Below are 115,343 nucleotides of genomic sequence, written 5' to 3'. Positions count from 1 at the left end.
ATGTTGGGCGTCCGGGTCATTACTGCACTGACCGGCGTATTTTCTGTATCATTGAAACTCATCGTTCCTTTTAACAGGTCTTTTCTTGAGACAACACCGGCCAGAGACTGCTCGTTATCAATAACGTACAGCGTGCCTACATCTTCCAGGAACATCTTGACGATTGCATCGTAAATACTTGTTTCAACAGTAATTAAAATAGGTAAACTTTGTACATCCCGCACTAATATATTATTTACTTTAAGTGCGATGACGTCGTTTGTTTCTTTGCCGGTATAAAAATAACCGACACGAGGTCTTGCATCCAAAAAGCCGGACATCGTCAATATAGCCAAATCCGGTCGTAATGTCGCACGGGTCAATGACAGCTGTGCGGCAATTTTACTGCCCGTAATCGGCCCGTGCTGCTTAACTATGCTTAGAATTTTTTCTTGGCGTTCGTTCAGTTCCACGTTCTCACTCCCAACATTAATATTATATAATATTTACAGAGATAAAGAAATATGATCGTACTTGCATTCATTCTGCTCTAATTATATAATAGCCTTAAGCGAGTCAGGAATGGTGTGAGCCTGGCAGCAAATATGGCATAATAATTTACAAATACAATTAATTTTATATATAAAAGCGAGTTTTCTTACTAAATTGGGTGGAACCGCGGGCTACGCTCGTCCCTGGATAGCATTTTTTATGCTGTCCAGGGACTTTTTTATATAAAATTAATAATAAAAAGGAGCTGCATTAACTATGAACATGGACACAATTGTAAACCTGGCAAAAACAAGAGGCTTTGTTTTCCCCGGCAGTGACATATACGGCGGTCTTGCAAACACTTGGGATTACGGTCCGTTAGGTATCGAACTGAAAAACAACGTTAAAGCTGCATGGTGGAAAAAATTCATTCAGGAATCTCCGTATAATGTCGGACTGGATGCTGCAATTTTAATGAATCCGAAAACTTGGGAAGCTTCAGGTCACTTAAATAACTTTAACGACCCAATGATCGACTGTAAACAATGTAAATCACGTCACCGTGCTGACAAATTAATTGAAGATGTTATGCAAAAAGAAGATGACACTTTCGTTGCAGATGGTTTATCATTCGAAGCAATGAAAGATATTATCGACGACAAAAATATTGACTGCCCGACTTGCGGTGCTCACGAGTACACTGACATTCGCCAGTTCAACTTAATGTTTAAAACATTCCAGGGGTGTAACAGAAGGCTCAACTAACGAATTATTCCTCCGTCCTGAAACTGCACAAGGTATCTTTGTTAACTATAAAAACGTTCAGCGAGCTATGCGTAAAAAACTTCCATTCGGTATCGGACAGGTTGGTAAATCATTCCGTAACGAAATTACACGGGTAACTTCACATTCAGAACACGTGAATTCGACCAGATGGAGCTAGAATTCTTCTGTAAGCCCGGTACTGAAATGGAATGGCAAACTTACTGGAAAGAATTCGCTGTTAAATGGCTGAAAGATTTAAACTTAAGCGAAGAAAACACGCGTCTAAGAGAACATGATGAAGATGAACTTTCACACTACTCTAACGCGACAACTGATATTGAATACAAATTCCCGTTTGGCTGGGGAGAGCTGTGGGGCGTTGCCAGCCGTACAGATTTTGACCTTCGACAGCACATGGAACATTCAAACGAAGATTTCAGATATCACGACCCTGAAACTAACGAAAAATATATTCCATACTGCATCGAGCCGTCACTCGGTCTTGACCGTATGACTTTAGCATTCCTTACAGATGCTTATGATGAAGAAGAACTTGAGTCAGGGGACTCACGCACAGTGCTGCGTCTGCACCCTGCTCTTGCACCATATAAAGCGGCAGTACTGCCTTTATCGAAAAAATTAAGCGGAGATGCTATGGAAGTATACAGCATGCTCGCCGCTGACTTTAACATCGAATTCGATGAGTCACAATCAATCGGTAAACGTTACCGCCGTCAGGATGAAATCGGTACACCGTACTGTATTACATTTGACTTCGATTCAGCTGAAGATAAAAAAGTAACAGTAAGAGACCGCGATACGATGGAACAGACACGTATTGCAATTGACGAACTGCATAATTTCCTATCATCAAGAATTAAGTTTTAACATCATGGGTGCCTCAAACTATTGGGGCACCTTTATACATATAATTATTATTTTAATGGAGGATGCTTATGTTTAGAAGCACTCTGCTTATAGTCCTCGTTATGCTGCTTGCCGCATGAGGCAGCGAGGAAGTTGAGCCGATGTCTTATTACGGCAATGCGCTGAATGATTTTGAAGCTGTAAATCAGCATAATGAAACATTTACATCAGATGATATGGACGGGAAAGTATGGCTTGCCAATCTTATATTTACCGAGTGCGTTACGGTATGCCCTCCGATGACACAGAATATGACCGAGCTGACTCAGGAACTTGCAGAAGAACACCTTGAGGATGTTGGTATTATCAGTTTTTCTGTAGATCCTGATACAGATACACCGGAAGTGCTCAGCGAATATATGAGCTGGTATAATCCGGCAGATAATATTGAATGGCAGCTTGTTACGGGATACGAATTTGAATATCTGCGCGATTATGCACTGAACAACTTCAAATCGATAGTGAAACTGCCGCAGGACGGCTCAAATCAAGTACTGCACGGGACTGCGATTTATTTAATCGATGAAACCGGCACGCTGATCAAAGACTATATCGGCGTTGATGCAGGAGATAATACGTTTGAGACAGAAGAGATTGTAAAAGATGTTAAGACGATGACGAGTAATTTAGATTAATAATTTATAAAAAACGCACTTGATTTCCTGGGTTCAGGAGTCAGGTGCGTTTTTTGTTTTGTGTATACATGAAGCGTTGTCATGACTGCGTAAATGATTATTCATATACATGAGTCTCAATCATAACTACTGAAAAAGAAATACGTATACATGAGGTAACCTAATGTATACGTATTTGTCTTCACTGCGGATCTATTAATTTCTTACTTCTGAAATATACACCGCTGTATTCATCGTACAGCACTTCAATAAATTTAAGCAGCTGTCTGCCGATGTCTGCCGATATTTTTATGCTGTTCACATCTTCGAGTTTTACCGATTTTAAATACAGTGCAAAATACAATACTCTGTTGCTGACAGGTATTGCCCGTTCGAGCGTTTCTTCTGTCAGACAGTCGTGGCAGATGACGTTATGGTATTTAAATGAATAATGGCTGTACTTTTTATAGTCACTTCTGCCGCATACTGCACAGCTGTCGAGATTCAGCTGACCGCCGTAGGCCGGAAGCATTTTGACCAGTACAAGTGACGTGACCCCAAAGCTTTCATTGCCATCATCCAGCAGGTTAAATGCTTTTTTCAGCAGTCTGTAAAATCCCGGTTCAGCAATGTCATCTTCAAGCACTCTCGTAATGACTTCCAAAATATAACTTGCGTGTGTGTATACATCGAAGTCGCCGTTAATGTTTTTAAACCGCTCGGTCACGTCAACATCATTGAGTGTGCCCATGCCTTTAAAACGGTTATAAGTAAACAATGCTTCCAAATATCCCTGCCGCAGTGTAATAAACTGGTTTTTCGGTTTATTAAAACCGCGTGCCATTAATGGAACCTGTTCTCCCGTTTCTGTCAGTATAGTAATAATCCGGCTGGACTCGCTGTAGCTCGTCTGCCGGATCATCATACCAGTCTGTTGATAGATCATTATCTCACCCAGTTTTAATATTCTTCGTCTTTATACCCAAGCGACCTGATAAACGTAGGTTTATTGCGCCAGTCTTTTTGTACTTTAACCCACAGCTCAAGATATACTTTGCTGCCGAGGAGATTTTCGATATCCATACGCGCATGACGCCCGATTTCTTTCAGCATCTTGCCGCCTTTACCGATAACCATTCCTTTTTGTGATTCCCGTTCAACGTAAATCAGGGCTTCCACTCTGACTTTGCCGCCGTCATCGTCACCTTTCATTTTAAGCACTTCTACTCCAATCGCATGAGGCAGTTCCTGACTCAGCTGGTGAAGTGCTTTTTCACGAATCAGCTCACTCACGATAAAGTGTTCAGGGTGATCTGTAATACGGTCTTCCGGATAGTACATCGGCCCTTCCGGCAGGTGTGATTCAATCACAGTCAGAAGACGTTCGATATTATTTCCCTGAAGTGCTGAAATCGGCACTACATCACTGAAGTCCAGTTTATCTTTGTATACTTCAATCTGCTTAATCAGTTCATCCGGATGAATTAAGTCGATTTTATTTAACACTAAAATAATCGGTGTCTTCGTATTTTTAAGCATATCGATAATGAACTCATCACCGCGCCCGATTTCTTCAGCAGCGTTGATGACGAACAGAATTGCTTCTGTTTCACGGAGCGTATTGCGCGCAACTTTCATCATATGCTCACCAAGCTGGTGTTTCGGTTTGTGAATTCCAGGTGTATCGATAAAAATCATCTGAGTATTATCTTTTGTATATACACCTTGTATTTTATTTCTTGTCGTTTGCGGCTTGTCCGACATAATCGCAACTTTCTGCCCAAGAACTTTATTCATAAATGTAGATTTCCCTACATTTGGACGTCCGATTATACTGACGAAACCTGATTTAAATCCATCAAAATCCATTAATCCATATCCTTCCCGCTAAAACCGAGCGGCAGCAAATCGTCTACCGTCCGTTTTATTACTTCACCTGATTTACTCGTTAAGTAAACCGGCATTTCATCATGGCATAATTCTTTCATTACCTGTCTGCATTCACCGCATGGGCTTGCAGGTCCAGGTGCATCCGTCACGACTACAATCGCTTTGAATTTTCTCTTATTATTTGAATACGCGCTCACCAAGGCAGAACGTTCTGCACAAATTGATGCAGGATACGCAGCGTTTTCAATGTTCGCTCCGTAAATATTCATCATCTTCTGTAATTAATAGAGCACCTACATTAAAATTTTTGAGTAAGGTGTATATGCCCGTGACTGTGCTTCCTGCACTTCAGTCAGCCATTCTTTTTTAAATAATCCGTCGTTCATCTGATGTCCTCCTTATATTAAAGCAAATACGGCAGCAGGATAACCATACCGACGATTACAGCATATATACTCGCAAGCAGTACTGCCGCTGCTGCGATATCTTTCGCATAGCGTGCAAGTATATGGTAATCGCCGGTAATTAAATCCACCGTGTATTCAATTGCACTGTTCAATGTTTCTGTAATTAAAACTAAAAATACAGCAGTAATAATAAACAGCCATTCAACTGCTGTGATATTCACCGCAGCGCAAATACAAAGGACTGCTGCTGCAATAACAGAATGCAGTAAAAATTTCCTGTCTTTTTTAAACAGCTGAAAAAATCCCTGGAGAGGATGTTTAAACCGGTCTAAATTAATCGCGTGTCACACCGAATGCGTTTAATATTTCTTCTTGTTTGCCGTTCATTTCAGCTTCATCATCGCTCTCCATGTGATCGTAGCCAAGCAGATGTAAAAATCCGTGGAGGCTTAAAAACATCAGCTCACGGCGGTAGCTGTGGCCGTAATCATCAGCCTGCTCTTTCGCACGGTCGGTGCTGATAACAATATCTCCCAAAGTGCGCGGAGCATCTTCGTGAATAATATTCATGTCTCCTTCTTCAAGTGCGAAAGAAATGACGTCTGTTATGCTATCCTTATTACGGTAATCTCTGTTAATATTTTGGATTTCTTCATTTGACACGAAAGATACAGATACCTCTGCATCGCCTTCTTCTTTAAGATGATCGAATGCGAACGTTAACAGCTCCGATACTTCTTTAAGCTCAGACTCATCTACAAAATTTTCATCGTTAATAAAATCTATATTAATCATAAATTTGTATCCTTTTCATACGCAAGGATTATTTTAGAAACAAGCGGATGTCGGACGACATCTGTTTCATCCATGCGTTTAATAGCGATTCCTTTAATATTTTCAAGACGTTTTACCGATTCAACCAGTCCGCTTTTCGTCGAGCCCGGAAGGTCAATCTGTGTTTCATCGCCGGTAACTATCATTTTCGAACCGAAACCAAGACGTGTCAGAAACATTTTCATCTGCATTTCTGTCGTATTCTGAGCTTCATCCAAAATAACAAAAGCTTCATTCAATGTCCGTCCGCGCATATAAGCAAGCGGTGCAACCTCTATGACCCCGCGTTCAATTAAACGGTCAGTCGTCTCAGCTCCGAGAACCGCATGAAGTCCATCATACAGCGGACGCAGGTATGGGTCTACCTTCTCTTTTAAGTCCCCCGGCAGGAACCCGAGGTTCTCCCCCGCCTCCACCGCAGGACGCGTCAGGACGATGCGTTTAACCTGGTTTTCCCGCAGCATCTGGCATGCGATTACGACAGCTAAAAAAGTTTTACCGGTCCCGGCAGGCCCAATACCGAAAGTCAGGTCGTGTTTACGTATATTTTCTACATACTGACGCTGACCCGTTTTTCGCTTTAATACTTTTACCTTTAACATCTTTAGCGATTTCTTCGTTATAAAGATCTTGTAAATATTCGATGGTATCATTTTTAGCCATCATCGCAGCAGATTGCACATCTCTTAAAGAAATTGACATGCCGCGCTGAATTATTTTTAATAAATGAAGCAGCACATCTTCGACTAATTCGACGTCCTTTTCATCTTCGCCGCTGACAGTAATTTCATTGCCGAGCGTATGAATTTTAACTGCGAATTCGTCTTCCAGATATGTGATGTGTGAATCATTTGCACCTATTAAAGCCTGAGCTTCGTCAAGGCTGTCTATATTAATAATATTAGGCATTTACAAACCCCTTTATAATAGTCTTGTCTATTTAAATTTACCACTATCAATAGCCGACTGCAATTATTTCAGACATGATAAAACCATGCGGATGGTGATGATACCAATTATACTATTAAAAATTAAAAACAGGGCAGAGAATCTTTTTTTAGACTCTCTGCCCTGTTTTATTTTTCAGAAGCTTATCCATGCTTCCTGTTCAATTTTTGTTTGGACTTCGGCTTGCCGAGAACTTCCGACATAATAATGCCGTTAACGACAGCCTTAGAATCAAATTTCAAATCGTCTGAAGTGATACTTGTCTTTTCCTGTCCGCGGTTATGCATTTGAGTAAGATCATCCCCATATGAATAACGGAGCTTATCACCAATATCACTACCGAGACCATCTGTTTTAGCAGCGCGCTTATCATAACCTCTGGTATATGCACTCTCTCTTGCTTCAGATGCACGCTTCGCATGCTTCGAACGGTCTGTAATTCGTTTTTCGATATCAGAAATATTTTTAGACGCGTTTTGACGCTCGCGTGAATTCTGAATCGTTTCCCTTACAGGACGCTCAGATGCTTGTCTATCCGGCCTATTCTCACGTCCTGATGATTGAACCGGCTGCGGTTTAGACTCTCTGTTAGACTGTTGTTTTGTTTCTTGTTCGGATTGGTTAAATTCTTCATCAAATGCCTCTTGCAGCGTCTGGAAGAATCCTTTTTGTTCATTTGTATTCGTCCTTGTATCGGGTTGTCTGCTGCGGGGCGCAGTACTTTGCCTTCTGTCTAGCTTAGAAGTATCAATATTGCGGTCGCCTTCTTTTTCTTTGTTGTTTTTACCGGTTATGATAGAAGTAACAATACCGACGACTATAATTAGTAGTGGAATAAGTTCCATACTATATCACACCCTATTCTTCTTCGTTAAATTGTGTAGGGTTTGTCATTTTGTTAATTGAATCTCTCATGCTGGTATCTGCTTCAACATTTTTCAGATCGTAATAATCAGATGCTGATATATTGCCATCTTCTAATGCTTTAGCAAATGCAAGAGGTACTCTGGATTCTGCTTCTACTACTTTCGCTCTCATTTCCTGTACGCGGGCTTTCATTTCCTGTTCCTGAGCGACAGCCATCGCACGTCGTTCTTCTGCTTTCGCTTGTGCAATATTTTTATCGGCTACAGCTTGTTCAGTTTGAAGATCTGCACCGATGTTTTTCCGATGTCCACGTCTGCAATATCAATCGACAGGATTTCAAATGCAGTACCTGAATCGAGGCCTTTAGCTAAGACAGTCTGTGAAATACGTTCCGGGTTTTCAAGTACATCGGCATGCCTTGTAGAAGAACCGATAGTTGAAATTACACCTTCACCAACACGTGCGATGATTGTTTCTTCACCAGCACCACCGACAAGGCGTTCGATGTTAGCTCTAACCGTAATTCTTGCTTTCGCTTTAACTTCGATACCGTCAACTGCAACACCACGCGATAAATGGTGTTTCGATAACTTTAGGATAACACTCATCTGTACTGCTTCAAGTACGTCACGGCCTGCAAGGTCAATTGCAGCACAACGTTCAAATGTTAAATTAATATCTGCACGCTGTGCAGCTATTAGTGCGTCGACAACGCGGTCGACGTTACCGCCTGCTAAGAAGTGAGATTCAAGCTGGTTTGTTGACAGCTGAATGCCCGCTTTATGCGCTTTAATCATTGGTTCGATAACGCGTTTAGGTTTAACACGTCTAAGACGCATACCTACTAGAGTAAAGATTCCTACTTTAACCCCTGCAGCAATTGCTGAAATCCATAAACCGATTGGAACAAATGACAGGATAAATGCAATAACGATAATAATTACTACAAAAATAAGTAACGTTACGAGTGCACCGCCTGTAATAAATGCTAAATTCATTCTCCACTCTCCCTGTTTTTAATTTTCCGTTGGTCTGACGACAACTCTTGTACCTTCTACAAAAATAATTTTAACTTCTACATCATTTGTAATATACGAACCTTCGGCAACCGCATCGATACGCTCATCACCGAGGCGTATTGTCCCGGATGGACGAAGCACAGTATGAGTTACCGCGATTTTACCGACTAAGTGCGAACGGTCATCAAATGATGTATATCCTGATTCCTTGTCTGTTGCATCGTTTAAAATTAAACGATTGAGGAAAGGGATTTTACGTTTCTTATACTTCACAAATATCACCCACTCTATAATCACCATAATGAATATTACGGCTAAGAAAATACTGTATAAAAACACATTGCCGCTGACTATTAAAATACTTACACCAAAAAGCAAAACACCTATGGCTCCAAGAATCATACCAATGACAAAAAATTCTACGAGCATCAAGATTCCGCTTACAAGAATAAGTATCAGTGCCAGCAAATTATTATCTCCAGTAAGAAGGTGACCCGAGAAGAAGATAAATATCGACAGTACGGAAAGAACGCCGATAATATTTACTTTCTCAGAGAAGAGCTGACACCACACCAAGGAAAAATATTGATAATAATAGAAATGCAACAACGGGTGAAGTCACAACATCTATATAAAATTGAATTGAATTATTAATCATATATAAATACGAACCTCCCATGTACATCCCTCCTGATTCCGATTATACATTAACTGCAGTCAAATGAGAAATGTAGAAACAAAAAACAGCGCACAAAATGTGCGCTGTTAATATATATCACTTATCAGAGGGAAGAGTGATATTACTTGAACTTACGCTTACGCGCAGCTTCAGATTTCTTCTTGCGTTTTACGCTTGGTTTTTCGTAAAACTCTCTTTTACGTGCTTCTTGAATCGTACCGTTTTTAGAAACTGTACGTTTGAAACGACGCAGAGCATCTTCAATTGGTTCGTTTTGCTTAACAACTGTTTTTGACATTTGTTTTCCCTCCCTCCGATAATGCAAAAGGCTAATTCACATAGTCTATCCTATGTACTTTAGTATTATAATATATTACATTGTTTTCAGTCAACTGAAATTTAATAATCGCTGTCTGAAATTGCACCGTTAACGATAGCAATGCCGCTTGATGCACCGATTCTAGTTGCACCGACTTCAATCATTTTCATCGCGTCTTCACTAGAGCGTACACCGCCGCTTGCTTTAACGCCCATCTCTTCGCCTACTGTCAGACGCATTAATGCTACAGCTTCAACAGTTGCTCCGCCGCCGTTAAATCCGGTAGAAGTTTTAACAAAATCTGCACCTGCTTCTTTAGCTAGCTTAGATACAGTTACAATTTCATCTTCATTAAGAAGTGAAGATTCAATAATAACTTTTACAAGTGCTTCTTTGTTTGCCGCGTCTACAACGCTTTTAATATCATCTCTGACGTAATCAAGGTTGCCTGCTTTAAGCTGGCCGATATTAATTACCATATCCACTTCATCTGCACCGTTTGAAATCGCATCTTTTGTTTCGAATGCTTTTACTTCAGATGTCGTTGCACCATGAGGGAAACCGATTACTGTACAAACTTTAACTTCACTTTCTGCCAGTTTTTCTGCTGCAATCTTAACCCATGCAGGCTGAATGCAGACACTGAAGAAACCATGCTCATGTGCTTCTTCGCATAGAACTGCAATTTCTTTGTCAGTAACTTCAGGTTTTAATAATGTATGGTCAATATACTTTGCTATGCTCATTTAAATGACACTCCCAATAATTATATTCCTTGTAATAATAGCACAAATCAGCTATTCATAGTAGCTTCCAATTACAGAAAGTGCGTACAGCGGCGCTGTTTCTGCTCTTAATATTCTTCGTCCGAGCGCAACATTTTCATATGACTTAAATATTTCAGCCTCTTTTTCAGAAAAACCGCCCTCAGGTCCGAATACAACCGCAATCGTGTGTGCAGCAGAAGCGCTGAGAACATTCTTAATTGAACGACCTTTGAGATTATTATCTTCATATGCAAATAGCACGAGATCATATTTTGTAAAATCCATTGCTGTTAACTTTTCGGCAAATGAAATTCCAGGTATTTTAGTGCGCCTGCTCTGTTCAGCAGCTTCCCTCGCAATTTTTTCATAGCGGATAAGCCTGCTGTCTTCTTTTTTTGCAGTCAGTTTCACGACGCTGCGCTCGGCTTTATACAGGACAAATTCATGTGCACCAAGCTCGGTGGATTTTTGAATCACGACGTCCATCTTGTCGCCTTTTAACAGGGGCGAATACAGTGTAATATTTACCGGGAGCTCAACTTCACTCTCTATTTTCTCAGTAACTTTATACGTCACAGGCTCTAGGTCAGTCAGCTGAACAGCATAAGCACTGCCAGTCTTGTCAACAATGTTAAATTCATCATCAATTTTTGCACGCATCACATTTTTAATATGATGTATGTGCTTAGTATCCATGACAAATGTTTCATTAAGCGATACTGTTTCTTCGATAAAATATCTCTGCATTATGCCACCTTCACAGCTAAAATTGCTACCCAGCCTTCTTCTTCAAGAACCTCAGTAATTGAAAAACCGGCGGCTGTCATATGAGTAATAATCTCGTCGCGTTTTTCAACGATAATTCCCGACGCGATAAAACGCCCATTATCATTCAGCAGTGTATAAGCATCATCGATCATATCATCTATAATGTGAGCAAGAATATTAGCGACGACAACGTCGTAATTCTCTGTTTCATCTTTTAATAAATCTGCAGGCATTACTGTAATATCTGCACCGCAGTCATTTAAAGCAAAGTTCTCTTTAGAAACCTGCAGTGACAAGTCATCGATATCAGTCGCTTTTATGTTTCTTGCACCGAGTAAATAAGCACCGATTGCAAGAATACCTGAACCTGTCCCTACATCGATAACTTTGTCAGATGGTTTTATAACATCTTCCAGGAATGTCAGACACAGACTTGTCGTTGCATGGTCGCCCGTGCCGAATGCCATACCCGGATCGATTTTAATGACTTTATCGCTGTCGGCAATTTCGACGTCAGCATATTCCCACGAAGGAACGATTAAGAAGTTTCTGCCGACTTTGAAATTATGGAAATATTTCTTCCATTCATTTTCCCAGTCCATTTCATCTATCATGCCAGTTTTCACTTCAATTTCTTCTTTATAAGCCAAAGGTGTCTCTTCAATAAATCCTCTGATTTTCTTTAACTGCTCATCGATATTATAAGTCATCAAAATAAACTAATATTCGAATATCGCTGTCCGGATAGTCTTTCGGGTCCAGACGGAATTTTTCTTCAAAGTTATCAGTCTTAGATTTTAAAATATCTACGGAATGCTCAATGGATACACCTTTTGCGATTGTATTTAAGAAAATCGAAAACTGTTCTTCGTTCTCTTCTTTAGTGCTGATACTGACTTCATGCCATTTCATAGTTTACTCACCTTTAAAGAATCGTTTTGTTTTATCAAAAAATTTTCCTGCTGCTCGCTGATTACTTCACCGTTAATGTCTGCAAGCTGTTTAAATACTTCGCGTTCCTGTTCTGACAGGCGCGTCGGTGTCACAACTGTTACAGTGACATACTGGTCGCCGATGCCGAAGCCCTGGACGTTCTTAACGCCCTTTTCTTTCAATCTGAAGCGTCTGCCCGACTGTGTTCCTGCAGGTACTGTCAGCATAACTGATGAATTGATTGTCGGAACTTTCAATTCGTCGCCGAGAGCTGCCTGAGCAAATGAAATTTTAAGTTCATAGTGAATATCATCACCGTCACGTGTAAATTTAGCATCCTGCTTAACTCTGAAGACGATATAAAGATCGCCTGCCGGTCCGCCGTTCACACCAGGCTCACCTTCGCCTGATAAACGAATCTGCTGACCGTTATCGATACCTTCAGGTACTTTAACCTCGATATCAACATTTTTCTGAACTGTGCCGTGACCGTTACATTTGTCACATGCATGTTCGATTTCCTGACCCGTACCGCCACATGTAGGACATGTGCGCTGTGTTTGTACACGGCCGAAAGGGTGTTTTGTTCGACTGCTACATTACCTGCACCGGAACATGTTTTACATGTTGATTTTGATGTGCCGGGTTTTGTACCGTCTCCGTCACAAACATCACACAATACATCTTTTTAATCGTTACAGTTTAGTCGCACCAAAGACAGCTTCTTCGAAAGTAACTGTCATCGTATACTGCAGATCATCGCCCTTTTTAGGAGCATTCGGGTCTCTGACCGCCCCCGCCGAAAAACGAACTATATATCTTCAAAGCCGCCAAAGCCGCCGCCTAGAATCCGCCGCCGCCGAAGCCACCCTGAGAGTTCATACCTTCATGGCCGAACCGGTCGTATTGTGCACGCTGATTGTCGTCTGACAGCACCTCATATGCTTCAGCAACTTCTTTAAATTTCTCATCGGAACCATCTTTCATATCCGGGTGATGTTTTTTTGATAATTTGCGGTAAGCTTTCTTTATTTCTTCTTGTGTTGCATTTTTATCTAAACCGAGTATTTCATAAAAGTCTCTTTTAGCCACAATTTTCCCCTCCAACAGTCAATATAATACCATTTAAAAAAGTCAAAGCCAATGCGTTTGGCTTTGACTTTGGTGTTGAAGATTTTATTTTTTATCTTCGTCTTTATCGTCTTCGTCTACTTCTTTATATTCCGCATCGACTACATTGTCATCTGCATTTCCTGCTTCTGAACCAGCATCTGCTGCGCCTTCTTGCTGCTCTTGGGCCATTTGTTCGTAGAGTTTAGTTGTAACTCCTTGAACTGCCGATTCAAGTGCTTCTTTTTTCGTTTTAATCTCTTCTAAATCTGTGCCTTCAAGAGCTGTTTTAAGTTCTTCTTTAGCACTTTCAATTTGTTCTTTTTCATCAGTTTCAACTTTGTCGCCAAGGTCTTCTACTGCTTTATCGCTTGAGAAGATTAACTGATCTGCTTCGTTGCGGAGTTCAGCATCTTCTTTTTTCGCTTTATCAGCCTCTGCATTTTCTTCAGCCTCTTTTACCATTCTGTCGATATCTTCGTCAGTCAGGTTAGAGCTTGACTCGATTGTAATCTTCTGTTCTTTACCTGTACCTTTGTCAGTAGCAGTAACATTTACGATACCGTTTTTGTCGATGTCAAAAGTAACTTCGATTTGCGGTACACCTTTTGGTGCAGGTGGAAGATCTGTTAACTGGAAGCGTCCTAAAGTCTTATTGTCGCTTGCCATTGGTCTTTCACCCTGTACAACATGGATATCTACTGCCGGCTGGTTGTCAGCTGCTGTAGAGAATACCTGTGATTTGCTTGTAGGAATCGTCGTGTTTCTTTCGATAAGAACTGTAGATACATTCCCCATCGTTTCGATACCTAGTGATAATGGTGTAACGTCAAGTAATACTACGTCCTGAACGTCTCCTGTAAGCACTCCGCCCTGAACTGCTGCACCCATTGCGACTACTTCATCAGGGTTTACGCTGCGGTTAGGTTCTTTACCAAGTTCTTTCGTAATTGCATCCTGAACTGCAGGAATACGAGTTGAACCGCCGACTAAATAATTTCGTCGATTTCTGCTTTATTTACGCCAGCATCTTTAATTGCCTGACGGACAGGTCCCATTGTTCTTTCAACAAGTGAGTGTGTAAGTTCTTCGAACTTCGCACGTGACAGTGTTGTTTCAAGGTGTAACGGTCCTGCTTCTCCGGCAGAGATAAATGGTAATGAAATTTGTGTTGAAGAGACGCCTGATAAGTCTTTCTTAGCTTTTTCAGCTGCATCTTTCAAACGCTGCATAGCCATTTTGTCTTTAGATAAGTCGATACCCTGTTCCTGCTTGAACGTGTCGACCAGGAAATCGATAACTAAATCGTCAAAGTCGTCACCGCCGAGACGGTTGTCCCCTGCAGTTGCAAGAACGTCGAATACGCCGTCGCCAAGTTCTAAAATAGATACGTCAAACGTACCGCCGCCAAGGTCAAATACTAAAATGTTTTCTTCTTTGTCCTGTTTATCTAAACCGTATGCAAGTGCTGCTGCAGTCGGCTCGTTAATAATACGTTCAACTTCAAGTCCTGCAATGCGTCCAGCATCTTTTGTCGCCTGACGTTCAGAGTCATTGAAGTATGCAGGTACTGTAACAACAGCTTTAGTTACTTTTTCACCTAAATAGCTTTCAGCAGTTTCTTTTAAGTTTTGTAAAATCATTGCTGAAATTTCCTGCGGTGTATATTCTTTATCTTCTGCTTTTTCAACGTGGTCTGTACCCATATGTCTTTTAACTGACATAATAGTGTTCGGGTTTGTAATTGCCTGGCGTTTAGCTACACCAACCTGGCGTTCACCATTTTTGAATGATACTACAGAAGGTGTTGTACGGTTACCTTCAGCATTTTGAATTACTTTAGGTTCTCCGCCTTCTAAAATTGATACTACTGAGTTCGTTGTTCCTAAGTCTATACCGATTACTTTACTCATTTATATATTCCTCCAATTAATTAAATATTATTCGCTTACTTTAACCATTGTCGGTCTGATGACACGGTCTTTTAATATACCTTTTTGGAATTCTTCTATCACGATGTCGCTCTCTGAATCAGCCGCTTCGGTCATTACTGCCTGATGGAAGTTAGGATCAAATGGCTGATTAAGGGCATCAATCGCTTTAATATCATGTTTTTCCAATGTTTCAACAAGATTTTTGTACACCATTTCAACACCTTTGTTCAAGGCGATGAAACTTTCGTCTGTACCGTCGATAGCGAGCGCGCGTTCCAGGTTATCAATTACCGGAAGTAAGTTTTCAGCAAACTTCTGATCTTTGTACTTGCTGTTCAATTCAGCTTCCTGACGGTTGCGACGTTTAAAGTTTTCAAACTCAGCATAGAGTTTCAAATACTTATTTTCGCTTTCTTCGACTTGTTCTTTCATAGAAAGAAGTTCGTCTTCTAGTGAAACTTCATCATTTTTCTCAGTTTCTTCCTGTTCTGGTGTTTCTTCAGCTTCTTCAATTGCTTCCTCTTTAACAATTTCTTCCTGCTCTAGTGTTTCTTCAGCAGTGTTTACTGTTTTTGAAGTTTCGTCAACTGGCTTTGTTTCTTTTCTTCTTCGTTAGTCAATGCCTACACTCCTTTTTTAAATGAGTGAAGTAATTTAATAACTTGTTTGTAGCCCATTAATTCCGGACCGACAACAATTAAATTACCACTCAGTCCAGCGTGCTCAAAATTCGTTGTAATGACTGAAAGTGATTTATAACTTTCATCCAGTTCATCACCGAAGTAAATACTCACATCATTTGATGTCAGCTGTTCGACTGACTTATACAGTGCTTCGGATTCGATATCACCATATAAGTGTTCGAGCGTTTCTACTTCAGTTCTCATGTCCTGCAGTAAATAATTAAACCCAGCATGACCAATCGTCCGTTTCTGTACATCAACAGATGCCATAATTTGTGCAGTCACCTGATTGTACAAATCTCTTATTTCCATCGGAACATGCGCATTGTTCTTTAAAATAACACGCGTGTCACCGAGATTTTTATCGAGCAGCAATTCATTAAAAATGTTGCTTAACTTCTGAAAATCATCAATCGTTATATCGCGATTTGTTTTAAAGGCATCTGCCTGATTTCACCGCTGTTTAAAACGATGATTGCAATACTTGCAGTGTCGGTTAAAGGCGTATATAAGACCTTTAACAGTTTCATTATTTGCCACGAGTGAGACCTGAGTCAAATACTTCGTCCGCTCGCTGATCGTCAGTGCAAGCTCATCAGTTAATTTTTCTAATTATCCGTGCCCAATAAAGTTCAAAGGATTTAGCCGGTGATTGTTCAATATTCAGTTTAAGTTCTTCGATGTAGAATTTCAGAGCCTTTCTCGACGGCACCCGTCCAGATGACGTATGAGTCTTAATTAAAAAGCCTTCTTTTTCAAGCACTGCCATGTCATTTCTGATTGTAGCGCTCGACACATCGAAATTATATTTTTCCAATAAATGTTTTGAACTTATGGGTGTCATTACATTTAAGAAATCATCTACGATAAATGTAAGTATGATCTCCTGCCTTTCTGTTAGCAAAGAATCACCTCGTTAGCACTCTTCTCTCTTAAGTGCTAATAACAATTTATCAAATAGGTCAAAGAATGTCAACAATTAACCCCATTTTAATTTCTTATAGTAAAAACTCGACGAAAACATCATTGCCGATCATACGCCCGGCTTCAGTTAAAGATATATAGCCATTCTTTCTCGTGAGCAGTTTTTTCTCTACCAGACGCTTAAGTACATCGCCGTAAACAGCATCGACCGGCACGCTGTATTTTTCTAAAAAGCGTGCTTCACTGACACCTTTATTTATACGCAGTCCTAAAAACATTTCTTCTTCGAACTTATCATTTTGAGTCAGCAGCAGTTTTTCTTTTACGACCGAGCCGTGTTCGTTCATATTATTAATATAATGATTAACAGGTTTGATATTGTAATATCTTTCGTCTCCGGTGTAGCCGTGACTGCCGGCACCTGCACCGATATACGGTTCGTTCAACCAGTATGTTTTGTTATGCATCGATTCGTATTCAGCTTTGGCAAAGTTCGATATCTCATATTGCGGGTAGCCGAGTGCATCCAGACCTGAGATGACTTTATCGTACTTTTCACCTTCTTCAAGACCACCTGCGATCGTCATCTTGCCTTGCTTAATTTTATTATAAAACACAGTATGCGGCTAGATAATGAGTGAGTACCACGAAATGTGTTTCGGCTTCAGTTCGTTTACGTATTTTAAACTCATATCGATATCTTCAAATGTTTCACCCGGAAGATTGTACATTAGATCAAGCGAGTAATTCGTCAGGCCAATTTTCTCCAGATGGTTAACACTTTTAAAAATATCATCAAAGTTATGCGTACGGCCGAGAACTTTTAACAAGTCATTATTAAACGTCTGCACGCCGAGACTGATACGATTCACACCGTAGTTGTTCAGTACATCGAGTTTTTCAGTCGTCAGTTCATCCGGATTTGCTTCAAACGTGAATTCATCCGTGACGGTAAAATGCTGCGTTATGAACTTTAACAGCCTGTCCAGCTGGCTGACTGTCAGAGCCGTCGGTGTTCCGCCGCCGACGTAGATCGTTTTAAGGGTCTCTTTACCGTAAGTTTTCAATTCGTTTATGAGCGCACTAATATAATCATCCACTGGCTGATTTTTAATCAGTACTTTGTTGAAATCGCAATAAGTGCAGATGCGATTGCAAAATGGGATATGGACATACATGCTATCCATTAAATTCCTCCTAAAATTAGAGGAGAAATCAAATGATTTCTCCTCTTGGTGTTGTTAATCTTCATCCATTTTTAGTACGGCCAGGAAAGCTTCCTGAGGTATCTCTACGTTACCTACTGCTTTCATTTTCTTCTTACCTTCTTTTTGTTTCTCTAAAAGTTTCTTCTTACGTGTTATATCTCCACCGTAACATTTCGACAATACGTTTTTACCCATAGATTTAATGTTCGTACGGGATACAATTTTCTGGCCGATTGCTGCTTGAATCGGCACTTCAAACTGCTGCCTCGGGATAATTTTTTTCAGCTTGTCAACGATTGCCTTACCACGGTCATAAGCAAAGTCCTTATGGACGATAAAGCTGAGTGCATCCACTTTTTCAGCATTCAGCAGAATATCCATCTTCACAAGCTTGGATTCTTTATAGCCGATAAAGTCATAATCAAGTGACGCGTAGCCCTTAGTATGTGATTTAAGCTGATCAAAGAAGTCGAATACTATTTCAGATAATGGAATTTCATAAATAATGTTTACGCGCACATCATCCAGATAATCCATCGTCATAAAATTACCGCGTTTTCGCTGACACAGTTCCATTACAGCTCCAACGTAATCGTTTGGCACCATAATTTGTGCTATAACGTACGGCTCTTCTATGCGTTCAGTTTTTTGCGGATCCGGCATCTGTGCCGGGTTATCTACTCTGATTGTGCTGCCGTCTGTTAAGTCAACACTGTAAATCACTGAAGGTGCTGTAGCGATTAAATCGATACCGAATTCTCTTTCGATACGTTCCTGAACAATTTCCATATGCAAAAGGCCTAAGAATCCTGTACGGAAACCAAACCCTAATGCTTGTGATGTTTCAGGTTCGTACTGAAGTGATGAGTCATTTAACTCCAGTTTTTCAAGCGCTTCACGTAAATCGTTATACTTTGAAGAATCGATCGGATACATTCCGCAGAATACCATCGGGTTCATCTTTTTGTAACCCTGCAGCGCTACTTCAGCCGGATTTTCTGCACCGGTTATCGTGTCACCAACCATTGAATCTCCAACTTTTTTAATCGATGCAGAAATATAACCTACATCTCCAACTGTTAATTCATCAACAGCAAGCTGTTTCGGAGTGTTGATACCAACTTCGTTAACTTCGAACTCCTTGCCTGACGACATCATGCGGATTTTATCGCCGGCTTTAACTGTTCCGTCGACAATTCTAATCGATGAAATTACGCCGCGGTACGGGTCGAAAACAGAGTCGAAAATAAGGGCTTTTAACGGCGCTTGTGGATCGCCGTCCGGTGCTGGAACATCTTTAACGATACGTTCAAGAATTGCTTCGATACCGATATTTGCTTTTGCTGATGCGTAAATTGCATCTTCTTTCGGCAGACCGATAACATCTTCTACTTCAGCTGCGACTCTGTCCGGGTCTGCAGCTGGCAGATCAATTTTGTTAATGACCGGAATAAGTTCCAGATCATTATCAAGTGCAAGATAGACGTTTGCGAGCGTCTGCGCTTCAATGCCCTGGGCTGCATCGACAACAAGTACTGCGCCTTCACATGCCGCAAGTGAGCGCGACACTTCATAAGTGAAATCGACGTGTCCGGGTGTATCTATTAAGTGGAAAGTATACTCTTCCCCGTCTTCAGCTGTATATTTTAAGCGGACAGCGTTCAGCTTTATAGTAATACCGCGTTCTCTTTCAATGTCCATTGAATCTAAAAGCTGCGCTTTCATATCCCGGCCTTCAACCGAGCGTGTGTTTTCCAGTAACCTATCAGCCAAAGATGACTTACCGTGATCTATATGAGCAATGATAGAGAAGTTCCTTATATTTTCCTGTCTTTTCAAACGTTCCATATTGTTCATTAAAAAATCCAACTCTCTTCATGTTTACAATGTTATAATTATATCAATGCATAGCACTAACTTCAATTCATTTCGGATTGATTATTGCATAATAAGCTTAGATTTGATAAAATATCTGTTGTTGCAATAAAAGTTGTACAACTTTATGTCGGAGGTGACATTATGCCAAACATTAAATCATCAATCAAACGTGTTAGAACTAGCGAAACTGCTCAAAGCCTTAACATCGCTCAGAAAAACGCTATGCGTACTGCAGTGAAACAAGCTGAAACTGCTAAGAGTGAAAATGCTGAGAACAAAGCTGAGTTAGTTTCTAAAGCTGTCAAACTTATTGACAAAGCTACTAAAAGTAACCAGGTTCATGCTAACAAAGCGAGCCGTCTTAAATCAAAATTAATGGCTAACTAATAAAAAAACCTTCTTTATGAAGGTTTTTTTTATTTTGCCTTTTATATTTCCAGTATAAATAATTCAAACAAAGCATTACGATCGAGATAACTTGATTTGAACTTGTAATCGATATCACGGCATATAACCATTTTCTGAAGCAATGCATCCAGCGGGTACTTTCTCGTGTGTCTCTGTGCAAGTTTAACTCTGTACGGATGGACTTTCAGTGTTTTCGCAATATTATCTTCTTGATACCCTTCTCCGTTTAAAATCTTCACCTGATAAGCAGTCTGAACTGTCCGATAACCAGATGAAGCAGTTTCATCGGCTCTTCCTTTTGTAAAATCAGTTCACGCACTAAATTAACAGCTTTCGTTTTTTCATTTTTTAAGATGAAATCCGTCAGCAGAAATACATTTTGTTCCAGAGATACACTGACTGCACTTTCGACGTCCTCTACTGTAATATTCCCGTCAGCATAAAGAACTAATTTCATTACTTCATTATGTACAGACTCATACTTATAACTGGTTTTTTCAAGCAGCAGATTCAGTGCATCAGTAGAAATTTCAATATCGTTACGGTCCAGCACCGTACGGACATAGTTCGTTAATTCCTGTTCGTTCATCTCGTTAATCTCTATCTGTTTACCGCGCTCTGTTATCATTTTTGTAATTTTTTTACGCTTATCGAGCTTCTCTGTAATAACAGTAAAAATAAGCAGCGTATCATCGCTTTTATTTTTAATATAATCAATCAGCAGATCAATATTATGATTCACAGCTGTTCCTGATTTCTGAGCGGTAAACAAAATCGCTTCTTCAACGACGATGACTTTTCTGTCAGCAAGAAAAGGCAGGGTTTGTGCTTCCTCGACAATCTGCTCAACAGTCGTATCTTTAAAATTAATTTTTGTATAGTTAAAATCGTCTAGTGTTCCGACGTATTCTTTGGCAATACTTTTTATTTTATCTTCTATGCGGATAATATTAGTGCCATACAGAAGCTGCAGCAATTCCATAAATAATCTCCTTAATGTTTATAAATCTATTATAGCTTTTTATTTAAAATTAGCCTATACTGTAACTAAGTGTTTAGGGGGTAATTATATGAATAAGTTTGAGAAAAATGTTCAGTCAAAAAACAATGACGTTATTGACGCAGGTCTTGCTTTCATAGTTGGATTCGTGGCACTTGCTGTAATTTATATTATTCCACAAGTATTCGCTATCGTTGCAGGATAATCGACAGAATCATCAGGGCCGGCTCTCCGGCTCTTTTTTTATGTCTTTTTTCAGACACTCTTCACCGTACTCACTAAATTTTGCACGGATACATATTGTATCATGATTTATTTTAAACTCCACCATTCCCTTAGCATTTGTACTGATAATTCTGCTCGGCTCCAATGTCTCAACTACACTGTCATGAGGATGACCGTAACGGTTATTCACCCCGGCTGATATCAATGAGATTTCAGGGCTTACTTCATCAATAAAACGTTCACCGCTCGACGTATCACTGCCGTGATGCCCTACTTTTAAAATATCACTTTTTAAATTATACAATGACATCAATTCCTCTTCAGTCCGAAGACCAGCATCACCTGTAAATAAAATACTGAAGTGGTTTAGATGCGCTTTTAAGACGACGGATTGTTCGTTCGAGTCCAAAGGTTCACTCTCATGTAAAAAGTTTTCAAAATGAATATCTCCGACACTGAATTCAGAAAATCGGCGGCTGTCGATAATTAAAGACTGCTGCTCGGGACTCAGCTGCATCACCCACTCATTAAATTTAATATCCTGTGTATTCATAATATATTCCCAACTTCTTTCTTCTCAAGAATATTAATCACTTCCCCGCTGTGATCAAGATCCAGATGACTGATTATAAGCAGGTCGATAAAATCTATGCCCTGCTCTTTTAAATAAGGCAGCAGTGTTTTATCGCTTAGATTAATAGTGCTGTCATCATGCTTATAGGCACCGCCTGTATCAATCAGAACAGTTTTATAGTTTTTGTGGTCCTGTATAACAAATGCATCTCCCTGGCCGACATCAACCATTGTGAGCGTAAATTCTGTATTTAAGTGCTGATGATTAACGACGAGTACAGTAATGAAAATCATAATACAGACTATTATCTTCTTTGCTTTAAACTGTAAAACATTTACCGTCAGCCGGTAAGTTAAAAACAGCAGAATGATAATAGTGGTTCCGGATAAGTTTTAACAGATATTCGATGTTTAAATGCATCTGAAATTAAATAAATACAGCTTTTCATCAGCGAAAACAGCAAATGATAAAGTTCATTTATAGTCGGCGGAAAATGTAAAAATATAAGCAGGTTAAAAATTATTACGCTCGGAAAGATAATAAATGAAAATACGGGTACGAAAACTATATTCGAGATCAGACCGCTGATGCTGATTTCATTAAAGTGGATTAACACTATTACGAGTGTCGACAGTTCGCTGATGACTGTAATCAGTACAAGCTGAATAATACTGCTATAGTGCATAAACAAAGGACGTGTCAGCAGGATAAAGTATGTAGTGACATATGACAGCTGAAATCCGGCATGATAAATCACATATGGATTAATGAGAATTTGAATAAGTGCACTTAAGGAAATAATTGCGAGATACGGTTTTTTCTTAAAAAGGAGCAGACCAGAAGCAATACACCCATAAAAACTGCACGGAGCACACTTGGAGAAAAGAAATTTAGAAACAGGAAAAATATCAGTGAAATTATTATAATAATTTTGATTATATTTAACGGCAGTCGGAAATATTTTAAAACACCAAAAATAACCCCACTTAAAAATGCAACGTGAGTACCGGAAATTACGTATAGATGATATATACCAAGTTTTTGCAGTGAATCAAAAAAATCCGGACTGATATAATTTTTATTGCCGATTGACAGTGTTAATATATCGAATTTGTAATCGTACACTGAAGCATTCAGTACTTTTGACATATATGCATGCCTGATATTGCTGAACTTCTGACTGTAAGTTAAACTGCCTGGTTCACATTCAAGCTCAGCAGTATCATTTAAATATATTCTGCCGGCGAGTTCATTAATCTTTAAAGACTCGTGAGCATTCTTTTTAATAAAGTTCCGCTGTTCCTGTGGTATCGTGACCTGCATACGGCCTCTGCATGTACTGCCGATATCAAGACGGGCATTTCCCGCACCGTCATACAGCTCGTAAGTTCTGCCGTTATTACTGACTATATAATGGAGACTGTCGGTGTAATACTTATAGTCCTCGATAACAACATCAGTCAGTATATGCTCATCGAGAACAATATCTTCGTTAAAATAAGTGAGTGCAGAGGCAGCTGCTGTTAAAGTCAGTACAGATTTAAATAACAGACTCCCCCCTTTTAAATGACAGCTGTACAGTAAAATTGCAAAAAAATAAGCCCAGTAATGGGCTTTTAATTATTGTACATCCGGCAATAATTGATATAAAAAGATAAAATAATATCATTTTATTGACTCGAAATACGTATTCAGCTTTTGATTGTCAAGCTCGATCAGTTCATAATGCACATTGTTTTTTATTTAACAATTCAATTGCGTAAGGATGATTTTTATAATCGGTACGGTAATATATATTTTAATGCCTGCCTGAATCAGTGATTTGGTACAGTTTACACATGGAAAATGAGTAACATATACGGACGCGCCTTCTGTTGAGACACCAAATTTAGAACATTGAAGAAGTCCATTAATTTCTGCGTGAATGGTTCTGATGCAATGACCGTCTTCCACATAGCATCCTTCATCCACACAATGGACTTCACCGGAAACGGAACCATTGTATCCACCTGCGATAATCCGATTATCTTTTACGATAGTTGCACCGACGCTCAATCGCTCACATGTTGAACGGAGCGACAGCAGCATTGCCTGTGCCATAAAATATTCATGCCAATTTATACGCATAAAGTCACCTCAGTTTATAGTGATATACGGCTTCAGATTTTCAAATGTTTTGTCACCAATGCCGGGTATATTTTTTAAATCTTCAAGTGTGGCGAATAAGCCCTGTTCTTCGCGGTAAGTTAAAATTGCCTGCGCTTTTTTCTCGCCGATACCGTTTAGAGTCGTCAATTCGTCTATGCCTGCCGTATTTATATTAACCAGTTGATCGGAAGCATCAGATGTCCCTGTTCCGCCTTCAACCAAATCCAGTACAGCAGTCTCATCAATTTCGCCTTCATAAGGAATATAAATAACCATTTCATCAGTAATTTTGCGGATTGGTTCACCGTCATTAAATCCGCTTTATCAGACAGCACTGCAATATCGAGTACATTTTTAACTCTCGCGTCTGACGGCAGTTCATATACTCCCGGAGTGCTGACTGCACCTTTTACTTCAACGAATACAGTGGCAGCAGGAACTGACACCTCAACAGGCTCTTCGACTTCAGGTTCCGCAGATCCGCTGTCAAATGCCAGTGACTCTACAGGCTCCTGTATACTCGTGATTAAAAAGTACACAAGAATAATAACAGCAGCAATGCCTCCAATTACATAAAACTTATACTGTTCAAAAAAAGATTTAATATCCATCGTTTTCCCCTCCATATAAAATACCTCTCATACTATATATAGGGAAAAACGGCGATTTATTTTTTTTTCGTACAAGTTAATTTATAAACCTGCATAAATGCAAAAATCATTTCTTTAAAATGTAAAAGTTTCTTTCAGCTACTTCAGTAATAACATTAGTGGTATCAAAGTCACTGAATGTTTTATCGATAATAAAACCTGCATCATTCACTATTTTTAAAATTTCACTGTGTTTATATGTCTGCTGATAGTGAGTTTCTTCGTACTTTTCATATAAATTTTCATGATTTCTAATGAAAAATGTCAATTCATGCCAAACGCTGAGCGCTTCTTCACCCGGAACTGTCTGCCATGTGTAAAAACATCGTCTGTACTGTCCGAATAACTCAAAATTAAAATCATTCTGCATTTTATGTTCTGTATGCACATCAAAAATAAACACGCCGCCCTCATTTAAATGAGCATAAACATTTTCAAGCACAGTAGTAAAATCTTTCTTTGAAGGTGCATAATTCAGTACGTCAGCTGTTGCTGTAATCATATCAAACGATTCATCCAGCTTCATAGTCATCATATCACTGACTTTGTATTCGCTCGAGGCATCATTTTCTTTGGCAATCTTCACCATTTCCAGCGAGTTATCAATGCCGAGTTTTCTCTTTGCACTAAGTGCTTTTAAAATCTCACCGGTACCTGCACCAATGTCTAAAATCGACTCTGCACCCGCTTTTACTTCATTAATAATATCGAGCCACAAATTATACGGCATATCATAGTTTAATATATCGTATACTTTGGCGAATGTTTTGTATTCGCTAGCCTCCAATAGTATCACCGGAATCTTTAAATAAACGCTCTAAATTATAATATTCGCGTTCTGTTTTCAAGAATATATGAACGATAACGTCGCCGACATCACAAAGAATCCATTTACCCTGTTTTTGTCCTTCGATATTGATATCGAGTCCATTTTTATGAGCTACTGATCTGACTTCGTCACTGATTGCTTGTGCCTGACGTTCTGAATTACCGTGGCAATAACAAAATAGTCCGTCACCGGGCTCGTTTCTTTTACATCATATACTTTAATTTCAGCAGCACGCTTATCGTCACATGCCTCAACCATTAATTCCAATACTTCTTTACTTTGCATCCTGTCACTCCCTGGCCATATTATAATAATTTAGACATTCAATTGTCTTATAGTAAATCGTCTGATCTTTATTCAGCAAATGTTTCACATTTGCTTTTGTAATTGTATAAATTGCTAAATCCAGATTCTGCTCTTTAAACACAATATCACGTACAGCGTCGACACCCGGCTGAGTGCGTTTAGGCTCGATGTAGTCTGCAACGAAAATAATCTTTTCGATGATGCCCATCTGTTTTCGGCCGGATGTGTGGTAAGCAATTGCATTTAAAATCTCTTCATCTGTAATGTCAAACTTATTCTTCATTTTAGCCGCTGCAATTGGACCATGCAGGACTTCAGTTTTATACTGGAGCAGCTCAGGATCGAGATTCTCTGCAGTTACCGTCTGATACATTTTACTCAGTTCATCGTATTTCGAATAATCATGCAGAATACCGGCTAAAAAACATTTTTCTGCATCTGCGTTAAATATTTCAGCCATTTTTACAGCTGTTTCAGCAACGCGCTGACAATGGTTAAATCTTTTTTTCGGCAATTTTTCTGCTGCAACTTTCAGTGCTTTTTTACGTTTCATATAATCGCTGCTCCTTAATGTATCCGTACACATTCTCATGCATTAAGTGCCTGACTTCAGTATTTGTTTTTAAACGCTCTCTTATAAGCGTCGATGAAACCTCAACGATATTAGTATTTAATTTAATAAACGGAGCTTTAACATTATATAATTCATCATTACGGTCCAATACTACAAATTTTGCAAGTTCATGTAATTTGTCAGCATTCGCCCATTTATCGAATGATTTATAATGATCTGTTCCGATAATAAAATACAATTCATCGCCGGGATATTTTTCATGCAAATACTTCAGTGTGTCAAAAGTATACGTTACCTGATGCTGATCGATTTCAAATGTGTCTATCTCAGCGAAATCGTAATCTTTTACTGCGAGTTTTAACATATTTAAACGATGTCTGTCACTGGAACCTGTCTGTTTTTTGAACGGTGAAATAAAGGTCGGCACAACGATGACCTTATCCAGTTCCATGCCGATATAAGTTTCCGCGAATGCATTAATATGACCGTTATGAACCGGGTCAAATGTTCCGCCGAATACACCTATTTTCATGGCAGTTTAATTTCTTTGTTATCCTTTGATTCTCTGTAAAGTACAATTGTGCTGCCCATTACTTGTACAAGTTCAGATCCTGTACCTGCCACAAGTCTTTCAACAATTGAATCTTTATCTTCCATGCAGTTTTGCAAAACAGACACTTTCACCAATTCACGTTTTTCAAGAACATCATCAAACTGTTCTACAAAATTTTCTGTAACACCATTCTTACCTACTTGAAAAAGCGGCTTTTCATGGTGTGCTAATGAACGCAAATAGCGTTTCTGTTTACCTGTTAATGTCATTTTATTTCCTCCATATATCGTTGCAGTGCATCCTGCACCGCTTTATTGCTGCCTGTTTTGGCAGTCCAGATTTCAAATGCATCGAGTGCCTGATTAATCAGCATCTCAAGCCCATTCGCATTATTTTTAAAATAGTTCATAAATGGTGTTACCGCCGGATTATAAATTAAATCCATGCCTGCAGTATCTTCTGTTATAAACGACGTATCAAGCTGCATCATTTCAAACACATCTTCACCGAGTCCGAGCGGTGTTGCATTTATGACCGCATCGTATGATTCGCCGGTAAACTCCGTATTTAAAAGTCTGTTAAAGTCGGCTGTCTTAAATGAGTCAAAACTTTCGGCTCTTCTCGCCATCACTGTCACTTCATCATTGTTATCCGCATGTGCACGGTGCACAGCTTTCGCAGCACCGCCTGCACCAAGTATAAGAACATGTCGTTTTTTTAGTCCGAACGCATCGTTAAAGCTTTCATATAACCGGTAATATCAGTATTGTATCCGTGATACTTGCCATTTTTAACATGGACTGTATTTACTGCTCCAATTTTCTCTGCTGCGGGTGCAATATAGTCCAGATACTTCATGATATTTTCTTTATGAGGCACAGTAACATTGAAGCCTGATAAATTATGTTCATTTACCAAAGTTTTAATATTAGCAAGTGACTCAGGTTTTATTTCAAGCGCCTTGTAATCAGCATAGATATTTAACACTTTAAAGTTTGCATTATGAATGACTGGTGACAGTGTGTGTTTAACAGGATAGCCGATTACTGCATAGTTCATCTTTACTGCACTCCTTTAAAAATAGTCGAACGTACAGTGACATTAACGCCTTTCGGTACAGTAACTGTAACGACGGACGGTTTTGCAACCGACACAAAAGTCAGTCCGCTGATTAAAATATCACTTGCATCGTCCAGCGTAAATTCATGGACATCAAAACTTGTGCTTAAATATGCTTCTTCAATTTCCGGCGGTGCAAGTAAACCATTGTAATGCTTATCATAAAATTCACCAGCATTAACAGTTTTCGTGCGGTGAACATTCAAATGGTGGTTGCAGTATACCGAAAAGCTGTTTGCTTCCCCTGAAATATAATCCACGCGTGCAAGATTTCCGATAAAGAGCGTCTGCTCACTTTTCAGCTGGAAAGTTTTCGCTTTGATTTCTTTATCAGGCGAAACATATTTTAAATCTTTTATTTTTACGTAGTGTGCAATTTGAGAATCAACGACAATTCCCGGAGTATCATACAGTGTCTGAGTATCTCCAAGAGGAATATCAATCATGCCGAGAGTCGTTCCAGGTATATTGCTCGTCGTAATAACATTTTTTAAGCCTGTGTTATCTTCAAGCAGCTTATTGATTAAAGTCGATTTGCCGACGTTAGTTGTGCCGACGATATACACATCTTTACCATTTGCCATTTCGCTAATTTTCTTCATCAGAGTATCCAGGTTACGGCCTTTTAATGCACTGATTGCAATCGTATCATTCGCTGTAATACCAGCATCTTTAAGCATTTTTTTAGCACGTTCCACTAAGCGGCTGACATTTGTCGATTTAGGGAATAAGTCTGTTTTGTTAATTACAGCCAGTACTTTTTTATCTCCGACAATACGGTTGAACGACGGAATAATACTGCCTTCGAAATCGAATACGTCGATTACTTTAACAATCAGGCTGTCTGTTTCGTAAAGTGAATTCAGCATCGTTAAAAAGTCTCCTGAATCCACGTTTAACTCCTGCACTTCGTTATAATGTCTTAAACGGTAGCAGCGCTGACAAATCGGCTCTTCTTTATCGAGTCCGGCTTGGAATATACCCTTCTTCGTTTTGTTTTCTGTTTGCAAGATGCTTCCGCTCCGACACATTTTATATCAGTCAAATTAATCCTCCCATGTAATCATGTTTTTCTTTTAAAGTACTTCATTATAACACGTTCTATTCTGCGGTTTAAGTAGGTCGCCCAGCCGTCCTTCTCTTCACAGGCACGACAAGAATACTGTTAATATTCACGCGGTTTGCGCCGAGGATGTCCGTCATCAGCTGATCGCCTACCATAACAGTGTTTGCTTTTTTTAGTACGAGATTTTAAGCCCCGGTGGAAATTGCCGAGCATTGGTTTTTTGCAGCAGAGATAACTTAATACCATGCGGTTCTGCAAACCTGCCACTCTGCTGTCATTGCCATTCGACAGAATAAGCAGTTTTATATTGAATCTTCCAATGTTTTAATCCATTTTAAAACATTGTCATCGGCTCAGCCTCATCAAATGCAACCAGTGTATTATCAAGATCGGTCATAACAGCTTTTATGTTATGCGCTTTTAAAAATTCAGGCGTAATGTCTTCATAACGATGAACCAAAGTGGCTTGGCATAAATTTATCTTCTATAATTTTCATAAAATCTCCTCGGAAATTAAATTCATATTAACACAAAAAAAGCACCTTAAAATTAAGGTGCGTTTTCTTTACTCGATTATTTCAGGATCTTCTGTGTCAGTTTCCGTAAATACAACGAAACCGATGACAACCGTTATTACAATTGAAAGGATCATTAAAAATAACATAGTAACCTCCACATCACAGTACTCTTAATAATGATTTTACAACTTCAGACGAATGAACACAAGCTTTCGCTAAAAATTCTTCATAATTCATGTCTGCTGATTCATTTGCCGAGTCGCTCATTGAACGGATAATGACAAATGGCGTGTTAAATTGCCAGCATGTCTGTGCAATACTCGCCGACTCCATATCGACACACATTGCATCCTGGAAGTTCCCTAGAATATGCTTTTTTAGCATCGCTGTCGATAAATGAATCACCGCTCACAACGAGACCGCTGCTGCCGTTAACTTCATCGTTTAAGGACAGCGCTGCAAGTGATTGTCTGACAAGCATGTCGTCACTTGTATATACTGCCGGCATACCAGGCACCTGGCCGTAGCTGTAGCCGAAGTTAGTTGCATCGACATCGTGATGCAGCACTTCAGTCGACACCACCATATCAGTTACCTTAAGGTTTTCACCCATCGCCCCCGCAACGCCGGTGTTAATCACGTAATCGATATCGTAACGCTCAAGAAGAAGTGCTGTAATAATACTTGCATTCACTTTACCGATACCGGATTGAACGAGTACAATGTTCTGTCCGTTTAAAGTACCTTTATATGCTGTTGTGTGTGCGATTCCTTCTTCTTTTTCCACGAGCATTGCATTTTTTAACAGTTCAACTTCCGGCTCCATAGCTCCAATGATGCCAATTGTGTAATTAGTCAATTTTAACAATCTTAACTTTCATATCGCTGCCGTTCGGTAAAGAAACTTTAACTTCGTCTTTAAGTTTAGAACCAAGCAGTGACTTAGCCATCGGAGATTCATTTGAAATTTTCCCTTCAAATGGATCGGCTTCTGCGCTTCCGACAATCTGGTAAGATTCTTCATCGCCGTCCGGAATTTCTTTGAATGTTACTGTTTTACCAAGTGCTACAGTTTTGTTATCCCCTGTGTCTTCGATAATTACAGCGTGTCTGATCATTTCTTCAATTTTCGTAATTTCTTTCTCAACGAAGCCCTGCTCGTCTTTCGCTGCATCGTACTCAGAGTTCTCTGAAAGGTCTCCGAAACTGCGTGCAACTTTAATTTTTTCTACTACATCAGGTCTTCTAACTGTTTTGTATTCTTCTAAATCTACGTGAAGCTGATCATAACCAGCTTGTGTCATTGGGTATTCTTTATTTTCCATCGTAAATCCTCCGTTATTTAAATTACTTCTTAATAATTTATTCGTTTACCAGCGTGCGTATCTTGGTTGTAATAATATCTATCGCAACCATATTTTCGCCGCCTTCCGGAATTATTATATCACTGAAGCGCTTTGTCGGCTCGATAAACTGCAGATGCATTGGGCGCACCACTGATAAATACTGTTCAATAACTGAATCCATCGAACGTCCGCGTTCTTTAATATCTCTGCTTAAGCGGCGTAAAATACGAATGTCAGAATCTGTATCGACATATAATTTTACGTCCATAAGATTTCTCAGTTCGTCATTTTCAAGGGCGAAAATACCTTCGATAATAATAACTTCTTTCGGCTCCACAGTGATTGTTTCACTGCTTCTTGTATGATTTGCATAATCGTACGTGGGAATATCTATCGTGTCACGATTTATCAATTGCTTAATATGTTCAATCAGTAAATCGTTATCAAAAGCGAATGGATGGTCGTAATTCGTCTGGAGACGTTCTTCCATCGTCTTATCACTTTGATCCTTATAATAATAATCCTGTTCGATTAAAACATACTGTGGCCTTTCAGTGATTCCATAATCTTTCTCGTCACTGATGTCTTACCTGAACCGGAACCTCCGGCTATACCGATAATTGTCGGTTTCTCCATTCTGTTACACACCCTTAGTAAATTACGAGCAAGCCGTCGCCGACATTTAAAAATGAAGTCGTATACTCGCTGTCTTTCATTGACTGATTAAACGTTCTGACTTTGTCGCGCAGTTTACGCTTATTTTTATTTTCGACATTGTCATTGGCAATAAGTCCGCGGACAAAAATATTATCGACAATAACTAAAGCATCTTCAGTTAAATATTCTTTATATTTATTAAAAAATAACTGATTATTCCCTTTTGAAGCATCGATAAAAAGAAAATCAAACTGAGCATTGCCAAGTTCAGCTTCTTTGGCATCCGCTAAAATCGTTTTAATATTATTACTGTAGTCACTCGCCTCAATATTCTGATTGGCAATATCATGGCTCGCTTCATCTTTTTCAATCGTCGTGACATGAACACCTTCCGCCGCACTCGCAAAATGCAGAGCACTGTAACCTATAGCGGTACCGATTTCAAGAATCTTTTTGACACCTTTAATTGCGATGTACTGTTTTACAACATTCAGTGCATCGCTGTCTATTATTGGTACGTGGTTATCAATAGCGTACCTGTGAATAGCAGGGAACAATTCTTCGTTCGTATTCAAATCTCTTACATAGTTTATAAGTTCCATCTAATCACCATATACAAAAAATACAACTGATAACAAAAGTTATCAGTTGTTCGTCCATTACAAAAGATAGTACCATATTTAGCACTTTTTGAAAAGAGCCGATTACTGGTTATCTATATATTTTCTCTGTTTGCCAGATGCTCATCATACGTTTCTGCAAAGTGATTCGTACCTTCACTGTCAGCAAGGAAATAGAAATAGTTAGTATCCGACGGATTCATCGTGCTTTGCAGTGATTCCTGCCCAGGTGATGCAATCGGCCCCGGTGTTAGTCCGACATTTAAATAAGTGTTATACGGATCTTCAACTTCCAGATCTTCAAACAAGACAACTTCCTGATGTTCGCCGAGTGCATACAGCACTGTCGGGTCAGTCTGCAGCGGCATTGCCGGATTCACAGACATACGGTTTAAAAATACACTTGCAATACGCGATCTGTCAGCGAGTGACGTTGCTTCCTCTTCAATAAGAGATGAGAATGTCAGGAACTCATGGAAAGTCAGGTCTACCGGCTCGCCTTCGTAATCGATAGTGTATTCAGGAATTGATGTGTAGAGACTATAGCTGTTCTGCTGTGTTGCATCCAGCATATTTCTAACCAGCTGTTTTAAATCAGGCTCTTCAGTCGTAATATCATATGTTGCAGGATATAAATAACCTTCAAGCGGATATTTAATATCCTCAGCTAAAATTTCATCCGTCAGCATATCAGGGTATTCACCAATCAGCTCCTGAATGAATTCTTCGTCCTCCATCAGGGTCATGAAATCATCCGCTGAAACAGGCAGGTTGCTTTCAAGCTGTGCAGATATTTCCTGCAGTGTGTAGCCTTCCGGGACTGTTACACGGTGCATCACTTCCTGATATATTGTACCGGATTCAAGTGTTCTTGCAATCTGTTCGAAGTCCATTGCAGGTGACATTTGGTAAGTCCCTGCCTGATAACTCGAAATACTGTTTAAACGCAAATATAATTCAAACATCGTACCATTTTTAACGATGCCCTGTTCTTCAAGAATATCTCCGATATCTCCGGCAGAGTATCCCTGATCAATTGACAGTTCGACTGTTTCTGTCGAATCTTCATCCACTGGCTGTAATCCGCCGCGTATGTATAAAAAGGCGGATATAATACCGATAATAATAACAATAAGTAATGCCAGGACGATGAACAGAGTAAGGTACGATGAAACATTTTTAGAAAATTTAACATCGTCGTATTTGCTCATATTGTTCTCCTATCTGAAAAAATAGCTTCCAATAAGTTATTGGAAGCTTAAATAATTTTACTCGTCGTAGTCATCCATCTGAGTGTTGACTACTTCTTCGATCATGTCCCATTCGTCGTCAGTCTCAACAGGCAGGAATTTACCGCCGTCTCCATTTTCGTCAGGTACATTAATCATCGGAATGAGTTCTATGTCTTCTTCGTCATCGCTGAAATTTCCTTCTTCAGCTAAAATAACGTAGTTTTTATCGAAATCCGGGTGATAAAATTCCAGCATTTTGCGGTAAAGTACTTCTGAACCGTCCTCATCATATAGTGTAAGCAGTTCTTCTTCTTTGTTAAATTCAGTGTTTTCTTCGCTCATAATTATGCTCCTTTGTGCGGGTTATCTAAGTACCCTTGTAATATAAATACTGCTGCCATCTTGTCGATAACCGCTTTTCTTTTCTTGCGTGATAAATCTGCTTCCAGCAGAGATCTTTCAGCTGCAACTGTGCTCAGCCGCTCGTCCCACAGAGTTATTTTAACATCTGTGAGTTCAAGCGCAAGTAATTTGACGAAATACTGGGATCGCTCCCCGCTTTCGCCGATTGAGTTATTCATGTTTTTCGGGAGTCCGACTACAATTGTATCGACTTCGTTAGCCTTTGCAATCTCGACTACCTGATCTATGCCGTAATCCCCGGCATGTGTATTGATTTTAAGCGTTGTAAGTCCTTGAGCTGTCCATCCCAGTGCATCGCTTAAAGCTACACCGATTGTTTTTGTACCTAAATCAAGCCCTAAAATTCTAACCATTTATCTCTTTGGAAACGTAGTTTTTAACTAGTACTTCCATTATTTCATCACGTTCAACGTGGCGAATCTGATTGCGGGCTTCATTATGACGCGGAATATAGGCTGGATCTCCGCTTTGAAGGTAACCGACGAGTTGATTAATAGGATTATAGCCGCGTTCTTCCAATGTGTTATAAACGTTAGTGAGTACTGCTTTTACGTTTTCTTCTTTACGTTCATCAACACTGAACTTCATTGTTTTATCGAACTGGTCCACAAAAAGCACTCCTATTCCTACTTCTGTATTTATTATTAATTATATCATCAACTGTGCTAAAGAAAATCTTTAATGTACTCGTCAACAAACTGTAATGCTGCTGTTATACTCTCGATATTTGTTCCGCCGCCCTGGGCCATATCCGGTCTTCCGCCGCCTTTGCCTCCGGCGATATTTGCCATACCTTTCATGATATCCCCTGCACGGACTTTTCCTGTTAATTCTTTCGGCACAGTAACGACGAGTGATACTTTATCGCCTGTTACTGCAGCAAGCGCTACAATTGCATCCTGATTCTGCGATTTGATTAAGTCCATCTGGTCGCGGAGATCTTTAGCATCTTTAGCTTCAACTTCTTTTCTAATGACAGTCACACCGTTTACTTGTGCTGTTGCATCGCTTAAATCATTCAGTTTTGACTGCTGAAGTTCAGCTTTCAGTTTATCGTAAACATCCTGCAGTTCTTTTTTCTCAGCAAGCAGCTGTGCAACCTTATGTTCAACATTGCTGACTTTCGACTTAACTGTAGCCGCAATATTTTCAACAGTCGTTTCATGCTCTTTGTAAATTCCAATTGCATATTTGCTCGTTACAGCCTCGATGCGTCTAATACCAGCACCGATTCCGCTCTCAGAAACAATTTTAAAAACGCCGATATCAGCAGTGTTTCTGACGTGAATACCGCCGCACAGCTCAACAGAGTATTGATCGATATCAACGACACGTACTACGTCGCCGTACTTCTCGCCGAACAAGGCCATAGCCCCTTTTTCTTTCGCTTGTGCGATCGGCATTTCTTCTATTGAAACATTTAAGCTTGCATATATTTTTTCATTAACGATATTTTCAATTGTTTCAAGCTGTTCTTCGCTTAACGATTCGAGGTGCGAAAAGTCGAAACGAAGACGCTCTGCCTGCACGAGTGACCCCGCCTGATTTGCATGCTCACCAATAACATCTTTTAATGCCTGGTGCATTAAGTGAGTTGCCGTATGGTTTTTCATGACGAAATTGCGTTTCTCGCTGTTTACTTCGAGCTTATACGTTTCTTTTGCTGTTAAAGTTCCTTCAACAACACGGATAACGTGAACGTTTTGTCCGTTAGGCGCTTTATAAACATAATCCACTTCAGCTTTGCCGTGTGCATTTGAGATTGTACCTGTATCAGCAATCTGTCCGCCGCTTTCAGCGTAGAAAGGTGTTTCAGCGAAGATTACTTCTACTGATTCTTCACCTCTATAGTCAGTGACGATTTTATCATTAGAAACGATGTACAACAGACTGCTTTCTGCTGTTTATTGTCGTAACCTGTAAATATGCTCGGTTCTGTAATTTCGCGGAATGTTTCCGACTGTACCTGCATTGAGTCTCCTGCTTTACGCGCCTGTCTTGCACGCTGTTTCTGAGCGGTCATTTCTTCATTGAAAGCCGCTTTATCGACAGTCAGTCCGTCAAGCGCTGCATATTCAACCGTCAGTTCAAATGGGAAACCATATGTGTCATAGAGTTTGAATGCATCTTTACCGGCAATTACTTTATCGCCTGACAGTGCATGGTCACGAAGATTCTGGTAAATTTTAATGCCGTCATCAAGCGTCGCAAGGAAACGGTCTTCTTCACCTTTTACAACATCTTTAATAAATGATGCTTTTTCTTTCACGTTCGGATAAAATCCGCCCATCACATCGCCGACAACATCTACAAGGTTATACATAAATGCTTTTTCAATTTTAAGGTCTTTACTGAATCTTACTGCACGGCGGAGTAATCTGCGGAGTACATAGCCGCGCCCTTCGTTTGAGGGCAGTGCGCCGTCAGCAACTGCAAATGTCACAGTTCTGATATGGTCGGAAATCACTTTAAATGCAGTGTCGAGTTCATCAGATTGACCGTATTTCTGTCCGCTGACTCTTTCTACTTCTTTAATGATTGGTACGAATAAATCTGTATCAAAGTTTGTTTGAGCATCCTGAATTACACTCACTATACGCTCAAGGCCCATTCCCGTATCAATATTTTGTTTCGGTAATGGTGTGTAGCTGCCGTCTTTATTATGGTTAAACTCACTGAATACCAGATTCCAGATTTCAAGATAACGTTCGTTTTCCCCGCCCGGATACATTTCCGCGAGCGGTGTTACTGTGTCATAATGCGCACCGCGGTCATAAAATATTTCACTGTTCGGTCCGCATGGTCCTTCACCGATATCCCAGAAGTTGCCTTCGATGCGGATAATGCGCGATTCATCCAGACCGATGACATTCTTCCAAATATTTAATGCATCTGTATCTTCGGGGTGTACTGTGACGTACAGTAAATCCGGATCAAATCCAATCCAGTCAGCGTGTGTCAGGAACTCCCAGGCCCGGACGATTGCTCTTCTTTAAAGTAGTCGCCGATAGAAAAGTTTCCGAGCATTTCAAAGAACGTATGGTGCCGTGCTGTGAAACCAACATTTTCAATATCGTTAGTACGGATTGCTTTTTGCGCATTAACAATACGCGGATTCTTTGGTACTACACGCCCGTCAAAATATTTCTTCAGTGTAGCAACACCCGAGTTAATCCAAAGAAGTGAATCATCATCGATTGGAACGAGCGGAGCACTGGGTTCAACCATATGGTCGTGTGCTTTAAAATAATCTAAAAACATCTGACGTACTTCATTGCCTGTTAATTTTTTCATCGTTATCACTCCTGTAATTTTATAAAAGAATACAAAAAAACCGCCCCTTAAGAAAAGGGACGATTGTTACCGCGGTACCACCCAAATTATGACTAAGTCATCACTTTAGCTTGTTTTAAACTGACTGAAAAACAGCACATATACGGATTATCATTGTTTTCACCAGCCACAATGTCTCTAAAATTAATTACCGCACATTCAAAATTTCAGCTTTTATTAATTACAATTATAATTTTTTAATCAATTAGTGTCAAACAAATTCATAAGGTGTGACACTTTCCATGCCAATCATCGGATCGACAGTCAGGTTTTCAACCATTTCTTCGGTTAAATACTCAGGCAGTTCTGACGGTTCTTTTTCGTATACTTTGCAGTATTTCTGCAAGAACTTCTGCAGCATCGTATTCCTTGGAATACCTTCACGTTTAATTGCCCCGTAAAATGCATTGGCATCGCCGCACAGAATTAAAGATTCTTTTGCCGTGTAATTCCCGTATATATAATATTCTCATCAGCATATGGTAATAGCTCGACACGATAGGCATAATCACTATCGGATACTCGCTCCCCTGCTTTATGAATACTCGTACAGTATGCGTGCGACAGTTCTGTTAAGTCACTGCGTTCATATGCAATTTTAGTATTGTCGTAGTCGACGACAAGTGTATCTTTATCAACGTCATCTTTATCTTTAAAATAAATGCCGTCGATAATGCCTGAGTCTCCGTTAAAGATATTATCTTCTGTCCGGTTAATCAGCTGAATAACTTTGTCGCCAGTCCTGTATACTTTATCTCCAAATTCAAGTTCACTTTTGTCTTCTGCTTCAGGATTTAAAATACGCTGCAGCAGCTGATTTAATGTGTTAATTCCTGCCGGGCCTCTGTAAATCGGCGCCAGCACTTGAATATCCCGCATGTCATAGCCTTTTTAACGGCTTTTGATACTACTGTATCGACGACCTCTGCAATCTGATTCGCAGCTGCAGGAATAAACAGTCTGTCTTTAAATTTATCGCTGATATTCATCGGTACTTTGTCGATATCATAAGCCAGTTTAACAATCGATGACCCTTCACCCTGACGGTATACTGTATCAAGAATTGTTGTTTTGATAGTGTCTGAACCGATTAAATCTTTAAACACCGTTCCAGGGCCGACTGACGGCAGCTGAGCACTGTCACCGACAAATACGAGTTTCGTGTGCGGCATAACGTTTTGCATAAACTGATAAAACAGCCACGTATCCACCATCGACATTTCATCGACGATGATCAGTTCGGCTTCAATTTCATTATCGATTATATCGTCGACAGCCGTATCCTGGCCCCAGCCGATTAATCGGTGAATCGTACTTGCTTCAATGCCGGATGTATCTGCCATCCGTTTCGATGCTCTGCCGGTCGGCGCCACGAGTTTAATCGGGTAATTTTTCGATTCGTAAGAATCGTAGTCTTCATATTCAAAAATTTCCTGATATAAAGTAATAATCCCTTTAACAATCGTCGTCTTTCCAGTCCCTGGACCACCGGTAATAATCGATACTTTTTCAGTTAAGGCGTTTAAAATTGCAGCCCGCTGATTATCGTTGTAATCAATCGACAGTGTCTTTTCAATATCTTTTACTACATCTTTAGCAGTATCCAAATCAATTTCATCATGATTATCACGGAGAGTATGACTGAGTTTCTCAGCTGCTTTGTGTTCTGAATAATAAATATTCGGCAGCGTGACCCGGTTTTCGGTAATAATCAGCTTTTTATTCAGTGCGAGCTGCTCCACAGCGACTGCTACGTCTTCACTTCTGAAATACATATCGCCTGTATTCAGACGTTCAAGCGTTTTCTCCTCAAGCTCATCATGCATAATATACGTATGACCAATGCTCGTAATTTCATCGCTCAGCGTATACATCACTCCGGCGACGAGACGTTCCGGATCACTTGGTGCAATACCTGCATTGATAGCAATCTGATCAGCTTTTTTAAAACCGATTCCAAAAATATCACTAACGAGCTGATACGGGTGATTCTGCAGCACGTTTAATGTGTCTTCTTTATATGTATCGATAATTTTTGAGCGTTTTGACGGCTCAATGTTTAATTTAATCATGATTAAATAAGCTTCATCAGCTACATTTGAACTGCGGACTGTTTCTGTAATCTGCAGTTTTTTTGTCTTTGTTAATCCTCTTACTTCATTTAGAGCATTGTCGTCTTTAGCAATCTTACTCAATGCATCCAGCCCGAGTGCTTCGACTATTTTTTCTGCGGTCTTTGTCCCGATACCGGGGAATTTATCGCTTGAGAAATACTGGACCAGCCCGTGGCTGGTATTCGGTATTTCCTTTTTAAATTCAGTAGCACTGAACTGCTCGCCAAAGCGTGCGTGCATCGTTACTTTGCCTGTGAATTTATAGCTTTCGGTTTCCTCGATATCGTGAAAATGACCGGTGACAATCGCATCCTCTTTAAATTGAGTATTCGTTTTCGTCACGTTGACACGCAGCACGTGAAAGCGCGTATCTTCACTCATGAAGATTACACGGTCCACATCACCGATAATATAAAGTTCATCATATATAGATGTCTGTGCATCAGGTGTCATAATAATCTACTCCAGCTCTTTAAATTTTTTCAATGCATGATGTGCCAGGTGATGGTCAGCCTGAATATCAATTGCGCGCTTAAAGTGCCTCTCGGCCGCTTCGATGTCGTCATCTTTCATATACGTCGCGAGACCGAGATTATATTCGGCATCTGCGTGATTTGTTTTCTCTGTGACTAATGTTAACAGCTTCTGCGCCGGTTCGTACTGTTCAAGCTGGCACAGTGTCAAGCCGTATTCGAAACTGATATCCATATCTTCCGGTTCGTTTTTATGAGCAGTATCAAAAAAAGGAATACTCATTAAAAAATCGCCGGTATTGACGTATGAACGTGCAATCATAAAGTTTAAATCACTGTCTTCATAATGTTTATCATAGACATTTAAATAAAGCGTCAGTGCTTCTTTATAACGTTCTGCGTTAAATACAGATTGGCAAGCGTGTAGCCTGCACTGAAACTCTCAGGCTTCAGTACAAGGGCCTGCTGGAGAAAGCGTTCCGCTTCCTCAATTTTACCGATCTGACTCAGCACCACTGCACCATTAATATAGTGTGTTTCATCTTTCGGATTCTCATCAATTGTTTTAAAAATAATTTCCAGTGCCTTTTCATGTTCCCCTGCTTCAATATGCTTCTGATAATCAAACATTACGCAAGGTACTCCAGAGCTTCTTCGTTACGGAATACTTTATCGATTGTTGCGCCGCCGATTACTGTCTCACCGTCGTATAACACAACAGCCTGACCCGGAGTCACCGCGCTTGCACTGTCATAAGATACTTCAATCAGATCGTCTCCAAGGACTTTAACAGATACAGGCACATCTTTTTGACGGTATCTAAATTTAGCAGTACATTCGAAGGCTTCAGCAACAGGATTTATAAAGTTCACTTCACTTGCTATCAGACTAGTTGACAGCAGTGCTTCGTGGTGATCTCCCTGTACTACGTATAATTCATTGTTTCAAGGTTCTTGCCGGCTACGAAATACGGTCCGCCGTCCTCCGCCGATACCAAGCCCTTGACGCTGGCCAATTGTGTAGTACATTAAACCGTCGTGTTTACCTTTGTCTTCGCCGGTTTCCATATTTATCATGCGTCCTGGATTTGCAGGCAGATAGCTGCTTAAGAACTCTTTAAAGTCTCTTTCGCCGATAAAGCAAATACCGGTAGAGTCTTTTTATCTTTCGTTGCAAGATCGTATTCATGTGCCAGTCTACGGACTTCAGGCTTTTCTAAGTGGCCGAGCGGGAACATTACTTTCGACAGCTGTTCTGTTGTCAGCTGATTTAAGAAATATGTCTGGTCCTTGTTGTTATCCACACCGCGCAGCATCTGTACGCCATTTTCGTCGTGTGTCACACGCGCATAGTGACCCGTTGCGACATAGTCTGCGCCGAGTTTCATTGCGTGATCTAAAAATGCTTTAAATTAATTTCTTTGTTACACATTACATCCGGGTTCGGTGTGCGGCGGCCTTTTTATATTCATCAAGAAAATACTGGAATACACGGTCGTGATATTCTTTTTCAAAGTTTACAGAATAAGGAATACCGATTTCTTCCGCAACGAGTCTCACATCTTCGTAATCATCCGTTGCTGTACATACTCCAAATTCATCCGTGTCATCCCAGTTTTTCATAAATATTCCGACGACATTGTAACCCTGTTCGAGCAGTAATTTAGCCGTCACTGAAGAATCGACGCCCCGCTCATTCCACCAACAAACAGTCGTGTCTTTATTATTTAAAATACTTCCTTTCTTATCCTTTAAAATTATATAAATCCATTCGAGTCGAGACCCGTATAAATATCTTTTAGTTTTGCTGCTATATATTTCATATCTTTCTCAGCTAATTGTTCTCCGAAACTGAAACGTATCGAACTTCTCGCACGGTCTTCATCGTACATTGCTTCAATAACATGAGACGGCTGTACTGTACCGGCGTTGCATGCTGAACCGCCGGAAGCATATATTCCTGCCATATCCATCGCTGTTAACAGATACTCGGATGTGCTCCAGGGGAAATATAAATTAACGATATGATGCGTCTGTGTCCGGGCACTGCCGTTTATTTTAAACGGCACATCCTGCTGTTTAAGCTCTGTAAGCAATGTTTCTTTTAATGCTTGAAGAACAGCTGAAGTTTCTTCACGGCTCGTTTTGGCTTTGTGCATCGCTAAACTCATCGCATGTGCATATAATGTATTTTCTGTACCTGCACGCCGTTCACGCTCCTGCGAGCCGCCTGTAATTATTCTGTTCAGATGGGTATTGCGTTTTATGAACAAAACACCGATGCCTTTTGGTGCATGCAGCTTATGACCGCTCAATGTAAGAAAATCGCAGTCCAGAGTGTTTACATTTACCGGCAGCTGTTTAAATGCCTGTACTGCATCAACGTGCAGCAATGCATTGCTGTCTTTTACCGCTTCACTGATTTCTGCCATCGGCTGAATTGTGCCTGTTTCATTATTTACCATAATAATCGACACAAGTTTTGTTTGTTCTGTCAGTGCGTTTCTCAGCTCATCGATATTAATTCGACCATTTTCATCGACGCTTAAATAAGTCACATCAGCAGTCTTTTCCACATCAGCGTATGTTTCTTTTACAGAAGCATGTTCAACTGCTGTCGTAATAATATGCGGATTATCATAGTAACTTGTAATACCGCGGATGACCATATTATTCGCTTCAGTAGCACTGCCTGTGAATACTATTTCATCTGGCTTGGCACCAAGCTCTTGTGCAACATTTTTACGCGACGTTTCGTAAAACGCCTTGGCTTCTTTGCCGATACGGTGAATGCTTGACGGATTGCCGAATTTATCCGCGTTATCGAGCATACTTTTTAAAATTTCTTTATCTATAGGAGTCGTGGCTGCATAATCCACATAAATTGACATGTTATCCCTACCCATCATCTACATTTAATTCTTATAGATTTTACCACGTTCAAGCAGATATTTATACTTTTCTGTTTGGTTATAAGAGAATACTATATGATAGATAATTTAGTTGGAGGTCTCAAGATGACAAAGAAAATAAATATTTCAGTACTTAATTTAGTACCTGTCCGCGAAGGCTCAAATGCAACAGGTGCATTTGAAGATATGATAAAGCTCGCAAAATGTAGACGGCTCAAGTTACCAGCGCTACTGGATATCTGAACACCACAATATGATATCCGTCGCATCGAGTGCAACGCGCCAGCTGATTCAGCATATTCTTCAGAACACTGAACATCTCCGCGTCGGGAGCGGCGGGGTCATGCTGCCAAACCATTCACCATATATTGTAGCTGAAGAATTCGGTACGCTGCACGCCATATTCGGCGACCGTCTGGATTTAGGTCTTGGACGTGCACCAGGAACGGATATGCTGACAGCAAATGCCATCCGCCGTAACAATCATGATGGTGTATTTTCATTTAAAGATGAAATTGAAGAGCTGCAGAGATATTTATCGAACTCAGGCACATCCCTTGTTGCCTATCCCGGCAAGAATACAAACATTCCAATTTATGTACTCGGTTCATCTACGGATTCTGCACATATCGCAGCGAGCCTCGGTCTGCCTTATGCATTCGCGGCACACTTTGCACCGGCACAGATGAAAGATGCATTTACAATTTATGAAAACAACTTTAAACCGAGCAAACAACTGTCTGAGCCGTATAAAATGGTTTCTAATAATGTGATCTTAGCGGATACTAATGTTCAGGCTGAGTATTTGGCAACAACACACTACCAGAATATACTCGGCATGTTCAGAAGTTCCCGTCAGCTGCTTCAGCCCCCGGTCGACTCAATGGACGGCATCTGGTCACCGCGTGAAGAACACACAATCAACACACAATTCCCGCTGCAGTTCTTCGGGACGAAAGAAGATGCTCTGCAGCAGCTTAAAGACTTCCAGCAAGAATTCAATGTTGATGAAATTATCGCAGCAGCATATATTTATGATGTCGATCAGTTATTGAAATCATATGACATATTCGAAGAAGCAGTGAAGGAATATAACGCAGAAATTGAAAAGTAAAATTTAAACAGCAGGATTGCCTTTTGAAGGTAATTGTGCTGTTTTTTTGCTGTAAATAAAGCCTCCGGTTAACAACGGCGTTTCCCCGTTGTGATTCCAGGGCTTCCGGTTAACAACGGCGTTTCACCGTTGTGATTCCAAGGCTTCCGGTTAACAACGGCGTTTCCCCGTTGTGATTCCAAGGCTTCCGGTTAACAACGGCGTTTCCCCGTTGTGATTCCAAGGCTTCCGATTAACAACGGCATTTCCCCGTTGTGATTCCACATCTGTTATACAAATATACATACAAAAAAGGGCTGATTATCAGCCCTTCCACAATTAAATTTATTCTTTTTTGCCGTCTTTCGTATACGTCACGACGTTCGATTCTTTGTTAACAGCAATCTCACGAGCGCGCTCCACAGCTTCGGTCTTATATTTATAAGTTCCGGCTGCGCGCTCTGCCTTAACAGATTTTACTGTCCATTCTCCCGCTTCATCATCGTATGATACTACAACGTCTTCATCCAGCAGATCCGGATTGGCGCTGTCAGTATCGTGAGAATCATTTTTCGATGGATTTGGCTCTTCGTCAAATTCTTTCAGTTCTATTTCCGATGCGTTTTCGTACCAGTCTTTGCCTTCAGACGTTGCAATCGGAATTGCGCGGTCTTCACTGTAGCCGCTGTCTAAAAGTGCGTTCGCAATATCGATAATCTTTTTGCGCTGTAAAGCATCAAAGTTCTTCAGTGAATCGGGATAGTCCTGCATATTCCACGCCATGGTATCAGTCCTTTTTTATAATTAAGTTAGCTAATACCAGTTTTCCCTTTTAACTGTTTGTTAAACGCCCGACTTCGTATACACACTCACAATTTCATGATGAACATCTTCGACAGACTGCAAATTTTTAAGTACTGCATTAAGCGCATCTTCTTCAGCCAGCGTCAGCACCGTCGGTCCTGCCCCGCTGATTACTGTGGCGAGTGCCCCTGAACCGAGTGCCGCAGCTTTAATGTCATCGAATTCTTTAATCAACGGCTGGCGGTATGGCTCATGGAAGCTGTCTTTCATCATCAGCTCGCCCATCAGTTTGTAATCTTTATTATGCAGTGCCAGAATCATCACGTTCGCAAGTGCATTTTGCGCGACTGCTTCATTTCTCGTATAAGCATTCGGCAGCACATCTCTCGCGTCTTCTGTATTAATTTCATATTCAGGGACGCTGACAATTAAGCCGAGATTATCCAGATTTAGATGATAGTAAAACAACTCGCCCTGCTGGTAATAGCCGACGAATGCCCCGCCTGTAATACACGGGCCGATGTTATCAGGATGGCCTTCGATTTCACAGCCGATAAGCACTTTATCGTACTCGGATAAATTTAGTTCTAAAAAGTGGTCGGCGATTTCAATGCCCGCAACGATGGCACTGGATGACGACCCGAGGCCGTGCGATAAAGGAATCTCACTCTGCATTTCAATATGCAGCGCCGGCAGTTCCCTGCCGTATTTTTTTGCAATATTTTGTGCAGTTGTAAAGACTAAGTTTGTCTCATCTGACGGCAGCACTGATAATGAGAAGTCTTTAAATGATACTTTAAATTCGTCTGAAATATTTGCTTCGATATACAGAAATTTATTAACAGCGACACCGATTGAGTCAAATCCGAGTCCGAGGTTTGCACTCGACGCCGGTATTTTTAACGATAAATCAGCCATTTTACTGTTCTAAACTTTCAATATATTCAACGATAATTTCTTCATCCAGCGGTAATTTCTTCGGCTGATCCAGTGCAACTTCCATCGCTGTATCTGGATCTTTCAAACCGTTGCCTGTCAATACAGTAACGACTGTCGACCCTTTTTCAATACTCCCGTTTTCAACTGATTTAATGACACCTGCAAGTGAGGCAGCTGAACCCGGTTCACAGAATACGCCTTCTGTTGATGCGACCAGTTTATATGCAGAGAGGATTTCTTCATCAGTCACAGAATCAATTTTACCGCCTGACTCATCGCGTGCCGCTACTGCTTTATCCCAGCTGGCCGGATTGCCGATACGAATTGCAGTTCCGACAGTTTCAGGATTTTCGATAACTTTATCTTGCACGATTGCTGCTGAGCCTTCTGCTTCAAAGCCGTACATTTTCGGCAGCGATGACCCTTTTTTCTCATATATTCTTTAAATCCTTTCCAGTAAGCCGCAATATTTGCAGCATTGCCGACAGGAATACATAAATAGTCCGGCGCTTTTCCTAAAGCATCAACGACTTCAAATGAAGCTGTTTTCTGGCATTCGATACGGTATGGATTCAACGAGTTAACGAGTTCGATGCCTTCGTTGTCATCAGAAATTTTACGCACAATTTTTAGTGCATCATCAAAGTTTCCTTCAATCGTTACTGTTTTCGCACCAGACATCATCGCCTGCGTTACTTTGCCGAGAGCCACTTTCCCTTCAGGCAGCACAACGATTGAGTTTAAACCTGCGCGTGCTGCATAGGCAGAAGCTGCTGCAGAAGTATTACCAGTGGACGCACAGATTACAGTATGTGCACCGTTCTCCTTCGCTTTAGCGACTGCGAGCACCATGCCGCGGTCTTTAAATGAACCTGTCGGATTTAAACCTTCGAACTTGGCATGCAGTTCAATACCGAGCTGCAGAGAAATCTTTTCAAGTTTAATCAATGGAGTATTTCCTTCATACAAAGTCAGTTCCGGTGTGTTTTCTGTTACAGGTAAATATTCTTTATATTCTTTTAAGACACCTTGCCACGTCATTATTATTCAGCTCCATTTATTTTATACACTGCTTCAACTGCAAATGCATCTTTAATTTTTTGTAATACTGTTCCGCTCATTTTAACTGTTCTTAATGTAACTTCCTGTGTATCAATAATATCAAACTGCACATCAAGCGATGATAAAAATGCTTGAACATCATGTAAAGATTCGTTAAATCTTAAATAATACGCGCTGTCTGGAAGTTCTTCAGACAGCATACCGTTTTCTTCAGGTACATTTTTCGCTGCCGTTTGAATCACAGCACTGTTAATCATGTCACTGACTACAGCTGAAGCAGTCTCATAGCTGCCTGCACCTGGGCCGTAGAACATTGCTTCGCCGATCATGTTGCCGTTAACGAACACAGCATTTTTTTCATAGTGCACATTCGCCAGCTGATGTGTTGTTTCAACGAATATCGGTTCAACTGCAAGATTGTATTTGCCTTCGATATCTTCAGCGACACCGAGCAGCTTTAATGTTAAACCAGCACTTTTGGCAAGCTCAATATCTTTTATATCCACAGTGGAAATACCGTTTAATTTCACCTGATCGAGCGTAAATTTTTTATCGAATGCGAGACGTGCAAGAAGCAGTGTTTTACGTGCGGCATCAATACCTTCAACGTCAGCCGTCGGATCCGCTTCAGCATAGCCGATGGCCTGTGCATCTTTCAATGCATCATCGTAGTCCCAGCCGTCAAATGCCATTTTCGATAAAATATAGTTTGTCGTACCATTTAAAATACCCATAACCTTTGAAATCTTATTGGCATTTAAACTGTGCAACATCGTATGAATAATCGGAATACCCCCCGCTACTGCCGCTTCATAATATAAAACCGTATTATTTTGTGCAGCCGTATTCTCAAGCTCATCTATATGCACAGCAAGCATATCTTTGTTCGCTGTTACAACCGGTATGCCTTTTTCTAAAAATTTATTAATAATATCTTTCGTGCTGTCAATACCGCCCATTACTTCGACAGCAAGATCAATATCTGCATTTTCAATTTCGGTAATATCATCGGTCACCCGAATCCCTGATACATCAGCAGTTCTGGTTTTCGTCGTATCCGTAACCAGAACATGGGTAATTTTAAAGCTCACCCCTGTCGATGAATGTATCAAATCTTCGTTTTCTCGTATTAAATTAACGACACCGCTGCCCACGGTGCCCATGCCGAGTAAAGCAATTTTCTTATCCATAGTGACCTCCAATATTAATTAGTATAAATACTCATATTAGAGCGGTTCGTAAAAAAACTCAAGTGATTATTCAGAAAACTCTACACTTTTCTAATCTTTTCATGTAATAATCAGCTAAACTAATAAAAAAAGGTGTTAATTGAAAGTAGCTAAATTTGGTGGAAGTTCCCTATCTAATGCAAGTCAAATAAAGAAAGTCGCATCCATAGTTCAAAACGATAAAGATATTAAAACAATTGTTGTCAGCGCACCCGGTAAACGTCACGATGATGATGTTAAAGTGACCGACATGCTTATCGCACTGTACACAAATAAAGTTGCGGGCATTGATACCGATGACGCTTTAAAAGAAATAAAACGGTATAAATCAATTAGTGAAGAATTATCAATCGATCCGTCGCTGCTCGATGATTTCGAGCGTATTTTATCGGATTACTTAAATACAATTGATGATAACGCTGTACTGCTCGATGCGCTGAAATCGCGTGGTGAAGATTTCAATGCCCGTCTGATTACTGCATACTTAAATTCGCTTGGCATCCGTGCGAAGTACGTATCGCCTGAAGAAGCTGGTATTAAAGTGACAAACACACCGGCAAATGCCCGTTTAATTCCGGCGTCATACGATGATATTAATAAATTAAAAGACTACCCGGAAGACGTCCTTATTATCCCGGGCTTTTACGGCATCGCAGACAACGGCAATATCGTGACCTTTGCACGCGGCGGCTCCGATATTACTGGGGCAATTATTGCACGCGGCATCGGTGCGGATATTTACGAAAACTATACGGATGAGTCACACATTTACGCAGCTCACCCCGGTATTATCGATAATCCGTATAAAATCGAAGAGATTACTTACCGAGAAATGCGTGAACTGGCATATGCCGGTTTCGGTATTTTCCACGATGAGGCCCTTGAGCCGCTGTATCAGGAAAAAATCCCGGTAATGATCCGCAATACGAATGAACCCCATATCGAAGGCACAAAAATTGTTCCGGAGCGCACGCTTGATCCGGATATTCCAGTTATCGGTTTCAGCTGTGATGAAGGATTTACTTCAATCTCACTGCACAAATATTTGAATAAAGAAATTGGTTTTACACGTTGTATCCTGCAGATTCTTGAAGACTATCAGATTTCTTATGAGCATATGCCTTCAGGTATCGATGATATTTCTATTATCATGCGCTCGAATCAGTTTGAAAATAATAACTCACTCGATAAAATCATAGAGGAAATAAATCTGCAGCTTGAACCTGAATGGATTGAAGTTGAAGAAGATTTGAGTCTGCTCTTTATCGTCGGACTTGGTATGGCACGCCAGATTGGTATTGTCAGCCGCGTTACGGCTGCTCTCGCAGCAGAAAAAGTAAACATTCGCATGATGAATCAGGGCTCTACAGAGTACAGCATGATGTTCGCTATTAAGACTGAACATCACAAACCTTCAATCAGAGCGTTATTCAAGGAATTTTTCTAAGGGATTATCCTTTAACTAAAATACGTGCACATCTATAATGGAAAGTAGTATTTAAATTTTAGGAGTGACAGGCATATGAGTCTTCAGACACGGGTAAATTATATTAACCGATACCGCGAAATTGCAATGCAGTTTTCAAAAAGCGGACTCGGCTTCCTTATAGAAGAAATCGGCCTGGACCGTGTGATTTCACTGCCTAAGCGTATTTTAATGCGCCAGCAGAATAATGACGTTCTCGAGAAAACGTATGCAGAAAGAATTCGCATCTTTATCGAAGAGATGGGCACGACATTTATTAAACTCGGACAGATTGCCTCAACGAGAGCCGATCTGCTTCCGCCTGACTTAATTAAAGAACTGGAAAAGCTTCAAAGCCATGTGGCACCCTTCCCGGCAGCTGAAGCACGCAGATTAATTGAGGAATCACTCGAAGCACCGATTGATAAGCTCTTTATGATATTTGATGATGAGCCTGTCGGTTCAGCGTCAATTGGGCAGGTTCACCGTGCAATGCTGCACACCGGCGAGGATGTAGCTGTAAAAGTTCAGCGTCCAAACATTGAAAAAACTGTCCGTACAGATCTTGAAATACTCCGTCATCTGGCGCTTGCTGAATCCAATCTGGAATGGGCACGTAACTATCAGGTGACCGACATGATTGAAGAATTTTCCGATGCGCTGATTAATGAGCTCGACTATACAATCGAAGCACGTAATGTTGAACGTATAGGGAAAACTCACAAAAATGACGCCAATATAAAAATCCCTGAAATATACTGGGAATATTCTACAAAAAATGTCATGACGATGGATTTCATTAAAGGTATACCTGTAAATCACTTTGACAAGCTTGATGAGATGAATATTAACAGGAGTGAACTTGCAGATACTCTGGCAAAAGCAATATTCCAGCAGATTTTTGAAGAAGGATATTTCCACGGCGACCCGCATCCCGGAAACGTGTTTTAGAAGACGGCACGCTCGTCTTTTTAGACTTCGGGATGATCGGCAGGCTGACCAGCGATTTGAAAAACAACTTCGGTTCCCTGCTCATATCACTGATGCGAAAAGACTCCTCCGGGATTGTCAAAGCGATTGTTAAAATGGGTGTTGTCCCGAGTGACGTATCGATGCGGGACTTAAACCGCGAAGCAGAGATTATGCGGGACAAGTATTACGATGTGCCGCTGGCAAAACTCAATTTCAGCGAAGCAGTAAATGACTTATTCGGGATTTCCAATAAGTATAAAATTAAACTGCCGCAGGACTTTACTATTCTGGCGAAAACCCTGTTAACACTGGAAAGTGTTGTCAGTCAGCTGGATCCGGATTTCAGTATTATGGATGTTGCCGAACCATTCGGTAAAGCACTTATGCTGGAACGCTACAATCCGAAAAATCTGCTGAACTTCCAAATCGATGAAGTACAGCAGCTTGCCAACGAGTTAAGAGAAGTGACAGAAAATGTCCATACGTTCTCCAAAGGACTTAAAAACCAGAACCTGCCGATTGAAATCGATGTTAAAGGACGATCGCAGTTTTCAAAGCATCTCGACAGAGTCATTAACAGACTGTCGTTCAGTATTGTGCTCCTCGCTTTCAGTATAGTAATGGTCGGCTTAATCGTCGGTTCGGCAATACTCGGTGAAGGCAGTATCATCTTCAGAATTCCGATTATAGAAATCGCCGCGATATTTGCTATGGGTATGTTCGCATGGCTGTTATGGTCTATCGTTAAATCCGGACGGTTTTAAATTAAAAATCGCACTTGCTCGTATACGAGTCAGGTGCGATTTTTATTAGTATTATTAAATATAGAACATATAGCCGTCGAAGTCGTCCGTATCATTATCGACGATATCGTGCAGGGTCGTATGATCCAGCACATCGTTCACTGCATCTCTGATACGTTTCCACAGGAAACTTTCATTTTTAGTTTCATGGTTATCAGCATCGACAATCAATATTTTCTTCAACTGCACTGAATACCTGACCAACTGTAATTTCGTCGGGGGCAAAATTCAGCTCATAGCCGCCGTAAGCACCTCTCGTACTTTTAACCAGACCGTCTTCTTTAAGTTGGCAACAATCTGCTCTAAATAGAGATCACTGATGTCGCGCTCTGTTGCGACAGACTTTACACTGCGTTTTTTAACGCCGTAATCTTTCGCAAGCGTCAGCATAAAATATAAACCATATCTTCCTCTTGTGGATATTTTCATTGTTACACCTCAATAATTTTAGTTCATGTACTTTTTATATTATAATTAAATATAACATATCTTTTAAAATAAGGTGAAATACTATGAATAAAAACCATTAAGTTACCGTATGCGCCCCGAGTCGATTGACGAAGTCCTCGGCCAGCAGCATCTTGTCGGAAAAGGCGGTATTATCAGAAGAATGGTCGATGCGAAACGACTGTCTTCTATGATACTGTACGGACGCCCGGCATTGGTAAAACCAGTATCGCCAGCGCGATTGCAGGTTCAACTAAATATAAATTCCGCACGCTGAACGCCGTGACGGATACAAAGAAAGATATGCAAATTGTTGCAGAAGAAGGGAAAATGAGCGGCAGCGTTATTCTGCTGCTTGATGAAATTCATCGACTCGATAAGGCGAAACAGGATTTCCTGCTTCCGCATCTTGAAAAAGGCACGATTATTTTAATCGGAGCCACAACATCCAATCCTTTTCATGCCATTAACCCTGCCATCCGTTCGAGAACTCAAATCTTCGAACTTGAACCGCTGATATTGAAGATATAAAAACTGCCATTCACCGTGCTTTAAACGATGCAGAACGCGGACTCGGTGAATACAATATCGAAATAGAAGACGACGCTGTTGAACACTTTGTCACATCAGCCCATGGTGACGTCCGAAGCGCACTAAACGCGCTCGAACTTGCAGCTTTAAGCACTGAAAAAAACGATGATGAAGTAATTAAAATAACACTCAAGGACGCACTCGACTGCATGCAGAAAGCTGCATTTCTGCATGATAAAGACGGCGACATGCACTACGATGTTATGAGCGGGCTGCAAAAATCGATCCGCGGCAGTGACGTCGATGCCTCACTGCACTATCTCGCGCGACTGATTGAAGCAGGAGATCTTGTGACGATAGCAAGACGCCTCCTAGTTATCAGTTACGAAGACGTATCATTAGCTAATCCAAATATCGCATCACGCACACTCGATGCAATTATCAGTGCAGAGCGGCTTGGTTTCCCGGAAGCGAGAATCCCTTTATCGCAGGCAGTTATTGAACTCGCACTCTCACCAAAATCGAATACAGCCATCTCAAGTATCGATAATGCACTGTCAGACGTACGAAAAGGCCGCAGCGGCGCCGTGCCGAGACATCTTCGCGATGGTCATTACAAAGGTGCTAAAGAGCTCGGCAATGCGGTTGGTTACAAATTCCCTCACAATCATCCAAACCACGTCGTCGCTCAGCAATATCTGCCTGACACGCTGATTAATCAGCGCTACTATAAAGACGACGGCATCAGCAATACGAAGCATCGCTGAACGAGACTTATCATAATTTGAAGAAAATGAACAAAGACTCAGATTACGGGAAGAAAGAAATAGTTTTAGTTAAACCCCGTCCTTTTTGGCGGGATTTTTTAATGTCCTTAATACTTATTATGGAAATAATCATCGCTCATTGACTGAGTAAACCCACTACACCGGTCAGTGAGTTCCACGGTGGCACCAAAACCAAATGCGCGCCACCGAAATCTCACGGTAGCGCGCGCTCTATATAACTTTTATAATAACTCGAGTAAAATTATTAATTTTTAGAAAACACATAAAAACTACATAAAAATAGCCACCAAGTAAACTTGGTGGCTACCGAAATACCCAATGTAAGCCGTGTGTTATAGTTGATTATTTTGGCCTGCTATTTGCAGGTGGGTGCCCTGTTTCCAACTCCAAACGTCCTATTACGTTCATAGGCTTGTTTTTTGAAGGAAAACCAATTAAGCTCCCGAAAAAAAGTGTTAGGTCAAAATATAAGTCAACACATCACGAACTCTTCAGGATTTTCTATTAATTTAATAATACCATATATTTTTATATGTAAACTAAAAAGCATGAAAGCGCTTTAAAAAACTGGCACACATCTATATGACAGTTTTCACAGTTGATTAAATGACGTAATTTATCCATGTCATGTATCGTAATTATCTTCTGCTCGACAGATATAACCCCTTGTCTTTTAAGATCCCCGAGCAGTCTGTTTATGACTTCTCTCGACGTGCCGCAAATCAGTCCGAGTTCCTGATTCGTAATTTTTATAGTAATACGGATCCCTTCCGGAACTGTTTCTCCAAAAGAATTCGACAGCCGGTTTAAATTCGAACACAACGCCCCGAGTTTGCCGTATATTACGCTATCACGTATTTTCGTAATCGCGCGCTGACGGTCTATTTCTATCCAGCGCATCCACTCTGTTTTTATTTCTTCGTTATTTAAAACGAGCCCTTCAAACTCTTTTGAGGAAGTCTGTATACCGTAATATCAGTTTTCGCCTTCGCTGAAGCTGTATGCGCCTTAGGCCCGCAAAACAGCGTCACTGCTCCGAATATCCCTTTTTCCTTTAGCAGGCTGGTTGCGAGTTCTGCACCCTCTGCATGCATTCTGCTGATAAAAACCTGTCCTTTTTGAATGATATAATATAAGCAGTCGGATCGCCCGGATGGTATATAAACTCACCCTTCTTAAACGTAATTCTATTACCGTTTTTTTCGATTTGGCTAATGAGCTCGTCAGGGTAAAAATTATTTTATTAGTCATTTTCTGCTCCCTCGTCATTTGCTTAAATATTATCACAAAATGTGAGATTTATCACTTTTTTATAATGAAAGAATTTTACAATTTACCTATACAAAACGTCTGAAAAAGAAGGTGAAATCATAGCTGAAGAACAGGACAGAAAAAAAGAAGAAGAAAAGCACGATGAAGATGATCATCACAACTTGATTTACGAGGTACCTTTATGATGGTTATGGCAATTGGCGGACTGATGCTTTTAAGCTGGTTCGCTGTATTTATATATTTATGGAAGGATGTAAGGTGAACCGATATGCATAAATACGAAAAGATATGGATTTCTTTAGGAACAGCTTCTCTTGCAATATTTTTAATTATTTTAGGTATTTCAGCTGTTCACGGCGGACATACGCCGGCTGCAAGCGGTATTGAAACAATTCATCCGGAACATATCCGTGAAGATGCACGGTTCAGTGAGCCGGGCTTGAAGAAAGCAACTGAAGGCGATTACGACTATGATCTGTACTTTATCGCCAGTGCTTTTATGTACGAACCAGGGGAAGTCGAAATCCCTGCAGGTTCTACCGTAAAAATACACGTGACCAGTCCTGACGTTGTTCACGGTTTTCAAGTGGTTGGCACGAACATTAATATGATGGCGGAACCGGGCTTAATTTCTACATATGAGATGACATTTGATGATCCCGGTGAGCATCTTATCGTCTGTAATGAATATTGCGGCGTCGGCCATACGGATATGACATCGACGCTGAAAGTAGTAGATGGAGGTACGGATCATGACTAACTATACCGGTTCTGAAATTTTCTCAAGTAAGACAAGAGTAAATCCGAAAGATGGAAAACTCGTCTTAGCGAACATGTTCTGGGTCGCTTTTGCTTTATTAATCGGCGGCACTGCCGGTCTCTTGCAGACACTCGTCCGTTCCGGCCATTTTGAATTGCCGTTTGGCATCGGCTACTATCAGCTATTAACATTGCACGGTGTAATCCTTGCGCTCGTAATGACATTCTTTTTCATCATGGGTTTTCAGATCGCAGCCTTGTCGAGAACTGCAGGAGCATTTAACAATAAAGAGCGTACGCTCGGCTGGATTGGTTTCTGGGTAATGACAGTCGGAACCTTAATGTCCGCTGCAATGATCGCAATGAATGAAGCATCTGTTTTATATACATTCTACGCACCGCTGCAGGCGCATGTTCTTCACTACATCGGCCTCACACTTGTTATTGTCGGCACATGGGTTTCAGTTGCCGGACAGCTGATGAGATATTTCAGATGGCGTAAAGAAAACAAAGGACATAAAACACCGCTCTTAAGCTATATGACTGCAATTAACAATGTCATGTGGATCGTCTGTACTATCGGTGTGGCAACTACTGTAATATTCCAGTTTATTCCATGGTCACTCGGCTGGGTTGAAACGATTAACATTACGCTGAGCCGTACTTTATTCTGGTACTTCGGACATCCGCTCGTTTACTTCTGGCTGCTCCCTGCCTATATGGTATGGTACGCAGTAATTCCGAAAGTACTCGGGACAAAAGGTTTTTCTGATAACCTGGCCCGTGTCTCTTTCGTGCTGTTTTTATTTTTCAGTATTCCCGTCGGTATTCACCACCAGCTGGTGGATCCGGGAATCGATGCATTCTGGAAAGGTCTGCAGGTTGTACTGACGTTTATGGTCATCATTCCTTCACTGATGACTGCATTCAGTATGTTTGCTGTATTTGAAACATACGGACGCAAACAGGGCGCTAAAGGACTGCTTGACTGGTTTAAAAAGCTTCCTTGGACAGATGCACGTTTCGTACTCGTATTCATTGGTATGCTGTTCTTCATTCCAGGCGGTCTCGGCGGTATTATTAATGCCTCAGGCCAGATGAACCAGGTCGTTCACAATACAATATGGATTGTCGGACACTTCCATATTACAGTTGGTGCGCCGGTTATTCTGACATATTTCGCTGCAATGCTGTTCCTGCTGCCGCACATTACAGGCAGAAAAATCGATAAAATTGCTAACAGACTTGGCCTGTTCCTCGCCTACACTTGGGCGCTCGGCATGGGAATCATGTCATTGGCGATGCACTGGGCTGGCCTTCGCGGCGCACCAAGACGCTCTACATATTCAGAGTACGGCGGAGCTGAAGTGGCCACAGAATGGATTACCTATCAGGTCATGCAGGCTGTCGGCGGATCATTTCTGTTTATCGCAATCATTATCGCAATTCTGATGTTCTTAAAATTGATTACCGGCCCTAAAGCAGATGACATTGAAGAATTCCCGGTAGCAATGTTTATGGACCAGGACGCACCTGTTGTTAAATGGGTGGAAAACTGGCGCTTGTTAATTATTATTACAATATTCCTTATACTGATTGCATATACAGTACCGATTACACAAATGTTTACAGAAGAAATTCCAGGAGCCAAAGGCTTTAAACTCTGGTAAATACTAAAGGAAACACCAGTTTTATACCGGTGTTTCCTCTTTTGTGTTTTCAGTTTTATTTTTTCTGCTGTTAAATAAATTAACACTTAAACGAACAATTAATGCGACAATCACAAAGCCGATTCCTATCCCGAACATATTCAAAGAGAAATAAACCGGCTCGCTCAAATCATGCAAAAATGGTCTGTCTTCTGTATAGAAATAATTGCTGCCGATAGCGTTGTTCAAGAGCTGCATACCGGTTAAATAAACAGCAAATAATATTGCGGACTGGAATGCCCCTCTAAGTGACGGCACAAATCCGTTTGTAAAATACCGGATAATCGGATAAACGATAATCAAACTGTGCAGCATAAAGAACGACATACCCCATGTGCAGTGCCGGTGAAATACCAACAGGGTATACGAAAGATGCATATGCAAATAATCCGAAATAGAAAATTACCTGATCGAGCCATTTCTTTTTAATGAAAAATTGAATAATGATTAAGTAACACACTAGTCTGCAGATATGCAGAGGGAGTGAATCTGTTACAGTAAACTCACCGATTATAAGGTAATAACTGACACTTACGATTCGCTGAACTACAGCAAAAATCAATATACCGATCATTACACGCCCGGAATTTTCTTTAATCTGATTCCGAAATTTAAACAGTAAAAATAAAATAATTGATATACCAAGCAGATAGCTCACATGGTTGAAATCACCTATCTGTACCGTCTGTGCATTTGGATCAAGAAATGACTGCATATACGCCTCCTTCAAAATAAAAAAGATAAACTAAGATCATACAATCTTAGTTTACCCAATTCTCTTAGTCTTTATCAACTGCCACGTCGATATGAAGTTCTTTTAACTGTGCTGCCGATACATCTGACGGTGCATTCATCATCAGATCGCTCGCATTTTGTGTTTTAGGGAATGCAATAACGTCGCGGATATTATCAGAACCTGTTAAAAGCATTACAAAACGGTCAAGACCGTATGCAATTCCGCCGTGCGGCGGTGCGCCGTACTGGAATGCTTCAATCAGGAAACCGAACTGGCTGTCTCGTTCTTCATCAGTGAAACCAAGTGCTCTGAACATTCTCTCCTGCAGTTCTGCATCACTGATGCGGATAGAGCCCCCGCCAAGTTCATAGCCATTCAGTACGATATCATATGCATTCGCTTTAACTTCATGCGGTGCAGTTTCAAGCTTGTCGATATCTTCTTTTTTAGGCGAAGTAAACGGATGATGTGCTGCAAAGTAGCGTCCGAGATCTTCGTCGTATTCGAATAATGGCCAGTCAGTAACCCAGATAAAGTTAAACTGTTCTTTATCAGTTAATCCAAGGTCTTTACCAAGTTTATTGCGCAGGTTGCCGAGTGCTGCATGTACAACGGAGTCTTTATCTGCTACGAATAATACAAGATCATCAGTTTTCAGAGACAGTGTTTCAGACAATTCCTGTTTCTTCTCATCGTCGAAGAATTTAGCAATCGGCCCCTGCAGTCCGTCTTCATTTACTTTCATCCACGCAAGACCTTTTGCTCCGTAGTTTTTCACGAATGCTTCAAGTTTGTCGATGTCTTTACGCGAAAAATCAGGTGCAGCGCCTTCTACAACAATCGCCTTAACAGAACCGCCTGATTCAACCGCTGCTTTAAATACTTTAAAGTCAACGGTGCTGCTGAATTCGCTTAAATCCTGAAGTTCCAGTCCAAAGCGTGTATCCGGCTTGTCTACACCGTAGCGTGCCATTGCGTCATCATACGTAATACGCGGAAACGGTGCAGGAATGTCGAGACCTTTAACCGTTTTCATCACATACTGAATCAGACGCTCGTTCATGTCGATAATATCTTCCTGATCGGTGAATGATTTCTCAATATCGATTTGTGTAAACTCAGGCTGTCTGTCAGCACGGAGGTCCTCATCGCGGAAACATTTAACAATCTGGTAGTAGCGTTCCATCCCCGACAGCATTAACAGCTGTTTGTAAATTTGCGGTGACTGCGGCAAGGCGTAAAACTCACCCGGGTGAACACGTGACGGCACTAAATAGTCACGCGCACCTTCAGGTGTTGATTTAGACAGTACAGGTGTTTCAATATTCATGAAATCTTCCTGAGCTAAAAAGTCTCTGACTGCTTTATTAATTTTAGAACGTGTTTTTAAAATCCCCTGCAGTTTTGGACGGCGTAAATCAATATAACGGTATTTCAGACGCGTATCTTCATTAATATTATCGTCACTTACTTGGAATGGCGGTGTTTTAGCTTTCGCCAAAATTTCAATTTCTTCAGCATAAACTTCTATTTCACCGGATTCAATATTTTTGTTAATCTGTTTTGCGTCACGTTTTTTAACAGTACCTTTAATATCAACGACGAATTCTGTACGGATTTTATCGGCAATCGTTAACGCTTCTTTAGATACGTCAGGGTTAAAGACCACTTGAATCAGCCCGTTTTTATCTCTTAAATCGATAAAAATCAATCCGCCAAGGTCACGTCTTTTTTGTACCCAGCCCTGCAGATGAACTGATTCTTCAACTGTTTTTGTAGTCACTTCATTGGAATATATTCTTGTCATCTATATTTCCTCCAGTGTATTAATTATTTCTTCAAATGATAATTTCTCTGTTTCACCTGTCGCCATTTCTTTCAGGTCTGCCTGACGGCTGTTTAATTCATCTTCGCCAAGTACGATAGTATAGCGCGCATTTTTTCTGTCAGCATCTTTCATCTGTGCTTTCAGTTTACGGTTTTCGTAGTCCATATCCGCACTGACACCGCGGGAACGTAATTTGTGAAGCAGTGTACCTGCAGTATCACGTGCTTGATCAGTCATTGTGCAGACATAAATATCGATACCTTTATTTTCTGGAATATCGATGCCCTCTGCTTCAAGTGCCAGGAGCAGACGCTCAATGCTTAAAGCAAAGCCGATCCCAGTCTTATCAGGACCATCTATCATTTCTAAGAGACCATTGTAGCGTCCCCCCCGCATAATGTCGTAATGGCGCCGAAGCCTTCAGCATCACTCATCAGTTCAAACGCCGTGTGCGTATAATAGTCGAGTCCGCGTACGAGATTGTAATCGACTTCGTATTTAATATCCAGTTCGTCAAGTTTTGACTTAACCGTTTCAAAATATTCTTTTGACTCATCATTTAAATAATCGTAAATACGCGGTGCTGATTTAACAAGCTCGTGATCACGATCTTTTTTACAGTCGAGAATACGCATTGGGTTTGAATCAATACGCATCTGACAGTCGTGACAGAACTCATCGATACGCGGAGAGAAGTGCTCTACAAGAGCTTTGTTATATTGTGCTCTGCTGTCAATATCACCGATGGAGTTAATGACCAGCTTCAGATTTTTAAGGCCGAATGACTGGTAAATGTGCATCAGCATACTTAGAATTTCTACATCGATCAGCGGATCTTCAACACCGATTGCCTCAACACCAAACTGTACAAATTGGCGATAACGCCCTTTTTGTTTACGTTCATAGCGGAACATCGGCGCTACATAGAATAATTTAACCGGCTGTTCAACGTTGTGCTGCATTTTATTTTCAATGTAGCTGCGTGCTACCGGTGCAGTACCTTCCGGACGCAGTGTTAAGCTGCGGTCGCCTTTATCCTGAAATGTATACATTTCTTTATTTACTATATCCGTTGAGCCCCCTACTGCTCTGACAAACAGCTCAGTCGATTCGAACATCGGTGTACGAATTTCATCGTAGTTATAATTTTTCGCAATTTCGTGAAGTTTTTTCTCGATAAACTGCCATTTATATGAATCTTTTGGCAAGATGTCCTGTGTGCCTCTTGGTACCTGTATCATAATTATCACTCCTGATTTTTTTATAAAAAAATAAGTCCCCTATACCGAAAAACGGTATAAGGGACGAAATGGTCGTGTTGCCACCCTAAGTTCAGCACAAAAGTACTCTCTATTACAGATAACGGCTGTGACCGCTGTATATACAGCTTCTATCACCGAAGTGTCGGCAAATATCATTTGAAGTATTCACTTTCAGCCAAGGTGAATTTCTCTGTGTCTCATTATTGATATTCTCTTCGTTAAGAAGTAAATGTATTAAGTTGAATTATTCTCTTTATAATAGTCAGATTGCTTATCTTTGTCAAGCTAACGTGATAAATAACTGTCTATGCCTTCCATAATTGCCGTAACCATTTCGCCCTGATATTCTTCCTGATTTAAAATATAATCATCGAACTCATTACTTAAATAGCCGAGTTCAATTAATACTCCGGGATAATCGAGCTGCCAGACCACCTGATACTCCATGACCTGATTGCCGCGGTTATACAGAAGAGAATGCTCATCGAGTGCGGCATTTAAATGTTTGCCGAAATCTTCCTGGTTCGGATAAGCATAAAATGTTGTAAATCCTGAGATTGCGGGATCGTCAAATGCATCACTGTGCAGACTGATAAATAAATCCGCCTCGACCTTACGATCATCGAGACTGACAGTTTCGTTTGCCCCGCGGGTCATAATGACTTCTGCTCCCGCTGCAGTCAGCTGACTCTCAAGCTGTGAAGCGATTGAAAACACTACATAATCCTCGTCCTCGCCGTAATTGCTCGGCGCACCGGGGTCTTCTCCGCCGTGTCCTGGATCAAGTGCTACTGTTGTACCGCTGAAATCATAACTGACTGCTGCATCATTACCTTTGAAGTCCATAGTAATTAATTTTTCTGGTTCATGTATTACATTTTTATAAACGTAAACCGAAATCAGCACTATACCAAGAGCAATGATTATAAAAAAGAGCGGTTTAATGTACAGGTGTTTTTTGTACTTGAGGAAATAGCTGATTGCTTCCGCAGTTTTTTTGAAGATTGATTTAAATGAATCCATCAGATAACTTTACCGCCACGGGCTTCGTAAATAATCGTAATAGGACCGTCATTCGTCAGCCTCACATCCATATGTTCACCGAAAAAGCCTTCTTTAACGACTATCTCTTCAGCGCGAAGTGCTTCGTTAAATACTTTATACAGTACTCGCGCATCTTCGCCTGAAGCCGCTTCGGTAAAACTTGGACGGTTGCCTTTTAAAGTGGATGCGTACAGTGTAAACTGCGACACACTTAAAATTTCTCCGCCGACTTCTTTTATCGATAAATTTATTTTACCGTCTTTATCTTCAAAAATACGGGCATTGGCAATCTTTCTTGCAAGAATGCGGGCATCGTCTTCAGTAGATGATTTGCTGACACCGACTAATAAGCAGTAGCCGTCATTTATTTCATTAAACATTTCGTTGTTGGCAACCAGTGCGTGTGAAACTTTCTGTAAAATGATTTTCATCTCTATACCTCACTTAAATATGCGTTCTACGCTGTATATGTCTTTTAATTGTTTAATTCTGTCGACTGCGCGGTGCAGTTCATGTTTGTTCGGCACCATAATTGATAAGCTGACTTTCGCCTGTTTCGTTTCGTCTGCGTGTCCGTTAACTCGTGTAATCGGCACTTTCAAACTGGAAATTAAATTCAAAATTTCATTTACCAGTCCGTTGCGGTCGTAACCTGTAACTTCGAGATCGACCTGATACCGCTTATCGACACTCTTATTGCCGACCCATTCAACATCAATCAGACGCTCAGTTTCATGCATAATATTCGGACAGGTTGCAACGTGTACTTTGACACCGTGACCTTTCGTTATATAACCGATAATGTCATCTCCCGGAATGGGATTGCAGCATTTGGATAAATTGATAAGCATATTATCCATGCCTTCAACATAGACCCGGACTCTGTCGTAATTTCTTTATAATGATGCCTGCGGTCAATCTCTTCAATCTGATTTGATTTCAGTTCTGCTTCCTTAATTTTTTCAAGGAGGCGGTTCGTCACCTGCTTCGCTGTCACTCCGCCAAAGCCGATCATCGCAAACAGATCATCTTCTTCATGCAGGTTATACCGTGCAAGCACACTGTCTACGTTAGAATCGTGAATGACTTCATCTGGATTATAGCCGCGTGATTTAATTTCAAGATCGACAGCTTGACGTCCTTTGTCAATATTTACTTTACGGTCCTGTTTCTTAAAGAATGAACGGATTTTATTGCGCGCACTCGATGTTTTGACCATTTTCAGCCAGTCGATACTCGGTCCGTACGACTGTTTGCTCGTTCTGATTTCTAAAATATCGCCTGTTTCAAGCTCATGGTCAATTGGAACGATTTTGCCGTTTACTTTAGCACCGACCATCTTGTTTCCTACTTCAGAGTGAACCTGATAAGCAAAGTCAATCGGAATTGCACCCTGCGGCAGTTCAATAACGTCACCGTCCGGTGTAAAGACGTAGACTTTATCGCTCAGAAGATCGGTTTTCAAGGCAGCCATAAATTCCTCTGCATCAGGATTATCCGTCTCGTTGCCAACGATATCTTTAAACCAGTCAAGGCGTGCATCGAGTGATACTTTGTCTGCATCGACACCTTCTTTGTATGCCCAGTGTGCAGCAACACCATGCTCTGCGATTTCATGCATTTCATGCGTACGAATCTGAATCTCGAGCGGGTCGCCGTTCGGTCCGACTACCGTCGTATGAAGCGACTGGTACATATTCGGTTTTGGCATTGCAATATAGTCTTTAAATCTGCCCGGCATCGGACGCCATATTGTATGAATAATACCGAGCGCAGCATAACAATCTTTCACGTCGTTGACGAGTACGCGGATTGCGAGCAGATCAAATATCTGTTCGAACTGTTTTGACTGTTTCTGCATCTTTTTATAAATACTGTATATATGTTTCGGTCGTCCGGATAAGTTATGTTCCACCGAACTGTCATCAAGCTCTGAATCTATTTTTTCGATTGCTTCATCAATAACATTTTCACGTTCACTGCGTTTCTTTTTCATCAGACTGACAATACGGAAATACTGTCCTGGCTCTATGTATCTGAGTGCTGTATCTTCAAGCTCCCATTTAATACTTGAAATACCAAGTCGATGAGCGAGCGGTGCATATATTTCCAGCGTTTCACGCGAGATGCGGACCTGTTTTTCTTCAGGCATTGCTTTCAGCGTACGCATATTATGCAGACGGTCTGCAAGTTTAACTAAAATCACGCGAATATCTTTTGCAATGGCGATAAACAATTTACGGTGATTTTCAGCCTGCTGCTCCAACTGAGAACGATATTTTACTTTTTCAAGTTTTGTGACACCATCTACGATAATCGCCACTTCTTCATTGAACATGCCGATTAAATCATCATATGTGTACTGGGTATCTTCAACGACATCATGCAGAAATCCTGCAACAATTGTCGGTGCATCGAGTTTCAGCTCTGCTAAAATTCCCGCAACCTGTACAGGGTGTGCAATATATGGCAGACCATTCTTACGGAATTGTCCCTCGTGTGCTTCATGTGCCAGCTCATATGCTTTTTTGATCATCTGCATATCGCTGTCATCAAGATACTCGCCACACATTTTAAAAACATCTTCTGCTTCATACGGGTATTCCTTATCCATGATCACGCCACCCTTCTCTGAAATTTAGATATAAAATAATAATACTACAAATATATGCCTAAAGAAACAGCACTATAAAGAAAAAAGCCTGTAAATACAGGCTTTGCTTAACTTTCGTACTTGATTAATGAAATTGTATCATAACCTTCCAGTAATTCCATTCCGTTTAAATACTCAAGCTCAATAAGGAATGCAATTCCGGCTACAATCCCGCCCATTGCTTCGATTAATTTAATCGTTGCCATGATCGTACCGCCGGTTTGCCAGTAGGTCATCCGTAATCAGTACACGCTGACCAGGTTTAATCGCATCTTTGTGCATTGTCAGCACGTTTGTGCCGTATTCAAGTTCGTATTCGAACTCCAGAACTTCGCGAGGTAATTTGCCTTTTTTACGCACCGGTGCAAAGCCGATTTCCATGCTGTAGGCTACCGGACATCCGATAATAAATCCGCGCGCTTCAGGTCCGACAACGATATCGACATTTTTCTGATCGGCGTACTCTACAATCTGGTCAGTTGCATATTTATATGCAGGACCGTTATCCATAATTGTAGTGATGTCTTTAAAACTGACACCTTCTTTTGGCCAGTTCTCAACTTCTGATACATACTGTTTTAAATCCATAATTTCCTCCAATTTACGTTGTAATTAATGTACGTAAATAATCTTTCATATTTTGGCCGGAAGACATTTTAAGTTTGGCTTCGGCTTCAATTTTAGTAGTTAAGCGTTTTAAATATTGACTGTTTTCTATATTAATTGAGCTCTGTACTTCATCCTTATATACTATACCATTTTCGAGACGAATTCGTGACAAATCTGCTAAAATATCGATAATAATTTTTAAGTTTCTCATCGATGTGCCTATTCTTTCAGCAAGATGCGGTGCATGAATAGATAAATCAATCGCTCCATCTTTTGCCTTCATTATTATTTCATCCGCAGTTTCAATTAATTGTTTAGACGGCAGTCCTTCAAAGAATAATTCATTTTTATCGTTGAAGATTACGATAATTTTAGATGCCTGCAGCCCTTTCATCGTCGTCTTCAGTTCTTCGATGTCGTAAGGTATATCCCTGAGTACTAAAGTGCTGACCGCAATCGGCAGTGACTCGCCGTATGTGAAGTAATTATCTTTACCGTTAATATCTTCACTTGTGACAAACAGAGCATCTTGTTTTATCAATGAAAAATCCTGTTCGTTCTTCGCACGCATATCAATAATCTGCAAATCGTCGATACGTGCATCAAGGAGCACCATCTGAAGTGTGCGTTTATGATTAAAATCATTAATGTTTAAAGAACCGATCAGACTGATTTTATCTCCGGCCTGCACTTCATTGTGCAGAAATCCAAATTTAAAGCCGATAATATCAATATCTAGTTCCTGCAGTGTAATTTTAATATGAGATAAATCCTTGCCGACCTGACGGATACTTTTAACCGTTTGATTCGTGATCATAAATACCGGCTTGTTAAAGTCTTTACCGAAGGGTTTTAATCTCCGGATTTTCTCAAAATCTTTCAGCGTTAAATTATCATTCGTAATTTTATAATCAATATACTGGATCGGTTTTAAATTCAATTCAAGGTTATTAAAATGCGCAGTTACTGTTTCTTTAAATTCATTAAGCGAATCTTCGTACACGGATAAACCGAGCGCCTGTGAATGACCGCCGAGCGTTTGGAAATAATCCTGATGTTCTTTCAGTACTCCGAGCAGGTCGATGCCTTCGATAGACCGCGCGGAACCTTTAAATACATCAAAGTCACTGCTCATTACAATTGCCGGTTTGCCGAACTGATCGACCAGTCTTGATGCGACTATTCCAAGTACACCCTGATGCCAGTCTTCACCTGTCACAATATTGATTTCATTATTTTGATCGACCTGTGCTGATGCCTCTTTATATATCATTTCAACGAGCGCTTTTCTTTCGGTATTCAACTCTTCAATGCCGGAAGCAATTTCATATGCACGGTTTTCATCATCGGCCATTAACAGTTCCACACCGATCGAAGCTTCGTCCATTCGTCCTGTCGCATTTAATCTCGGTGCAATGGTAAAGCCGATTGTTTCCTCATCAATTGTACCTGAGTGATTACTCATTTTTAAGAGTGTCGATAAACCGAGCGGCATTTGCTGATTGAGCACTGCGAGCCCCTTTGTCACAAGAGATTTATTTTCATCTGTCATCGAGACGATATCTGCGACTGTACCGATCGCAACAAGACCGAGATATTTATCTTTCTGAAGATTCAGCGCTTCAAGTACTTTGTATGCAGCACCAACACCGGCAAGTTCCTGGAATGGATATTTACTTTCAGGATATCCTGCGTGAACGATTACAGCATCCGGAATTTCATCGGCAAAAGCATGGTGATCAATAATCACCACATCGATGTTATTTTCACGGAGCAGTGCAATTTCTTTCGCTGCTGCAACTCCATTATCGACAGTAATGACAAGATCCGCATTGCCGACGACTTCAAATTCAAAAAAGTCATAGTTCGGCCCATAACCGTGTTCCATTCTGTTAGGGATAAAGTAAAAAACATTCTCGTTCTGCTCTTTCAGTGCATCGTAAAGAATCGTTGTACTGGTAATACCGTCCGCGTCATAGTCACCGTAAATTAAAATACGCGATTCACTTTCGAGATGTTTTTGAATCACTTCAGCACCTTCATTAATATTCGGTATATATTGCCAGTTGTATTCCGCCGGCGCTAAAATCTCATCGACTTTATCCGGAGTATTATAACCGCGGTTTTCCAGCAGCGTCGTTTCAAGATTATTTAATTTATATTCTTTTTTAATATCTTCACTTAACTTATCAGTACGTTCCCTTACCTGCCATGTATATTTTGATGTAAACATAATTATCACCTTTTTAAAAAACGTCCAGGCGCACCCGGACGTTTTGATTTACTATTCTTATACTAACACTTTATCATCATTTTTTGATTTCTCACTGTAGACTACAATTTCTCCAGCCGATTTTCTAAACTGTCTGCGTTTTAAGACGCCCCACAGCTGAATCGCGATAAAGAACGATGAATACACACCGCTGACGAGGCCGATTAACAGTGCCAGTGAGAAGTTAAAGATCGACGTCGCACCGAACAGCACTAAGAAGATGACGACGATTAACACCGTCAGTATCGTATTGACTGAACGCGTTGCCGTCTGTCTTAATGAACGGTTAATAATTACGTTAATCTCCTCTTCACTTCTGATTACTTTAATCTTACGGTTATTTTCACGTATTCTGTCCATCGTTACAATCGTGTCATTAATCGAATAACCGACTACAGTTAATACTGCGGCTATTATCGTAATGTCCACTTCGATGCGGAAGATTGAAAATACTGCCAGAATGATAAAGACATCGTGCAAGAGTGCAAGAACTGCCGGTACTGCCATGCGCCATTCAAAACGAATGGATGCATAAATGATAATACCGATTGAAGCGATGATTAATGCAATAATCGCATTTTGCACCAGTTCCTGTCCGATTACCGGACTGACTGTACTGACCATCGGGTCACTGCCATAAAGCTCATTGAAGTGCGACTGCATTGCTGTGACATCTTCCTGAGGAAGATCTGTACCATAGCGTGCAACAATTGTATCTTCACCTGACATCGTCAGGTTTTCAGGCGGTATGCCCAATGTCTCAAGTTCACTTTCAACCTGCTGCACTGTCGCAGTCCCGTCTGTCACAATATCTGCTCTCGTACCGCTGGTAAAGTCGATACCGAGATTCAGTTTAAAGATAAATAGAATGATTAATCCTGCAGCTACGATGAGTCCGCTCAGCGCGAAAAACTTATTCGCATGCTTGACGAAATCAAAGCGGTCCCATGGAGATGATAAATCTTCAATATCTTTACCTTCAGCAATATTATGAATGTTTTTTTGCTTAACTCCGAACCAGCCTTTTTTATCGTTGGCGTAATTCGACTGTACAATCAGCGACATAATAACACGTGTCAGGAATACTGCAGTTACGAAACTCATTAAAATGGATAAGAGGAGCATCGTCGCAAATCCTTTAACACTGCTCGTCCCGAAAATAAATAGGACTATTGCCGCGATTAAAGTAGTTAAGTTAGCGTCGACTATCGTCCATAACGACGACGCCGCAGCTTTTTTATAAGCCTGCTTTAAGCTGCGGCCGATGCGCAGTTCATCTTTCAGCCGTTCGTATAAAATAATATTCGCATCGACTGCCATACCGACCCCTAAAATTAAAGCGGCAATTCCCGGCAGCGTCAGCATTCCGCTGATAGCATTAAAGCCGGCGATTGTGAGGAAGATATAGACAGTCAGTGTAATGACTGCAACAAGACCCGGCAGTCTGTAAAATCCGAGCATAAACAGGAATACAAGACCCACCCCGATTAAGCCTGCTGTCACTGTTTCATCAAGTGCCTGTTCACCGAACTGAGCACCGACAGATGTCGAATACACTTCATCCAGTTTTACCGGTAATGATCCGGAATTAAGCAGTGATGAAATATTCTGTGCACGTTCGACACCTTCCTGGCCGTCAAATCCTCCGGAAATCATAACGTCGGTGGAATTTATCGGCTGTGATACAGTTGGTGCAGAAATAAATTTCGGGTTTTCTTTTTGGACTTCCTCAGCAAATGAATCTTCACCTTCGACAAAGTCCATCCAGATTACCATCAGGTTTTCACCTGGCGGACGCTTGGAAATTTCTTCAGTGACTTCTTTAAACTTATTGCTGTCTTGAAGTTCTAAAGACACCATTGCGTTGTTCATTTCATCGTAGCCCTGTGAGGCTCCGCCTTGAACTAAATCTTTCCCTGATAACAGCACATTATCATCAATATCACGGATCGTCAGTTCCGCCTGCGTGCTTAACAGCTCGCGCGCTTCCTGCTGATCCTCAACACCTGCGAGCTGTACTCTAATTCTGTTATTGTCCTCAATTTGAATATTCGGTTCTGATACACCAAGGACATTGACCCGGGAATCGAGTGTCGATGCTGTACTCCGGACTGCATTATCATCAATCGTATCCCCTTCTTCAAGCGGTTCAACCTGATAAAGCACTTCAAAACCGCCCTGAAGATCCAGCCCCAGATTCACATCATTCAGTACATCTTTAAGCGTTAATGCGATCGTTGTAAACAGTACAACAACAATCATCAAAGCGATAACTAATTTACTAGACTTCTTTTTCACGTGGCCACCTCTAATTTTTACAGTGAGTTAATTATAACGTTAAAAATTATAAAGATAAATAAAAAAAGCCGACGAATGCCGACTTGGTTTCATTGTTTTTATTTTACAACTTCTTTTAATGCAACACGGTCAAATTTAAGAACCGCTGCTTCATCTGTACGTAAGTACATGTGTTTTTGATCAAATGATTCTACAGTGCCGTGCATGCCGCCGATTGTAATAACGTTATCGCCTTTTTGCAGTCCAGCCTGCATTTCTTGAACTGCCTTCTGTCTCTTTTGAGCCGGGCGGATCATTAAGAAATACATAACTAAAACTAAAACGATTATCGGTGCGAAAGTTACGAGTAATTCCATTGCGCAATTTCCTCCTGCTTAGAAATTTTTCGGATTTTCTTTATTTAATCCATAAGATTCGAAAAATGCTTCTTTAAAGTCCAATAAATTATCATTTAAAATTGCAGTTCGAACATCTTCCATTAAGTTTAACAGAAAATACAAGTTATGATAAGTAGTAAGTCTCAATCCGAGAATCTCATTTGCTTTAAATAAATGTCTGAGATACGCGCGGGTGTAGTTTTTACATGTGTAGCAGTCACAGTTGGGATCAAGCGGTGTAAAATCGCGCTCGAATTTTTTGTTTTTTACAACGACGCGCCCTTGTGAAGTCATCGTTGTGCCGTTACGTGCAATACGAGTCGGCAGCACACAGTCAAACATATCAACACCGCGGATAACCCCTTCAATTAATGCATCCGGCGAACCGATACCCATTAAATATCTGGGTTTGTCTTCAGGTAATAAATGAACAGTTTCTTCAAGTACTTTGTACATGACCGGTTTCGGTTCACCAACGGATAAGCCGCCGATAGAATACCCTGGGAAGTCCATAGACACTAAATCTTTGGCACTCTGTTCGCGGAGGTCTTTATACTCTCCGCCCTGGACGATACCAAACAGCGCCTGGTGTTTATCGTGTCCTTTTTTAACGTGGTGGTTTAAACCGCGTTCAGCCCAGCGTGTCGTACGCTCAACCGATTGTTTTACGTAATCGTGTGTCGACGGAATTGCCGCACATTCATCAAAGCTCATCATAATATCAGAGCCGAGGTCGTGCTGGATATCCATCGCGCCTTCAGGTCCTAAAAATAATTTAGAGCCGTCCAGATGGCTGCGGAAACGCACGCCCTCTTCGGTAATCTGACGTCTGTGGCTTAAGCTGAATACCTGGAAACCGCCTGAGTCAGTAAGAATCGGCTTATCCCAGTTCATGAACTTGTGAAGTCCGCCGGCCTCTTTAATAATGTCATTACCCGGACGCAGCCATAAATGATATGTGTTCGATAAAATAATCTGCGAACCAATATCAGCAAGCTCTTCCGGTGACATCGACTTGACTGTTGCCAGCGTGCCGACCGGCATGAAAATCGGCGTATCAATAACACCGTGCGGTGTATGAAGTTTACCGAGACGCGCACCAGTCTGTTTGCACGTTTTAATATGTTCATAGCGAATAGCCATGATGTTCACCTCTTTATTAATTTACTGCGGCTGCGGGGTATTGTGTCTGGGTTGGAGTTGAGTTGAGCTGGAATATTTTGTGGAGTCCACATCGTACTTCAAACGCTTCAGGAATACCTTGTCGATTCAACATCGTACTCCAAGCGCTTCAGGAGTACCTTGTCACTTCAACATCGTACTCCAAACGCTCCCGGAGTACCTCGCGCATTCAACATCGTACTTCAAACGCTTCAGGAGTACCTTGTCAGTTCCACATCGTACTTCAAATGCTTCTGGAGTACCTTGTCAATTCAACATCGCACTCCAAACGCTTCAGGAGTACCTTGTCAGTTCCACATCGTACTTCAAATGCTTCTGGAGTACCTTGTCAATTCAACATCGTACTCCAAACGCTTCAGGAGTACCTCGCGCATTCAACATCGTAGACCAAACATATATCCAACCTCAATATCCGCGTCCGTAAAATTCTTTAGTATAATATCATCGCATCACCAAACGAAAAGAATCGGTATTCCGAGTCAACTGCATGTGCGTATGCGTTTAAAATGTGTTCTCTTGAACTGAACGCGCTGACCAGCATAACGAGTGATGATTTTGGCAGATGGAAGTTCGTAATTAATACGTCCACAGCTTTATATTCAAATCCGGGATAAATAAAAATATCAGTAAATCCGGATGCTTCTTTAAATTCACCGTGGTCATGGATAATTGTTTCAAGCGTGCGTGTACTTGTCGTACCGACGCTGATAATTTTACCGCCGTCTGCTTTCGCATTGTTCAATGTTTCTGCTGCACTTGATGTCATCGTGTAAAATTCGCTGTGCATTTTGTGATCTTCGATTGTTTCTGCTGCGACTGGTCGGAATGTTCCGAGTCCGACGTGCAGCGTAATATAAACAACTTTAACGCCTTTATCTTCAATTTCTTTAAGCAGTTCCTCAGTAAAATGCAGTCCTGCTGTCGGTGCTGCGGCTGATCCTGATTCACGTGCAAAGACAGTCTGATAACGATCTTGATCTTCAAGTTTTTCTTTAATGTAAGGCGGCAGCGGCATTTCACCGAGATCGTCCAGAACATTTTCAAGTATTCCGTCATAAATTAATTTCATATGATGGATGCCTTCTTTGAATTTAGCTGTACATTCCGCCACAAGTTTACCTTCGCCGAAAGTAACTCTCGTACCGATGCTGATTTTTTTCGACGGACGGATTAACACTTCATATCCGTCATCAAGCGGTTTTAACAGCAGCATTTCAATTTTCGCGCCTGTTTCTTCTTTTATGCCGAACAGCCGTGCCGGCAGTACTTTTGTATCGTTTAATACAAGTGCATCGCCAGCTTTAAAATAATCTGCGACATCGTAAAAGTGCTTATCAGTAAGCTCACCTGTCGTTTTATTAACAGCAAGCAGTCCTTGAATTTGTGCGTTCTTTTAACGGTGTCTGGCCGATTAAATGCTCGGGTAAATGAAAATCAAATTCATCTAACTTCATGTGTTTCCTCCTAAACCAGCTTAATCCATATCTATATTTTTAAAATACTCAAAGGATTTCGCTGTAGCTTTACGCCCTCTCGGTGTACGCTCTAAAAATCCGCGCTGTATTAAATACGGTTCATATACATCATTCAATGTGATGACTTCTTCACCTATAGACACTGCGACAGTTTCAAGTCCGACCGGACCGCCGCCGTATGTACCGATAATTGTCCGCATAATTTTATGATCGATCGGTTCAAGTCCTTCCGGATCGACTTCAAGTACTTTAAGTGCGTAGTTCGTAGTATTAAGCGTAATCGCTTCTTCACCTTTAACCATCGAGAAATCTCTGACACGGCGCAGCAGCCTGTTGGCAATCCTCGGTGTGCCGCGTGATCTTCTCGCCAGCTCATCCAGACTGTTTTGTGGAATTGCCACTTCAAAAATATCCGCTGTACGTTCAATTATCATCTTCAGACTGTCAAGATCGTAATACTGCAGGCGTAACTGCACACCAAAACGGTCTCTGAGCGGTGCTGAAAGACTTCCGAAACGGGTCGTTGCACCGACGAGTGTAAACGGCGGCAGGTCGATTCGGATACTTCTCGCTTCATCTCCCTGTCCGATGACTACGTCGATAAAGAAATCTTCCATTGCAGAATATAAAATTTCCTCAACGAAACGCGGCAGTCTGTGAATCTCATCGATAAAGAGCACATCACCCGGTTCTAAACTCGATAAAATCGCAGCGAGGTCACCGGCACGTTCAACGGCCGGTCCGGATGTCGTTTTAATATTAACGTTCATTTCACTAGCGATAATGTTCGCGAGCGTCGTTTTACCAAGTCCCGGCGGACCGTGTAAAATGACATGGTCCAGCGCTTCTTCACGCATTTTTGCCGCCTCGATAAATACACTTAAATTATTTTTAAGCGCATCCTGTCCGATATACTGCTGCAGTTTATTCGGACGGAGCGACAGTTCAAGCGATACTTCATCATTGTGTTCATGTTCATCTAAAATACGTTCATCCATTACTTCACCCCGTTTAATTTAGTAATAGTTTAAGTCCAAGTTTCACTGCTTCATCGACAGAAGTGATTTCTTCTTTCGTAAGTTTTTTTTCAATGCGAGTGAGTTCTCGTTTCGAATAGCCGAGCGCTTCTAATGCCATCAGCGCTTCTTCAACATAAGATGGATTTGCTGCCGGCGCTGTTTCAGCAGGTGCCGACAGTTCATCAGGTTTAAGCTTGCCTTTTAAGTCCAGAATAATCTGGCTCGCAGTCTTTTTCCCAATACCGGGAAACTTCTGCATAAAGGCATTATCTTCTCTTTCTATTGCACTTATAATTTCATTTGGCGTTGCTGCAGCAAGTATAGCCAAGGCACTTTTAGGACCAATACCGGTCACTTTCAACAATGATTTAAACATCGATTTTTCGCTTTCACCGGTAAATCCGTAAAGCGTATGAGCATCTTCTCTCACTATAAGCTCTGTAAAAATCGTTACATCCGTATTGATATAGCGTTCAAGACGAAACGGGTTCGGCACGAGCAGCAAATACCCGATACCGCCAGTTTCCACCGTCACTCCTATTGGTTTAACTTCCGTTAACTTACCTTTTATACTGATACATTTATAATCACCTATTCTACAAATTCGAACTCTCCGCCTAAAATTCGTACGATATTCCCGGCCTGTATGCCGCGGTCTCTAAGTGCGTCATCGATACCCATTGTACGCATTTGTCTTGCAAATCTTCGAACTGCAGCTTCACGAGTAAAGTCAGTCATCATAAACAGACGTTCAATTGCTCCGCCTGATACGACGTATGCACCGTCATCATCACGTGTAATGACAAATTTATCAGGGTCTTTCTCGTGACGATAAACAACACGGCTTTCCGTCTCGATTTCTTCTTTAAGTACAGGCTGTTCTTCTAACAGATCTGCTACTTTATACAGAAGAGCATCAATATTCTCACCTGTTGCTGCTGATATTTGCACGATCTCGCTGTCTGTATCAATACTGTTTATAAAGTTATTAATAATCTCTTGATCATGATCAATTAATTCCACTTTATTCAGTGCGATAACTTCCGGGCGCTCTAACAATTCTTCGTTAAACAGAGCCATTTCATTGCGGATTGTTTTATAATCTTCAACCGCATCTCTGCCGTCTGTTTCAGAAATATCCACGACGTGGACGAGTACTTTTGTACGCTCGATATGACGTAGGAACTGGTGTCCAAGTCCCGTACCATCTGAAGCACCCTCAATAAGTCCCGGCATATCAGCCATAACAAATGTACGTCCGTCTTTTGACTGTACAACACCTAAGTTAGGCTGCAGCGTCGTAAAGTGATAATCTCCGACTTTCGGTTTTGCTTTAGAAACAGTGCCAAGCAATGTGGATTTACCCACACTCGGGAATCCGACAATACCGACATCCGCCATCATTTTAAGTTCAAGTGTAATTTCCAGCTCTCTTCCCGGTTCGCCGTTTTCTGCGAAGTCAGGTGCCGGGTTACGGCTTGTAGCAAAACGGGAGTTACCGCGTCCGCCGCGTCCGCCTTTGGCAATTACTGCCTGCTGACCGTGTTCAACCAGGTCGGCAAGTGTTTCACCATTTTCCGTACTTTTTACAATTGTACCTGGCGGCACTTTTAATACTAATGGCGCACTGTTTTTACCGTGCATATTAGAATTCATTCCATTTTCCCCGTGTGCTGCTTTAAAGTGGCGCTGGAATCTGAAGTCCATTAATGTTCTTAAGCCTTCATCCACTTCCATAATAATATCTGCACCGTTACCACCGTCTCCTCCAGATGGTCCGCCCATCGGGATATATTTCTCTCTGCGATATGCTACCAGACCGTTACCGCCGTTACCTGCTTTTAAATACACGGATACGTAATCTATAAACATAACACTCACCTCCATTTAATTAATCTCTATTTTAAATTATAACATTCATAAAAAAAGACATCAGCAGAAGCTGATGCCACAAAATTATTATTTTGCTTCCTGATAAACAGAAACACGTTTTTTGTCGCGTCCGAAACGCTCGTATTTAACAACACCATCAATTTTCGAGAATAATGTGTCGTCTCCACCGCGTCCTACGTTTTCACCCGGGTGAATTTTAGTGCCGCGTTGACGGAATAAAATAGATCCGCCTGTTACGAATTGTCCATCTTGTCTTTTAGCACCAAGGCGTTTTGATTCAGAGTCACGACCGTTTCTAGTCGACCCAACACCTTTTTTCGATGCGAAGAACTGTAAGTCTAATTTTAACATTGGTATACACCTCACTCATATTCAAGTTTTATAAATTCGTTATATTCAGATTCAATAGTAGTCAATGATACAATCATTGTTTCCAAGATCAATTGAACTTTGTCATCGGATGTATCCTCAAGCTTAACACTTAAATATCCACCTTCTTCGGCCAAGTCTATGGCCGGCTCGTAATCAGTCAGCGCATAAAGCGCATTAACACTGCCGAACACAACTGCCGAAGCACCTGCACATACGAGATCTTTACCGTGGACATCAAAGTCCGCGTGGCCGCTCATCGTAAATCCGGTAATATGCTGTTCACTGTTACGTGCAACGATAACTTTAATCATTATGCGTTGATCTTGCCGATTGTTAATTTAGTATAAGGCTGACGATGACCTTGTTTACGGCTGTAGTTCTTTCTGCGCTTGAACTTGATAACGTTAATCTTCTTACCGCGTCCATGCTTATCAACTGTAGCTGTAACAGTAGCACCTTCAATTGTAGGAACTCCAACTTTAACGCTGTCGCCTCCAACAAAAAGTACTTTGTCAAACGTGAATTCAGCACCTGCTTCAACCTCTAGTTTTTCAACGTAGATTGATTGACCTTCTTCAACTTTCACTTGTTTTCCACCTGTTTCGATGATTGCAAACATACTTACACCTCCTATTATTTAAGACACGCCATTATAGGTGGGTTCTGCCTCTTATACCTATATATGTGCGGTTGACGTTTACGTTTCATCAACTACTGTATTATATAAAATTTAACTCAATGTGTCAATTGATTCTCCGTAATTCTTTTCTCACTTTAGCCGTTTGAATTGCCAGGACATAAAGGATAACGAAAAACACTGCACTCACCAGCACGCTCGGTATTGCACGAAGTGCGATATAGTCGAAAAACGGCATCGCTATAAAGTCGAGTACACTGTACACCGCGTACTGATATAAATCGAATAAAAATGTATTCAGCAGTACGACAAATGCCATCGCTACAAAATCTCTGTAAAACACTCTGAATGCAGTCTGCATAAAGATAACAAATGCTATAAAGCCAAATATGTGGATACCGTACAGGGAACCGATATAAACGTCCAGCATAACACCAAACAGAATTGCAAAAAGCATACTGATACGGGGACCCGCGTAAATTGTTAGGAGCAGAATGTACATAAAGAGCATTTTCGGTACGAAGTATACTTCAACACTAAACATCATCAGTGGACTAAAGCTGGTAAAAGCCATGTCAGCATACATTAATATGACTCCAATTATAAAAATCACTATCGTCTGCATCGTATCAGTCCTCCAATGAATCAGGATCGCGTTTTAAGACAAACACATTATCCACATCATTTAAGTCACTGTTCATTTGCACGTATGCATTTTGACTCAGTCCGTATTCATCATTTTCTACTTCTACTACTTTGCCGATAACTATGCCTTCAGGGAAAGCGCCAGTCAGACCAGAAGTATATACTTCATCGCCTTCTTCAAGTTTTACCTGACTTTTAATATTTTCAACGACAAGCACATCTTTTTCAGTATCAAAATTGCGGATATTACCGTAGACCGCTTCATCGTTATGTCTCACTTCAACTGACATATTGTTCTGTGATGCATTCGTTGAAATCATCTCGATAAAACTCGAATTGCCGTTAACTCTCGTGACAATACCGATTAATCCTTCCGACGTCGATACCGCCATGCCTTCTTCAACGCCGTCCTTTTCTCCTTTATCTATCGTAAAGGATTCGAGCCACTGGTCTGGTGCACGTGAAATCACGCGGGCGTTGACTGTTTCGTAAGCCATACTGGAGCTCACTTCAAGAGATTCACGCAGCTCCTCGTTTTCAGCTGCAAGACGCTCATTATCAGCCTGCAGCTGCGGCAGCATATCCAGCTGTTCTTTCAGCGCTTCGTTTTCTTCAAGCGCACTGAAACTTCCTGTAATACTAGAAAATATGTTTCCTATAAAACTGAACGGTGCATCGACAACCTTTTGAGTCACAGCGACCGTATCACCGGTAAATTGTTCCGCTTTCGTTGTGGAATCTCTGTCCGACAATGAAAATCCGATTAATGCAATTAATACTACTATGCCAAACAGCACAATCAACATGCGGTTTCGATTAAAAAACTTAGTCACTCTCATGCCGCCCCCAAAAATTAATATCTGGGTAAATAATACCACATTTGATGTCAGACAATAAACTAATCTTGATAGAGATCTTTAATCTCTCCTAGTCTTTGTACGAATGTTTTTAAATCTTCGTCCCGGACCGCAAGAGATATACGTATATAATCCTCTGCCAGGCTGCCGAAAGGTTTTCCTGGCGTAGCGAGAATGGACTGTTCTTTCAGCAGGTAGGTGACGAAGCTCTCACCGTTAAAACCCGGCGGCACTTTTATCCAGCCGAATATACCGCCCTTGATCGGTTCGATTGGAACATTTAAAGCCAGCAGCGCTTCATTGATAAAGTCTTTGCGCTTTTTGAATATTTCGTTCTGTGCAGGAATTAACGTATCAGCATTGTCAAGAGCTGCGATTGCTGCATCCTGTGTGACACCGAAGACACCAGCATTCGTATGATCCTGAAACCTGTTAATGCTTTCAATCATCTCTTTGTTCCCTGCTGCAAAACCGATTCTGTAACCCGACATATTAAATCCTTTAGACAGCGAATATATTTCCATGGATACTTCAAAATCAGGATCGCTCGTCAATATGCTTGGATGAGGCCCGTTAAAGCCGAACGCTGAATAGGCAAAGTCGTGGACAACCTGTGTTTTACTTCCTTTGAATCTTTGTATCACATCATCAAAGAATGATTTATCCGCTGCGGCACCGACAGGATTAGACGGATAATTTAAATAGATAAGCTCCGTTTCTTTTAGCTCCGCTTCCAGCGAATCAAAATCCGGCAGGTAGCTGTTTTCTTTAAGCAGCGGCATATCAATCAGTTTCGCCTGTGCAAGTTCCACTGCGGTAATATAATCTGCGTAGCCCGGATTCGGCAGCATAATACCGGCGCCCGGATTGACGTGTGCCAGAGGAAAGTTCACCAGCGCATTTTTCGTCCCGAACAGTATCGCAATATTTTCGTCCTTCAGATCCACATCATAAGTTCTTTTGTAAAATCTTTTAATGCTGTCTTTTAATTCAGGTTTACCGCGGAAGGCACCGTACTTTTGATTTTCTTCTTTATCGATTGCTGTCTTTACTGCATCAGTAATGACTTTCGGCGTTCTGCCGTCGGGAATACCGACGGCGAGGTTTAACAGCGGTTTGTCCCCGACTTCCAGCTCAGCATTCATCATACTGCTGAAGTAGCTCGGGCTTAATGAGTTTAATCGTTCGCTCGCCATTTACTCATCCTCCTCTGGTTTATCGAATCCTTTAAAGTCAGCATCGATCACTTCATTAAACGCTTCGGACTCTACTGCCTTAATTAAATCTTCTTCCATTTTAGTGCCTGCATCATCACCGTTAATTACAATCTGGTTTCTGAAGTTTTCGTTCATGTTTTCTAAAGTTAATGCATCGTCCAGGTTCATTTCACTGGCAAGTGCAAAGTTACCCGGCACAAGTGATAAACCAATCTGTTCAACACTTCTCGGCAACTGACCGGCATCCTGATAAATAAACTCAAGATTTTTCTTATTATCAATTATGTCTGCTTCATCGATAGCAAACATATCTGCATCTTCTAATTGTAATCAAACCCGCATCCTGCAGTGTTAAAAATCCGCGGCTGGAGTTAACAGGGTCTAAAGGAAGGGCAACTTCACTGCCTGACGTGATATCTTCCAGTAAACTAAATTCACTGCTGTACAGCCCCATCGGCGCTGTCGGCACCTGGATGATATTTTTTAAATCAGCATCATTTTCTTCATTAAAACTTTCCATAAAGAGCACATTCTGAAAGAGGTTAGCATCTGTCTCCGTTGGCGAGCGCATTATTCGGCTGAATGTAGTCGCTGTATTCAACTATTTCAACAGAATAACCCTGCTCTTCCAGCACCGGCTTTAATGCGAACGATGCCATATCGGCAAAAGGCCCGCTTGAAGCCCCGATAGTAATGACTTCTCCCTCATCCTCATATAAAAGAATACTGGTACCTAATATAACGACTAATGTACCGATTAAAAATATTATAATTCCGCGCATTTATCTTTCCTCCGCTCTGTTAGAAATAAAGTCTCCGGCCCACTGGACGATTTGTACAATAATAACAAGTACAATTACTGTCACAATCATCGTCAATGTGTCGTAGCGGTAATAGCCGTATCTGATAGCAAGGTCACCGACCCCGCCGCCGCCTACAACACCGGCTGTTGCACTGAATGCAATAATCGAAATAATCGTCAGCGTAATTGCCTGAGTGATGCTCTTCTTCGCTTCCGGCAGAAGAACATCTGTCACGATTAAATAAATCGGTGCGCCGCCTGCGATACTCGCTTCAATAACACCGTCACTCACACTGTTAAAACTGGATTCAACAAGACGTGCAAAAAGCGGCACGGCAGCAATCGACAGTGCAACACTGGCAAAAACAGGTCCGTGTGAAGCATTAACGAGCCATGTTGCAAACGGCATAATTGCCACGATTAAAATTATAAAAGGGAAAGACCTGATTATTTACGAGCCAGCCCAGTGTGGCATTTAACGGTTTAATTTTAAAAAGCAGCGGATGCTGTGTAATATAGAGCAGAATACCGAGCGGCAGTCCGATTAGTACTGCAAAGAATATTGAAATTGAGACCATCAGTGCCGTTTCTAAAAGTGCGCGGTACAATAATGGCCAAAGCTGACTGAAGTTATCCAATATAACCCACCCTTTCTATGCCGGAAGTATTATCGATATGTGTTTTAAGACGCTCGATTTCTTCAACTTTTCCTGAGACCTGAAACATTAAAAATCCAAGCGGCTTTTCTTTAATATATTCGATTCTGCCGTTTAAAATACTAATACTTAAATCGAAGTCTCTGTAGAGCTGATTTAAATAGTTTTCTTCAGCATTTTCACTCAAAAACTGAATTGTAATGACTTGATTTTCAGGCGTTTCTTTAATTTGTTCCGGCACTTCAAAATTATATATTTCCTGCACGAAATCTTTTGTAATTCCTTCTTTAGGATGACTGAATACATTGTAAGTTTCGCCGCTTTCAATAATTTCACCGTCGGACATCACACCTACACGGTCGGCAATTTCTTTAATAACTTCCATTTCATGAGTAATAATCACTATCGTAATGCCGAGCGTTCTGTTAATACTCTTTAAGAGATTTAAAATACTTTTAGTCGTATCTGGATCAAGTGCACTCGTTGCTTCATCACATAAGAGAATATCGGGATTATTGGCAAGCGCTCTCGCAATACCGACACGCTGCTTCTGTCCCCCGCTTAAATTTGCTGCATTGATACTGGATTTATCGTTAAGACCGACGAGCTTTAAAAGCTCTTCAATTCTTTTCGGCACATCTTTTTATTGTATCTGCTCGCTTTAAGTACAAATTCAATATTTTCATATACTGTCTTTGATTCAATTAAGTTAAACTGCTGGAATATCATGCCGATTTTCTGGCGTCTTATTCTTAAATCCTTAGATGATAATTCAGTCAGATTGTCGTCACCAACAATAACTGTGCCCGTCGAAGGTTTTTCAAGCAAATTAATCAATCTTACCAGGGTACTTTTCCCAGCGCCGGAATAGCCGATCAGCCCAAAAATTTCACCGGTTTCAACTTTTAATGATGTCGGTTTTAATGCTTCAACATTTCTTCCTTTTAAATGATACGTTTTTGAAACGTTATTCAGCTGAATGCTCATGAATTCCCTCCTATGTATATTAAAAAACGCCATTTATCTATATAGACAAATGGCGTTTTGTGATTATCTTCCAAGCCGCTGCCTGCAGGAATTAGCACAGTACTTAAAAAGCCTGCTGAGACTTCACAGGGCCTGATCCCTCCGTCTCTCTGGATAATTTCATATTTAATTGTATTTCATACTAGAGTAACTTGAAAAAATAGTCAAACAATTTTTAATAACTTGTTATCAGAGTGATTCAACCATGCCTTTATAGATATACTTTCCACGGCAATGCCTGCAAATATAACGTTTGTTATAGCCCTTGACTCTTTTCGTAAATTGATAGCTGCATTTTTGCACTCATATAAATAAGCCTGCCCTTTATATTTATATGTTCTGGTTTTGGCAATACCGAGACGCTCAAGTGTTTCGGTAAATTCCCGGTCTGAATCTCTGTAAGGTTTCTTTAATGTGTAAAGTGCGTAATGCACGCACTCATGATAAAGCACATCTAGAATAGTTTCCTTGGAGTTGTTAATAAGAAAGCTGTGTGACATTACAATTTCTTTTGATACAACTTTTCTGTTTTGCAATTTAATCTGAAATGCACCGAGCTTAGACTTCATTTTTCGACACTCTGATTGGAATATCGAGCTCGAGACCGAAATTGTCCCTGAGAATTTATCGGCCCAGTTATGTAATTCACTATTGTTCATAATATGTTCACCTTCTTAATGTTTTAACCGCCTTAAAAAAGGCAATAAAAAAAGGGAGATCTAAAGTCTCCCTAACAGATAAATAATATAATATGATATCTAGGCCAAAGGCACTATCGAAGAACGACTAGTTAATGATATGAAGAGTATAGCTTTAACTTATGTTTGTGCGTTCTGTTATGTATTTCTTAATGTATTTCATTATATTTTAATGTTCAGCATATTTCAAGGTTATTAGCCTAATTCTTTTGCTTTGTAACCTGTTTGTAATAAACAGGGTAATATTTCATGGAAATTCGTTTTCTTTAGTGTAATTATTACCTATACGGTTTTAAATAGCAAGTTATTAACTGAAATTATTTTGAAAATATTTCAGCTGTTCTTTTCTTCTTGTGCAATAACGATATGCATATCTACTGTAATATCTTTATCGCCGCTACTTATAAATGTTTCAATCTGTGCATCATCTGCATGCCAGCCAAGCGGCGTCATGGAAATTAAGTCCTTCAATGCTGAAGCATTGAGAGTTTTCTTATAAGTAATACGTTCTTCACTTACTACTTTAACATTTCTCTTCATCAATTCAAGTGTATCGTTATTTTCATATTCACTTTCACCGGTATTATTGAACAGTTCATTACGCAATTCCTTTAAATATCCGCTTCCCGGAATCACTTTTATAATCATGCCGTCTTCAGTTAAAATTCGTTTAAATTCAGCGTAATTGGCAGGGGATAAAAAGTTTAATATAAACTTGCATGATTTGTCAGCAAGCGGCGGATTTGCAAGATCTCCGACAAACCATACCGGCCCCTCATAGTTTTCGCAGCCATCATGACACCTGCTTTTGATATATCAAGACCGACGCCTGTCAGCGTTTCTGTGTTTACCTTATGCTGAATCATCTTTAAATGAGAGCCTTCACCAGACCCTGCATCAAACAGCAGTGAGTTTTCTGCCGATTGGTTTGTTATGATGTCAGAAATTCTATTATGTATCGGCGCATACAGTTCAACTTTGCTGATAATTCTATGACGCGCATCAAATAATGCATCATCGTACTGTGTATTTACAGGTTTCTGAAGCAGATTCACATAGCCCTGCTTTGCGAAATCGAAAGTATGATTATTAATACAGACTAAACTGCTAAGTGCTCGGACTTCAACAAATTCGTGACAAAGCGGACATCTTAATTTACTGCTTATATGTTCTGCTGCCGCTGCGCTTTTTCTCTTTTTTTCATTTAAATCTCCTGCCTGACTTATATTAAAATAGAAATATTACTGCACCGATCAAGAAAAATATCATTCCGATAAAACCTGGTATAAATGCTGCTATCGTCTGAACTTTCGTACCGCCGATAAAACAGCGTTTAGGTTTATTAGGATCGTACAGTACATCAAGCTCATAACCGAACGGATAACCGTTATTCACCGAGCCATGGGCTGTCATATTTTTCTTTCTTCACTGCCACACCAAAAGTATAAATAATTAGTGAAACTAAAATTAATAAGAGCCCTATAGACCCGAAAACTATAGTTAAAACTTGTTGATCTGTCATTCTATGAAACACTCCTGATGAATTATTATTTGAAAGATAATTATATCATATGACTGCTGATATAAATTTAAGAATCAGATAATAAAAAGTATGTTAAAATCTTGTAAATGTCTTAATACCAGTTTAAAAATAGCTGTATACATGGTAAGTTTTAATAAATTACATATACAGGAGAAATTAATGAATAAACTCAGAATTCTTTTAGAAATACTATTAGTATCTACGAGACTCGGGCTGACATCATTGGAGGTCCGACTGCACATCTTGGTTATTTCCATACTGAGTATGTACGCAGAAAGAAATGGATGGATGAGAAAAGTTACGCAGATTTAGTCGCACTTTCACAATTCCTTCCGGGTCCAGCATCCAGTCAGGTGGGCATCGGTGTTGGTGTTATGCGCGGCGGCGTACTCGGCGGTCTTACATCATTCATCGGCTTTACACTACCGTCCGTTATTGTATTAATGATTTTCGCATCTCTTTTAACAACATTCGATATCGCAGATGCGGGTTGGATTCACGGTTTGAAAATCGTTGCCGTGGTTATCGTTGCCCATGCAATTATGGGAATGAGTAAAAATCTGGCACCTGACGTCAAAAGAAAAGTAATTGCGCTGTTTGCACTCGTCGCAACTCTGCTATTTCAATCGGTGTTCACACAGGTCGGCGTTATTCTGATTGCAGGGGTCATCGTTTTATTCTTTATAAAAATCATGAAGCAGATGATAATAAAAAAGCAGCGACTTTCCCGATTAAGAAAAGTTTTTCCGCTGTCGTTTAGTGCTATTTTTCGTACTGCTATTTGCATTACCCGCCCTCCGTGAATTAACAGGCTCATACTGGGTTGCGGTAGTAGACAGTTTCTACAGAGCCGGCTCACTCGTATTCGGCGGCGGACACGTTGTACTTCCGCTTCTCGAACAGGAACTGGTTCCGATGGGATGGATTTCTGCAGAAGAATTCCTTGCAGGATACGGTGCAACGCAGGCTGTGCCTGGTCCATTATTCACGTTTGCAGCATACTTAGGAACAGTGATGAACGGCTGGATCGGCGGACTGATCGCAACTGCCGCGATATTCCTGCCGGCATTCCTGTTAATTCTTGGCGCATTGCCGTTCTGGGATTTACTCCGTAATAACGATAAGGTTAAAGGTGCAGTGATGGGCGTTAATGCTGCAGTCATCGGAATATTGATTTCAGCATTATACACACCGATTTGGACAAGCTCAATACTGGAGCCGGTTCACTTCGCACTTGCAGCAATACTGTTTGTGATGCTGGTCTACTTCAAACTACCCCCGTGGGTCATTGTTGTAACCGGTGCACTCGGCGGTATGCTGATTGGATTCATTTAAATATTATTAAAACAGCTGAAAACTTTAATTTTCAGCTGTTTCTTATGGTTACGTGCATTCTATTTCTTTGAATAATTATAGTTTATTGATAGTAAAGTATTAAATTTTCTGAGCTCCTTATTCAAACCATACAATGAATATAATTCTTGTATAACATCTAACAAAAATAAGTTAGTTATTTTAATATTCATTTCCTTATTGTCAATAGCTTCAAATACTGACACTTGACCAGGTTCAAATTTCCATCTCTTCAATACATCAGAAGCATGTACTTCTGCGGATAGTAATCTGTACACTAGGTTATACTCTGCGAATAAGTCTAGTTTATTACATAATTGTTCCAAATTTTTAGTTTTAGAATCTAAATTATACCACTTTTGATTATTTTTTCTTTTTTCAAAAACCTCTGTGTATAAGTTATTAATCCTTTTCAATTTTTCTTCTGAATTGAAACCAATATCTTTGTTTAATCTTTCAATATTAGTATTTAATAATTCTCTTAACTTTCTCCCATTCTTATTATTTTCTATAAGGTTATTATACATTGTTAACTCACTGATTTCGTTAGCTGCCATATAGGATTTGCATATAAACGACGTTCGTCCGTTAGTAATAATTTAAAATAAACATAACTCTCAAAGATATCTCGAGTTATCGAGTCAATAGAAACAAGTTTATTGGCATCTAAAAAATTTTTAATGCATCTGCTTTTCTGACTATGTCTTCATAAAACCCTAAAGTAATTGCATCTTCAATCTCGAAATTTTTATTTGCAGATTTAAAATGTTTTTCAAATATATTCTCTAAGGTCTTTTCAGATTCCCGCAATATGAATTTAAATATTTTCATAGCTATCTCCTATCCATATAGAGCGCTTAGGATCTTATAGAATCTGACTATAATCTCAGCTCAATATATTGCGCGCACTTTCAATAATTTCTTCCACAATTTCAGCAGCTGGCTGTTCTTTCACAAACAGGACGCAGATTCTGCCCTGCCACAGCGACATATATTCAGCATTATTATTTTCGCGGCAGCACTCTGATACTTTTAGTTGCTGAATTCTGATACGGATACGCTAACGGTTCTTCACTGAATTCTTCTATAAATTTATTGAGTATGCCGCGGGCCGGCCTTCCTGAAAATACTTTGGTGATGACTGTATCGTCTTCTTTACTGGTAAAAAGTTTTTGCTTATAAGCTTTATGAATGCCTGCTTCTTCACTCGATAAAAACCGGGTGCCGATCTGCACTCCGTCTGCACCAAGTGCAAGTGCTGCAGCGAGACTCCTGCCGTCATTTACTCCACCAGCAGCAACGACCGGGATTTTTACATTGTCTGCGACTTGCGGCACTAAAGAAAAGGTGCCGATATCTGCTCCGTTATTATGACGGGTTAAATCAAATGTGCTTCTGTGACCGCCTGCGTCTGAGCCCTGGGCAATAATAATATCCACACCGCTCCGCTCGGTAAGAACTGCTTCTTCAACTGTTGTAATCATTGATGTAATAACCATATCGTTTTCTTTGGCCTGCCGAACTCTATCCTCAGAAAGCAGTCCAAATGCTGTACTGATTACTGGTACTTTCTCATCAATTAATACTTGAAACTGTTCATCAAAATAGTCAGCTGCATTAAACTGAATATCTGATTCCCTGACACCTAAAGCTCTGCCAATTCTATGCAGTTCATTTTTCACTATATTTTTCTCTTCATCCTTCGGCTCATCAGAGTTTTCAACACAGAATAAATTCACTGAAAACGGCTTCGCTGTGAGTTTTCGAATTTCATGAACAGCTCGCTTAATATCTTCTGGTTTCATATAAGCAGCACCTAACGTGCCAAGGCCCCCTGCATTGCTCACGTTAGCAATCAGTTCCGGTGTTGTTGCTCCCCCTGCCATTCCAGCCTGGATAATGGGATATTCTATATTTAAGATAGAACACATTTCAGTTTTTAAATTAAGCATTTAAATCCCCCTTTAAAAATTCTGTTACTGTAAACATAATTTAAAAATATTCAAATCAACAGTAAAAGACTCCATTCTTATAAATTCAAAACGGAGTCTTAATATATTACTCAGGTGTCTTCGAAGCGTTCATTCCTGTAACGATATCCATAATATCGTAGTCCACAATACGCGCATATCGTCCATCAAGCTCTGCAATTTTTTCCATATCAGATTCATCAAGTGAAAAATCATGAACATCTAGGTTTTCTGCCATACGTTCTTTACGGACGGATTTCGGAATAATAATTATCCCCTGTTCCAGATGCCATCTCAAAATAACCTGAGCGACCGTTTTTGATGCTTATCTGATATTTCTTTCAGCATTTCATTTTCAAGAATACCGTGTTTGGCTTCAGCAAGCGGACCCCACGATTCAACTTTAACGCCGTATTCCTTCATTACTTTCTGAGCTTCTTTCTGCTGGAGAAAAGGGTGAAGTTCAATCTGATTAACAGCCGGCACGATTTCATTATTGACTATTAAATCTACCAGACGTGTTGAATCAAAGTTCGATAAACCAATCGCTTTAATCTTGCCATCTTTGTAAAGTTCTTCCAGTGCACGCCATGAACCGTAATAGTCTCCGAGCGGCTGATGAATTAAATACAGATCAAGATAATCTGTACCAAGTTTATTTAATGTCTTCTCAAATGCTTTCTTAGCTTTTTCATATCCCTGATCTGCAACCCACAGTTTACTCGTCAGGAAAATTTCTTCACGAGGTATACCGCTTTTTTTAAGTGCGTTGCCGACCCCTTCTTCATTGCCGTAAGTTGCTGCAGTATCGAGACTGCGGTAACCCGTTTCGAGTGCATCCAGCACACAGCGCTCTGTTTCATCAGGTTTAACCTGGAATACACCATAACCTTCAATTGGCATTTCAAGACCATTATTTAATTTCACATGCTGCATATAAATACCTCCGCCAAAATATATAGTATGAATCGCTTTCTACTATTAGTATACAGATATATCTCTTACGAGAACAGACTGCAATTTTCTCAGGTTTTCTATGTAAATGAGGGTTTTATCGGCTGTGAAACAGGGAATTTATAAATCAATATACATCGAGAGGTGTTACTGTAGGCAGACATTTAGGAGTGAGTATATGTCCCAAGCAATTTTGACTTTGTTTATATTATTTTTCCTATTTCAAATCGGTATGTTCGCTAAGAAAAAAGGAGAAATGGCCGGTACACATAACTTTACTATGCAATGGCCGCTTTACCTCTATATTTTTACAGTAATGATTTCTCTCACAATAATCTTTGCCTTAATATATTAGTTATGTCCTTTTCAACACGATACTGATAGATAGTAACCAGGGAACAATAATGAAAGATCACAATCTAGCTGAAATGATTTACTACAGCGGATCCACCTTACTTTCAATCGGATATGGTGACTTAAATCCATTGGCCCCATACGGTATATTTCATTATTGAAAGTTTCCTCGGTATTGTCGCTCCTACAGTAATATTTATCAGTGAAGTGAACAAAAAATTTAAAGACAGCTGATTTAATAAACACCTCGCTGAAATAACAGCAGAGGTGTTTATTAATGAGAGCACTTCAATTCATTCCGTTTATATCAAGTCAAAACATTGCTTCTATATAAAAAACGGGTGGAATATCCACCCGTCAGTCTAAGTTTATTATTGTGTTACCAAATGGTTTAAAGTACGGACAAGCTGAGCAGTATAAGACATTTCATTATCATACCACGCAACAGCTCTTACAAGCTGGTTGCCGTCTACTTCAAGTACACGTGTCTGTGTCGCATCAAACAGTGAACCTTCTTTAATGCCAATGATATCAGTCGAAACAATTTCATCTTCGTTATAGCCGAATGAAGGGTTTGCTGCATTTTTCATAGCCTTGTTTACATCTTCAACTGAAACATTTTTATCAAGAGTTACAGTGACTTCAGTTAACGAACCGGTTGCTACCGGTACACGCTGAGCGCCACCGTCGAGTTTACCCTTAAGTTCAGGCAGTACAAGACCAATTGCTTTTGCTGCACCTGTAGAGTTTGGCACGATATTTTCTGCTGCTGCACGTGCACGGCGGTAGTCGCCTTTTGCATGCGGCGCATCCAATGTGTTCTGATCGCCCGTATAAGCGTGGATCGTTGTCATTAAACCTTGTTTAATTCCAAATTCATCATTTAATACTTTAACAACTGGAGCCAGGCAGTTTGTAGTACAAGAAGCTGCCGAAACTATTTTCTCAGAACCATCAAGTGTATTTTCGTTTACGCCGTAAACGATTGTCTTCATATCCCCTTTACCAGGTGCAGAGATTAATACTTTTTTAGCCCCTGCGTCAAGGTGCTTTTTCGCATCCTGCTCTTCAGTGAAGAATCCTGTACATTCAAGCACGATATCTATATCAAGCTCTCCCCAAGGTAAGTTGGCAGGGTCTTTTTCAGTGAATGATTTTACTTCACGGCCGTTTATTTTGAAACTGTTTTCGAGTACTTCGATATCTCCATCAAAACGTCCCTGAGTTGAATCATATTTGAATAAGTGTGCTAAAAAGTCATCATCTGTTAAATCATTAACTGCGACTACTTCCATATCCTCATAATTTTGAATTTCTCTTGCTGCTAGTCTTCCAATTCTGCCAAATCCGTTAATTGCTACTCTAACCATTAAAATGGCCTCCTTTGTTTTATCCTAATAAGTGTTCTGCTATGACTTCATCTATAAATAAAATTGTATTTTGCGGTGCTAATTTCAAATACGCTTTAACTGCTTCTTTTTTTCCATTTCCGCCTGCAACGGCAAAAATAGAAACTTTATCTCTAAGATCTTCCAGCTGCAGTCCAATAGTATCTACCTTATGGACGACATTTCCGTCAGCATCAAAGTAAAATCCGAAAACTTCACCAACTGCCTTGCCTTTTTCCAGTTTCGATATCACTTCAGAGGTGACGTTTCTTCGCTCTGCCATCTGCAGTGCGTCTCCGATACCATGAATAACAAGCGATGAACGATTATTTAAATTGATAATCTCTCTGACCATCGGTTCTTCTTTTAACAGATCCAGCGACGCCTTGCTGATACTATCAGGAGCGTATAGCATCCGGTGTTCTCCTGCTGTCGCTTGTGCAAGCCGGCTCACTATCGAATTCGCCTGTAACGCGACATCTTCTCCGAGGCCGCCTCTTGCAGGAATGAATAATAAGTCATCGTACTTCGGCTTTAAAAATTTACTGACCAATGCCATAGTTGAGCCTCCTGCGACCGAAACAATCGTTCCATTGGTCAAATTCGCAGTCAGTTCCCCTGCCATTAATCTCGCCAATTCTTCTTTAACCAATGTGTTCTGATCAGCATCTCCCCTGACTACAAATATATCTTTTAAGGAGTATTTCTCTTTCAGCTGTACTGCCAGGTCATCGCGATTTTCTATTAGTGTGAGAAATGGTTCGACATCAATTAAAGTCTGTCCGCCTAAGTCAGAGATAGAAATCCCTTTCGATTCAACTTTTATTAAATTCAATTCCAGAAGGTTATCAACTTCACTGCGTAAAACTCTTTCAGTCATCCCAAGTTCCCTGGCCAAAGTTCTTCTGCCAATCGGCTGTTCATTTTTGATGCAGCTTAATATGTTCAGGCGTTTAAGCATGTGAGATAACATATCAGGTACAATACTTTTCTGGATGTCAATCAGACTTTGCCACATTAGTTCAACCACCTCATATTTTAATGGGACTTAATAAGTCCCTACAGGGACTGTTTATACGATTAATATATCAGACATCTATAGGTTAATACAATATATTTGATTAATTTATGATAATTTTTCTTATAATAATGAATAATAAATAAGAACCACCGTATAAATTACACGGCGGTTCTTATTAGATGCTTTAATCGATGCATCACCAGTCCGACGCATAATATAGTTTATACTTGCTGTAATCTAGAAATTTCGCATGATAAAAATCGATTGCTGCCTGATTAACATACGAATGGTACAGTCTGTCATATTCATATGTACCAAAAAATGGTCCCGGGTATGACGGCAGCAGCAGATTCGCTTTTTCCGGAGAGTAACGAATTTCATTCAGCCTTATATATAAATCTGAAATCATATCTTCCTTTAGCAGTATTTTACCGGGGTTCGAAATGTTGTAATTCGCTTCAAAGTAGCCCTGCAGCGCGTTAAATTTTCTATAGTAGCTGTACTCGATGATCTCTCCTGTTTCAATATCTTCCAAAAGCAGATACATATCTAAACCCATAGACTGACCCCCATCATATATAATTCATTTCTTTCAATGAAACGTATTTACCATCACCAATAATGATATGGTCTAAGAAATCAACACCGATTAACTCACCGCATTCACGCAGCCTTTTTGTCACTTCAATATCTTCCTCGGACGGCGTCGGATCGCCGCTCGGATGGTTATGTACGCAGACGAAAGCGGCAGCACTTCTTTTAACAGCTTCTCTGAAAATTTCCCTAGGATGCACAATACTCGTATTAAGCGATCCGATAAATAATGTCTTCTCTTCTATTACCATATTTTTTGTCGTTAAATACAGCACGATAAAATGCTCCTGATTATAATATCTGACTTTCTCCATTAATATATCCGTCACGTCTTTCGGAGAACGGATGTATTTATCCTCTTCTCTTGAATGCGTATGCATTCTGACAGCGAGTTCTATAAACGCGAGTATCGTAATTGCTTTCGCTTTGCCAATACCGTTAATTGCAGTCAGTTCTTCATAAGTTACATCTCGCAGTTCTCTTATAGACTGTAAATCTCTTAAGATTTTACTCGCCAGACTGATACTTGATTCATTCCGGTTTCCCGTGTTGATTAATATTGCCAGCAGTTCCTGATTCGTTAATTTATCCGGTCCGTAATTCATTAACCGCTCCCGGGGCTTATCGGAATCATGCATTTCTCTTATAAGCAGTTCACCAGTCATTAAAACCCTCCATAATAAATATCGATAAAATCAGCGTACAGATAAAATGTCGTTATTAAACTCGCAGCGATAAATGGAACTAATGGGACTTTTGTAATTCGGGAAGTTTGGAATAGATCCAAAATGATAACAGCAATACCGCCGATAATATATGTAAACAGGAATGTGAAGATAAAAAAATCAAAAGGTGTAATCATCGTTAAAACTGAAAAAAGCTGAATATCTCCGTAACCGATTTTATCTTTGAAAAGTACGTAGAAAATATGGAGCACAACGACTGTCAGAAAATCCAGCCTGATATCCATATACTCGAGCCCGGTTAAATATAAACCGCAGACAAAAAGTAAAATCAGCATATGCGTTGGAATCAGCAGCGTTTCAAAATCGTAAATGGATAATGGAATGAGTATACTGACGAGCAGAGTACAGCAGCATATTGTCGTAACCGAGAGGGACGATAAGCGGCAGAACAAACAGCATAATCGTTACTACTTCACCACATAATTGATTGAAATGGACGTACGGCAATGACTGCAGCGTCCGCAATTTTTTAAATAGCCGATTACTGGAATTAAGTCTGTGACTTTTAAATTATTTGAACACGAATCACAACGGCTTCTTCTTGTTAAAAAAGAAATATTGTCTGTCTGAGTCAATGCATAAAGGAATGATGCCAGCAGTCCGCCCATTACTATGATAAGAGACATATTTAACCTCCAGCTCGTGATAATCACAATATAAGCTGTGAGTAAATTGTTGTAAAATCGCATAAATTTAAAATTTGTATGTAAATCTGATCAATTTCAAAAATTGAATTGAAACTAGTACATTAGTGGAAAACTGCAAGATAAAAAGGATATTTTGTATAATTGCGGATAATTTAAAAAACAAAAAAATCCCGTAATCTACTAGCATAGATTACGGGGTCGGTGTTTAACATGATAAGCGAATTTTTGAATCCTTAAATTATATCATCTGTTTCTCGTTTTATAAAATTACAAGTTGAGATATCATTCATATATACCTTCAGGCACTGTAATTCCGCTGTCATCATATTCACCGTAATTATCCAGGTTCGATGATACTTCTATGTGCAGTCTCTCACCCTCAACTACTCCAGGTGCCGTTGATACATAGGCTACCTGTGATAACTCATTAGTTTCTTTATCGACAACGCCAATTACGCCGTTTTGCTGCTCTGCGAGGTCAGCATTAGTAAATTCAACGCTGAACAGTGTACCAAATGTATCATGCAGGACGTCTTCTGATCCTATATTATGAAGATAATAATTTTCATCATCTTCCGACACATTAACTACATCAGCACTTTCCATAAAAGCATCGTACAGATTTGAATATGAACCATAATAAATTTCTTCTGCATCAGCCTGTCCTGTATAGTCATTCCACATACCGTTTTCATAGACAAACAGTGAGTCGGTATTCGCATAAGCATACGGAACAACTGCACTTTCGGCCGGGTCGAACATTCCGGAGAACACTTCAAACGCGTCGCTTTCATCAATTTCAGCAGTCAGTCCCGCCATATCACTGTCAGCCGGCTGTTCAGAATCTCCGGTAAATACGTGAATGACCATAAAAGTTTCAGCATAATAAGTTGATACGTCCTCTTTAGGCATTAGAACTTCCTCTAGAGCTGCATCTGATTCTTCAGCGTTACTCAGCTGTTCTCCATGTCCCGAGTTCATTTCAAACATTGAGGTCATTTCAGTACCGTCAAGTCCTGTCAGCGGTTCTTCAGTAACCTCAAAATTAATATCTCTTGATGCTGATTCAGCGCTGTCAGCGGAAGCAGAATCGGTTATAGACGATGAACTGTCTGATGAATCATCTTCTTCTGTGCCATCTTCATTCTCAGATTCTGTTTCTTCATCTTCCGCTTCATCATCTGTCTGAATCCTCTGTACCTCTGTCTTCTCCTGTTGTATCTTCTGTTTCTTCAGTAGACTCTTCTTCCGATGTATTCCCTTCTGACTCCGTACCCTCTGTATCCGTTTCAGGGTCGGTCTCAGATCCTGTACCTTCTTTGTCTTCTACAGATTCATCTGAAGCATCTTCTTCAGTACCTTCAGTCGATTCTGTATTTTCTTCTGCTGGTTCCTCTGTATCATTCGATCCGCATCCTGCCAGAAATAAAAAGCCTGCAAATAACAGCAATAGATATCTGATAAAAATCCTCTCCTTAGAATTAGTAAAATAACTCATATTATATAACTTCACTTTCCCTAAAGTTTTCTGATATAAACGAAAATATACATATTTCTGTCACATATACTATTTTAAAGTTAAATTTCAGAATTTATTAAATAATTTGTCAGTTCATTTTAATAATGCTAAAATTGCCTAATATATAAAAAGGGGGATTTAAATTGAGTTTAAAAGAAAAACTTTTTAGTAAACTGGAAGCAAAAGAACAGCAGATTGAGACGAGAAGGCATTTGCATGCCAACCCGGAACTTTCATTTAAAGAAGAAAACACAGCGAAGTTTATCGAAGATTTTTATCAGGACAAAGATGTTAAAGTCACGGCAAATGTTGGAAACGGTTTTGGGATTATCGTTGAAATTAACGGCAAGGCTCCCGGGAAAACAATTGGTCTCCGTGCAGACTTTGATGCACTGCCGATTCATGAAGAAGCTGACGTCCCTTTCAAATCTAAAAATGATGGTGTTATGCATGCGTGCGGACACGATGTACATACCGCCTACCTGCTCCATTTGGGAGAGGCGCTAATTGAATTGAAAGATGAATGGAACGGTACGATAAAACTCATCCATCAGCATGCCGAAGAAGTACCGCCGGGCGGTGCGAAGAGTATTGTTGAATCTGGAATACTGGATGACCTCAATGAAGTTTACGGTATTCATATTTTCCATATGCTCGATGTTGGCGAAGTTGGTTTAATATCCGGAAATTCTATGGCTGGCCGTTCTAACTTTGATTTAACTATACAAGGTTCAGGGGGACATGGTGCAATGCCTCAGACGACACGTGACGCACTTGTTGCTGGTGCGTATTTTGTCGCAGAAGTACAAACGATTGTATCACGCCGTATGGATCCGATGGATTCGGTGGTTGTTTCGGTCACTGCGTTTGATGCACCGGGCGGCTACAATGTTATTCAGGATAAAGTGACGTTACGCGGTACAGTTCGTTATCTTGACGAAAACAATAAAGTACCTGCTTACGAAGCAATGAAGAAAATTGCTGAAGGTATTGAAAGTTCATTCGATGTTAAATGTGACCTTGATTATGTTTACGATTATCCAGTTGCGTATAACCATCCAGAGGAAACTCAGTATGTTGAAGATATTCTTTCAGAAAGTGTCGGTTACATTACTGAAATTAAACATCCCAGACCTTCAAGCGGCTCTGAAGACTTTGCATACTATACACAAAGAACACCTGGTACTTTCATACACGTAGGTTCAAAACCGGAAGGCGTAGAAAATCCATACCCTAACCATCACCCTAAATTTGATGTGCATGAAGATTCTCTTCTGATCAGCGCTAAAACTTTAGGTGACGTTGTACTCGGCCGACTTGGAAATTAATGTAATTTAAAAACAAAATAAACAAAGGGGTTTCACATGTACTGACCTGAACCCTGCCAAGTTGACAGATGAAATAATATAAATGTTTCCCGCCTGAGAATCTGGATTCTCAGGCGTTTTTTATGCCGCCAATGCCCTGAATTCAAGCGGACTCAATCCCTTGAATTTGTGCTGGGGTCTGCGGTGGTTGTAGAAGTCGATGTAGCGTGTAATGTCTTCTATAATCGACTGATAATCATTATAGTATTTCTGTTTGCGTTTGATATGGAAGCGTTCCGATTTGATCTTTCCCCAGAATGCTTCGATTGGGCCATTGTCGATGCATCTTCCAACACGGGACATGCTTTGTTGAATCTGCTGGGCATCCAGAATCTTTTTAAAGCCGTAGGAGGTGTACTGGAAGCCACGGTCGCTGTGCACAAGCGGTGTTGCCTGCGGATGCTTTTGAATCGCGGAAGTGAATGTATCGAAAACAAGTTGATTATTGTTTGAACGGCCGAATTTGTAAGTCACAATACTGTTGTCGTACAGATCGATGATCGCGCTCAAGTAGGCTTTCTCTCCGTTCAACGCTTTGAATTCAGTCACATCGGTGAGCCATTTCTCATTCACATGGTCTGCGTGGAACTCTCTGTTCAATACATTCTCAGCGACCTGTTGTGGGGTGTGGGGAATATAGTGCTGCCTTTTAATCCGAGTCACCGATTTCAAGCCCATCCGTGTCATCAGCCGATAGATGCGCTTCCTGTTGTATGCCGTCTCCAAGGTTTTGTTGACCGCATAGCACATCTGACGATAGCCATAGATGCCGTCCGTTTCGACATAGATTTCGGCAATCGTACTGGCCACTATATCATTCTCTGCTTCAGTGTGGGGGACGGAACGTTTCCGATATTGATAATAAGCCTGTCTTGAGATGCCAGCCGCATGACATAATTCAGAGATGGCGTAGCCTTCATTATGCAGCGCAGTGATGGCAGTGTGAAGCGTTTCGCTGTGAACCCGGCTGTATTTTAATCCCTCTCGAGTTCCTCCAACTTTTTTAAAAGCGCATTCTCCACCTCAAGCTTCCGTTTATCTGCTTTGAGCATGGAAATCTCCCTGTTCAATCGGTCCGTCTCGGTGAGCTGGGCTTCCGATTTTCCTTTTCCACGTTTGTCCTCAAGGCCCACTTCACCATATTCCCGATACTTCACAACAATGTTCCGGGCCTGCTGGTAGCTCACCTCGAACCTTTCGGCAAGCTCACGATAGCTGATCTCTCTCTGCGCATGATACTGTGCGATCTCAATCCGTTCTGCGTATGTTGTTTTCCGTCCCTTATTCAATGGTGAAGCACCCTCCCGTGTCGTTCTTATTTCTTCACCATTATTGTAGCGCATAATCCATTTTCGTACAGTCTCTTTTGACGGGATGTCGTATTTGTATGCAAGTTCAGTAAGGGAAATCGTCTCATTCTGGTGTTCTCTTGCGATCATTTCTTTGAATGTGCGGGTGTAGGTCCTGTGCCTGCTCCGTCTCTTTAATCCCTCAGTTCCATATGTCTCATATTTTCTTCGCCACTCTCTGAATGTTTTGTCAGGAAGCCGATGCTTTGCGGCCAGATGGCTTGGGCTGGCGCCTTGGATCCATTCTTGGATGATCTCCAGTTTTTCTTCGGGCGAAAAATTTCTCCCTGTCATAAAAGAACCCCCTCCAGGTTTACAGATTTTTTGTTTCATCTGTAAACCTGGAGGGGGTCAGCTCATACTTTCGGACTACCTTTTTATTTTGCCTAAAGTTTCAAATCAGATGGCGGTTTATACTAACGCATTGATTTGGAAACCGCGGTCTTCCAATACGTATAGAATTGCTTCTGCTGTATCGATGGATGTTAATAGTGGCACACCACGCTCGATGGCAGCTTTACGAATTAATTGACCCGAGTTTTGGTCGTGTCGCGCGCGACCCCATGTATTAATGATAATTTGTGCACGTTCTTCGGTAATCAAGTTCACTAATGTTTGCTCAATTTCTTTTTCGTCTGTTACTTCATTTGATGTCACTGCAACAGTATCAATACCTGCAGCTTCAAATTCCGCTTGCATGTCGCCCGTTACCATGACACTGAAGCCAATTTGACGGAAACGTTGTGCCAATGCCAAACTTTCTGCTACGTCAGCCTTGGTAATTGTGAACAAGACATTACCGAAATCATTGACGTGGATGTTGCTACCTGCAAAGGACTTGTATAGTGCTTTTTGTAGGTTGATATCTGAACCCATCACTTCACCAGTTGATTTCATTTCTGGTCCTAATTGCGGATCAACTAGGTTCAATTTAGTGAATGAGAATACTGGTGCTTTTACATGAACCATGTTGCCTTCAGCGTAAAGACCTGGTTGGTAACCTTGGTCAATAATGCTTTCGCCAAGGATAGCACGCGTTGCTACTTGTGCCATTGGAATACCCGTTACCTTACTCAAGAAAGGCACTGTACGGCTGGCACGTGGATTTACTTCAATCACATAAACTTGGCCATCTTGAACAATGAATTGAATATTCATCATACCCAAGCAATTTAAGCCAAAAGATAGACGTTCAGTGTAATCGACGATGGTCGCCTTCACCTCATCAGATAGACTTTGTGAAGGATAAACGGCCATAGAGTCACCTGAGTGGACCCCAGAACGTTCGATATGTTCCATAATTCCTGGGATTAAGACATTTTCACCGTCACAAATTGCATCGACTTCGACTTCGGTACCCACTACATAATGGTCAATCAAAATTGGACGGTCTGGAGAGGCAATCATGGCATCTTCCATATAGCTGCGTAAGTCGGCATCGTTATCCACGATTTCCATACCACGCCCACCTAAGACATAACTTGGACGTACTAAGACTGGATAGCCAATCTTACTTGGGATTTGTAAAGCATCTTCTACAGACATTGCTGTAAAACCTTCTGGTTGAGGGATTCCTAAGTCTGTTAAGGCTTGCTCGAACAAGTCACGGTCTTCAGCACGATCTAAGTCTTCTACGGTTGTCCCTAAGATAGGAATACCTAATGCATGTAATGGTTCAGCTAGATTTATCGCTGTTTGACCACCAAATTGTACAATAACCCCTTCTGGTTGTTCAAGGTCGATGACATGTAGTACGTCTTCTAAAGTAAGTGGTTCGAAGTAAAGTTTATCCGAAATAGAGAAATCAGTTGAAACTGTTTCTGGGTTGTTATTCATGATAATCGCTTCGTAGCCAGCTTGTTGGATTGCTTTAACAGAGTGAACTGTGGTGTAGTCAAATTCTACCCCTTGACCGATACGGATGGGACCTGAACCTAATACTAAAACAGTCTTTTTGTCTGAAGGCATACTTTCGTTATCAGCACTATAGGTTGAATAGTAGTATGGTGTGTTCGATTCAAACTCGGCCGCACAGGTGTCAACGGTTTTGTAGACTGGGCGAATGCCGTTTGCAGCTCGTAAGTCACGTACATCTGCTAAATCATTTTCCCATAGTCTAGAGATGGCTAAATCAGAGAAACCATAACGTTTTGCTTCTTTTAAGACAGCAACATCTTCTTTATTGGCTTCAAGTGTATTTTCTAATTCTACAATGTGCATTAAAACATCTAGGAAATAGAGATTAATTTTTGTCATGTCATGCAATTGTTCAATGGTATATCCGCGGCGCAAAGCTTCAGCTAAGTAGAAGATACGGTCATCTTGTGCACGTGTAATCTTATCAATTAAGGTTACTTCATCAGCTTCGCGACTAGCAGTTGTTGCCATGTGTTCAGCACCAATTTCTAGTGAACGGACAGCTTTTAACAGCGCTTCTTCAAGGTTCGTACCAATAGCCATGACTTCACCAGTGGCTTTCATTTGAGTACCTAACTGACGATCACCTTTCTCGAATTTATCGAATGGCCAACGTGGAATCTTCGCAACCACATAGTCCAAAGCTGGTTCAAATTCGGCTAAGGTTGTACCTGTTACAGGGTTGATCATTTCATCAAGTGTTAACCCTACTGCGATTTTGGCTGCAATTTTGGCGATTGGATAACCAGTTGCTTTAGATGCAAGCGCTGAAGAACGGCTCACCCGTGGGTTTACTTCAATAACGTAGTAATTGAAGCTGTTTGGATCTAAGGCTAATTGCACATTGCAACCACCTTCAATACCTAAGGTACGGATAATCTTTAATGATGCATCGCGCAACATTTGGTTTTCGTGGTCTGTTAGAGTCAAGGTCGGTGCGAAAACAATTGAATCTCCTGTATGAATACCAACTGGGTCAAAGTTTTCCATGTTACAAACAACCAAAGCATTATCTGCGCTATCACGCATTACTTCGTATTCGATTTCCTTGTAACTAGCGATTGAAATTTCAATCAAACATTGGTTTACAGGCGATAATTTAAGGCCCTTAGCAACAATTTCACGTAATTCAGCAGGGTCATTACAAATCCCCCCACCTGTTCCACCCATGGTAAAGGCAGGACGTACAATTACTGGATAACCAGCCTGTTCTGCGAAAGCTAGTGCTTCGTCAACTGTATGTACAATATCACTCTCAGGAACTGGTTCATTCAATTCACGCATTAGATTACGGAAAAGGTCACGGTCTTCAGCTTGATCGATAGCTGATAATTTTGTACCCAATAATTGGATACCTAATTCATCTAAAATACCATCATTGGCTAATTCAATTGCCATGTTTAAACCTGTTTGGCCACCTAAAGTAGGTAGAATCGCGTCTGGACGCTCTTTACGTAAGATGCGTGATACAAATTCTAGCGTAATCGGTTCAATATACACTTTGTCAGCAATTTCCGTGTCAGTCATGATAGTTGCTGGATTGGAGTTAACTAATACAACTTCATAACCTTCTTCACGTAAAGATAAGCATGCTTGTGTACCAGCATAGTCAAATTCTGCTGCCTGTCCGATGATAATTGGACCAGATCCGATAACCATAATCTTGTGAATATCAGTACGTTTTGGCATTAAATAGTCCCCTCCAAGTTCTTGTTGTTATCCATTAATTCAATAAAACGATCAAATAAGTGGTCTGCATCATGTGGTCCTGGTGCTGCATCAGGATGATATTGCACACTAAAAGCAGGTAAAGTTTTGTGGCGCACACCTTCTACCGTTTCATCGTTGATTTCGATATGAGTGATTTCTAAATCTGTATGCACTAATGAATCAGCATCTACCGCATAACCGTGGTTTTGAGAAGTGAAATCAATACGACCAGTAGCAATTTCACGTACAGGGTGGTTAAAGCCACGATGGCCGAATTTCATTTTGAAGGTTTCGCCACCATTCGCTAAACACAACAATTGGTGACCAAGACAGATACCAAACAAAGGTATTTTACCTTGAATTTCATTAATCATGTCTAAAGCTTCTGGAATACTCGTTGGATCCCCAGGGCCGTTGGTTAACATGACGCCATCAGGAGCTAAACGTAAAATTTCTTGGGCAGTTGTATCATATGGTACCACCGTTACATTACACTCACGTTTGTTTAATTCACGTAAAATTGAATGTTTCAAACCAAAGTCTACTATGACCACATTCTTACCAACATTTGGATTCACATATCGCGTTTTAGTTGATACTTGCGCTACTTGGTTTGTAGGCAAGTCTGTCGCGCGAAGTGTCGCAAGCGCAGCTTCAATGTCAGTCCCCTCATTTAGTAAACTAGCTTTCATCGTTCCGTGACTACGGATTGTTTTGGTTAATTGACGCGTATCAATATGTTTAATGCCTGGTATATCATATTCCACTAAGAACTCATCCAAGCTCATTTTTGATCGCCAGTTAGATGGGAAACGTGCAACTTCACGACAAATGATAGCCTTCACGGTAGGGTCTACAGATTCAAAATCATCAGCATTTACACCATAGTTTCCAATTAATGGAAAGGTAAATGTTAACATTTGACCGTTATAACTCTGGTCAGTTAATGATTCTTGATAACCTGTCATTCCTGTTGAAAAGACTACTTCGCCAATAACCTCTTTCGTAGCACCAAAAGCTTCACCATAAAATGTTTCACCAGTTTCTAACAACAATATTTTTTCCATTTTTTCACTCACCTTCAACGAACATACCGATTATGACCATTTACATTTACACTATAAAAAAAAGCACTTAGCCCGAGGGCTAAGCGCTTTACGACACTACAAGTAAATTGAAGATATAGTAAACAAACCATTCGCATGGTTTCACTTGACCCCTTGAAAGCCTCACAGGACTTGATTTAAAGGTTGCTTTATTTTTTCTAAGATTACGCTATTGACTATGCAAAGTCAACAAAATCATGTAAAAAACTATCATGTTTCACAATTTTATATACAATCTACTCATAGAATTCTAATAAAAGTCCCTTAAATCCGGTCTCCTGAAATTTCATTACTATATTAATTTAGGTTAGAATGTGCAAATACTGTATAAAAATGAAAAGGCAACAAGCAAGCACAAATCCTTATTCCTTAAAGCTACTTGTCTCTTTACAAATGCACTAGCTTTATTTAGCTTGTCTTATCGAATGCTTCTCGTTCAATCTTATGCCAACTATGCAAGTGGGTACTATAAGTAATCGCAGCATAAACGAACAAATAGTAGATAGGGTCTATAGAAGATCGAATCTAGAATTGTAATACCAAAAGTTTCAAGGTATCCCCGCGGAAAAATTGATAGTCTTGGATAAAATATCTGCCCACGTAGAAAACCATCGTTTGAAAAACACAAAACAGAAAATATAACCGCGCAAGTGCTATCGCGGAAGAAACATTTAATATGCCTAGCATGAATGATAAAGAAATAATGATGATACCTAGTAATTCAATAAATGGCGCCATCAATTCACATAGAAAATAGAATAAGTACGATACGGTACCTAGTAAACCATATTTAGGATTTAACATGATGGTACGGTGTTGCCACATACTTTGTATTAATCCTCGATGCCATCTCGACCGCTGTTTCGTCAAGTCTTTTAAAGTAAAAGGCGCTTGCGTCCAACAGATTGCATTCGCAACATACCGATTATTATAGGGGATTTTATTCTCTACGTAATACCGATGTAAGCGTAAAGCCAAGTCCATGTCTTCAGCCACACTATTCACATCATAACCATTCACACGAATAAGCGCTTCCTTTTTAAAGAGACCAAACCCACCCGATACATTTAAATTACCATTAAAAGCATCGCTAAAAATGCGAGAGCCCATAAAGGCTCGTGAATACTCTAGTGACTATGCTCTACCAAAACTTTTAGAGATTTTTGTTTCCACAGGATATGCATGTTTAAAAACAACATCATTTGAAACGCCTAATAAACCACCAACAGCAACCGTAGTCGCGTCCTCAAAGAAAGGTCTAATCGCATGCTTTAAGGCGTCCGCTTGTAAAATTTCATCGGCATCCATTGACACAATATACGGATACTCTGAAACGTTAATCCCAGCATTTACAGAGTCAGCCTTATTCCCCCCATTCTCTTTGCGAATCAATTTAATCGAAATGCGTCCTATTTTATGACCATAAACCGCTTGTATAGGTTTACTAAGGACTTGAAGACGAATTGGATGGGTTATAAGTGACAAATCAAATGCATCAATCACTTTTTGCCCAGTACCATCTGTAGATCCATCATCGACAACAATTATTTCAAAAATTTTGTAATCCTGGTACAACAAGTTATTGATTGTCGAAAGAATGGTCGCACTCTCATTATAAGCTGGCACGATAATAGAAATTGGATAGTAATATTCGTGGTCTAACTGATTCATCATCAACCTGCGTTGTCGATTTCGGTAAATTTTAACCATTGCAAATATATTCCCAACTGAAATATAGGTCACATAAAAAAATAAATAGTATAAGAAAAATATTCCGTATATTGAATCACTTCCCTAACATCCATGACTTAATCCTTTCTGGTCATAATAATAGATTAATTGCTCCTTAGCATACGGATCATCTCCATTAAATATGATACTCAACTCACTTGGAGCAACCGCTAATTCGCTTAAAGCGATACTTGCATTTCTTCGAATATACCACTCTCTCGAAAAAATTTTTTCTTCAATTGATCAATAGTTGCTGGTCCTGGATAGTGGGCTAATGTTGAGGTAGCGACTCCTGCACACGCCCATTCTCGCACGTCACTGGTATCTGCCCATTTTAAAATATATGGATATGCCTTATCTACATGAACTTTTGCATAATAACGTAAAATAGCACAGGTTAAATCAACATTCTCGTCTTTATTTGTTCAGTTTAACGGTAGGGTTTCATTATTACATGGGAATGGATTTTGCCAACTCGCCTGTTGTCTGGATATTTGCTTCTGCAATTGTTGCACTGGTTATATCTCAGGCACTTAAATTTTTATCTTTATCAAAAAAAGCAGCAAGAGATGTCGGCATCAGTGAAACAAATATTAAACGTGCAATTAAAACAGGAAGTATTACTGCGATTGGACCGTCAATCGGTATCATCATCGTGGCTGTGTCGCTGATTTCATTAATCGGCAACCCGCTCACAATGATGAGAATCGGTGTTATCGGATCGGCTCCTATTGAAAGTATGGGTGCACAGCTGTCCGCACAATCAGCAGGAGCAACTTTAGCAGGAGATGGTTTTACTCCTGAAATATTTAACCTTATTGTCTGGACATTATGTATCGGCGGTGCCGGCTGGATGATTTTTACATTTTTTCGCTACACCGTACTTGAGCAAGATTCAGACTAAACTCACATCAAGACCTAAAGGTGAATATTTAATGGGCATCATTGCAAGCGGTGCAATGATTGCGGTGTTCGGTTCATTAACCGGTGCTGAAATGATTAAAGGCGCGCCATATCTTTTCACGGCAATTGTGGCGGTAATTTCGTCACTGACATTTAATTATATAGCAAATAAAAAAGGAATTAACTGGCTGAAAGAATGGTCATTAGGTTTTTTATACTGATCAGCTTATTCGCAGTTTATTTCTTTATATAAAACGGAGGGGTTTTTATGCAGGAATTTAGAGCAGCCTCTCATAAATGGGGCCGTATTACTTTAGGGTTAGCAATTTTAATATCATTTGCAATGCCGTTATACATTTCATTCATAATGGGATTCCATCCCGGATTCTCATTAATTATTAACAGCTTTTTAGCATACGCAGCAGTCGTTGCCATTGTCTGGTTTTTAGAACCGATTATGTATTTCCCTGTCCTCGGAGTATCCGGGACATATGTTGCATTCTTTACAGGAAACATATCAAATATGTGTCTCCCGGCAGTTGCATCATGTCAGGAAGCAGTCGGAGTCAAGGCGGGAACTGACGAAGGTGAAATCATTGGAACACTCGGCATCAGTGCAGCATCACTGGTCAACAAAATTATACTGATACCGGTTATCCTTGCCGGACTGTGGCTGTTAACAATTATTCCGGAAAGTGTTCAGGAAGTATTTCCGTTCGTACTCCCTGCAATCTTTGGCGCAGTACTCGCACAATTTGCAGGTAAGTTCCCAATTTACGGTCTACTGGCACTCGGTGTCGGTATACTTATTAATATGTCGGCACTGCCGCTGTTCTCGAAAAACATTTTATGTATCGTAATTCTTATTGCAATCATGCTTACTATAAACAAGATGAAAAACAAAAACGCTGCAGCTTAATATTTTGATAAATGACCTGGAAACTGATGTTTCCGGGTTGTTTTTTGATTTGCGGCAGCTTTAAATGTCTTCGGGTACGACGGTGGATCCGCGTCGTACTTTAACACGGCATCACAAATTGATTTCGACTAAATTTACGCTAAATATATCAGCAAAAAGACGGGACCTCAACAAAAGGCACCGTCATAACCGTAAATATATTATTGTAGTCTATTAATCACTGCATCGGCAACGCCTTGTGCAGAAGCCGGGTTCTGTCCTGTTATGAAACTGCCGCTTGAAACGACATTTTCTTCCCCTGCCGCGCCTTTAACAAAACCGGCGCCGTTTTCTTCAAGTTTAGTCTGCAGCATAAACGGCATATCTTCGGACAGGTTCGCCCCATCTTCTTCTTCATTTGTAAATGCAGTCAATTTAATCCCATCGACTAAATATTTACCGTCCTTAGTTTTCGCATTGGCAAATGCTGCCGGACCGTGACATACTGCACTGATAACTCTTCCATTATCTTTAAAGTAAGCCATAATATTTTGAATATCCGCATCTCCCGGGAAATCGAACATTGCGCCGTGCCCACCTGCTAAAAATATCGCATCATAATTCTCGTAAACGAGATCTCCGATACGCGGTGTGTTTTGAAGCAGTTTAGTTACTTCAGTAAATTTCTCATCATCGTTACCATTCTCGACTGAATTTGGATCGATAGGTACTTCCCCGCCTTTAGGTGATGCTATATCAACTTTGAAGCCCGCACCTTGAAATGCAATATACGGTTCAGCCGCTTCAGACAGCCACACACCTGTCGGTTTATTCTTGTTACCTGCAATTGTGTCAGCATTTGTAACCATAATTAATACAGATTTACTCATATTGATATCCACTCTCCTTTTAATTTATCTACCCTGAAAATTTGATAATTAATCCCGGTTTAAAAACTTATGTGATCTAAATCTCTTTTTTCTGCGTATCCTTATTAAGACAAGGAGGAATTTTATGAAGCTGTTAATGCCTTTATTGCTTACAATTCTGCTCGCCGGCTGCACTGCAAACGATTCTGAAAAGCAAGTCCCGGAAAGTGAACCGGCTGAAGAAAGCGTGACTGCCTCTCTCGGCCTTTTAGATAATGGAGAAATGGCAGTACCAGAATCTATCGATGACACTTCCTGGTATGAACCAGGCTATAAACCAGGTGAACCTGGTAACGCTGTTATTGCAGGTCACGTGAGTGATACTGTTGATCCCGGAGTGTTCTCAGAGCTTCATACGCTGAATCAAGGCGATGAAATTATCATTCACGGTATGGAAGGTGAAGTGCTCACTTTTACTGTTTTCGATAAAGAACTATATGATGCGGACGAAGCACCATTAGATAAAATTTTCGGCTATTCCCACCGCAGCTTATTAAATCTTATTACATGTGAAGGCGTCTATGATTATGATGTTGGCGGCACGCCGAACCGCTGGGTAATCTATACTGAGTTGAATTCTGAAAGTTAAGACTGCATAGAAGCTATGTCACCTACGCTTCTATGCTTTTTTATTATATAAATATGATGAAAGACGTAAATTGAGGAGAATCAGATGACTAAAACGGACTTGGAACTGTACGATAGCATGTGTTCAGGTGACAAGAGCGCACTCGAATCCATCTATTCCAAATACGAAAAATTACTTTATTCCTATGCCTACAAAATGACTTCGACCCACGAAGTTTCCGAAAAAATTGTTCAGGATGTATTCATCAAGCTATGGCAGAACAAAAATCCATATGATGCCGACAAGCCCAAAATGTCTACCTGGCTGATTACTATTACAAGAAACTCCGTCATAGATCTTTTCAGAAAGAAGAATTCTCAATGTTCATGGATACAGCAACAGACGGCAACCTGCCTGCCGAAGCATTAGCTGAAGGATTACAGATGCATGTAGAACAGCTTGTTGGTGCATTCGATGCATATGCAGCTGAAGATTATCAAGTTGCATATGAACAAACAAGAGAAGCATATCACCATATGTTTATGACAAGTAAAGGACTGTCCGGTGCAATCGTTACACAAATGCCAGATCAGTTTATGATGGAAATGCCTGCTGAAATGCCAAACACAGCAATGGCAGCCCCGGCAGACAATAATACCCTGCTAATCAGCATTTTCGCAGGTCTGGTTCTGTTATCAGCAGTCATGATTACTTTAAGAATCAGAAAAACTAGCTAAAACTTGTTTAAACTCAAAAGGCTGAGACATAAGTATTTTCAGCACAAATAATCCGTACGTTAGCAATCCTTTAGGCACCGCGTATGCCTGTAATCTTACGCTGATGCTATTCCCCAAGGAGTCTCGCGTGCGAGTTTTACTTATGATTATACTTTATGAAATATACTATCATCAGACGTTTTTGTCCCATTCCCTTAAATTTTTTTATTAAAAAGTCTAATCCTCTTAATTTCAAGAAAATTAGACTTTTATTGTACAAATTTATACACTTAATAATATAAAATTTTATTTATCTCCGCTTAATTTGACCAAAATTTTCGCCTGGCTTTTATCGTTAATTAAGGTTTCAAACCCTTTTTCAACGATATCTTCCAGTTCAATGTAATCTGTTATAACCGGGTATGGATTAATCTGACCGCTTTCCATCATTTTCACAGTTGCTTCGAAAATATCAGGTTCATATGCAAGTGTTGAAGAAATTCTCACTCCGCTTGCTGTAAGCAGCATTGGATTAAATTCCATAGCTTTTTCAAATATAGATACGATAGTGACCATACCGCGAGCTCGTGTTACCGCAATTGACTGATTTAATGTAACCGGTACCCCGGCTACTTCAAACGTTCTATCCACACCGTCCGGATAATATTTTTTTACAAATTCAACAGGGTCTTCATTTCCGGAATTTACAACGTATGTCGCCCCAACTTCTTTAGCTTTTTCCAGTCGTGTATCACTCAAATCAAACACGATAATATCTTTAGCTCCTGCAGCACGTGCAGCTATAACTGTAAGAAGACCGATTGGACCGGCACCAAATACTGCGACAGAATCACTGAATTTCATTTCTGATTCTCTGATTGCCTGTAGTGCTACAGCAGTAGGTTCAACAAGTGCTGCTAATTCCAGTGAAGTATCATCATTCAATTTAACAATGTTTTCCTGATTAACCACAACATAATCAGCAAAACCACCGTCGCTTCCAAGTCCTACGAATGTAAATCCTTTATACATATCTACCAGAGTTTTTTCATGAACTTTACCGGTGATTAAGGGATTAATCGTCACCTTATCTCCTGCTTTTAAACCTTCAACGTTTGATCCTGTTTCTTCAATTACTCCCGAAAATTCATGGCCCATAGTCAATGGCGCTTTTCTACCCGTTAACGGAGATTCTTCATCTTTAGGGATGAAAATTGGACCTGCATTATACTCATGTAAATCACTTCCGCATATACCAGCCCAAGCCACTTTAACTTTTACCTGATTATCCTGAATCTTTGGTGCATCGATGTCTTCTACTCGAATGTCCTTTGCATTATGGAATACTGCTGCTCTCATTTTAAAAGCCTCCTATTTGAATTTTCTTTCAATTAAATTATCTCATGTATTGTAAAAGTTTACCAGCCTAAACAGAGTAGATTTTTGACATAAAAAAGACATCCCCCGGCTCAGGGAATGTCATATTTACTTAGTTCTCATCATTATTCTGTTCTACCCGTTTCTCAACATCCGATACCACTTCAGCCTGCGGGAATTTATTGTCTCCTGAATCCACACCAGCATAATCTTTAATAATTGTACCGTTAGCATCGATTAAGTAAAATGAAGTTCCGTGGGTTACCTGGTTACTGCCTTTAGGCGGCGGAGCAACGATTGTTTTAAAGTTGTCTTCCGCAAATCCTCTAATGAATCCGTAATCGTATCCAGTTAAGAATTGCCAATCCGTACTTTCCGGTATATCATACCAGCTTGCATATTCTGTGAGTACTGCAGGTGTATCTACTTCCGGATCAACTGAGAAACTCATAATGCCGTAGTCCTCAATTCCCTTGTCTTCCAGCTCCTCTGCCACTGCAGTCATGTTCTGAGACATCGGCGGGCATACAGTCGCGCAGTTCGTAAAGATAAAGCTTAACAGCCATACTTTACCGTCCATATCTTCTCTCGTGAACGTTTCATCATCTTGATTCGTCACTTCGAAGTTCTGTATTTCATCACCGTACCGGCTCATCGTCTCTACTGCGCCTGCACTGCACGCTGATAAAAACATGAGTGATGCCAAAACCGCGATTAACCACTTTTTCAAGTGTGTCCCCTCCTACCATTCATCTTACTTCTAATGTTAACAAAAATTAAAATTACTGCGCATGTAAATTATGCACTTTTTATGACTAATCCTTGTCTACAGTGTCACAATCTCTGTCGTGCTCCGTTCATTATCCGGTTTTACATATAAAATATGTTCCATGCGTTCTTTTAACTCTTCCACATGTGAAATAATACCGATCGTTTTCCCTGTGGTCTGCAGGTCGATTAATGTGGATATTGCAACTTCCAGCGTCTCGTGATCGAGCGTCCCGAAGCCTTCATCAATCAGCATCGTATCGAGTGTAATTCCGCCTGACTCCTGCTGCAGTGCTTCGTTTAATGCAAGTGCCAGAACGAGTGATGCCTGGAATGTCTCCCCGCCTGATAATGAATTAATATTACGCGCCTGATTATTGTAGTAATCGAACACTTCAATATCAAGACCGCTGTAACGGTTCACTTTTTTCATGCTGCGCTGCAGCTTGTAGCGGTGGTTTGTCATCGCAGTCAATCTTACATTGGCAAGATCCAGTATGCGCTCTAAGAAGTACGTCAGTACGTATCTCTCTAGTGATACTTTCTGGCCTTTCTTCCCCTGCACCGCTTCAACCAGTTCGTTCAGCTGACTGAATTCCTCGTAGGATGCATTGAATGTATCGATTAATTCCGCAAGATAGTTCCTGGAAGAAATATTCTGATTCTTTCTTTCATTCACAGCAGCATAGTATTCCCGTGCAGACTCTAGCGCAGTCTCGGCCTCGCTCACAGCACGCACATCTTCATCGGTACTGAATTTCTCTGTCGATTCGAGATTTTTCTTCAGCTCATCAAGATGATTTTTAAGAGATAAATTCTCGTCATCAAATGATTTCACCTTATTTTTTTAACTGGAATCGACTCATCGTGAATAATCTTATAAAGCACGTCTTGAGCTGAATACTTATGTACTTTCATAAACGTATCGATTTCACTGTTAAACTGCGTCAATGAAGCTGCTGTTTTTTCGCTATCCGCTTCAAGTGATTTAACTTTCAAAGAGGACAGTTCCTGCTGATTCGTTAAGCTGTTTACTTCTTCTTTCAGCTGATTTAAGCTGTCCTGGAATTCTTTAGTGAATTTATGCTCATTATTCATATGAACTTTAAAGTCATTATAGTCAGTGAAACTTGTTACTTCTTTAAAGTTATGCTGTTCTCTGACAGCTGATCTGCAGCATTTTTCATTTCCTGATTTTTCAGCTGCAGTGTATGAATGTTTTCATTCTGTCTGGATAGTTCATTGTTCAGCTGTTCTTTTTGTTCAAGTTCACTGTTAATCTCAGCAAGTTTTTTGGCCGCTGTATCTTTCTGTACCTTCAGCGTTTCGAGTTCTGTTTCCAGCTCTGAAGGATTTTTGTATTCTTTATCTTTCAGCAGTTCATCGATAACATCAATGCGCACTACGTGTTTCTGGTTAGCTCCTTCAAGCTCTGACAGCTGCTTCTGCAAGGTATTCAGCTGAAGTCTGTCTTCTTCAGTAAATCCGCCTGACTCCGGAAGTTCGAGGATAGTCTGTTCACAGACTGGACATGCTGCACCCAGTTCTAAATGATTAATCAGATGATTGAGCGTCTGTACTGTTTCTTCATCATAATCAGCAAGGTTGCTGTTAAACAGTTTTATTTCATCTTTCAGTTCAGTGAGCTTTTCATTGTTCGATTCAATGCTATTTTTAATTTCACTGCGTTCATCAAGCAGGCTCTGATCAGCGTGAGCCGCTTCTGCTTCAGCCTCAAGCTTGCTGCACTTATCGCGTAATTCAATATGAAGTTCCTGCAGTTCTGATGCCGCGCCGCGTGTTGCTGACAGTTTTTCAAGCTGAGCTTTTGTTTCTTTAACAGAATCCGTTAATGTTTTAGTTTCTTTTTCTTTCTGTTCGAGTTCTGCAGACAGAGCCGCGAAATCATTATTCAGAGTTTCATAAGATGCTGCCAGGAACGATTCTCTGCTGTAGTACTGCTGCTGTCTTTTGTTCATATCCGGAATGTTTTCTTCAGTTTCTTCAAGCTGTGTCTTACTGTTTTTATGCTGCTCTGACAGATCAGACTGCTGTTCTTTTTCTTTAGTCAGAGCCTCATTAATCTCGTCTACTGACCGAGCCAATTCTTTACGGCGCAGCAGTTCGTATTTAATTGATGAAACTGTTTCAAAGTCATTAATTTCTTTACGCCAAATATCGATTGATTCAGTCTGGCTCTTTAAAGCATCAATTGATTCAGTTAACTGGTTAAGTTTATTAATTTGTTCATTATGCTGTTGTTTTTTCAGTAATGCCTCTGTGTTGTTTTCAAGTTCAGTTTTAAGTTTTTTACCGTCTTCAGTCAGCTCTTCAAGTTTTTTCTCATAACTGAAAAACACACCATCGGCGTATTCCAGCACAATATTATAGTTTGGAAATTCCTGCTGCTCTGTAATATCAATGTCCTCAGTATGAATGTGTTTGACACGCTCACTAATTCTCATATCCAGTTTAGCCGCTTCAGCCGACTGTTCTTTCAGCTTGTCTTTTAAATTGAGTTCAAAGTTTAAAAAACGTCCGGTCTGGAATAATGTGCGGAGTATTTCCTGTTTATCAGTACTCGATGACACGAGCAGCTCTTTAAACTCACCCTGGGGCAGTATTAAGATCTTTCTGAACTGAGCACGGTTCAGCTTAACAACTTCTTCCACCATGTCCCTGACTTCATTCAATTTGCCTGCAAGAATCTTTCCTTGTCCATCATAGAGCACCGCTTTCGGCGGTGTCGCACTTTTATTGCCAGGCTTATGATATTTTAAAGTACGCTCCACTGTATATTCTTTACCGCGCACTTCAAAAGTAAGCTTAACCTGAGCCTTATCTACCGGTGCAAACTGACTGCGCAGCGACTCCTCATCACGCCCGGTCGTTGACGCGCTGCCGTACAATGCATAGACAATCGCATCAAAAATCATCGTCTTGCCTGAACCCGTACGTCCGCTAATTAAAAACAATTTATTATTAAGACTCTCGAAATTAATTTCTTCAGCTTCGAACGGTCCGAAATATTCTACTTTTAAGTTAATCAGTTTCATTATGCTCACCTGCAAAATATGACTTAAACATCGTTTTATCGAAATCCGTTACATTTCTGTCGAGAGTCGTTTCTATAAATGACTGATAGATATCCACGTCACTTGTCGTCGTCATATCCACCGTCTGTAGCTCTGATGAACGATCTTCAATTAACGGTTTTAACTCCAGTGTATTCGGATAAATCATTTTTTTTACTCATCGGTTCTGTTACATAACTCATATTTGATAATTCAAATTTAAAATACGCATCATTATCTTTAAACGTGACCGTCTCGTTAACGACCGCTTCATAATCACCGGTAAATACGACGACATCGTGTTTAGGTTCCAGCGGAATGAAAGAGACCTTCTTCTTTTTAGTATCGATAATTCTGTAACCCTTCGGCTGTTTATGTTCAGAGAATGAATATTTTAATAAAGACCCGCTGTAAAATGATTTCTCGCTGTTTACTGCAAACGGATGATGCAGATGACCTAGCAGTGAGTAGTCAAAATTACTGAACGTATCCTCGCTCACCGCTTCACTCAGCCCCATCGACAGCGGTCTTTCTGAGTCACTTTCGATACTGTCTGATAAGTATAAATGTCCAACCAGTATGTTCGTCTTTTCTTTGTCCAGACGGCCGTTAATTTTTTCAAGTATTTTATCGTAGGCATCCTGATGAGAAACGATTGTCTCGTCCTCAAAATAGTTCCGTGCCTCAAGTACTTCAATATGCGGCAGCAGATAAAAATCCGTGTCACCGATACTTACAGGAATATGTGCCTGATCGAGATCTGTATTTATATGAAAATCCGTTGCTTTAAACCATTCGCTGCCGTAGTTCAGTCGTTCACGGCTGTCGTGGTTTCCGCTAATAACAAGGAGCGGTTTTTCTAATGTCATATTTATTTGATAAAGTGTGTCGTTCGCAAGCTTTAACGCACGCTGTGACGGATTTGCACGGTCAAAAATATCCCCGGCAACGACTACCATATCAATATCATTTTTTTCAATTTCGGTCATTAATTGTTTCAATATGTATGCCTGATCTTCGATTAAATCGAGACCGTTCATTTTGCGGCCGATATGCCAGTCGCCTGTATGTAAAATCCGCATTATAGTCACCTCTTAAAGTCATTATATTGATTTTATCATACTTCCTGAATGACAAAAGACTCTCACCGGTAAAACCGGTAAGAGTCTGTATATTATTTGAGCTGCTGGATTGTAATGATTAAATCGTCTAATTTAGTTTCCATGCGGTACAGCAGGAAAAACGTAATTACAGCCGGAAATCCAACCTCGCTCACAAAAGGTATCCAGTCCATATTATTTAAGCACTGTCGTTGCTGTGTTGACGATTTTCGCTGAATACAGGGAAACCGGAATCCCCTGTACCGGGCGCAGAATATCTTCTGCAATTATACGCGCTGCCTCTGCCTCAACTTCTGCAGGGGTAATACCTGCTTTCGGGTTATTAACAGTCAGATTAAATCTTTTATCCACGTTCGTAGTAAATACCATTACTAATTTTTCATCCATTGGTGTTCCTCCTCTCTGTTAATGATTCAGTTTAATTAATCGACGATATGCGTCACTACTTTTTCAACCAGTGAATACTGTTCCCCTGTCAAATTCTCGTAAATGGCTGCCAGAGCGTTGACACCCGCATCACTGGCTTCACTCGACAGACTGTGAATCGAGCGTGATTTCGTCACCTCCTTACCTTCTTCGTTTACAGCGTAGAAGTAAAACTTTGCACTCAGTTTTTTTATCATGTTCCCACCTCCTCTCACACTATATATCGTCACAAATTATTAAATGGACAAACAAAGTTCAAGATATGTATAATATGAGTTAAGTAGAGGTGATTACAGTGTCATTTGATATATTTATGATTTTAATTGCGATATGGACATTCATTATGCTCGGGGCGATGACGATTGGCGGATTCTTCATGTTCAGAAAATTCTTGCGCCGCATGCCTAAAGGAGATGGCTATTCAGAACTCGACTGGCAGGATTACTACATAGAAAAAGCCCTGCCTTTATGGAATAAGGACGCCCGCTCACTGCTGAACGAACTGGTCAGCCCGGTTCCGGAACTTTTCAGAGATGTTGCAAAGGAAAGAATTGCCGGCAGGATTTCAAAAATAGCGCTGGATGAAGGTGTTAAAACGATTGAACTCGATCAGATAATGAAAGGCTACATTATCGCTACACCGAAAAAAGACCATAAATTTATGAAGAAAAAATTAAAGCAGCTTGAGATAGATTACACACCATACACAGAACTGTTTGAACTTGCAGATGACGAGAAACAAAAATTCTCCATCTTTGAACAGACAGAAAAAGTAAGCGGCAAACCATCATAGGATGGTTTGCTTTTTTTGTTGCAGTATCAGTGATGGATTCACAACG

Annotated in this window: 112 protein-coding genes, 1 other RNA gene, 30 pseudogenes, 1 riboswitch and 1 other annotated feature (1 of these 145 only partly in view); of the genes and pseudogenes, 21 read left to right on the top strand and 122 right to left on the bottom strand. The window is 40.5% G+C overall.

Going from position 1 to position 115,343, the window contains the following annotated elements; translation table 11 throughout:
* Nucleotides 1-452 carry the 5' portion of a transcriptional regulator CcpN gene (locus G4D76_RS00940; protein WP_026858173.1) on the bottom strand. It extends 166 nt beyond the left edge of the window, so the window shows 452 of its 618 coding nt (coding positions 1-452); its start codon is at nt 450-452; its stop codon lies beyond the left edge, outside the window.
* Nucleotides 453-747: 295 nt separating this feature from the next.
* On the opposite strand from G4D76_RS00940, the pseudogene G4D76_RS00935 reads away from it, so the two are divergent.
* Both G4D76_RS00935 and G4D76_RS00930 read left to right on the top strand, forming a co-directional pair.
* Nucleotides 748-2,124: pseudogene (locus G4D76_RS00935) on the top strand (glycine--tRNA ligase).
* 140 nt (nt 2,125-2,264) lie between these two features.
* Nucleotides 2,265-2,798 carry an SCO family protein gene (locus G4D76_RS00930; protein ID WP_250130073.1) on the top strand — a complete coding sequence of 178 codons (534 nt, stop codon included), beginning with the start codon at nt 2,265-2,267 and terminating at the stop codon, nt 2,796-2,798.
* Nucleotides 2,799-2,979: 181 nt separating this feature from the next.
* Here G4D76_RS00930 and recO read toward each other — a convergent pair whose 3' ends face one another.
* From recO to lepA, 21 genes and pseudogenes are all read right to left on the bottom strand, one after another.
* Nucleotides 2,980-3,723 carry a DNA repair protein RecO gene (recO, locus tag G4D76_RS00925; RefSeq protein ID WP_213810284.1) on the bottom strand — a complete coding sequence of 248 codons (744 nt, stop codon included), beginning with the start codon at nt 3,721-3,723 and terminating at the stop codon, nt 2,980-2,982.
* Between the two features lie 14 nt (nt 3,724-3,737).
* Nucleotides 3,738-4,646, bottom strand: a complete 909-nt coding sequence (gene era / locus G4D76_RS00920; protein ID WP_026858177.1) for a GTPase Era — start codon at nt 4,644-4,646, stop codon at nt 3,738-3,740.
* Nucleotides 4,646-5,053: pseudogene (gene cdd / locus G4D76_RS00915) on the bottom strand (cytidine deaminase). The gene era and the pseudogene cdd overlap by 1 nt, the downstream one beginning before the upstream one ends.
* Before the next feature lie 17 nt (nt 5,054-5,070).
* Nucleotides 5,071-5,412 (bottom strand): diacylglycerol kinase family protein, encoded by a 342-nt coding sequence (locus G4D76_RS00910; protein ID WP_026858179.1) that lies wholly within the window; start codon nt 5,410-5,412, stop codon nt 5,071-5,073.
* A complete protein-coding gene (gene ybeY, locus G4D76_RS00905) occupies nt 5,408-5,869 on the bottom strand; it encodes an rRNA maturation RNase YbeY (RefSeq protein ID WP_213810283.1) in 462 nt (153 codons plus the stop codon). Before ybeY ends, G4D76_RS00910 begins: the two co-directional genes overlap by 5 nt.
* Nucleotides 5,866-6,817 (bottom strand): annotated as a pseudogene (locus G4D76_RS00900) (PhoH family protein). Before G4D76_RS00900 ends, ybeY begins: the two are co-directional and overlap by 4 nt.
* A 182-nt stretch (nt 6,818-6,999) precedes the next feature.
* Nucleotides 7,000-7,701, bottom strand: coding sequence for a hypothetical protein (locus G4D76_RS00895; protein WP_213810282.1), 702 nt, complete (start codon nt 7,699-7,701; stop codon nt 7,000-7,002).
* 13 nt (nt 7,702-7,714) lie between these two features.
* Nucleotides 7,715-8,721 (bottom strand): annotated as a pseudogene (gene floA / locus G4D76_RS00890) (flotillin-like protein FloA).
* A gap of 18 nt (nt 8,722-8,739) precedes the next feature.
* A complete protein-coding gene (locus G4D76_RS00885) occupies nt 8,740-9,210 on the bottom strand; it encodes an NfeD family protein (protein WP_250130072.1) in 471 nt (156 codons plus the stop codon).
* A gap of 332 nt (nt 9,211-9,542) precedes the next feature.
* Entirely contained in the window at nt 9,543-9,719 is a 177-nt protein-coding gene (gene rpsU, locus G4D76_RS00880) for a 30S ribosomal protein S21 (RefSeq protein ID WP_026858185.1), read from the bottom strand.
* Between the two features lie 101 nt (nt 9,720-9,820).
* A complete protein-coding gene (gene deoC, locus G4D76_RS00875) occupies nt 9,821-10,486 on the bottom strand; it encodes a deoxyribose-phosphate aldolase (protein WP_213810281.1) in 666 nt (221 codons plus the stop codon).
* Between the two features lie 51 nt (nt 10,487-10,537).
* Complete coding sequence (locus G4D76_RS00870) at nt 10,538-11,254, bottom strand: RsmE family RNA methyltransferase (RefSeq protein WP_213810280.1); 717 nt, start codon at nt 11,252-11,254, stop codon at nt 10,538-10,540.
* Nucleotides 11,254-11,985, bottom strand: coding sequence for a 50S ribosomal protein L11 methyltransferase (gene prmA / locus G4D76_RS00865; protein ID WP_250130263.1), 732 nt, complete (start codon nt 11,983-11,985; stop codon nt 11,254-11,256). Before prmA ends, G4D76_RS00870 begins: the two co-directional genes overlap by 1 nt.
* The gene (locus G4D76_RS14075) at nt 11,975-12,187 is read right to left on the bottom strand and encodes a 50S ribosomal protein L11 methyltransferase (protein WP_250130071.1); all 213 of its coding nucleotides are present in this window, start codon (nt 12,185-12,187) and stop codon (nt 11,975-11,977) included. The genes prmA and G4D76_RS14075 overlap by 11 nt, the downstream gene beginning before the upstream one ends.
* 3 nt (nt 12,188-12,190) lie before the next feature.
* Nucleotides 12,191-13,300, bottom strand: a pseudogene (gene dnaJ, locus G4D76_RS00860) (molecular chaperone DnaJ).
* Between the two features lie 84 nt (nt 13,301-13,384).
* Nucleotides 13,385-15,231, bottom strand: a pseudogene (dnaK, locus tag G4D76_RS00855) (molecular chaperone DnaK).
* 27 nt (nt 15,232-15,258) lie between these two features.
* A pseudogene (gene grpE, locus G4D76_RS00850) lies at nt 15,259-15,786 on the bottom strand (nucleotide exchange factor GrpE); the annotation flags it as partial.
* An 89-nt stretch (nt 15,787-15,875) separates the two neighbouring features.
* Nucleotides 15,876-16,322, bottom strand: a complete 447-nt coding sequence (locus tag G4D76_RS00845) for a hypothetical protein (protein WP_371814639.1) — start codon at nt 16,320-16,322, stop codon at nt 15,876-15,878.
* Between the two features lie 208 nt (nt 16,323-16,530).
* Nucleotides 16,531-16,839: a DeoR family transcriptional regulator gene (locus tag G4D76_RS00840; RefSeq protein ID WP_213810279.1), complete on the bottom strand. Its 309-nt coding sequence runs from the start codon at nt 16,837-16,839 to the stop codon at nt 16,531-16,533.
* Nucleotides 16,840-16,933: 94 nt separating this feature from the next.
* A pseudogene (gene hemW / locus G4D76_RS00835) lies at nt 16,934-18,046 on the bottom strand (radical SAM family heme chaperone HemW).
* Between the two features lie 54 nt (nt 18,047-18,100).
* Nucleotides 18,101-19,924, bottom strand: a complete 1,824-nt coding sequence (gene lepA / locus G4D76_RS00830; RefSeq protein ID WP_213810278.1) for a translation elongation factor 4 — start codon at nt 19,922-19,924, stop codon at nt 18,101-18,103.
* Between the two features lie 162 nt (nt 19,925-20,086).
* Here lepA and rpsT point away from each other — a divergent pair, with 162 nt between their 5' ends.
* Complete coding sequence (gene rpsT / locus G4D76_RS00825) at nt 20,087-20,332, top strand: 30S ribosomal protein S20 (RefSeq protein WP_026858195.1); 246 nt, start codon at nt 20,087-20,089, stop codon at nt 20,330-20,332.
* A 41-nt stretch (nt 20,333-20,373) separates the two neighbouring features.
* On the opposite strand, the pseudogene holA reads toward rpsT, so the two are convergent.
* Nucleotides 20,374-21,335 (bottom strand): annotated as a pseudogene (gene holA, locus G4D76_RS00820) (DNA polymerase III subunit delta).
* 88 nt (nt 21,336-21,423) lie between these two features.
* On the opposite strand from holA, the gene G4D76_RS00815 reads away from it, so the two are divergent.
* The gene (locus G4D76_RS00815; protein ID WP_084135646.1) at nt 21,424-21,558 is read left to right on the top strand and encodes a YqzM family protein; all 135 of its coding nucleotides are present in this window, start codon (nt 21,424-21,426) and stop codon (nt 21,556-21,558) included.
* Nucleotides 21,559-21,570: 12 nt separating this feature from the next.
* Here the strand turns inward: G4D76_RS00815 and G4D76_RS00810 are convergent, their stop codons facing one another.
* The 31 genes and pseudogenes from G4D76_RS00810 to G4D76_RS00685 all read right to left on the bottom strand — a co-directional run bounded on the left by G4D76_RS00810 (nt 21,571) and on the right by G4D76_RS00685 (nt 43,003).
* Nucleotides 21,571-22,131, bottom strand: a complete 561-nt coding sequence (locus tag G4D76_RS00810; protein WP_213810277.1) for a ComEC/Rec2 family competence protein — start codon at nt 22,129-22,131, stop codon at nt 21,571-21,573.
* Nucleotides 22,128-22,445: a ComEC/Rec2 family competence protein gene (locus tag G4D76_RS00805; protein WP_213810276.1), complete on the bottom strand. Its 318-nt coding sequence runs from the start codon at nt 22,443-22,445 to the stop codon at nt 22,128-22,130. Before G4D76_RS00805 ends, G4D76_RS00810 begins: the two co-directional genes overlap by 4 nt.
* A 59-nt stretch (nt 22,446-22,504) precedes the next feature.
* Nucleotides 22,505-23,301 (bottom strand): annotated as a pseudogene (locus tag G4D76_RS00800) (ComEC/Rec2 family competence protein).
* 516 nt (nt 23,302-23,817) lie between these two features.
* A pseudogene (locus tag G4D76_RS00795) lies at nt 23,818-24,279 on the bottom strand (ComE operon protein 2).
* Nucleotides 24,280-24,288: 9 nt separating this feature from the next.
* Nucleotides 24,289-24,576, bottom strand: a complete 288-nt coding sequence (locus G4D76_RS16455; RefSeq protein ID WP_371814533.1) for a ComEA family DNA-binding protein — start codon at nt 24,574-24,576, stop codon at nt 24,289-24,291.
* Entirely contained in the window at nt 24,468-24,911 is a 444-nt protein-coding gene (locus G4D76_RS00790; RefSeq protein WP_250130067.1) for a hypothetical protein, read from the bottom strand. Before G4D76_RS00790 ends, G4D76_RS16455 begins: the two co-directional genes overlap by 109 nt.
* Nucleotides 24,912-25,017: 106 nt before the next feature.
* Nucleotides 25,018-25,737, bottom strand: coding sequence for a class I SAM-dependent DNA methyltransferase (locus tag G4D76_RS00785; protein ID WP_213810275.1), 720 nt, complete (start codon nt 25,735-25,737; stop codon nt 25,018-25,020).
* A pseudogene (gene rsfS, locus G4D76_RS00780) lies at nt 25,727-26,037 on the bottom strand (ribosome silencing factor). The gene G4D76_RS00785 and the pseudogene rsfS overlap by 11 nt, the downstream one beginning before the upstream one ends.
* A 31-nt stretch (nt 26,038-26,068) precedes the next feature.
* Nucleotides 26,069-26,638, bottom strand: coding sequence for a bis(5'-nucleosyl)-tetraphosphatase (symmetrical) YqeK (yqeK, locus tag G4D76_RS00775; protein WP_026858202.1), 570 nt, complete (start codon nt 26,636-26,638; stop codon nt 26,069-26,071).
* Nucleotides 26,628-27,191: a nicotinate (nicotinamide) nucleotide adenylyltransferase gene (gene nadD / locus G4D76_RS00770; RefSeq protein ID WP_213810274.1), complete on the bottom strand. Its 564-nt coding sequence runs from the start codon at nt 27,189-27,191 to the stop codon at nt 26,628-26,630. The genes yqeK and nadD overlap by 11 nt, the downstream gene beginning before the upstream one ends.
* The gene (gene yhbY / locus G4D76_RS00765; RefSeq protein ID WP_026858204.1) at nt 27,188-27,481 is read right to left on the bottom strand and encodes a ribosome assembly RNA-binding protein YhbY; all 294 of its coding nucleotides are present in this window, start codon (nt 27,479-27,481) and stop codon (nt 27,188-27,190) included. The genes nadD and yhbY overlap by 4 nt, the downstream gene beginning before the upstream one ends.
* On the bottom strand, nt 27,478-27,882 hold the full coding sequence (locus G4D76_RS14055) for a hypothetical protein (RefSeq protein WP_250130066.1): 405 nt from the start codon (nt 27,880-27,882) through the stop codon (nt 27,478-27,480). The genes yhbY and G4D76_RS14055 overlap by 4 nt, the downstream gene beginning before the upstream one ends.
* A 47-nt stretch (nt 27,883-27,929) precedes the next feature.
* Nucleotides 27,930-28,271: a shikimate dehydrogenase family protein gene (locus tag G4D76_RS14050; protein WP_250130065.1), complete on the bottom strand. Its 342-nt coding sequence runs from the start codon at nt 28,269-28,271 to the stop codon at nt 27,930-27,932.
* 2 nt (nt 28,272-28,273) lie between these two features.
* Nucleotides 28,274-29,341: a ribosome biogenesis GTPase YqeH gene (gene yqeH / locus G4D76_RS00755; protein ID WP_250130064.1), complete on the bottom strand. Its 1,068-nt coding sequence runs from the start codon at nt 29,339-29,341 to the stop codon at nt 28,274-28,276.
* A gap of 103 nt (nt 29,342-29,444) precedes the next feature.
* Nucleotides 29,445-29,534, bottom strand: coding sequence for a hypothetical protein (locus G4D76_RS14045; RefSeq protein WP_250130260.1), 90 nt, complete (start codon nt 29,532-29,534; stop codon nt 29,445-29,447).
* Nucleotides 29,535-30,074: 540 nt separating this feature from the next.
* Nucleotides 30,075-30,741, bottom strand: a pseudogene (locus tag G4D76_RS00745) (5'-methylthioadenosine/adenosylhomocysteine nucleosidase).
* A 25-nt stretch (nt 30,742-30,766) separates the two neighbouring features.
* A complete protein-coding gene (greA, locus tag G4D76_RS00740; protein WP_026858209.1) occupies nt 30,767-31,240 on the bottom strand; it encodes a transcription elongation factor GreA in 474 nt (157 codons plus the stop codon).
* A gap of 37 nt (nt 31,241-31,277) precedes the next feature.
* Nucleotides 31,278-31,897, bottom strand: a pseudogene (gene udk, locus G4D76_RS00735) (uridine kinase).
* Between the two features lie 14 nt (nt 31,898-31,911).
* Nucleotides 31,912-32,520 (bottom strand): O-methyltransferase, encoded by a 609-nt coding sequence (locus G4D76_RS00730; RefSeq protein ID WP_213810272.1) that lies wholly within the window; start codon nt 32,518-32,520, stop codon nt 31,912-31,914.
* Nucleotides 32,521-32,633: 113 nt separating this feature from the next.
* A complete protein-coding gene (gene mltG / locus G4D76_RS00725; RefSeq protein ID WP_213810271.1) occupies nt 32,634-33,749 on the bottom strand; it encodes an endolytic transglycosylase MltG in 1,116 nt (371 codons plus the stop codon).
* Nucleotides 33,750-33,806: 57 nt separating this feature from the next.
* Entirely contained in the window at nt 33,807-34,112 is a 306-nt protein-coding gene (locus G4D76_RS00720; RefSeq protein WP_026858213.1) for a DUF1292 domain-containing protein, read from the bottom strand.
* A gap of 2 nt (nt 34,113-34,114) precedes the next feature.
* The gene (gene ruvX / locus G4D76_RS00715; RefSeq protein ID WP_026858214.1) at nt 34,115-34,546 is read right to left on the bottom strand and encodes a Holliday junction resolvase RuvX; all 432 of its coding nucleotides are present in this window, start codon (nt 34,544-34,546) and stop codon (nt 34,115-34,117) included.
* Nucleotides 34,539-34,802 (bottom strand): IreB family regulatory phosphoprotein, encoded by a 264-nt coding sequence (locus G4D76_RS00710; protein ID WP_213810270.1) that lies wholly within the window; start codon nt 34,800-34,802, stop codon nt 34,539-34,541. Before G4D76_RS00710 ends, ruvX begins: the two co-directional genes overlap by 8 nt.
* 56 nt (nt 34,803-34,858) lie before the next feature.
* A pseudogene (gene alaS, locus G4D76_RS00705) lies at nt 34,859-37,487 on the bottom strand (alanine--tRNA ligase).
* Nucleotides 37,488-37,737: 250 nt separating this feature from the next.
* Nucleotides 37,738-37,887 carry a hypothetical protein gene (locus G4D76_RS14040; RefSeq protein WP_250130063.1) on the bottom strand — a complete coding sequence of 50 codons (150 nt, stop codon included), beginning with the start codon at nt 37,885-37,887 and terminating at the stop codon, nt 37,738-37,740.
* Between the two features lie 65 nt (nt 37,888-37,952).
* Nucleotides 37,953-38,390 (bottom strand): hypothetical protein, encoded by a 438-nt coding sequence (locus tag G4D76_RS14035; protein WP_250130062.1) that lies wholly within the window; start codon nt 38,388-38,390, stop codon nt 37,953-37,955.
* Entirely contained in the window at nt 38,345-40,093 is a 1,749-nt protein-coding gene (locus G4D76_RS00700) for an SF1B family DNA helicase RecD2 (RefSeq protein WP_250130061.1), read from the bottom strand. The genes G4D76_RS14035 and G4D76_RS00700 overlap by 46 nt, the downstream gene beginning before the upstream one ends.
* Before the next feature lie 6 nt (nt 40,094-40,099).
* Nucleotides 40,100-40,396, bottom strand: a complete 297-nt coding sequence (locus tag G4D76_RS14030) for a tetratricopeptide repeat protein (protein WP_250130060.1) — start codon at nt 40,394-40,396, stop codon at nt 40,100-40,102.
* Between the two features lie 92 nt (nt 40,397-40,488).
* On the bottom strand, nt 40,489-40,743 hold the full coding sequence (locus G4D76_RS14025) for a hypothetical protein (protein WP_250130059.1): 255 nt from the start codon (nt 40,741-40,743) through the stop codon (nt 40,489-40,491).
* Nucleotides 40,743-41,846, bottom strand: a pseudogene (mnmA, locus tag G4D76_RS00690) (tRNA 2-thiouridine(34) synthase MnmA). The gene G4D76_RS14025 and the pseudogene mnmA overlap by 1 nt, the downstream one beginning before the upstream one ends.
* A 23-nt stretch (nt 41,847-41,869) precedes the next feature.
* The gene (locus G4D76_RS00685) at nt 41,870-43,003 is read right to left on the bottom strand and encodes a cysteine desulfurase family protein (protein ID WP_213810269.1); all 1,134 of its coding nucleotides are present in this window, start codon (nt 43,001-43,003) and stop codon (nt 41,870-41,872) included.
* 126 nt (nt 43,004-43,129) lie between these two features.
* On the opposite strand from G4D76_RS00685, the pseudogene G4D76_RS00680 reads away from it, so the two are divergent.
* Nucleotides 43,130-44,138, top strand: a pseudogene (locus G4D76_RS00680) (LLM class flavin-dependent oxidoreductase).
* Between the two features lie 324 nt (nt 44,139-44,462).
* On the opposite strand, the gene G4D76_RS00675 reads toward G4D76_RS00680, so the two are convergent.
* The 4 genes and pseudogenes from G4D76_RS00675 to G4D76_RS00660 all read right to left on the bottom strand — a co-directional run bounded on the left by G4D76_RS00675 (nt 44,463) and on the right by G4D76_RS00660 (nt 48,112).
* On the bottom strand, nt 44,463-44,900 hold the full coding sequence (locus G4D76_RS00675; protein WP_213810268.1) for a DUF2188 domain-containing protein: 438 nt from the start codon (nt 44,898-44,900) through the stop codon (nt 44,463-44,465).
* 60 nt (nt 44,901-44,960) lie between these two features.
* Nucleotides 44,961-45,839 carry a homoserine kinase gene (gene thrB, locus G4D76_RS00670; protein WP_213810267.1) on the bottom strand — a complete coding sequence of 293 codons (879 nt, stop codon included), beginning with the start codon at nt 45,837-45,839 and terminating at the stop codon, nt 44,961-44,963.
* Between the two features lies 1 nt (nt 45,840).
* A pseudogene (thrC, locus tag G4D76_RS00665) lies at nt 45,841-46,901 on the bottom strand (threonine synthase).
* A gap of 2 nt (nt 46,902-46,903) precedes the next feature.
* Nucleotides 46,904-48,112, bottom strand: a complete 1,209-nt coding sequence (locus G4D76_RS00660; protein WP_213810266.1) for a homoserine dehydrogenase — start codon at nt 48,110-48,112, stop codon at nt 46,904-46,906.
* 139 nt (nt 48,113-48,251) lie between these two features.
* Between G4D76_RS00660 and G4D76_RS00655 the strand changes: the two genes are divergently transcribed.
* The 3 genes from G4D76_RS00655 (at nt 48,252) to G4D76_RS14015 (ending at nt 51,352) form a co-directional block, all read left to right on the top strand.
* The gene (locus tag G4D76_RS00655; RefSeq protein WP_213810265.1) at nt 48,252-49,598 is read left to right on the top strand and encodes an aspartate kinase; all 1,347 of its coding nucleotides are present in this window, start codon (nt 48,252-48,254) and stop codon (nt 49,596-49,598) included.
* Between the two features lie 75 nt (nt 49,599-49,673).
* On the top strand, nt 49,674-50,567 hold the full coding sequence (locus G4D76_RS14020) for an ABC1 kinase family protein (protein ID WP_250130058.1): 894 nt from the start codon (nt 49,674-49,676) through the stop codon (nt 50,565-50,567).
* A gap of 56 nt (nt 50,568-50,623) precedes the next feature.
* A complete protein-coding gene (locus G4D76_RS14015; RefSeq protein ID WP_250130057.1) occupies nt 50,624-51,352 on the top strand; it encodes an AarF/ABC1/UbiB kinase family protein in 729 nt (242 codons plus the stop codon).
* A gap of 54 nt (nt 51,353-51,406) precedes the next feature.
* Here G4D76_RS14015 and G4D76_RS00645 read toward each other — a convergent pair.
* A pseudogene (locus G4D76_RS00645) lies at nt 51,407-51,820 on the bottom strand (Rrf2 family transcriptional regulator).
* Between the two features lie 109 nt (nt 51,821-51,929).
* Between G4D76_RS00645 and G4D76_RS00640 the strand changes: the two are divergent.
* Nucleotides 51,930-53,162, top strand: a pseudogene (locus G4D76_RS00640) (replication-associated recombination protein A); the annotation flags it as partial.
* Between the two features lie 303 nt (nt 53,163-53,465).
* Here G4D76_RS00640 and ssrS read toward each other — a convergent pair.
* The 3 genes from ssrS to G4D76_RS00625 all read right to left on the bottom strand — a co-directional run bounded on the left by ssrS (nt 53,466) and on the right by G4D76_RS00625 (nt 54,317).
* Nucleotides 53,466-53,658: non-coding RNA, 6S RNA (ssrS, locus tag G4D76_RS00635), on the bottom strand.
* Nucleotides 53,659-53,685: 27 nt separating this feature from the next.
* Nucleotides 53,686-54,057 (bottom strand): helix-turn-helix domain-containing protein, encoded by a 372-nt coding sequence (locus tag G4D76_RS00630; protein ID WP_213810264.1) that lies wholly within the window; start codon nt 54,055-54,057, stop codon nt 53,686-53,688.
* Nucleotides 54,058-54,083: 26 nt separating this feature from the next.
* Entirely contained in the window at nt 54,084-54,317 is a 234-nt protein-coding gene (locus G4D76_RS00625) for a cyclic nucleotide-binding domain-containing protein (protein WP_213810952.1), read from the bottom strand.
* Between the two features lie 380 nt (nt 54,318-54,697).
* On the opposite strand from G4D76_RS00625, the gene G4D76_RS00620 reads away from it, so the two are divergent.
* Nucleotides 54,698-55,189, top strand: coding sequence for a cytochrome c oxidase subunit II (locus G4D76_RS00620; protein ID WP_026858231.1), 492 nt, complete (start codon nt 54,698-54,700; stop codon nt 55,187-55,189).
* Complete coding sequence (locus G4D76_RS00615; RefSeq protein WP_213810263.1) at nt 55,182-56,858, top strand: b(o/a)3-type cytochrome-c oxidase subunit 1; 1,677 nt, start codon at nt 55,182-55,184, stop codon at nt 56,856-56,858. The genes G4D76_RS00620 and G4D76_RS00615 overlap by 8 nt, the downstream gene beginning before the upstream one ends.
* A 21-nt stretch (nt 56,859-56,879) precedes the next feature.
* Here the strand turns inward: G4D76_RS00615 and G4D76_RS00610 are convergent, their stop codons facing one another.
* The 31 genes and pseudogenes from G4D76_RS00610 to G4D76_RS15685 form a co-directional block, all read right to left on the bottom strand.
* On the bottom strand, nt 56,880-57,155 hold the full coding sequence (locus tag G4D76_RS00610) for a hypothetical protein (protein WP_213810262.1): 276 nt from the start codon (nt 57,153-57,155) through the stop codon (nt 56,880-56,882).
* The gene (locus G4D76_RS00605; protein ID WP_213810261.1) at nt 57,142-57,612 is read right to left on the bottom strand and encodes a TMEM164 family acyltransferase; all 471 of its coding nucleotides are present in this window, start codon (nt 57,610-57,612) and stop codon (nt 57,142-57,144) included. The genes G4D76_RS00610 and G4D76_RS00605 overlap by 14 nt, the downstream gene beginning before the upstream one ends.
* Before the next feature lie 64 nt (nt 57,613-57,676).
* On the bottom strand, nt 57,677-59,440 hold the full coding sequence (aspS, locus tag G4D76_RS00600; protein ID WP_213810260.1) for an aspartate--tRNA ligase: 1,764 nt from the start codon (nt 59,438-59,440) through the stop codon (nt 57,677-57,679).
* Nucleotides 59,441-60,702: pseudogene (gene hisS, locus G4D76_RS00595) on the bottom strand (histidine--tRNA ligase).
* 306 nt (nt 60,703-61,008) lie between these two features.
* A complete protein-coding gene (locus G4D76_RS00590; protein WP_213810259.1) occupies nt 61,009-61,746 on the bottom strand; it encodes an N-acetylmuramoyl-L-alanine amidase family protein in 738 nt (245 codons plus the stop codon).
* Complete coding sequence (gene dtd, locus G4D76_RS00585; RefSeq protein WP_213810258.1) at nt 61,746-62,198, bottom strand: D-aminoacyl-tRNA deacylase; 453 nt, start codon at nt 62,196-62,198, stop codon at nt 61,746-61,748. Before dtd ends, G4D76_RS00590 begins: the two co-directional genes overlap by 1 nt.
* 9 nt (nt 62,199-62,207) lie before the next feature.
* Nucleotides 62,208-64,381, bottom strand: a pseudogene (locus G4D76_RS00580) (bifunctional (p)ppGpp synthetase/guanosine-3',5'-bis(diphosphate) 3'-pyrophosphohydrolase).
* Nucleotides 64,382-64,488: 107 nt separating this feature from the next.
* A pseudogene (locus tag G4D76_RS00575) lies at nt 64,489-65,008 on the bottom strand (adenine phosphoribosyltransferase).
* Nucleotides 65,009-65,021: 13 nt separating this feature from the next.
* Nucleotides 65,022-67,262 (bottom strand): single-stranded-DNA-specific exonuclease RecJ, encoded by a 2,241-nt coding sequence (gene recJ / locus G4D76_RS00570; RefSeq protein WP_213810257.1) that lies wholly within the window; start codon nt 67,260-67,262, stop codon nt 65,022-65,024.
* Nucleotides 67,263-67,319: 57 nt separating this feature from the next.
* Nucleotides 67,320-69,599 (bottom strand): protein translocase subunit SecDF, encoded by a 2,280-nt coding sequence (gene secDF / locus G4D76_RS00565; RefSeq protein WP_213810256.1) that lies wholly within the window; start codon nt 69,597-69,599, stop codon nt 67,320-67,322.
* A gap of 98 nt (nt 69,600-69,697) precedes the next feature.
* Nucleotides 69,698-69,955 carry a preprotein translocase subunit YajC gene (yajC, locus tag G4D76_RS00560; RefSeq protein WP_026858242.1) on the bottom strand — a complete coding sequence of 86 codons (258 nt, stop codon included), beginning with the start codon at nt 69,953-69,955 and terminating at the stop codon, nt 69,698-69,700.
* Between the two features lie 18 nt (nt 69,956-69,973).
* The gene (gene tgt / locus G4D76_RS00555; protein WP_305794285.1) at nt 69,974-71,122 is read right to left on the bottom strand and encodes a tRNA guanosine(34) transglycosylase Tgt; all 1,149 of its coding nucleotides are present in this window, start codon (nt 71,120-71,122) and stop codon (nt 69,974-69,976) included.
* Between the two features lie 466 nt (nt 71,123-71,588).
* Nucleotides 71,589-72,612: pseudogene (queA, locus tag G4D76_RS00550) on the bottom strand (tRNA preQ1(34) S-adenosylmethionine ribosyltransferase-isomerase QueA).
* Between the two features lie 20 nt (nt 72,613-72,632).
* Nucleotides 72,633-73,631, bottom strand: a complete 999-nt coding sequence (gene ruvB / locus G4D76_RS00545; RefSeq protein WP_026858245.1) for a Holliday junction branch migration DNA helicase RuvB — start codon at nt 73,629-73,631, stop codon at nt 72,633-72,635.
* 13 nt (nt 73,632-73,644) lie between these two features.
* A complete protein-coding gene (ruvA, locus tag G4D76_RS00540) occupies nt 73,645-74,181 on the bottom strand; it encodes a Holliday junction branch migration protein RuvA (protein WP_250130055.1) in 537 nt (178 codons plus the stop codon).
* A gap of 62 nt (nt 74,182-74,243) precedes the next feature.
* Complete coding sequence (obgE, locus tag G4D76_RS00535) at nt 74,244-75,524, bottom strand: GTPase ObgE (RefSeq protein WP_026858247.1); 1,281 nt, start codon at nt 75,522-75,524, stop codon at nt 74,244-74,246.
* An 87-nt stretch (nt 75,525-75,611) separates the two neighbouring features.
* Nucleotides 75,612-75,896 carry a 50S ribosomal protein L27 gene (gene rpmA, locus G4D76_RS00530; protein WP_026858248.1) on the bottom strand — a complete coding sequence of 95 codons (285 nt, stop codon included), beginning with the start codon at nt 75,894-75,896 and terminating at the stop codon, nt 75,612-75,614.
* 11 nt (nt 75,897-75,907) lie between these two features.
* Nucleotides 75,908-76,228, bottom strand: a complete 321-nt coding sequence (locus tag G4D76_RS00525; protein WP_213810254.1) for a ribosomal-processing cysteine protease Prp — start codon at nt 76,226-76,228, stop codon at nt 75,908-75,910.
* The gene (gene rplU / locus G4D76_RS00520) at nt 76,228-76,536 is read right to left on the bottom strand and encodes a 50S ribosomal protein L21 (RefSeq protein WP_026858250.1); all 309 of its coding nucleotides are present in this window, start codon (nt 76,534-76,536) and stop codon (nt 76,228-76,230) included. Before rplU ends, G4D76_RS00525 begins: the two co-directional genes overlap by 1 nt.
* A gap of 11 nt (nt 76,537-76,547) precedes the next feature.
* Nucleotides 76,548-76,619 (bottom strand) — a sequence feature (ribosomal protein L21 leader region).
* A 41-nt stretch (nt 76,620-76,660) separates the two neighbouring features.
* Complete coding sequence (gene mreD / locus G4D76_RS00515) at nt 76,661-77,179, bottom strand: rod shape-determining protein MreD (protein WP_026858251.1); 519 nt, start codon at nt 77,177-77,179, stop codon at nt 76,661-76,663.
* A gap of 4 nt (nt 77,180-77,183) precedes the next feature.
* The gene (gene mreC / locus G4D76_RS00510; protein WP_250130054.1) at nt 77,184-78,038 is read right to left on the bottom strand and encodes a rod shape-determining protein MreC; all 855 of its coding nucleotides are present in this window, start codon (nt 78,036-78,038) and stop codon (nt 77,184-77,186) included.
* A 59-nt stretch (nt 78,039-78,097) separates the two neighbouring features.
* On the bottom strand, nt 78,098-79,252 hold the full coding sequence (locus tag G4D76_RS00505) for an aminotransferase class I/II-fold pyridoxal phosphate-dependent enzyme (protein ID WP_213810252.1): 1,155 nt from the start codon (nt 79,250-79,252) through the stop codon (nt 78,098-78,100).
* Nucleotides 79,253-79,582 carry a MetQ/NlpA family ABC transporter substrate-binding protein gene (locus G4D76_RS15700; RefSeq protein WP_256440511.1) on the bottom strand — a complete coding sequence of 110 codons (330 nt, stop codon included), beginning with the start codon at nt 79,580-79,582 and terminating at the stop codon, nt 79,253-79,255.
* A pseudogene (locus G4D76_RS15695) lies at nt 79,566-79,932 on the bottom strand (MetQ/NlpA family ABC transporter substrate-binding protein). Before G4D76_RS15695 ends, G4D76_RS15700 begins: the two are co-directional and overlap by 17 nt.
* Nucleotides 79,933-80,055: 123 nt before the next feature.
* Nucleotides 80,056-80,653 (bottom strand): annotated as a pseudogene (locus G4D76_RS00495) (methionine ABC transporter permease).
* A gap of 52 nt (nt 80,654-80,705) precedes the next feature.
* Nucleotides 80,706-81,718: pseudogene (locus G4D76_RS15690) on the bottom strand (methionine ABC transporter ATP-binding protein).
* A gap of 60 nt (nt 81,719-81,778) precedes the next feature.
* Nucleotides 81,779-81,878: riboswitch (SAM riboswitch) on the bottom strand.
* Nucleotides 81,879-81,921: 43 nt separating this feature from the next.
* Nucleotides 81,922-82,326 (bottom strand): SprT-like domain-containing protein, encoded by a 405-nt coding sequence (locus tag G4D76_RS00485; RefSeq protein ID WP_250130053.1) that lies wholly within the window; start codon nt 82,324-82,326, stop codon nt 81,922-81,924.
* A gap of 462 nt (nt 82,327-82,788) precedes the next feature.
* Entirely contained in the window at nt 82,789-83,103 is a 315-nt protein-coding gene (locus G4D76_RS00480; protein ID WP_213810251.1) for a class I SAM-dependent methyltransferase, read from the bottom strand.
* A gap of 56 nt (nt 83,104-83,159) precedes the next feature.
* A complete protein-coding gene (locus G4D76_RS00475) occupies nt 83,160-83,621 on the bottom strand; it encodes a putative RNA methyltransferase (protein WP_371814708.1) in 462 nt (153 codons plus the stop codon).
* A gap of 61 nt (nt 83,622-83,682) precedes the next feature.
* Complete coding sequence (locus tag G4D76_RS00470) at nt 83,683-83,868, bottom strand: DUF3592 domain-containing protein (RefSeq protein WP_213810249.1); 186 nt, start codon at nt 83,866-83,868, stop codon at nt 83,683-83,685.
* A complete protein-coding gene (locus tag G4D76_RS15685) occupies nt 83,843-83,977 on the bottom strand; it encodes a hypothetical protein (RefSeq protein ID WP_256440508.1) in 135 nt (44 codons plus the stop codon). Before G4D76_RS15685 ends, G4D76_RS00470 begins: the two co-directional genes overlap by 26 nt.
* 180 nt (nt 83,978-84,157) lie before the next feature.
* Between G4D76_RS15685 and G4D76_RS00465 the strand changes: the two are divergent.
* Nucleotides 84,158-85,333 (top strand): annotated as a pseudogene (locus G4D76_RS00465) (chromate transporter).
* A 59-nt stretch (nt 85,334-85,392) separates the two neighbouring features.
* On the opposite strand, the gene G4D76_RS00460 reads toward G4D76_RS00465, so the two are convergent.
* The 4 genes and pseudogenes from G4D76_RS00460 to G4D76_RS00445 form a co-directional block, all read right to left on the bottom strand.
* Nucleotides 85,393-85,908: a DUF5677 domain-containing protein gene (locus tag G4D76_RS00460; RefSeq protein WP_213810248.1), complete on the bottom strand. Its 516-nt coding sequence runs from the start codon at nt 85,906-85,908 to the stop codon at nt 85,393-85,395.
* 109 nt (nt 85,909-86,017) lie between these two features.
* Nucleotides 86,018-86,182: a hypothetical protein gene (locus G4D76_RS00455; RefSeq protein WP_213810247.1), complete on the bottom strand. Its 165-nt coding sequence runs from the start codon at nt 86,180-86,182 to the stop codon at nt 86,018-86,020.
* A gap of 173 nt (nt 86,183-86,355) precedes the next feature.
* The gene (locus tag G4D76_RS00450) at nt 86,356-87,303 is read right to left on the bottom strand and encodes an NAD(P)H-dependent flavin oxidoreductase (protein WP_250130052.1); all 948 of its coding nucleotides are present in this window, start codon (nt 87,301-87,303) and stop codon (nt 86,356-86,358) included.
* Nucleotides 87,304-87,409: 106 nt separating this feature from the next.
* Nucleotides 87,410-88,257: pseudogene (locus tag G4D76_RS00445) on the bottom strand (aldo/keto reductase).
* A 368-nt stretch (nt 88,258-88,625) separates the two neighbouring features.
* On the opposite strand from G4D76_RS00445, the gene G4D76_RS16450 reads away from it, so the two are divergent.
* Nucleotides 88,626-88,790 (top strand): ion channel, encoded by a 165-nt coding sequence (locus tag G4D76_RS16450; RefSeq protein ID WP_213810950.1) that lies wholly within the window; start codon nt 88,626-88,628, stop codon nt 88,788-88,790.
* A gap of 210 nt (nt 88,791-89,000) precedes the next feature.
* Here G4D76_RS16450 and gap read toward each other — a convergent pair whose 3' ends face one another.
* The 8 genes from gap to G4D76_RS00400 all read right to left on the bottom strand — a co-directional run bounded on the left by gap (nt 89,001) and on the right by G4D76_RS00400 (nt 94,523).
* Nucleotides 89,001-89,999 carry a type I glyceraldehyde-3-phosphate dehydrogenase gene (gene gap / locus G4D76_RS00435; protein ID WP_213810246.1) on the bottom strand — a complete coding sequence of 333 codons (999 nt, stop codon included), beginning with the start codon at nt 89,997-89,999 and terminating at the stop codon, nt 89,001-89,003.
* A gap of 19 nt (nt 90,000-90,018) precedes the next feature.
* On the bottom strand, nt 90,019-91,035 hold the full coding sequence (locus tag G4D76_RS00430) for a sugar-binding transcriptional regulator (protein WP_213810245.1): 1,017 nt from the start codon (nt 91,033-91,035) through the stop codon (nt 90,019-90,021).
* Between the two features lie 199 nt (nt 91,036-91,234).
* Nucleotides 91,235-91,597 (bottom strand): hypothetical protein, encoded by a 363-nt coding sequence (locus G4D76_RS00425; RefSeq protein WP_026858266.1) that lies wholly within the window; start codon nt 91,595-91,597, stop codon nt 91,235-91,237.
* Nucleotides 91,598-91,610: 13 nt separating this feature from the next.
* Nucleotides 91,611-92,297, bottom strand: a complete 687-nt coding sequence (radC, locus tag G4D76_RS00420) for a RadC family protein (RefSeq protein WP_084135654.1) — start codon at nt 92,295-92,297, stop codon at nt 91,611-91,613.
* On the bottom strand, nt 92,297-92,770 hold the full coding sequence (locus G4D76_RS00415; RefSeq protein ID WP_213810244.1) for a prepilin peptidase: 474 nt from the start codon (nt 92,768-92,770) through the stop codon (nt 92,297-92,299). The genes radC and G4D76_RS00415 overlap by 1 nt, the downstream gene beginning before the upstream one ends.
* A gap of 15 nt (nt 92,771-92,785) precedes the next feature.
* Nucleotides 92,786-93,004, bottom strand: coding sequence for a prepilin peptidase (locus G4D76_RS00410; protein ID WP_213810243.1), 219 nt, complete (start codon nt 93,002-93,004; stop codon nt 92,786-92,788).
* A 303-nt stretch (nt 93,005-93,307) separates the two neighbouring features.
* A complete protein-coding gene (locus G4D76_RS00405; RefSeq protein ID WP_213810242.1) occupies nt 93,308-94,015 on the bottom strand; it encodes a hypothetical protein in 708 nt (235 codons plus the stop codon).
* A gap of 187 nt (nt 94,016-94,202) precedes the next feature.
* Nucleotides 94,203-94,523, bottom strand: a complete 321-nt coding sequence (locus G4D76_RS00400) for a hypothetical protein (protein WP_213810241.1) — start codon at nt 94,521-94,523, stop codon at nt 94,203-94,205.
* Between the two features lie 164 nt (nt 94,524-94,687).
* On the opposite strand from G4D76_RS00400, the gene G4D76_RS00395 reads away from it, so the two are divergent.
* The gene (locus G4D76_RS00395; RefSeq protein ID WP_213810240.1) at nt 94,688-95,872 is read left to right on the top strand and encodes an amidohydrolase; all 1,185 of its coding nucleotides are present in this window, start codon (nt 94,688-94,690) and stop codon (nt 95,870-95,872) included.
* A gap of 120 nt (nt 95,873-95,992) precedes the next feature.
* Here G4D76_RS00395 and G4D76_RS00390 read toward each other — a convergent pair whose 3' ends face one another.
* The 6 genes and pseudogenes from G4D76_RS00390 to G4D76_RS00365 all read right to left on the bottom strand — a co-directional run bounded on the left by G4D76_RS00390 (nt 95,993) and on the right by G4D76_RS00365 (nt 103,664).
* A complete protein-coding gene (locus tag G4D76_RS00390) occupies nt 95,993-96,817 on the bottom strand; it encodes an IS3 family transposase (protein ID WP_250130298.1) in 825 nt (274 codons plus the stop codon).
* 68 nt (nt 96,818-96,885) lie between these two features.
* Entirely contained in the window at nt 96,886-97,554 is a 669-nt protein-coding gene (locus G4D76_RS00385) for a helix-turn-helix domain-containing protein (RefSeq protein WP_213810239.1), read from the bottom strand.
* A gap of 117 nt (nt 97,555-97,671) precedes the next feature.
* Nucleotides 97,672-100,866, bottom strand: a complete 3,195-nt coding sequence (gene carB / locus G4D76_RS00380; RefSeq protein ID WP_213810238.1) for a carbamoyl-phosphate synthase large subunit — start codon at nt 100,864-100,866, stop codon at nt 97,672-97,674.
* Entirely contained in the window at nt 100,866-101,954 is a 1,089-nt protein-coding gene (locus tag G4D76_RS00375) for a carbamoyl phosphate synthase small subunit (protein ID WP_213810237.1), read from the bottom strand. Before G4D76_RS00375 ends, carB begins: the two co-directional genes overlap by 1 nt.
* Before the next feature lie 564 nt (nt 101,955-102,518).
* Nucleotides 102,519-103,109, bottom strand: a pseudogene (locus G4D76_RS00370) (glycosyltransferase family 2 protein); the annotation flags it as partial.
* A gap of 18 nt (nt 103,110-103,127) precedes the next feature.
* Nucleotides 103,128-103,664 carry a glycosyltransferase family 2 protein gene (locus G4D76_RS00365; protein WP_213810235.1) on the bottom strand — a complete coding sequence of 179 codons (537 nt, stop codon included), beginning with the start codon at nt 103,662-103,664 and terminating at the stop codon, nt 103,128-103,130.
* A 514-nt stretch (nt 103,665-104,178) separates the two neighbouring features.
* Here G4D76_RS00365 and G4D76_RS14000 point away from each other — a divergent pair.
* From G4D76_RS14000 to G4D76_RS00355, 3 genes are read left to right on the top strand one after another with little or no spacing between them, the layout of a single operon-like run.
* Nucleotides 104,179-104,628 carry a DUF5058 family protein gene (locus tag G4D76_RS14000; RefSeq protein WP_250130051.1) on the top strand — a complete coding sequence of 150 codons (450 nt, stop codon included), beginning with the start codon at nt 104,179-104,181 and terminating at the stop codon, nt 104,626-104,628.
* 31 nt (nt 104,629-104,659) lie between these two features.
* On the top strand, nt 104,660-104,848 hold the full coding sequence (locus tag G4D76_RS13995) for a DUF5058 family protein (RefSeq protein ID WP_371814532.1): 189 nt from the start codon (nt 104,660-104,662) through the stop codon (nt 104,846-104,848).
* A 47-nt stretch (nt 104,849-104,895) separates the two neighbouring features.
* Nucleotides 104,896-105,546, top strand: coding sequence for a hypothetical protein (locus G4D76_RS00355; RefSeq protein WP_035784902.1), 651 nt, complete (start codon nt 104,896-104,898; stop codon nt 105,544-105,546).
* A 200-nt stretch (nt 105,547-105,746) separates the two neighbouring features.
* Here G4D76_RS00355 and G4D76_RS00350 read toward each other — a convergent pair whose 3' ends face one another.
* Nucleotides 105,747-106,415, bottom strand: coding sequence for a type 1 glutamine amidotransferase domain-containing protein (locus G4D76_RS00350; protein ID WP_213810234.1), 669 nt, complete (start codon nt 106,413-106,415; stop codon nt 105,747-105,749).
* 124 nt (nt 106,416-106,539) lie between these two features.
* On the opposite strand from G4D76_RS00350, the gene G4D76_RS00345 reads away from it, so the two are divergent.
* The 3 genes from G4D76_RS00345 to G4D76_RS00335 all read left to right on the top strand — a co-directional run bounded on the left by G4D76_RS00345 (nt 106,540) and on the right by G4D76_RS00335 (nt 107,759).
* Nucleotides 106,540-107,043, top strand: a complete 504-nt coding sequence (locus G4D76_RS00345; RefSeq protein WP_035784905.1) for a class F sortase — start codon at nt 106,540-106,542, stop codon at nt 107,041-107,043.
* Nucleotides 107,044-107,127: 84 nt separating this feature from the next.
* Nucleotides 107,128-107,451 (top strand): RNA polymerase sigma factor, encoded by a 324-nt coding sequence (locus tag G4D76_RS00340; RefSeq protein ID WP_213810233.1) that lies wholly within the window; start codon nt 107,128-107,130, stop codon nt 107,449-107,451.
* Entirely contained in the window at nt 107,403-107,759 is a 357-nt protein-coding gene (locus G4D76_RS00335) for a hypothetical protein (RefSeq protein WP_250130049.1), read from the top strand. The genes G4D76_RS00340 and G4D76_RS00335 overlap by 49 nt, the downstream gene beginning before the upstream one ends.
* 285 nt (nt 107,760-108,044) lie before the next feature.
* On the opposite strand, the gene G4D76_RS00330 is transcribed toward G4D76_RS00335, so the two are convergent.
* From G4D76_RS00330 to G4D76_RS00290, 10 genes are all read right to left on the bottom strand, one after another.
* Nucleotides 108,045-109,097, bottom strand: a complete 1,053-nt coding sequence (locus G4D76_RS00330; RefSeq protein ID WP_213810232.1) for a 2,3-butanediol dehydrogenase — start codon at nt 109,095-109,097, stop codon at nt 108,045-108,047.
* A 130-nt stretch (nt 109,098-109,227) separates the two neighbouring features.
* Nucleotides 109,228-109,845 carry an SCO family protein gene (locus G4D76_RS00325; protein WP_213810231.1) on the bottom strand — a complete coding sequence of 206 codons (618 nt, stop codon included), beginning with the start codon at nt 109,843-109,845 and terminating at the stop codon, nt 109,228-109,230.
* A gap of 96 nt (nt 109,846-109,941) precedes the next feature.
* Nucleotides 109,942-110,721 carry an SbcC/MukB-like Walker B domain-containing protein gene (locus G4D76_RS00320; RefSeq protein ID WP_213810230.1) on the bottom strand — a complete coding sequence of 260 codons (780 nt, stop codon included), beginning with the start codon at nt 110,719-110,721 and terminating at the stop codon, nt 109,942-109,944.
* On the bottom strand, nt 110,718-110,981 hold the full coding sequence (locus G4D76_RS00315) for a hypothetical protein (RefSeq protein WP_213810229.1): 264 nt from the start codon (nt 110,979-110,981) through the stop codon (nt 110,718-110,720). Before G4D76_RS00315 ends, G4D76_RS00320 begins: the two co-directional genes overlap by 4 nt.
* 35 nt (nt 110,982-111,016) lie before the next feature.
* On the bottom strand, nt 111,017-112,939 hold the full coding sequence (locus G4D76_RS00310) for an AAA family ATPase (protein WP_213810228.1): 1,923 nt from the start codon (nt 112,937-112,939) through the stop codon (nt 111,017-111,019).
* A complete protein-coding gene (locus G4D76_RS13990; protein ID WP_250130048.1) occupies nt 112,926-113,126 on the bottom strand; it encodes a hypothetical protein in 201 nt (66 codons plus the stop codon). The genes G4D76_RS00310 and G4D76_RS13990 overlap by 14 nt, the downstream gene beginning before the upstream one ends.
* The gene (locus tag G4D76_RS00305; RefSeq protein ID WP_250130047.1) at nt 113,086-114,039 is read right to left on the bottom strand and encodes a metallophosphoesterase family protein; all 954 of its coding nucleotides are present in this window, start codon (nt 114,037-114,039) and stop codon (nt 113,086-113,088) included. The genes G4D76_RS13990 and G4D76_RS00305 overlap by 41 nt, the downstream gene beginning before the upstream one ends.
* 92 nt (nt 114,040-114,131) lie before the next feature.
* On the bottom strand, nt 114,132-114,251 hold the full coding sequence (locus G4D76_RS00300) for a YvrJ family protein (RefSeq protein WP_084135661.1): 120 nt from the start codon (nt 114,249-114,251) through the stop codon (nt 114,132-114,134).
* Between the two features lies 1 nt (nt 114,252).
* Nucleotides 114,253-114,465: a DUF2922 domain-containing protein gene (locus G4D76_RS00295; protein WP_026858281.1), complete on the bottom strand. Its 213-nt coding sequence runs from the start codon at nt 114,463-114,465 to the stop codon at nt 114,253-114,255.
* Between the two features lie 35 nt (nt 114,466-114,500).
* Nucleotides 114,501-114,701 carry a DUF1659 domain-containing protein gene (locus G4D76_RS00290; protein ID WP_026858282.1) on the bottom strand — a complete coding sequence of 67 codons (201 nt, stop codon included), beginning with the start codon at nt 114,699-114,701 and terminating at the stop codon, nt 114,501-114,503.
* A gap of 116 nt (nt 114,702-114,817) precedes the next feature.
* On the opposite strand from G4D76_RS00290, the gene G4D76_RS00285 reads away from it, so the two are divergent.
* Nucleotides 114,818-115,297: a DUF2621 family protein gene (locus G4D76_RS00285; protein WP_035784999.1), complete on the top strand. Its 480-nt coding sequence runs from the start codon at nt 114,818-114,820 to the stop codon at nt 115,295-115,297.
* Nucleotides 115,298-115,343 lie beyond the last annotated feature (46 nt).

It is taken from the genome of Jeotgalicoccus sp. WY2 (assembly GCF_018437745.1).
In the GTDB taxonomy this organism is placed as follows: Bacteria; Bacillota; Bacilli; order Staphylococcales; family Salinicoccaceae; genus Jeotgalicoccus; species Jeotgalicoccus psychrophilus.
This window is presented reverse-complemented; position numbering and strand designations above follow the sequence as displayed.

Coding starts and splice junctions, on each gene's coding strand:
- G4D76_RS00305 (WP_250130047.1), bottom strand. CDS start 114,039: ATGCGGATTTTACATACAGGCGACTGGCATATCGGCCGCAAAATGAAC.
- G4D76_RS00480 (WP_213810251.1), bottom strand. CDS start 83,103: ATGATTATAAAAGTGATTCCGGGAAGCGGATATTTAAAGGAATTGCGT.
- thrB (WP_213810267.1), bottom strand. CDS start 45,839: ATGGCTGATTTATCGTTAAAAATACCGGCGTCGAGTGCAAACCTCGGA.
- G4D76_RS00450 (WP_250130052.1), bottom strand. CDS start 87,303: ATGCTTAATTTAAAAACTGAAATGTGTTCTATCTTAAATATAGAATAT.
- G4D76_RS00815 (WP_084135646.1), top strand. CDS start 21,424: ATGAATAAGTTTGAGAAAAATGTTCAGTCAAAAAACAATGACGTTATT.
- G4D76_RS00295 (WP_026858281.1), bottom strand. CDS start 114,465: ATGGATGAAAAATTAGTAATGGTATTTACTACGAACGTGGATAAAAGA.
- G4D76_RS00470 (WP_213810249.1), bottom strand. CDS start 83,868: ATGACAGCCCATGGCTCGGTGAATAACGGTTATCCGTTCGGTTATGAG.
- G4D76_RS14025 (WP_250130059.1), bottom strand. CDS start 40,743: ATGTTTGATTATCAGAAGCATATTGAAGCAGGGGAACATGAAAAGGCA.
- G4D76_RS00365 (WP_213810235.1), bottom strand. CDS start 103,664: ATGAATCAGTTAGACCACGAATATTACTATCCAATTTCTATTATCGTG.
- G4D76_RS00310 (WP_213810228.1), bottom strand. CDS start 112,939: ATGAAACTGATTAACTTAAAAGTAGAATATTTCGGACCGTTCGAAGCT.
- G4D76_RS00410 (WP_213810243.1), bottom strand. CDS start 93,004: ATGTCTCTTATCATAGTAATGGGCGGACTGCTGGCATCATTCCTTTAT.
- yqeK (WP_026858202.1), bottom strand. CDS start 26,638: ATGAAACGTAAAAAAGCACTGAAAGTTGCAGCAGAAAAATTGCCGAAA.
- G4D76_RS13995 (WP_371814532.1), top strand. CDS start 104,660: ATGGGCATCATTGCAAGCGGTGCAATGATTGCGGTGTTCGGTTCATTA.
- G4D76_RS14040 (WP_250130063.1), bottom strand. CDS start 37,887: ATGCTGCAGAAGTTCTTGCAGAAATACTGCAAAGTATACGAAAAAGAA.
- G4D76_RS00385 (WP_213810239.1), bottom strand. CDS start 97,554: ATGACAGGGAGAAATTTTTCGCCCGAAGAAAAACTGGAGATCATCCAA.
- G4D76_RS00350 (WP_213810234.1), bottom strand. CDS start 106,415: ATGAGTAAATCTGTATTAATTATGGTTACAAATGCTGACACAATTGCA.
- G4D76_RS00630 (WP_213810264.1), bottom strand. CDS start 54,057: ATGCGCTGGATAGAAATAGACCGTCAGCGCGCGATTACGAAAATACGT.
- G4D76_RS00400 (WP_213810241.1), bottom strand. CDS start 94,523: ATGAGTTATTTTACTAATTCTAAGGAGAGGATTTTTATCAGATATCTA.
- G4D76_RS14050 (WP_250130065.1), bottom strand. CDS start 28,271: ATGAACTATGCAGTAATCGGCTATCCTGTTAAACACACACTGTCACCA.
- G4D76_RS00660 (WP_213810266.1), bottom strand. CDS start 48,112: ATGGATAAGAAAATTGCTTTACTCGGCATGGGCACCGTGGGCAGCGGT.
- G4D76_RS00405 (WP_213810242.1), bottom strand. CDS start 94,015: ATGTTTGAAATGAACTCGGGACATGGAGAACAGCTGAGTAACGCTGAA.
- nadD (WP_213810274.1), bottom strand. CDS start 27,191: ATGAAAATAGGTGTATTCGGCGGAACATTTGACCCGGTTCATAACGGT.
- prmA (WP_250130263.1), bottom strand. CDS start 11,985: ATGACTTATAATATCGATGAGCAGTTAAAGAAAATCAGAGGATTTATT.
- G4D76_RS00590 (WP_213810259.1), bottom strand. CDS start 61,746: ATGGATTCATTTAAATCAATCTTCAAAAAAACTGCGGAAGCAATCAGC.
- G4D76_RS00730 (WP_213810272.1), bottom strand. CDS start 32,520: ATGGAACTTATAAACTATGTAAGAGATTTGAATACGAACGAAGAATTG.
- obgE (WP_026858247.1), bottom strand. CDS start 75,524: ATGTTTATAGATTACGTATCCGTGTATTTAAAAGCAGGTAACGGCGGT.
- G4D76_RS00290 (WP_026858282.1), bottom strand. CDS start 114,701: ATGATAAAAAAACTGAGTGCAAAGTTTTACTTCTACGCTGTAAACGAA.
- G4D76_RS00615 (WP_213810263.1), top strand. CDS start 55,182: ATGACTAACTATACCGGTTCTGAAATTTTCTCAAGTAAGACAAGAGTA.
- G4D76_RS00720 (WP_026858213.1), bottom strand. CDS start 34,112: ATGAGCGAAGAAAACACTGAATTTAACAAAGAAGAAGAACTGCTTACA.
- aspS (WP_213810260.1), bottom strand. CDS start 59,440: ATGACAAGAATATATTCCAATGAAGTGACTACAAAAACAGTTGAAGAA.
- G4D76_RS00330 (WP_213810232.1), bottom strand. CDS start 109,097: ATGAGAGCAGCAGTATTCCATAATGCAAAGGACATTCGAGTAGAAGAC.
- G4D76_RS14020 (WP_250130058.1), top strand. CDS start 49,674: ATGAGTCTTCAGACACGGGTAAATTATATTAACCGATACCGCGAAATT.
- G4D76_RS14045 (WP_250130260.1), bottom strand. CDS start 29,534: ATGACGGACATCCTCGGCGCAAACCGCGTGAATATTAACAGTATTCTT.
- G4D76_RS16455 (WP_371814533.1), bottom strand. CDS start 24,576: ATGGTTATTTATATTCCTTATGAAGGCGAAATTGATGAGACTGCTGTA.
- G4D76_RS00460 (WP_213810248.1), bottom strand. CDS start 85,908: ATGGCAGCTAACGAAATCAGTGAGTTAACAATGTATAATAACCTTATA.
- mreD (WP_026858251.1), bottom strand. CDS start 77,179: ATGCAGACGATAGTGATTTTTATAATTGGAGTCATATTAATGTATGCT.
- carB (WP_213810238.1), bottom strand. CDS start 100,866: ATGCCAAAACGTACTGATATTCACAAGATTATGGTTATCGGATCTGGT.
- G4D76_RS14030 (WP_250130060.1), bottom strand. CDS start 40,396: ATGAGTATTCCTTTTTTTGATACTGCTCATAAAAACGAACCGGAAGAT.
- greA (WP_026858209.1), bottom strand. CDS start 31,240: ATGGAAAATAAAGAATACCCAATGACACAAGCTGGTTATGATCAGCTT.
- recJ (WP_213810257.1), bottom strand. CDS start 67,262: ATGTTTACATCAAAATATACATGGCAGGTAAGGGAACGTACTGATAAG.
- G4D76_RS00605 (WP_213810261.1), bottom strand. CDS start 57,612: ATGCAGTCATTTCTTGATCCAAATGCACAGACGGTACAGATAGGTGAT.
- deoC (WP_213810281.1), bottom strand. CDS start 10,486: ATGAGCATAGCAAAGTATATTGACCATACATTATTAAAACCTGAAGTT.
- G4D76_RS00700 (WP_250130061.1), bottom strand. CDS start 40,093: ATGACACCTGATGCACAGACATCTATATATGATGAACTTTATATTATC.
- ruvB (WP_026858245.1), bottom strand. CDS start 73,631: ATGGATGAACGTATTTTAGATGAACATGAACACAATGATGAAGTATCG.
- yajC (WP_026858242.1), bottom strand. CDS start 69,955: ATGGAATTACTCGTAACTTTCGCACCGATAATCGTTTTAGTTTTAGTT.
- ruvX (WP_026858214.1), bottom strand. CDS start 34,546: ATGGTTAGAATTTTAGGGCTTGATTTAGGTACAAAAACAATCGGTGTA.
- G4D76_RS00810 (WP_213810277.1), bottom strand. CDS start 22,131: ATGAATACACAGGATATTAAATTTAATGAGTGGGTGATGCAGCTGAGT.
- G4D76_RS00285 (WP_035784999.1), top strand. CDS start 114,818: ATGATTTTAATTGCGATATGGACATTCATTATGCTCGGGGCGATGACG.
- dtd (WP_213810258.1), bottom strand. CDS start 62,198: ATGAAAATCATTTTACAGAAAGTTTCACACGCACTGGTTGCCAACAAC.
- G4D76_RS14000 (WP_250130051.1), top strand. CDS start 104,179: ATGGGAATGGATTTTGCCAACTCGCCTGTTGTCTGGATATTTGCTTCT.
- G4D76_RS00375 (WP_213810237.1), bottom strand. CDS start 101,954: ATGGAAAAAATATTGTTGTTAGAAACTGGTGAAACATTTTATGGTGAA.
- G4D76_RS00425 (WP_026858266.1), bottom strand. CDS start 91,597: ATGGGTTTAGATATGTATCTGCTTTTGGAAGATATTGAAACAGGAGAG.
- rpsT (WP_026858195.1), top strand. CDS start 20,087: ATGCCAAACATTAAATCATCAATCAAACGTGTTAGAACTAGCGAAACT.
- G4D76_RS00525 (WP_213810254.1), bottom strand. CDS start 76,228: ATGATTAAAGTTATCGTTGCACGTAACAGTGAACAGCATATTACCGGA.
- lepA (WP_213810278.1), bottom strand. CDS start 19,924: ATGAACAATATGGAACGTTTGAAAAGACAGGAAAATATAAGGAACTTC.
- G4D76_RS00345 (WP_035784905.1), top strand. CDS start 106,540: ATGAAGCTGTTAATGCCTTTATTGCTTACAATTCTGCTCGCCGGCTGC.
- yhbY (WP_026858204.1), bottom strand. CDS start 27,481: ATGACATTAACAGGTAAACAGAAACGCTATTTGCGTTCATTAGCACAC.
- G4D76_RS00455 (WP_213810247.1), bottom strand. CDS start 86,182: ATGAAAATATTTAAATTCATATTGCGGGAATCTGAAAAGACCTTAGAG.
- G4D76_RS00340 (WP_213810233.1), top strand. CDS start 107,128: ATGACTAAAACGGACTTGGAACTGTACGATAGCATGTGTTCAGGTGAC.
- G4D76_RS00315 (WP_213810229.1), bottom strand. CDS start 110,981: ATGAATAATGAGCATAAATTCACTAAAGAATTCCAGGACAGCTTAAAT.
- G4D76_RS00870 (WP_213810280.1), bottom strand. CDS start 11,254: ATGCAGAGATATTTTATCGAAGAAACAGTATCGCTTAATGAAACATTT.
- era (WP_026858177.1), bottom strand. CDS start 4,646: ATGGATTTTGATGGATTTAAATCAGGTTTCGTCAGTATAATCGGACGT.
- G4D76_RS00895 (WP_213810282.1), bottom strand. CDS start 7,701: ATGGAACTTATTCCACTACTAATTATAGTCGTCGGTATTGTTACTTCT.
- G4D76_RS00505 (WP_213810252.1), bottom strand. CDS start 79,252: ATGGCGAGCGAACGATTAAACTCATTAAGCCCGAGCTACTTCAGCAGT.
- G4D76_RS00300 (WP_084135661.1), bottom strand. CDS start 114,251: ATGGACTGGATACCTTTTGTGAGCGAGGTTGGATTTCCGGCTGTAATT.
- G4D76_RS00355 (WP_035784902.1), top strand. CDS start 104,896: ATGCAGGAATTTAGAGCAGCCTCTCATAAATGGGGCCGTATTACTTTA.
- G4D76_RS00620 (WP_026858231.1), top strand. CDS start 54,698: ATGCATAAATACGAAAAGATATGGATTTCTTTAGGAACAGCTTCTCTT.
- rplU (WP_026858250.1), bottom strand. CDS start 76,536: ATGTTTGCAATCATCGAAACAGGTGGAAAACAAGTGAAAGTTGAAGAA.
- mreC (WP_250130054.1), bottom strand. CDS start 78,038: ATGAGAGTGACTAAGTTTTTTAATCGAAACCGCATGTTGATTGTGCTG.
- rpmA (WP_026858248.1), bottom strand. CDS start 75,896: ATGTTAAAATTAGACTTACAGTTCTTCGCATCGAAAAAAGGTGTTGGG.
- G4D76_RS15685 (WP_256440508.1), bottom strand. CDS start 83,977: ATGACAGATCAACAAGTTTTAACTATAGTTTTCGGGTCTATAGGGCTC.
- G4D76_RS00685 (WP_213810269.1), bottom strand. CDS start 43,003: ATGTCAATTTATGTGGATTATGCAGCCACGACTCCTATAGATAAAGAA.
- recO (WP_213810284.1), bottom strand. CDS start 3,723: ATGATCTATCAACAGACTGGTATGATGATCCGGCAGACGAGCTACAGC.
- G4D76_RS00930 (WP_250130073.1), top strand. CDS start 2,265: ATGTCTTATTACGGCAATGCGCTGAATGATTTTGAAGCTGTAAATCAG.
- G4D76_RS15700 (WP_256440511.1), bottom strand. CDS start 79,582: ATGTTTGCTATCGATGAAGCAGACATAATTGATAATAAGAAAAATCTT.
- mltG (WP_213810271.1), bottom strand. CDS start 33,749: ATGAGCAAATACGACGATGTTAAATTTTCTAAAAATGTTTCATCGTAC.
- gap (WP_213810246.1), bottom strand. CDS start 89,999: ATGGTTAGAGTAGCAATTAACGGATTTGGCAGAATTGGAAGACTAGCA.
- rpsU (WP_026858185.1), bottom strand. CDS start 9,719: ATGTCAAAAACAGTTGTTAAGCAAAACGAACCAATTGAAGATGCTCTG.
- G4D76_RS00430 (WP_213810245.1), bottom strand. CDS start 91,035: ATGTGGCAAAGTCTGATTGACATCCAGAAAAGTATTGTACCTGATATG.
- G4D76_RS00335 (WP_250130049.1), top strand. CDS start 107,403: ATGTTCATGGATACAGCAACAGACGGCAACCTGCCTGCCGAAGCATTA.
- G4D76_RS00675 (WP_213810268.1), bottom strand. CDS start 44,900: ATGGCGTGGAATATGCAGGACTATCCCGATTCACTGAAGAACTTTGAT.
- G4D76_RS00805 (WP_213810276.1), bottom strand. CDS start 22,445: ATGATTTTCATTACTGTACTCGTCGTTAATCATCAGCACTTAAATACA.
- G4D76_RS00485 (WP_250130053.1), bottom strand. CDS start 82,326: ATGAAGTCTAAGCTCGGTGCATTTCAGATTAAATTGCAAAACAGAAAA.
- G4D76_RS14075 (WP_250130071.1), bottom strand. CDS start 12,187: ATGAAATGGCATGAAGTCAGTATCAGCACTAAAGAAGAGAACGAAGAA.
- ybeY (WP_213810283.1), bottom strand. CDS start 5,869: ATGATTAATATAGATTTTATTAACGATGAAAATTTTGTAGATGAGTCT.
- G4D76_RS13990 (WP_250130048.1), bottom strand. CDS start 113,126: ATGATTTATCCGAATACACTGGAGTTAAAACCGTTAATTGAAGATCGT.
- G4D76_RS00790 (WP_250130067.1), bottom strand. CDS start 24,911: ATGGATATTAAATCTTTTTTTGAACAGTATAAGTTTTATGTAATTGGA.
- radC (WP_084135654.1), bottom strand. CDS start 92,297: ATGACTGGTGAACTGCTTATAAGAGAAATGCATGATTCCGATAAGCCC.